At 68.0% G+C, this 110,003-nt stretch carries 110 protein-coding genes and 1 tRNA gene (1 of these 111 running past the window's edge); 54 read left to right on the forward strand and 57 right to left on the reverse strand.

What is annotated here, in order from left to right; genetic code table 11:
* Positions 1 to 230 precede the first annotated feature (230 nt).
* Positions 231 to 1,376, reverse strand: a complete 1,146-nt coding sequence (locus ACIQCS_RS18845) for a serine hydrolase domain-containing protein (protein ID WP_345848722.1) — start codon at positions 1,374 to 1,376, stop codon at positions 231 to 233.
* A 173-nt stretch (positions 1,377 to 1,549) separates the two neighbouring features.
* Between ACIQCS_RS18845 and ACIQCS_RS18850 the strand changes: the two genes are divergently transcribed.
* The gene (locus ACIQCS_RS18850; RefSeq protein WP_345848723.1) at positions 1,550 to 3,925 is read left to right on the forward strand and encodes a TonB-dependent receptor domain-containing protein; all 2,376 of its coding nucleotides are present in this window, start codon (positions 1,550 to 1,552) and stop codon (positions 3,923 to 3,925) included.
* 257 nt (positions 3,926 to 4,182) lie between these two features.
* Here ACIQCS_RS18850 and ACIQCS_RS18855 read toward each other — a convergent pair whose 3' ends face one another.
* Complete coding sequence (locus ACIQCS_RS18855) at positions 4,183 to 4,590, reverse strand: GFA family protein (protein WP_086130612.1); 408 nt, start codon at positions 4,588 to 4,590, stop codon at positions 4,183 to 4,185.
* Between the two features lie 110 nt (positions 4,591 to 4,700).
* On the opposite strand from ACIQCS_RS18855, the gene ACIQCS_RS18860 reads away from it, so the two are divergent.
* The 5 genes from ACIQCS_RS18860 to ACIQCS_RS18880 all read left to right on the forward strand — a co-directional run bounded on the left by ACIQCS_RS18860 (position 4,701) and on the right by ACIQCS_RS18880 (position 8,535).
* Entirely contained in the window at positions 4,701 to 5,387 is a 687-nt protein-coding gene (locus ACIQCS_RS18860; protein WP_345848725.1) for a YafY family protein, read from the forward strand.
* An 88-nt stretch (positions 5,388 to 5,475) separates the two neighbouring features.
* Entirely contained in the window at positions 5,476 to 6,594 is a 1,119-nt protein-coding gene (locus tag ACIQCS_RS18865; RefSeq protein ID WP_280280023.1) for a DUF47 family protein, read from the forward strand.
* A gap of 9 nt (positions 6,595 to 6,603) precedes the next feature.
* Positions 6,604 to 7,617, forward strand: coding sequence for an inorganic phosphate transporter (locus ACIQCS_RS18870; RefSeq protein WP_275915661.1), 1,014 nt, complete (start codon positions 6,604 to 6,606; stop codon positions 7,615 to 7,617).
* Positions 7,618 to 7,700: 83 nt separating this feature from the next.
* Positions 7,701 to 8,066 carry a helix-turn-helix transcriptional regulator gene (locus ACIQCS_RS18875; protein ID WP_294053228.1) on the forward strand — a complete coding sequence of 122 codons (366 nt, stop codon included), beginning with the start codon at positions 7,701 to 7,703 and terminating at the stop codon, positions 8,064 to 8,066.
* A complete protein-coding gene (locus ACIQCS_RS18880; protein WP_345848727.1) occupies positions 8,047 to 8,535 on the forward strand; it encodes an SRPBCC domain-containing protein in 489 nt (162 codons plus the stop codon). The genes ACIQCS_RS18875 and ACIQCS_RS18880 overlap by 20 nt, the downstream gene beginning before the upstream one ends.
* 20 nt (positions 8,536 to 8,555) lie before the next feature.
* Here ACIQCS_RS18880 and ACIQCS_RS18885 read toward each other — a convergent pair whose 3' ends face one another.
* Together ACIQCS_RS18885 and ACIQCS_RS18890 are read right to left on the reverse strand one after the other, a co-directional pair.
* Positions 8,556 to 8,879 carry a hypothetical protein gene (locus ACIQCS_RS18885; protein WP_345848730.1) on the reverse strand — a complete coding sequence of 108 codons (324 nt, stop codon included), beginning with the start codon at positions 8,877 to 8,879 and terminating at the stop codon, positions 8,556 to 8,558.
* Between the two features lie 46 nt (positions 8,880 to 8,925).
* Positions 8,926 to 10,302: a short-chain fatty acyl-CoA regulator family protein gene (locus tag ACIQCS_RS18890; RefSeq protein WP_345848731.1), complete on the reverse strand. Its 1,377-nt coding sequence runs from the start codon at positions 10,300 to 10,302 to the stop codon at positions 8,926 to 8,928.
* Between the two features lie 302 nt (positions 10,303 to 10,604).
* Between ACIQCS_RS18890 and aceA the strand changes: the two genes are divergently transcribed.
* The gene (aceA, locus tag ACIQCS_RS18895) at positions 10,605 to 11,891 is read left to right on the forward strand and encodes an isocitrate lyase (RefSeq protein WP_280279948.1); all 1,287 of its coding nucleotides are present in this window, start codon (positions 10,605 to 10,607) and stop codon (positions 11,889 to 11,891) included.
* Between the two features lie 24 nt (positions 11,892 to 11,915).
* The gene (locus ACIQCS_RS18900; protein WP_167299535.1) at positions 11,916 to 12,068 is read left to right on the forward strand and encodes a hypothetical protein; all 153 of its coding nucleotides are present in this window, start codon (positions 11,916 to 11,918) and stop codon (positions 12,066 to 12,068) included.
* Between the two features lie 167 nt (positions 12,069 to 12,235).
* Here the strand turns inward: ACIQCS_RS18900 and ACIQCS_RS18905 are convergent, their stop codons facing one another.
* Positions 12,236 to 13,696 (reverse strand): MFS transporter, encoded by a 1,461-nt coding sequence (locus tag ACIQCS_RS18905; RefSeq protein ID WP_345848734.1) that lies wholly within the window; start codon positions 13,694 to 13,696, stop codon positions 12,236 to 12,238.
* A gap of 150 nt (positions 13,697 to 13,846) precedes the next feature.
* Between ACIQCS_RS18905 and ACIQCS_RS18910 the strand changes: the two genes are divergently transcribed.
* Both ACIQCS_RS18910 and ACIQCS_RS18915 read left to right on the forward strand, forming a co-directional pair.
* The gene (locus ACIQCS_RS18910) at positions 13,847 to 14,992 is read left to right on the forward strand and encodes an acyl-CoA dehydrogenase family protein (RefSeq protein WP_345848736.1); all 1,146 of its coding nucleotides are present in this window, start codon (positions 13,847 to 13,849) and stop codon (positions 14,990 to 14,992) included.
* A 131-nt stretch (positions 14,993 to 15,123) separates the two neighbouring features.
* Positions 15,124 to 15,912, forward strand: a complete 789-nt coding sequence (locus ACIQCS_RS18915) for an SDR family oxidoreductase (protein ID WP_345848737.1) — start codon at positions 15,124 to 15,126, stop codon at positions 15,910 to 15,912.
* 85 nt (positions 15,913 to 15,997) lie between these two features.
* Here the strand turns inward: ACIQCS_RS18915 and ACIQCS_RS18920 are convergent, their stop codons facing one another.
* From ACIQCS_RS18920 to ACIQCS_RS18935, 4 genes are all read right to left on the reverse strand, one after another.
* Entirely contained in the window at positions 15,998 to 16,300 is a 303-nt protein-coding gene (locus tag ACIQCS_RS18920; RefSeq protein ID WP_345848738.1) for a UrcA family protein, read from the reverse strand.
* Between the two features lie 84 nt (positions 16,301 to 16,384).
* Entirely contained in the window at positions 16,385 to 17,839 is a 1,455-nt protein-coding gene (locus tag ACIQCS_RS18925) for a M56 family metallopeptidase (protein WP_345848739.1), read from the reverse strand.
* Positions 17,836 to 18,210 (reverse strand): BlaI/MecI/CopY family transcriptional regulator, encoded by a 375-nt coding sequence (locus ACIQCS_RS18930; protein WP_345848741.1) that lies wholly within the window; start codon positions 18,208 to 18,210, stop codon positions 17,836 to 17,838. Before ACIQCS_RS18930 ends, ACIQCS_RS18925 begins: the two co-directional genes overlap by 4 nt.
* A 77-nt stretch (positions 18,211 to 18,287) precedes the next feature.
* On the reverse strand, positions 18,288 to 20,543 hold the full coding sequence (locus tag ACIQCS_RS18935; RefSeq protein WP_086130602.1) for an NADP-dependent malic enzyme: 2,256 nt from the start codon (positions 20,541 to 20,543) through the stop codon (positions 18,288 to 18,290).
* Between the two features lie 227 nt (positions 20,544 to 20,770).
* Here ACIQCS_RS18935 and mutS point away from each other — a divergent pair, with 227 nt between their 5' ends.
* The 4 genes from mutS to ACIQCS_RS18955 all read left to right on the forward strand — a co-directional run bounded on the left by mutS (position 20,771) and on the right by ACIQCS_RS18955 (position 27,486).
* Positions 20,771 to 23,350, forward strand: a complete 2,580-nt coding sequence (mutS, locus tag ACIQCS_RS18940; protein ID WP_345852013.1) for a DNA mismatch repair protein MutS — start codon at positions 20,771 to 20,773, stop codon at positions 23,348 to 23,350.
* Complete coding sequence (locus tag ACIQCS_RS18945; RefSeq protein ID WP_345848743.1) at positions 23,347 to 23,571, forward strand: hypothetical protein; 225 nt, start codon at positions 23,347 to 23,349, stop codon at positions 23,569 to 23,571. The genes mutS and ACIQCS_RS18945 overlap by 4 nt, the downstream gene beginning before the upstream one ends.
* A 193-nt stretch (positions 23,572 to 23,764) precedes the next feature.
* The gene (katG, locus tag ACIQCS_RS18950; protein ID WP_345848745.1) at positions 23,765 to 25,972 is read left to right on the forward strand and encodes a catalase/peroxidase HPI; all 2,208 of its coding nucleotides are present in this window, start codon (positions 23,765 to 23,767) and stop codon (positions 25,970 to 25,972) included.
* 80 nt (positions 25,973 to 26,052) lie between these two features.
* The gene (locus tag ACIQCS_RS18955) at positions 26,053 to 27,486 is read left to right on the forward strand and encodes a sorbosone dehydrogenase family protein (protein WP_345848747.1); all 1,434 of its coding nucleotides are present in this window, start codon (positions 26,053 to 26,055) and stop codon (positions 27,484 to 27,486) included.
* 41 nt (positions 27,487 to 27,527) lie between these two features.
* Here the strand turns inward: ACIQCS_RS18955 and ACIQCS_RS18960 are convergent, their stop codons facing one another.
* On the reverse strand, positions 27,528 to 28,508 hold the full coding sequence (locus ACIQCS_RS18960) for an agmatine deiminase family protein (RefSeq protein WP_345848748.1): 981 nt from the start codon (positions 28,506 to 28,508) through the stop codon (positions 27,528 to 27,530).
* Positions 28,509 to 28,527: 19 nt separating this feature from the next.
* Positions 28,528 to 30,147 (reverse strand): M28 family metallopeptidase, encoded by a 1,620-nt coding sequence (locus ACIQCS_RS18965; protein WP_345848749.1) that lies wholly within the window; start codon positions 30,145 to 30,147, stop codon positions 28,528 to 28,530.
* Between the two features lie 100 nt (positions 30,148 to 30,247).
* Between ACIQCS_RS18965 and ACIQCS_RS18970 the strand changes: the two genes are divergently transcribed.
* Entirely contained in the window at positions 30,248 to 31,654 is a 1,407-nt protein-coding gene (locus tag ACIQCS_RS18970; protein WP_345848751.1) for a hypothetical protein, read from the forward strand.
* Positions 31,655 to 31,666: 12 nt separating this feature from the next.
* Here the strand turns inward: ACIQCS_RS18970 and ACIQCS_RS18975 are convergent, their stop codons facing one another.
* Both ACIQCS_RS18975 and ACIQCS_RS18980 read right to left on the reverse strand, forming a co-directional pair.
* Positions 31,667 to 33,115: a CehA/McbA family metallohydrolase gene (locus ACIQCS_RS18975; protein ID WP_345848752.1), complete on the reverse strand. Its 1,449-nt coding sequence runs from the start codon at positions 33,113 to 33,115 to the stop codon at positions 31,667 to 31,669.
* Positions 33,116 to 33,344: 229 nt separating this feature from the next.
* Complete coding sequence (locus ACIQCS_RS18980) at positions 33,345 to 35,849, reverse strand: TonB-dependent receptor (protein WP_345848753.1); 2,505 nt, start codon at positions 35,847 to 35,849, stop codon at positions 33,345 to 33,347.
* 253 nt (positions 35,850 to 36,102) lie between these two features.
* Between ACIQCS_RS18980 and ACIQCS_RS18985 the strand changes: the two genes are divergently transcribed.
* Complete coding sequence (locus tag ACIQCS_RS18985) at positions 36,103 to 38,088, forward strand: S9 family peptidase (protein WP_345848754.1); 1,986 nt, start codon at positions 36,103 to 36,105, stop codon at positions 38,086 to 38,088.
* Positions 38,089 to 38,101: 13 nt separating this feature from the next.
* On the opposite strand, the gene ACIQCS_RS18990 is transcribed toward ACIQCS_RS18985, so the two are convergent.
* Both ACIQCS_RS18990 and rpsD read right to left on the reverse strand, forming a co-directional pair.
* A complete protein-coding gene (locus tag ACIQCS_RS18990) occupies positions 38,102 to 38,869 on the reverse strand; it encodes a nucleotidyltransferase domain-containing protein (protein ID WP_345848756.1) in 768 nt (255 codons plus the stop codon).
* A 174-nt stretch (positions 38,870 to 39,043) separates the two neighbouring features.
* The gene (gene rpsD, locus ACIQCS_RS18995) at positions 39,044 to 39,658 is read right to left on the reverse strand and encodes a 30S ribosomal protein S4 (protein ID WP_086128258.1); all 615 of its coding nucleotides are present in this window, start codon (positions 39,656 to 39,658) and stop codon (positions 39,044 to 39,046) included.
* Positions 39,659 to 39,836: 178 nt separating this feature from the next.
* Between rpsD and ACIQCS_RS19000 the strand changes: the two genes are divergently transcribed.
* Positions 39,837 to 40,139, forward strand: a complete 303-nt coding sequence (locus tag ACIQCS_RS19000) for a chorismate mutase (protein WP_345848763.1) — start codon at positions 39,837 to 39,839, stop codon at positions 40,137 to 40,139.
* A gap of 61 nt (positions 40,140 to 40,200) precedes the next feature.
* On the opposite strand, the gene ACIQCS_RS19005 is transcribed toward ACIQCS_RS19000, so the two are convergent.
* The 5 genes from ACIQCS_RS19005 to rpiB all read right to left on the reverse strand — a co-directional run bounded on the left by ACIQCS_RS19005 (position 40,201) and on the right by rpiB (position 43,729).
* A complete protein-coding gene (locus tag ACIQCS_RS19005; protein ID WP_345848764.1) occupies positions 40,201 to 40,473 on the reverse strand; it encodes a hypothetical protein in 273 nt (90 codons plus the stop codon).
* 85 nt (positions 40,474 to 40,558) lie between these two features.
* Positions 40,559 to 41,296 (reverse strand): RNA methyltransferase, encoded by a 738-nt coding sequence (locus ACIQCS_RS19010; protein WP_401531498.1) that lies wholly within the window; start codon positions 41,294 to 41,296, stop codon positions 40,559 to 40,561.
* A gap of 208 nt (positions 41,297 to 41,504) precedes the next feature.
* Complete coding sequence (gene nrdR / locus ACIQCS_RS19015) at positions 41,505 to 41,966, reverse strand: transcriptional regulator NrdR (RefSeq protein WP_086128254.1); 462 nt, start codon at positions 41,964 to 41,966, stop codon at positions 41,505 to 41,507.
* A gap of 3 nt (positions 41,967 to 41,969) precedes the next feature.
* Positions 41,970 to 43,280, reverse strand: coding sequence for a serine hydroxymethyltransferase (gene glyA, locus ACIQCS_RS19020; RefSeq protein WP_345848767.1), 1,311 nt, complete (start codon positions 43,278 to 43,280; stop codon positions 41,970 to 41,972).
* Positions 43,277 to 43,729, reverse strand: coding sequence for a ribose 5-phosphate isomerase B (rpiB, locus tag ACIQCS_RS19025; protein ID WP_345848768.1), 453 nt, complete (start codon positions 43,727 to 43,729; stop codon positions 43,277 to 43,279). The genes glyA and rpiB overlap by 4 nt, the downstream gene beginning before the upstream one ends.
* Before the next feature lie 58 nt (positions 43,730 to 43,787).
* Here rpiB and ACIQCS_RS19030 point away from each other — a divergent pair, with 58 nt between their 5' ends.
* A complete protein-coding gene (locus tag ACIQCS_RS19030) occupies positions 43,788 to 44,039 on the forward strand; it encodes a hypothetical protein (RefSeq protein WP_345848771.1) in 252 nt (83 codons plus the stop codon).
* A complete protein-coding gene (locus ACIQCS_RS19035; RefSeq protein ID WP_345848773.1) occupies positions 44,039 to 44,512 on the forward strand; it encodes a hypothetical protein in 474 nt (157 codons plus the stop codon). Before ACIQCS_RS19030 ends, ACIQCS_RS19035 begins: the two co-directional genes overlap by 1 nt.
* A 54-nt stretch (positions 44,513 to 44,566) precedes the next feature.
* On the opposite strand, the gene ACIQCS_RS19040 is transcribed toward ACIQCS_RS19035, so the two are convergent.
* Positions 44,567 to 45,289, reverse strand: coding sequence for a LytTR family transcriptional regulator DNA-binding domain-containing protein (locus ACIQCS_RS19040; RefSeq protein ID WP_345848774.1), 723 nt, complete (start codon positions 45,287 to 45,289; stop codon positions 44,567 to 44,569).
* A gap of 215 nt (positions 45,290 to 45,504) precedes the next feature.
* On the opposite strand from ACIQCS_RS19040, the gene ACIQCS_RS19045 reads away from it, so the two are divergent.
* The 3 genes from ACIQCS_RS19045 (at position 45,505) to ACIQCS_RS19055 (ending at position 48,072) form a co-directional block, all read left to right on the forward strand.
* Positions 45,505 to 46,068, forward strand: coding sequence for a DUF1579 family protein (locus ACIQCS_RS19045; RefSeq protein WP_345848776.1), 564 nt, complete (start codon positions 45,505 to 45,507; stop codon positions 46,066 to 46,068).
* A 100-nt stretch (positions 46,069 to 46,168) separates the two neighbouring features.
* Complete coding sequence (locus tag ACIQCS_RS19050; RefSeq protein WP_345848778.1) at positions 46,169 to 47,413, forward strand: DUF3419 family protein; 1,245 nt, start codon at positions 46,169 to 46,171, stop codon at positions 47,411 to 47,413.
* Complete coding sequence (locus ACIQCS_RS19055) at positions 47,410 to 48,072, forward strand: class I SAM-dependent methyltransferase (protein WP_345848780.1); 663 nt, start codon at positions 47,410 to 47,412, stop codon at positions 48,070 to 48,072. The genes ACIQCS_RS19050 and ACIQCS_RS19055 overlap by 4 nt, the downstream gene beginning before the upstream one ends.
* A 55-nt stretch (positions 48,073 to 48,127) precedes the next feature.
* Here the strand turns inward: ACIQCS_RS19055 and ACIQCS_RS19060 are convergent, their stop codons facing one another.
* Together ACIQCS_RS19060 and hemA are read right to left on the reverse strand one after the other, a co-directional pair.
* Complete coding sequence (locus tag ACIQCS_RS19060; RefSeq protein WP_345848782.1) at positions 48,128 to 48,460, reverse strand: hypothetical protein; 333 nt, start codon at positions 48,458 to 48,460, stop codon at positions 48,128 to 48,130.
* Positions 48,460 to 49,701, reverse strand: coding sequence for a 5-aminolevulinate synthase (gene hemA / locus ACIQCS_RS19065; RefSeq protein ID WP_345848784.1), 1,242 nt, complete (start codon positions 49,699 to 49,701; stop codon positions 48,460 to 48,462). Before hemA ends, ACIQCS_RS19060 begins: the two co-directional genes overlap by 1 nt.
* Positions 49,702 to 49,936: 235 nt before the next feature.
* On the opposite strand from hemA, the gene ACIQCS_RS19070 reads away from it, so the two are divergent.
* Positions 49,937 to 50,107, forward strand: coding sequence for a hypothetical protein (locus ACIQCS_RS19070; protein WP_345848786.1), 171 nt, complete (start codon positions 49,937 to 49,939; stop codon positions 50,105 to 50,107).
* Between the two features lie 190 nt (positions 50,108 to 50,297).
* Here the strand turns inward: ACIQCS_RS19070 and murI are convergent, their stop codons facing one another.
* Positions 50,298 to 51,095 (reverse strand): glutamate racemase, encoded by a 798-nt coding sequence (murI, locus tag ACIQCS_RS19075; protein WP_345848787.1) that lies wholly within the window; start codon positions 51,093 to 51,095, stop codon positions 50,298 to 50,300.
* 137 nt (positions 51,096 to 51,232) lie between these two features.
* Between murI and plsY the strand changes: the two genes are divergently transcribed.
* From plsY to yghU, 5 genes are all read left to right on the forward strand, one after another.
* Positions 51,233 to 51,838: a glycerol-3-phosphate 1-O-acyltransferase PlsY gene (gene plsY / locus ACIQCS_RS19080; RefSeq protein ID WP_345848788.1), complete on the forward strand. Its 606-nt coding sequence runs from the start codon at positions 51,233 to 51,235 to the stop codon at positions 51,836 to 51,838.
* Positions 51,831 to 52,913: a DNA-processing protein DprA gene (gene dprA, locus ACIQCS_RS19085; protein ID WP_345848790.1), complete on the forward strand. Its 1,083-nt coding sequence runs from the start codon at positions 51,831 to 51,833 to the stop codon at positions 52,911 to 52,913. Before plsY ends, dprA begins: the two co-directional genes overlap by 8 nt.
* A 51-nt stretch (positions 52,914 to 52,964) precedes the next feature.
* A complete protein-coding gene (locus ACIQCS_RS19090) occupies positions 52,965 to 53,357 on the forward strand; it encodes a hypothetical protein (RefSeq protein ID WP_345848792.1) in 393 nt (130 codons plus the stop codon).
* A 13-nt stretch (positions 53,358 to 53,370) separates the two neighbouring features.
* A complete protein-coding gene (locus ACIQCS_RS19095; RefSeq protein ID WP_345848793.1) occupies positions 53,371 to 53,676 on the forward strand; it encodes a hypothetical protein in 306 nt (101 codons plus the stop codon).
* A 112-nt stretch (positions 53,677 to 53,788) separates the two neighbouring features.
* Positions 53,789 to 54,682 (forward strand): glutathione-dependent disulfide-bond oxidoreductase, encoded by an 894-nt coding sequence (gene yghU, locus ACIQCS_RS19100; protein ID WP_345848794.1) that lies wholly within the window; start codon positions 53,789 to 53,791, stop codon positions 54,680 to 54,682.
* A 143-nt stretch (positions 54,683 to 54,825) separates the two neighbouring features.
* On the opposite strand, the gene ACIQCS_RS19105 is transcribed toward yghU, so the two are convergent.
* On the reverse strand, positions 54,826 to 56,358 hold the full coding sequence (locus ACIQCS_RS19105) for a DUF4403 family protein (RefSeq protein WP_345848795.1): 1,533 nt from the start codon (positions 56,356 to 56,358) through the stop codon (positions 54,826 to 54,828).
* 130 nt (positions 56,359 to 56,488) lie between these two features.
* Between ACIQCS_RS19105 and topA the strand changes: the two genes are divergently transcribed.
* Positions 56,489 to 59,065 (forward strand): type I DNA topoisomerase, encoded by a 2,577-nt coding sequence (gene topA / locus ACIQCS_RS19110; RefSeq protein WP_345848797.1) that lies wholly within the window; start codon positions 56,489 to 56,491, stop codon positions 59,063 to 59,065.
* Entirely contained in the window at positions 59,062 to 59,502 is a 441-nt protein-coding gene (locus tag ACIQCS_RS19115; RefSeq protein WP_345848798.1) for a GNAT family N-acetyltransferase, read from the forward strand. Before topA ends, ACIQCS_RS19115 begins: the two co-directional genes overlap by 4 nt.
* A gap of 15 nt (positions 59,503 to 59,517) precedes the next feature.
* On the opposite strand, the gene ACIQCS_RS19120 is transcribed toward ACIQCS_RS19115, so the two are convergent.
* Positions 59,518 to 59,814 carry a hypothetical protein gene (locus tag ACIQCS_RS19120; RefSeq protein ID WP_167301298.1) on the reverse strand — a complete coding sequence of 99 codons (297 nt, stop codon included), beginning with the start codon at positions 59,812 to 59,814 and terminating at the stop codon, positions 59,518 to 59,520.
* A gap of 88 nt (positions 59,815 to 59,902) precedes the next feature.
* The gene (gene panC, locus ACIQCS_RS19125) at positions 59,903 to 60,745 is read right to left on the reverse strand and encodes a pantoate--beta-alanine ligase (RefSeq protein ID WP_345848799.1); all 843 of its coding nucleotides are present in this window, start codon (positions 60,743 to 60,745) and stop codon (positions 59,903 to 59,905) included.
* A 79-nt stretch (positions 60,746 to 60,824) separates the two neighbouring features.
* Between panC and ACIQCS_RS19130 the strand changes: the two genes are divergently transcribed.
* From ACIQCS_RS19130 to ACIQCS_RS19150, 5 genes are all read left to right on the forward strand, one after another.
* Positions 60,825 to 61,619, forward strand: coding sequence for a division plane positioning ATPase MipZ (locus ACIQCS_RS19130; protein WP_294053290.1), 795 nt, complete (start codon positions 60,825 to 60,827; stop codon positions 61,617 to 61,619).
* Complete coding sequence (locus tag ACIQCS_RS19135) at positions 61,619 to 61,876, forward strand: J domain-containing protein (RefSeq protein ID WP_345848800.1); 258 nt, start codon at positions 61,619 to 61,621, stop codon at positions 61,874 to 61,876. The genes ACIQCS_RS19130 and ACIQCS_RS19135 overlap by 1 nt, the downstream gene beginning before the upstream one ends.
* 115 nt (positions 61,877 to 61,991) lie before the next feature.
* A complete protein-coding gene (pgmG, locus tag ACIQCS_RS19140; protein WP_345848802.1) occupies positions 61,992 to 63,380 on the forward strand; it encodes a phosphoglucomutase/phosphomannomutase PgmG in 1,389 nt (462 codons plus the stop codon).
* Complete coding sequence (locus ACIQCS_RS19145; RefSeq protein ID WP_345848803.1) at positions 63,380 to 63,760, forward strand: DUF1801 domain-containing protein; 381 nt, start codon at positions 63,380 to 63,382, stop codon at positions 63,758 to 63,760. Before pgmG ends, ACIQCS_RS19145 begins: the two co-directional genes overlap by 1 nt.
* 57 nt (positions 63,761 to 63,817) lie before the next feature.
* Positions 63,818 to 64,582 (forward strand): exonuclease domain-containing protein, encoded by a 765-nt coding sequence (locus ACIQCS_RS19150; protein ID WP_345848806.1) that lies wholly within the window; start codon positions 63,818 to 63,820, stop codon positions 64,580 to 64,582.
* A gap of 43 nt (positions 64,583 to 64,625) precedes the next feature.
* On the opposite strand, the gene ACIQCS_RS19155 is transcribed toward ACIQCS_RS19150, so the two are convergent.
* The 11 genes from ACIQCS_RS19155 to ACIQCS_RS19205 form a co-directional block, all read right to left on the reverse strand.
* Positions 64,626 to 65,105, reverse strand: coding sequence for a DUF1440 domain-containing protein (locus ACIQCS_RS19155; RefSeq protein WP_345848807.1), 480 nt, complete (start codon positions 65,103 to 65,105; stop codon positions 64,626 to 64,628).
* Between the two features lie 75 nt (positions 65,106 to 65,180).
* Positions 65,181 to 66,104, reverse strand: coding sequence for a TraB/GumN family protein (locus ACIQCS_RS19160; RefSeq protein WP_345848808.1), 924 nt, complete (start codon positions 66,102 to 66,104; stop codon positions 65,181 to 65,183).
* Positions 66,105 to 66,131: 27 nt separating this feature from the next.
* Entirely contained in the window at positions 66,132 to 66,545 is a 414-nt protein-coding gene (locus ACIQCS_RS19165; protein ID WP_345848810.1) for a hypothetical protein, read from the reverse strand.
* Positions 66,538 to 66,750 carry a helix-turn-helix transcriptional regulator gene (locus ACIQCS_RS19170; RefSeq protein ID WP_167301290.1) on the reverse strand — a complete coding sequence of 71 codons (213 nt, stop codon included), beginning with the start codon at positions 66,748 to 66,750 and terminating at the stop codon, positions 66,538 to 66,540. Before ACIQCS_RS19170 ends, ACIQCS_RS19165 begins: the two co-directional genes overlap by 8 nt.
* Before the next feature lie 103 nt (positions 66,751 to 66,853).
* A complete protein-coding gene (locus tag ACIQCS_RS19175) occupies positions 66,854 to 68,071 on the reverse strand; it encodes an FAD-dependent oxidoreductase (protein ID WP_345848812.1) in 1,218 nt (405 codons plus the stop codon).
* Positions 68,068 to 68,901 carry an S-formylglutathione hydrolase gene (gene fghA, locus ACIQCS_RS19180; RefSeq protein WP_345848813.1) on the reverse strand — a complete coding sequence of 278 codons (834 nt, stop codon included), beginning with the start codon at positions 68,899 to 68,901 and terminating at the stop codon, positions 68,068 to 68,070. The genes ACIQCS_RS19175 and fghA overlap by 4 nt, the downstream gene beginning before the upstream one ends.
* Positions 68,902 to 68,911: 10 nt before the next feature.
* Positions 68,912 to 69,760 (reverse strand): formyltetrahydrofolate deformylase, encoded by an 849-nt coding sequence (gene purU / locus ACIQCS_RS19185; protein ID WP_345852014.1) that lies wholly within the window; start codon positions 69,758 to 69,760, stop codon positions 68,912 to 68,914.
* A 25-nt stretch (positions 69,761 to 69,785) separates the two neighbouring features.
* A complete protein-coding gene (locus ACIQCS_RS19190; protein ID WP_345848815.1) occupies positions 69,786 to 70,142 on the reverse strand; it encodes a cupin domain-containing protein in 357 nt (118 codons plus the stop codon).
* Positions 70,139 to 70,522, reverse strand: coding sequence for a VOC family protein (locus ACIQCS_RS19195; protein ID WP_345848817.1), 384 nt, complete (start codon positions 70,520 to 70,522; stop codon positions 70,139 to 70,141). The genes ACIQCS_RS19190 and ACIQCS_RS19195 overlap by 4 nt, the downstream gene beginning before the upstream one ends.
* Before the next feature lie 10 nt (positions 70,523 to 70,532).
* Positions 70,533 to 71,645 carry an S-(hydroxymethyl)glutathione dehydrogenase/class III alcohol dehydrogenase gene (locus ACIQCS_RS19200; RefSeq protein ID WP_345848818.1) on the reverse strand — a complete coding sequence of 371 codons (1,113 nt, stop codon included), beginning with the start codon at positions 71,643 to 71,645 and terminating at the stop codon, positions 70,533 to 70,535.
* Between the two features lie 57 nt (positions 71,646 to 71,702).
* Positions 71,703 to 72,350: a hypothetical protein gene (locus tag ACIQCS_RS19205; protein ID WP_345848820.1), complete on the reverse strand. Its 648-nt coding sequence runs from the start codon at positions 72,348 to 72,350 to the stop codon at positions 71,703 to 71,705.
* Between the two features lie 167 nt (positions 72,351 to 72,517).
* On the opposite strand from ACIQCS_RS19205, the gene ACIQCS_RS19210 reads away from it, so the two are divergent.
* The 4 genes from ACIQCS_RS19210 (at position 72,518) to ACIQCS_RS19225 (ending at position 76,092) form a co-directional block, all read left to right on the forward strand.
* Positions 72,518 to 72,940: a hypothetical protein gene (locus ACIQCS_RS19210; RefSeq protein ID WP_345848821.1), complete on the forward strand. Its 423-nt coding sequence runs from the start codon at positions 72,518 to 72,520 to the stop codon at positions 72,938 to 72,940.
* A gap of 154 nt (positions 72,941 to 73,094) precedes the next feature.
* Positions 73,095 to 74,213, forward strand: coding sequence for an 8-amino-7-oxononanoate synthase (locus tag ACIQCS_RS19215; protein WP_345848822.1), 1,119 nt, complete (start codon positions 73,095 to 73,097; stop codon positions 74,211 to 74,213).
* Positions 74,210 to 74,821: a dethiobiotin synthase gene (bioD, locus tag ACIQCS_RS19220; protein WP_345848824.1), complete on the forward strand. Its 612-nt coding sequence runs from the start codon at positions 74,210 to 74,212 to the stop codon at positions 74,819 to 74,821. The genes ACIQCS_RS19215 and bioD overlap by 4 nt, the downstream gene beginning before the upstream one ends.
* Entirely contained in the window at positions 74,818 to 76,092 is a 1,275-nt protein-coding gene (locus ACIQCS_RS19225) for an adenosylmethionine--8-amino-7-oxononanoate transaminase (RefSeq protein ID WP_345848825.1), read from the forward strand. The genes bioD and ACIQCS_RS19225 overlap by 4 nt, the downstream gene beginning before the upstream one ends.
* Positions 76,093 to 76,099: 7 nt before the next feature.
* Here ACIQCS_RS19225 and ACIQCS_RS19230 read toward each other — a convergent pair.
* From ACIQCS_RS19230 to ACIQCS_RS19240, 3 genes are all read right to left on the reverse strand, one after another.
* Positions 76,100 to 76,174 (reverse strand) — tRNA-Thr (locus ACIQCS_RS19230).
* A 244-nt stretch (positions 76,175 to 76,418) separates the two neighbouring features.
* Positions 76,419 to 76,568, reverse strand: a complete 150-nt coding sequence (locus ACIQCS_RS19235) for a hypothetical protein (RefSeq protein WP_280279888.1) — start codon at positions 76,566 to 76,568, stop codon at positions 76,419 to 76,421.
* Positions 76,535 to 78,331, reverse strand: a complete 1,797-nt coding sequence (locus tag ACIQCS_RS19240; RefSeq protein WP_345848826.1) for an aminopeptidase P family protein — start codon at positions 78,329 to 78,331, stop codon at positions 76,535 to 76,537. Before ACIQCS_RS19240 ends, ACIQCS_RS19235 begins: the two co-directional genes overlap by 34 nt.
* Before the next feature lie 157 nt (positions 78,332 to 78,488).
* On the opposite strand from ACIQCS_RS19240, the gene ACIQCS_RS19245 reads away from it, so the two are divergent.
* Together ACIQCS_RS19245 and ACIQCS_RS19250 are read left to right on the forward strand one after the other, a co-directional pair.
* Positions 78,489 to 79,319 carry a GNAT family N-acetyltransferase gene (locus ACIQCS_RS19245; RefSeq protein ID WP_401531511.1) on the forward strand — a complete coding sequence of 277 codons (831 nt, stop codon included), beginning with the start codon at positions 78,489 to 78,491 and terminating at the stop codon, positions 79,317 to 79,319.
* Positions 79,316 to 80,377: a DSD1 family PLP-dependent enzyme gene (locus tag ACIQCS_RS19250; RefSeq protein ID WP_345848828.1), complete on the forward strand. Its 1,062-nt coding sequence runs from the start codon at positions 79,316 to 79,318 to the stop codon at positions 80,375 to 80,377. Before ACIQCS_RS19245 ends, ACIQCS_RS19250 begins: the two co-directional genes overlap by 4 nt.
* 10 nt (positions 80,378 to 80,387) lie before the next feature.
* On the opposite strand, the gene ACIQCS_RS19255 is transcribed toward ACIQCS_RS19250, so the two are convergent.
* Complete coding sequence (locus ACIQCS_RS19255; protein WP_280279884.1) at positions 80,388 to 80,705, reverse strand: hypothetical protein; 318 nt, start codon at positions 80,703 to 80,705, stop codon at positions 80,388 to 80,390.
* Between the two features lie 124 nt (positions 80,706 to 80,829).
* Here ACIQCS_RS19255 and ACIQCS_RS19260 point away from each other — a divergent pair, with 124 nt between their 5' ends.
* The 3 genes from ACIQCS_RS19260 (at position 80,830) to ACIQCS_RS19270 (ending at position 84,174) form a co-directional block, all read left to right on the forward strand.
* The gene (locus ACIQCS_RS19260; RefSeq protein WP_345848829.1) at positions 80,830 to 81,582 is read left to right on the forward strand and encodes a TonB family protein; all 753 of its coding nucleotides are present in this window, start codon (positions 80,830 to 80,832) and stop codon (positions 81,580 to 81,582) included.
* An 85-nt stretch (positions 81,583 to 81,667) separates the two neighbouring features.
* Positions 81,668 to 83,419 carry a cellulase family glycosylhydrolase gene (locus ACIQCS_RS19265; protein WP_345848830.1) on the forward strand — a complete coding sequence of 584 codons (1,752 nt, stop codon included), beginning with the start codon at positions 81,668 to 81,670 and terminating at the stop codon, positions 83,417 to 83,419.
* Positions 83,420 to 83,478: 59 nt separating this feature from the next.
* Complete coding sequence (locus ACIQCS_RS19270) at positions 83,479 to 84,174, forward strand: HAD family hydrolase (protein ID WP_345848832.1); 696 nt, start codon at positions 83,479 to 83,481, stop codon at positions 84,172 to 84,174.
* A gap of 812 nt (positions 84,175 to 84,986) precedes the next feature.
* On the opposite strand, the gene ACIQCS_RS19275 is transcribed toward ACIQCS_RS19270, so the two are convergent.
* The 4 genes from ACIQCS_RS19275 to uvrB form a co-directional block, all read right to left on the reverse strand.
* Positions 84,987 to 85,136 carry a hypothetical protein gene (locus ACIQCS_RS19275; RefSeq protein WP_345848834.1) on the reverse strand — a complete coding sequence of 50 codons (150 nt, stop codon included), beginning with the start codon at positions 85,134 to 85,136 and terminating at the stop codon, positions 84,987 to 84,989.
* Between the two features lie 41 nt (positions 85,137 to 85,177).
* Positions 85,178 to 85,720 (reverse strand): hypothetical protein, encoded by a 543-nt coding sequence (locus ACIQCS_RS19280; protein ID WP_345848837.1) that lies wholly within the window; start codon positions 85,718 to 85,720, stop codon positions 85,178 to 85,180.
* Positions 85,721 to 85,808: 88 nt separating this feature from the next.
* The gene (locus ACIQCS_RS19285) at positions 85,809 to 87,215 is read right to left on the reverse strand and encodes a pentapeptide repeat-containing protein (RefSeq protein ID WP_345848839.1); all 1,407 of its coding nucleotides are present in this window, start codon (positions 87,213 to 87,215) and stop codon (positions 85,809 to 85,811) included.
* A gap of 57 nt (positions 87,216 to 87,272) precedes the next feature.
* Positions 87,273 to 89,465: an excinuclease ABC subunit UvrB gene (gene uvrB, locus ACIQCS_RS19290; RefSeq protein WP_345848841.1), complete on the reverse strand. Its 2,193-nt coding sequence runs from the start codon at positions 89,463 to 89,465 to the stop codon at positions 87,273 to 87,275.
* Positions 89,466 to 89,480: 15 nt separating this feature from the next.
* Here uvrB and ACIQCS_RS19295 point away from each other — a divergent pair, with 15 nt between their 5' ends.
* Complete coding sequence (locus ACIQCS_RS19295) at positions 89,481 to 90,068, forward strand: DUF3617 family protein (protein WP_345848843.1); 588 nt, start codon at positions 89,481 to 89,483, stop codon at positions 90,066 to 90,068.
* A gap of 105 nt (positions 90,069 to 90,173) precedes the next feature.
* A complete protein-coding gene (locus ACIQCS_RS19300; RefSeq protein WP_345848845.1) occupies positions 90,174 to 90,743 on the forward strand; it encodes a DUF3617 domain-containing protein in 570 nt (189 codons plus the stop codon).
* A gap of 43 nt (positions 90,744 to 90,786) precedes the next feature.
* On the opposite strand, the gene ACIQCS_RS19305 is transcribed toward ACIQCS_RS19300, so the two are convergent.
* From ACIQCS_RS19305 to ACIQCS_RS19315, 3 genes are all read right to left on the reverse strand, one after another.
* Positions 90,787 to 91,245 carry a hypothetical protein gene (locus ACIQCS_RS19305; protein WP_345848847.1) on the reverse strand — a complete coding sequence of 153 codons (459 nt, stop codon included), beginning with the start codon at positions 91,243 to 91,245 and terminating at the stop codon, positions 90,787 to 90,789.
* Between the two features lie 116 nt (positions 91,246 to 91,361).
* Positions 91,362 to 91,790: a hypothetical protein gene (locus ACIQCS_RS19310; RefSeq protein WP_345848849.1), complete on the reverse strand. Its 429-nt coding sequence runs from the start codon at positions 91,788 to 91,790 to the stop codon at positions 91,362 to 91,364.
* 60 nt (positions 91,791 to 91,850) lie between these two features.
* Positions 91,851 to 93,008 carry an MBL fold metallo-hydrolase gene (locus ACIQCS_RS19315; protein ID WP_345848851.1) on the reverse strand — a complete coding sequence of 386 codons (1,158 nt, stop codon included), beginning with the start codon at positions 93,006 to 93,008 and terminating at the stop codon, positions 91,851 to 91,853.
* Positions 93,009 to 93,083: 75 nt separating this feature from the next.
* On the opposite strand from ACIQCS_RS19315, the gene ligA reads away from it, so the two are divergent.
* Positions 93,084 to 95,213: an NAD-dependent DNA ligase LigA gene (gene ligA / locus ACIQCS_RS19320; RefSeq protein ID WP_345848853.1), complete on the forward strand. Its 2,130-nt coding sequence runs from the start codon at positions 93,084 to 93,086 to the stop codon at positions 95,211 to 95,213.
* Positions 95,214 to 95,382: 169 nt separating this feature from the next.
* A complete protein-coding gene (locus tag ACIQCS_RS19325) occupies positions 95,383 to 98,166 on the forward strand; it encodes a TonB-dependent receptor domain-containing protein (protein WP_345848855.1) in 2,784 nt (927 codons plus the stop codon).
* 357 nt (positions 98,167 to 98,523) lie between these two features.
* On the opposite strand, the gene ACIQCS_RS19330 is transcribed toward ACIQCS_RS19325, so the two are convergent.
* Entirely contained in the window at positions 98,524 to 99,111 is a 588-nt protein-coding gene (locus tag ACIQCS_RS19330) for an HD domain-containing protein (protein ID WP_345848858.1), read from the reverse strand.
* A 198-nt stretch (positions 99,112 to 99,309) separates the two neighbouring features.
* Here ACIQCS_RS19330 and ACIQCS_RS19335 point away from each other — a divergent pair, with 198 nt between their 5' ends.
* From ACIQCS_RS19335 to ACIQCS_RS19350, 4 genes are all read left to right on the forward strand, one after another.
* Entirely contained in the window at positions 99,310 to 100,347 is a 1,038-nt protein-coding gene (locus tag ACIQCS_RS19335; RefSeq protein WP_086128473.1) for a sensor histidine kinase, read from the forward strand.
* Positions 100,344 to 101,150 carry a LytTR family DNA-binding domain-containing protein gene (locus ACIQCS_RS19340; protein WP_137864337.1) on the forward strand — a complete coding sequence of 269 codons (807 nt, stop codon included), beginning with the start codon at positions 100,344 to 100,346 and terminating at the stop codon, positions 101,148 to 101,150. The genes ACIQCS_RS19335 and ACIQCS_RS19340 overlap by 4 nt, the downstream gene beginning before the upstream one ends.
* 285 nt (positions 101,151 to 101,435) lie before the next feature.
* Complete coding sequence (locus ACIQCS_RS19345) at positions 101,436 to 102,200, forward strand: isocitrate lyase/phosphoenolpyruvate mutase family protein (RefSeq protein ID WP_345848860.1); 765 nt, start codon at positions 101,436 to 101,438, stop codon at positions 102,198 to 102,200.
* 4 nt (positions 102,201 to 102,204) lie between these two features.
* Positions 102,205 to 102,537 carry a GIY-YIG nuclease family protein gene (locus ACIQCS_RS19350; protein ID WP_345848862.1) on the forward strand — a complete coding sequence of 111 codons (333 nt, stop codon included), beginning with the start codon at positions 102,205 to 102,207 and terminating at the stop codon, positions 102,535 to 102,537.
* Positions 102,538 to 102,706: 169 nt separating this feature from the next.
* Here ACIQCS_RS19350 and ACIQCS_RS19355 read toward each other — a convergent pair whose 3' ends face one another.
* The 3 genes from ACIQCS_RS19355 to ACIQCS_RS19365 are packed head-to-tail and all read right to left on the reverse strand — an operon-like array spanning position 102,707 to position 105,068.
* Complete coding sequence (locus ACIQCS_RS19355) at positions 102,707 to 102,970, reverse strand: DUF3297 family protein (RefSeq protein ID WP_345848863.1); 264 nt, start codon at positions 102,968 to 102,970, stop codon at positions 102,707 to 102,709.
* Positions 102,971 to 102,986: 16 nt separating this feature from the next.
* Entirely contained in the window at positions 102,987 to 104,648 is a 1,662-nt protein-coding gene (locus ACIQCS_RS19360) for an FAD-dependent oxidoreductase (protein ID WP_345848865.1), read from the reverse strand.
* A gap of 48 nt (positions 104,649 to 104,696) precedes the next feature.
* Complete coding sequence (locus ACIQCS_RS19365; protein WP_345848867.1) at positions 104,697 to 105,068, reverse strand: hypothetical protein; 372 nt, start codon at positions 105,066 to 105,068, stop codon at positions 104,697 to 104,699.
* Between the two features lie 143 nt (positions 105,069 to 105,211).
* Here ACIQCS_RS19365 and ACIQCS_RS19370 point away from each other — a divergent pair, with 143 nt between their 5' ends.
* On the forward strand, positions 105,212 to 105,610 hold the full coding sequence (locus ACIQCS_RS19370) for an EVE domain-containing protein (RefSeq protein WP_280279863.1): 399 nt from the start codon (positions 105,212 to 105,214) through the stop codon (positions 105,608 to 105,610).
* A gap of 187 nt (positions 105,611 to 105,797) precedes the next feature.
* On the opposite strand, the gene ACIQCS_RS19375 is transcribed toward ACIQCS_RS19370, so the two are convergent.
* The 4 genes from ACIQCS_RS19375 to typA form a co-directional block, all read right to left on the reverse strand.
* Positions 105,798 to 106,667, reverse strand: a complete 870-nt coding sequence (locus ACIQCS_RS19375; protein WP_345848869.1) for a rhamnogalacturonan acetylesterase — start codon at positions 106,665 to 106,667, stop codon at positions 105,798 to 105,800.
* 57 nt (positions 106,668 to 106,724) lie between these two features.
* On the reverse strand, positions 106,725 to 107,288 hold the full coding sequence (locus tag ACIQCS_RS19380; protein WP_345848872.1) for a hypothetical protein: 564 nt from the start codon (positions 107,286 to 107,288) through the stop codon (positions 106,725 to 106,727).
* 82 nt (positions 107,289 to 107,370) lie between these two features.
* Complete coding sequence (locus tag ACIQCS_RS19385; RefSeq protein ID WP_345848874.1) at positions 107,371 to 107,781, reverse strand: DUF805 domain-containing protein; 411 nt, start codon at positions 107,779 to 107,781, stop codon at positions 107,371 to 107,373.
* A gap of 95 nt (positions 107,782 to 107,876) precedes the next feature.
* A complete protein-coding gene (gene typA / locus ACIQCS_RS19390) occupies positions 107,877 to 109,718 on the reverse strand; it encodes a translational GTPase TypA (protein ID WP_345848876.1) in 1,842 nt (613 codons plus the stop codon).
* 282 nt (positions 109,719 to 110,000) lie between these two features.
* Between typA and ACIQCS_RS19395 the strand changes: the two genes are divergently transcribed.
* Positions 110,001 to 110,003, forward strand: partial view of an NADPH-dependent FMN reductase gene (locus ACIQCS_RS19395; RefSeq protein ID WP_401531518.1) — the beginning only. It continues 588 nt past the right edge of the window; 3 of the gene's 591 nt are visible here — the first part of the coding sequence; it begins with the start codon at positions 110,001 to 110,003; its stop codon lies off the right edge, out of view.

Raw genomic sequence — 110,003 nt, forward strand, 5'->3', positions numbered from 1 at the left:
CTACCAGATACGACCGGCATGCCACAAACTACCTCGCTGCCATCGCTCTCGTAGCCCTTATCACCGCGTGGCTTAAATGAGTCCTCAACCTAGGTTGAGGACTCATATTCCTCCTTCGTCACCCCGGCCTTGCGCCGGGGTCCCGCTGCCTTGCTGACGGAAGAAGCAGCGGGATCCCCGCCCGCGCCGGGATGACGGTGGAAAATCAGATACTTGCTTGGGTTTTCAACCTAATCCCCGAACCCATATTCCCAGCGATACGGCACGCCCGTCTCGCCCAGCGCGGCGCGGACCAGCTTCGGGAAGGCCCGCTCGATCCGCACGTCATTGCCCAGGATCAGCACGCAGCGCCGGCCCCGCTCGAGGCAGACCATCGTATTGGCGGTCACGTCGTTATGGCCGCCCTTGAACCAGCCCGGCCCCTGCGGCCCGGTAAAGGCGATCACGCCCAGCGCCGCCTTCGCATCGATCCCCTCGCCCGGCCCGGCCGGATTGTTCAGCGTCGGGAACTGCGTCTTGCTCGCAATCGCCTGGGTGCCGCGGGCAAATTCGACGCGCCACCGCTTCGGCAGGCCATAGCCGCGCGCCATCGCCGCGGTCATGATCGCCAGGTCGTGGATCGTCGTGTCCATCGATCCCGCCGCGCGCACCCGGCTGCGATCGTCATGCGGCTCGGGCTTGCCCTGCGCGTCCCAGCCGTCCGCCAGGTTGGTGCCGAAGCCGTCCTGCCAGATCAGGCTGGTCCGGGTCATGCCGAGCGGCCGGAAGAAGCGCCGCTGCAACTCCGCCTCCACGCCCAGCCCAAGCCCTTTCTCGAGACCGAACTGGAGCAGCGAGATGCCCTCGCCCGAATAGCCGTAGCCGCTGCCCGGATCGAAGTGGAAGCGCAGCTTCCCGTCGGGCTCGAGGAACGCGAAATTGGCAAAGCCGGTCGCGTGGTTGAGCACGTGGCGCGGCGTCACCCGCCGCCAGCGTTCGTCGCCGGCCAGGTCGCCCCAATGTCCATAGTCGTCGAGATTGCCATAGTCGGGCAGCGGTTTCGCCAGCATCGCCGCGACCGGCCTGTCGAGGCCCAGCTTCCCTTCCGCTACGAGCTGCGTGACCAGATAGCCGAACACCGCCTTGGTCAGCGACGCGCCGTACATGATGGTGTCGGCGGTGAGCGGATCGCCCTTCGCGTTGCGCGCGCCATAGGTCCGCACCGCGACGATCTTGCCGTCCACGATCTGCGCGATCGCCACGCCCCTGGCGCCGGTCTCGGCCATCGCCGCGCGCACCGCCGGCTCCAGATTCACCGGCGGCGTATCCGCCGATACCGGCGCCACGCCCGCCAGCACCAGCAAGCCGGCCAGCCCATATCCCACCGAACGACGCATCCCGCCACCTCCCTGTTCCCGGCCGCATCCTGCACGATCGTTGCCGATCGGCAACACAAACCGAGCTTCGTGGATCGTCACCGAAACGACGCACACTCGTAACGATACCGACGCGAACCCTGCCTAGCGGCTCGCATGGGAGCGGCCCTCCGGCCGCTGGGATGGGAATGATCATGACCGATTTTTCGCGCCGGCTGCGCCACGGCCACGCATATGCATTTCTGATGGCCTCGGCCGCCCTCGTCACGCTCGCGCCCATGGCGCATGCGCAGGACAGCGCCGCCCCTGCCGCCGTCGTCGATGCCAATGACGGCGATGGCGGCGACGAGATCGTCGTCATCGGCAGCGGCCAGACCCGCTCGGTCTCGACGCTGGTGCCGCAGAATCTCGACCTGCTGCCGCCGGGCACCAGCGTCCAGAAGGCGCTGAACTTCCTGCCGGGCGTGATGGCGCAGTCGATCGACGCGCTGGGCGTCAACGAGCAGTCGCTCTCGCTCCAGGTCCGCGGCTTCAACACCACCCATCTCGGCTACACGCTGGACGGCATGCCGCTCGGCGACGGCGCCTACAACAACTATAACGGCCTCACGATCAGCCGCGCGCTGATCTCCGAGAATCTCGGCCGCGCCGATCTCGCCACCGGCATCGCCGGCCTCGCCATTCCCTCGACCAGCAACCTGGGCGGCGCGCTGACCTATGTGAGCCGCGATCCGGGCAAGGACGCGGCGCTGGCCGTCAGCCAGACGGTCGGCAGCGAGAACAGCGTGCGCACCTTCGTGCGCCTCGACACCGGCGAGCATGGCGGCTTCTCGGCCTATGTCTCCGGCCAATATGTCGAGCAGGACCTGTTCGTGAACCAGCCGGCCTATAACAAGTCCACCGGCAAGCAGCTCAACGCCAAGGTCCAGTACAAGGCCGACGGCATCAAGATCACTGCCTTTGCCGATCTCTCGCGCACCAACCAGGCCGACGACGCCTATCTGTCGAAGGACATGCTGAACCGCCTGGGCTGGGACTGGGGCGGCTATGCGCCGAACTGGCAGGCCTATGTCGGCGTCGCCGCCTGCACGGTGACCACCACGCCGTACAAGTGCGCCGCCGCGCCCGCGCCGCAGAAGAATGCCGACGTCACCTTCACCAACGGCCAGATCCTGCGCAACGACAATCTCTTCTACCTGGCCGGCGAGTTCGAGCTGGCGAAGAACCTCAGCGTCCGCACCCAGGTCTATCATCACAACGACAAAGGCGCCGGCAACAACTTCATCACCGGCCTGTCCAACCAGGGCACCACGACCACGGCGGACGACGTGCCGGTCCAGATCCGCGACACGCGCTACACGATCGACCGCACCGGCGTGCTGGCGAGCGTCAACTGGAAGGTCGCCTTCAACGAGTTCCAGGCCGGCCTGTGGGTCGAGGACAATACCAGCAGCGCCGCGCGCTACATCTGGACCAACGTCACCGGGCCGTTCAGCCTGGCCCAGTATCTGGTCGGCCAGCCCAACACCTCGCAATGGGTGCAGGAGACGCACTGGAAGACGCACCAGTTCTACGTGCAGGACACGGTGCGCCTGTTCGACGACGCGCTGAGCATCGATTTCGGCTTCAAGAGCACCTATTCCAAGTCGGATGCCCGGGCGATCCGCGGCATCGCCGTCGCGGCGCCGCCCGCCTCCAGCCAGTTCGCCAGCGGCACGCTGGTGGCCAAGGACAATTTCCTGCCGGAAGTCGGCGTGCACTGGCAGGTCGCGCCCGGCCATGAGCTGTTCGCCAGCTATGCCGAGAACATGGCCATGTTCCAGGGCGGCTTCAAGCTCGGTCCCCAGTCGGTCTCGCAGGCCGTGTGGGACGCGCAGGGCAAGTATCTGAAGCCGGAGACGTCGAAGAGCGTCGAGGGCGGCTATCGCTATGTCAGCGGCCCGCTGCAGGTCGCGCTGAGCGGCTATTACGTCAAGTTCGACAACCGCCTGCTCCAGTATAATCCCTGCCCGACCAACCAGCAGCAGAACCCGGGCTGCGGCAACAGCTTCCACAATGCCGGCAGCGTCACCAGCAAGGGCGCGGAGCTCGGCGTGCTGTGGAAGCCCGTGCCGTGGCTGAGCTGGTACAATTCGGCCTCGTTCAACAAGTCGACCTATGACGAGAATCTCAACTGGTGCACCACCACCTGCGTGGTCAAGCTCACCGCGGGCAAGCAGCAGGTCGATACGCCGAAGACGATGCTCGCCAGCGTGCTGACCGTGAAGCAGGGCGGCCTCTCGGCCTCGCTGCAGGGCAAGTACACCGGCCGCCGCTATTATACCTACACCAACGACCAGAGCTTTGGCGGCTACACCACCTTCGATCTGGGCATCAGCTACGACTATGGCTCCTTCGCCTATGTGAAGGACCTCAAGCTGGCGCTGAACGTCACCAACCTGACCAACAAGCGCTACGCTTCGAACTTCGACAGCAGTGTCTTCGCGCCGGACGATGCGACGGGCACGGTGCTGGTGTTCCACTCCTCGGCCCCGCGCCAGGCGTTCGTCACGCTCAGCGCCGGCTTCTGAGCCGCCGCGCGGCGCAGGAAGAAAGGCCGGGGTTCGCGCCCCGGCCTTGCTCTTTCTCTCTCCCTCGTCATCCCCGCGAAGGCGGGGATCCAGGGCCCGAAACAGCGCATCCGCGGCCAGCCTCGGTTGGGGGCGCATATCCCTGTTTCGTCATCCCGGCCTTGCGCCGGGATCCCGCTGCTGCTTGCGCTGGCGAGATAGCGGGACCCCGGCGCAAGGCCGGGATGACGGGAATTGGGCTCGTCTCCGGCCCGGACCTAAAGGATCGCCTTCTCCGCCGGCTCCTGCCACCAGGCATTGTGCAGCCCGTCGGCATAGTTGACCGGCGCCGCCTCCAGTTCCTCGAGCGGCACGTCGTCGAGGCAGAGCACCTGCACCGAGACAAAGGCTCCGCCGATCTCCTCGACATAGCCGGAGCCGAACGGTGCGATGCCGCAGGTCTTGCAGAAGCGATGGTGCCCGCTCTTGGTGCCGAACTGATATTCGCCCAGCGCCTCCTCGCCCGAGAGCAGCCGGAACTGGTCGGGCTTGAGCAGCGCGCCCCAGTTGCGGCGCTTGCGGCAATAGGTGCAGTTGCACTTGCCCGTGCCCGCCGCGAGATCGATGTCCGCCTCGAAGGTCACCGCACCGCAGTGGCAGCTGCCATGATAGGTCTTCGTCGTCATTTCCTGGCTCCCGTTTGAACTCACGGGACTCGCCCTACTGCCATGCTGCTGCCAGCATGGTGTCAGCAGCATGGCAGTAGATATGGCGGTGCCGGCCCAGGGAAAACAAAATGCGCAAGGCAGATCGCCTCTTCCAGATCGTCCAGATCCTCCGGCGCACACCGCGCCCGGTGACCGCCGACGCAATCGCGGCGGAACTCGAGACGTCGAAGCGCTCGGTCTATCGCGACATCGCCGCGCTGATCGGCCAGCGCGTGCCGATCCGCGGCGAGGCCGGCGTCGGCTATGTCCTCGAAAGCGGGTTCGACCTGCCGCCGCTGATGCTCACCACCGACGAGATCGATGCCGTCGCGCTCGGCGCCACCTGGGTCGCGGGCCATGCCGACGAGAGCCTGGCGCGCGCCGCCGAGGACCTGCTCGCCAAGATCGCCGCCGTGCTGCCCGAGGAGATGCGCCCGTTCCTCGGCAACCCCGCCGCGCGCGCCGTGCCCGCCTGGGACCGGCCGCGGGACGGCATCGACGTTCCCCAGCTGCGCGCCTGGATCCGCACCGGGCGCAAGCTGCACCTCGACTATGCCGACGAGCAGGGCCGGGCGACCCAGCGCCGGGTCTGGCCGCTGATGATCGGCTATAGCGACGCGACTCGCGTCCTTGTCGCCTGGTGCGAGCTGCGCGCCGGCTTCCGCACCTTCCGCCTCGATCGCATCGCCGGCGCCGAATTCCTCGACGCCGCGATCCCCGGCAGCCCCGCGCAGCTGCGGGCCCGCTGGCTCAAGGAGATTCGCACGCGCGGCTGAGGGGAGCCGAGGGCGGCTGAGGCTTGCGCCTGACACCAAATTGTAACAAACGCGGCACCCGCCATCCCGGCGCCCCGGAGTCCGCGCCATCCGCCAGATCGCCGCCCTGCCCTATCGCACCGAAGGCAATGCCGTCGATGCGCCGGTGCGCGTGCTGCTGGTCACGTCGCGCGAGAGCGGGCGCTGGGTGATTCCCAAGGGCAATCCCGAAGCCGGCATGCCCGCCCACACCGCCGCGGCGATCGAGGCGGAAGAGGAAGCCGGCGTGCGCGGCCCGGTCTGCCCGCTGCCGCTGGGCTCCTATCGCTACCGCAAGAAGCGCGGCAACGGCGCCTCGCTGATGATCGACGTCGACGTCTTCCCCCTCTCGGTCAGCCAGGAGCTGGTCGCCTGGAAGGAGCAGGGCCAGCGCGAGCGCCGCTGGTTCAGCCTCGCCGAAGCCGCGGCCGCCGTGGACGAGCCCGATCTCAGCGACCTCATCCGATCGTTCGGCCCGGCCGAGTTCAGGGCGGCGGCGCAGCGCAACGGCCTGCTCACCGCCGTCGCCCGCAAATCGAAAGTGCATCACATGTTCGCCTGGTTCCAGCGCCTGCTCCCCAAGACCGGCAATTTCTTCGAGATGTTCGAGCAGCACGCGCTCACCATCGTTGCCGGTGCCGACGCGCTCGCGCGGCTGCTTGCGGACGGCAATCGCGACCATATCCGCGAAGTGATCGAGCGCGAGCATGATGCCGACGAGATCATTCGCGAGATGCTGCGCACGGTCCGCGAGACCTTCCTCACCCCCTTCGATCGCGGCGCGATCACTTCGCTGATCGGCGCGATGGACGATGCGATCGACGAGATGCAGGCGGCGGTGCAGGCGATCGACCTCTACGAGGTCACCGTCTTCGACCAGGAGATGAAGGACATGGCGGCGATCATCGTCGATGCCGCCCGCCTCACCATGGAGGCGATGCCGCTGCTGCGCGACGTCGCCCGCAACGGCCCGCGCCTGCACGAACTGACCGAGCGGCTGGTGCGCATGGAGAGCCATGCCGACGAGATCCACGCCGCCGGCCTCAAGCGCGCCTTCAAGGAGCTCGGCCCCGGCGACCCGCTGGGCTTCGCCGTCCATCGCGAGCTGTTCAAGCATCTCGAGCGGATCGTCGACGCGTTCGAGGATGTCGCGAACGAGATCGACGGCATCGTGATCGACCATTCCTGACGCCGCCCGATGTACGAGCTCGCCTTTCCCCTGCTGGTCGGCCTGATCCTCGTCGCGCTGGCGTTCGACTTCCTGAACGGCCTGCACGACGCGGCGAACTCGATCGCCACCGTCGTCGCCACCCGGCTGCTGAAGCCGGTCCATGCCGTGGCCTTTGCCGCGGCGTTCAACTTCGCCGCCTATTTCCTGACGATCGCCTTCCCCAGCCTGCACAAGGTGGCGGACACGATCGGCCAGGGGCTGATCGACAAGAACCTGATCACCCCGGCGGTGGTGTTCGGCGCGCTGATCGGCGCGATGTTCTGGAACGTGGTGACCTGGCTCAAGGGCATCCCCTCCTCGTCCAGCCATGCGCTGGTCGGCGGGATGATCGGATCGGGCGTGGCGCATGCCGGGCTCACCGGCGTCAAATGGACCGGCCTCAACAAGACGCTGATCGCCATCGTCCTCTCGCCGACGATCGGCATGATCCTGGCGATGCTGGTGATGCTGGTCACTTCCTGGCTGTTCATGCGCGCCAGCTCGCGCACCGCCGAGCGCAGCTTCCGCATGCTGCACCTCGTCTCCTCGGGTGCCTATTCGCTCAGCCACGGCCTCAACGACGCGCAGAAGACGATGGGGATCATCACCGTGCTCCTCTATTCCACCGGCTATCTGCACGGGAAGTTCGAGGTGCCGCACTGGGTGGCGATCGCCTGCTACATCGCGATCGCGCTCGGCACGCTCAGCGGCGGCTGGAAGATCATCGAGACGATGGGCTCGCGCATCACCAAGCTCTCGCAGCACCAGGGGTTCAGCGCCTCGCTGGCGGGCTCGATCGTGCTGTTCACCGCTTCGGCGCTGGGCATTCCGGTCTCGACCACCCACACCATCACCGGCGCGGTGATCGGCGCGGGCACGGCACGCCGCGCCTCGGCCGTCCGCTGGGGTGTCGCCGGCAACGTCATCGCCGCCTGGGTGATCACCATCCCCGCCTCGGCGGCAGTGGGCGCGCTGTTCTACCTGCTGACGACATTGTTCTGAGGCGGGGGCCGGAGCCCCCTCGCCAGTCCTGACCGTCACCCCGGACTTGTGCCGCACGCCATCACGCGCTAATACTGAACCATATGGTTCAGTATGCCGCTACCGCCCGCCTCGATGCTTCCTTCGCCGCATTGTCGGACGCTACCCGGCGCGGCGTGCTCGACCAGCTGGCGCGCGCCGAGGCGTCGATCACCGATCTCGCCGAGCGTTTCCACATGACCCTGACCGGCATGAAGAAGCATATCGGCGTGCTCGAGCGCGCCGGGCTGGTCGTAACCGAGAAGGTCGGCCGAGTGCGGACCTGCCGGCTCGGCGCCCAGAGCCTGGCCGAGGAGGCCGGCTGGATCGCCAATTACCACCAGCGCTGGAACGCCCGCTTCGACGCGCTGGACGACGTGATCGCGGAGCTCAAAGCCAAGGAGAGAATGGATGGGCCTGAACGCCAGTGACTTCGGCGCCACCACGGTAGCGCGCAAGTCCGACACCGAAGTCGAGGTCACCCGCATCTTCGATGCGCCGCCACACCTGGTATATCGGGCCTGGACCACGCCCGAGCTGTTCCAGCGCTGGTGGGCGCCCAAGTCGATCGGCGCGCCGATGCACGTCCGCGAACTCGATGTCCGCGTCGGCGGCGGCTACCGGATCGAGTTCGACGGGGAAGGCGGTCGGGTCTGGGCGTTCTTCGGCAGATATATCGAAGTCGTCCCGAACGAGCGCATCGTCTGGACCAATGAGGAAAGCGACAACGGCCCGATTTCCACGGTCACCTTCGAGGAACGGGACGGCAAGACCCTGCTGACCTTCCGCGAGGTCCACCCTTCGAAGGAAGCGCTCGACGAAGGCATTGGCGGCGCCGAAGGCATGCCCGAGCAGCTTGCGCAGCTGGAAGAGCTGCTGAGGGAACTGGCGGAGGGCTGATGGCGCCCTTGTTGCCGGCGCTAGCCGCGCAGGCCCAGAGCGTCGGAGACCATATCCTCGCCAGATTCGATATCCAGCCGATGGACATTCCAGCACGCGTCGAAACCGCGCGCTTCGGCCAGCGCTTTCAGTTCCGGAGGGAGCTCATCCACGAGGGTCAGGAACATCGCCCAATGCGCCGCATCCAACTCGGCTCTGGAGGGCTTGGTCATCTCCGGCGTGTGGCTGCTGGAAGTTACGGCGTAGATCGCGCCGTAATCGTCAGGATCGACGAAGCACTCCGCGACTTCGCGAAACGCGTGCGACATCACATATACCAGATAGCAGGTGCCGATCATTGCCATGGGTTGGCGCTACCATGGGACGCGCCCGCCGACCATCGATCCGCCCCTAATCCCCCACGAACCCGAACGGCGTGACGCCGCTCTCGCGCTCATTGGCCAGCGCCGCGCGTCCGGCCGGCGCCGCCGAGCGCTGCGCGCAGTCCGGCCGGGTGCAGGCGCGGCAGCCCAGCCCCACCGGCACCGCCTCGCCCGCCAGGTCCACGCCGCGCGCCGCCGACAGCGACCGCGCCTCGCCGGCCGCCAGCCCGATCCCCAGGGCGAAGCGCGCCCGCACGCCCTGCGCGCCCTGGGGCGTCCGTGCCCGCGACAGCGTGAACCAGCGCGCGCCGTCCTCGGTCTCGACCAGCTGGCCCAGCGTCTCGTCGGCCCGGCCGAACGCTTCGGTCAGGTTCCATAGCGGGCACAGGCCCGGCCCCTCCACCAGCGGCGACCCGCTCGCCCCCGCGAAGCGCTTGGAGACCTGCCCCGCCCGGTCCACCCGCACCAGGAAGAAGGCCAGCCCCCGCGCACCCACGCGCTGCAGCGTGGTCAGCCGATGCGCCACCTGCTCGAAGCTCGCGCCGAAGCGGCGGCGGAGCACGTCCAGGTCATAGCCGGTCTGCTCGCAGGCGCGCAGGAAGCGGCCATAGGGCATCATCACCGCCGCCGCGAAATAGCCGACCAGATGGCGCTGATAGAGCCGCTCCCCCGCGCGATCGAGCCCGGCGCCGCGCACCAGCGCCTCGATCTCGCCCCGTGCTTCCTGGGAAAGCCGCTCGGCCAGCGCGAAGGTGCGGCCCGGCATGTCGAGCAGCTCGGAGAGCTGCACCTGGCGCGCATGGAGGTCGAGCCGCTTGAGCAGCCCCGGCATCACGTCGGCGGGCAGGATGCGCACCGACAATTGATGCTTCACCCGCAGCCGCTCGGCCATCGCGCCATAGGGATCGCCCGCGGTCTGGCGCAGCGCGTCGGCCAGCGCCTCGGCCACTGCATCGAGATCGGCGAAATGGTTGCGCCAGCGCTCGATCTCGCGGCGCACCTGCCGGCCCGGATCGCCTGGTCCCGCATCCGCCACCGGCCCGCCGGCGCCGATCCGGTCATAGGCGCGGGCGAACGCCTCCGCGCCGCCGGGCGCGCCGGCCAGCCATTCCTCCATCTGCTGCCGGTCGATCTCGAGATCGGCGAACAGCGGATCGGCCAGCCGCCGCCGCAACGCCTCCATCCCCCCGCCCGGCTCGGCCGCGGCCAGCTTGCGCGGATCGAAATCGTACACTTCGGAAAGCCGCAACATCAGCATGGCCGAGACCGGCCGCTGGTTGCGCTCGACCAGGTTGAGATAGCTCGCCGACACGCCCAGCGCCTCGGCCATCGCCGCCTGGGTCAGCAGCAGCTGCCGGCGCAGGCGCCGCACCGCATGTCCCGCAAAGAGCTTCTGCTCGGCCACGCCTCGTCTCTCCTTCACCGTCATCCCCGCGCAGGCGGGGACCCAGAGTCACACGGGGACATCGCGCTGCCACCCCGGATCCCCGCCTGTGCGGGGATGACGAGAAGATGGGCGCTGTCCTACAAACAATGTTCTCGATATGTTCATATCGAGTACGTCAAATCACTCTGTAAATAATTTACATCTTTTCAACTCAAAGAAAAGGCACACCAACACCACGACCCTCACGAACGCGCAAGCCAACTGCCAATGGAGTCAAGAAATACCCATACAGGCTCAGCAACCCAGTCAAGGAACACACAATGCCGACGCGCTTCGAAGATCTGATCCCCGCCCCCACCGGCCGGTTCGACGGCATCGTGCGTCCGTACACGCCGGAGGATGTCGAGCGGCTGCGCGGCTCGCTGCCCATCGAGCACACGCTCGCCCGCCGCGGCGCGCTCAAGCTGTGGGAGCTGCTGCAGGAAGAAGACTATATCAACGCCCTCGGCGCGCTTTCGGGCAACCAGGCAATGCAGATGGTCCGTGCCGGGCTGAAGGCGATCTATCTGTCCGGCTGGCAGGTCGCGGCCGACGCCAACACCGCCGGCCAGATGTATCCCGACCAGTCGCTCTATCCCGCCAATGCGGGGCCCGAGCTCGCCCGCCGGATCAACGCCACGCTCCAGCGCGCCGACCAGATCGAGCATATGGAGGGCGGCGCCCAGCGCGACTGGTTCGCCCCGATCGTCGCCGACGCCGAGGCCGGCTTCGGCGGCCCGCTCAACTGCTTCGAGATCATGAAGGCCTATATCGCCGCAGGCGCCGCCGGGGTGCATTATGAAGACCAGCTCGCCTCGGAAAAGAAGTGCGGGCACCTGGGCGGCAAGGTGCTGATCCCGACCCAGGCGCACATCCGCAACCTGGACGCGGCGCGCCTGGCCGCGGACGTCGCCGGCGTGCCGACGGTGATCTGCGCCCGCACCGATGCCGAGAGCGCCCGCCTGATCACTTCGGACGTCGACGAGCGCGACCGGGAGTTCCTCACCGGCGAGCGCACGCCGGAGGGCTTTTTCCGGCTGAAGGACGGCACCGGCGTCGATCACTGCATCAAGCGCGGCCTGGCCTTTGCCGAGCATGCCGACCTGCTGTGGTGGGAGACCTCGAAGCCGAACATGGACGATGCCCGCCGCTTCGCCGAGGCGATCAGGAAGGAATTCCCGAACAAGATGCTGGCGTACAACTGCTCGCCCAGCTTCAACTGGGAGAAGAATCTCGACAAGGACGACATCGCCCGCTTCCAGCGCGAGATCGGCGCGATGGGCTACAAGTTCCAGTTCGTCACGCTCGCCGGCTTCCACCAGCTGAACTACGGCATGTTCGAGCTGGCCCGGGGCTACAAGGATCGCGGCATGGCGGCCTATTCGGAGCTGCAACAGGCCGAGTTCGCCGCCGAGGCCAATGGCTATACCGCGACCCGCCACCAGCGCGAGGTCGGCACCGGCTATTTCGATGCGATCGCGACCACGCTGGCGGGCGGCAGCAGCAGCACCACCGCGCTCGCCGAGAGCACCGAGACCGCCCAGTTCGTCACCACCGAAGCCGCCTGAAAGCATGAGAAAGGAGTGATTGCCATGACCGAACCCCAACGCAGCCGCGCCGTCTTCTCGACCGAGGATTTCCGCCTCATCCGCGAGGCGGTGGCCACCCATCTCGAGAAGGTGAAGGACGCGCCCGAGTCCACGAAATACGCCAATCTCTATCACCGCCTGGGCCGCGTGGCCTGAAGGGTGGACGCCTCCTCCTATCTCGTCATCCCCGCGCAGGCGGGGATCCGGAGCCAAGAACGGCACGGCACAGAAACCCTGGATCCCCGCCTGTGCGGGGATGACGGATAAGGGACCGCGTGCCCGATCTCGACTTTCCTGGGGAGGAAAGGATGTCCGTCGGAAGGTCAGCTTCCGGCGGACATTTCCGCATTGCGGACGGCGAGCGCAGCGACCCGCGCCTCATGCTCGGCCTTGCCGAAGGGGAAGAAGCGGTAAAGCGCCGCCGCCGCCAGGGCGAGCACGCCATAGACGACGAAGAAGAGAATGGTCAGCCGGTCCACCGTCGCCACCGGCACCTGGCCCGGCCGGGCCGCCGCGGGGAAACGCACCAGCTCGAGCAGCAGGCCCGTCGCCCAGATGCCCAGCCCGCTGCAGCATTTCTGGATGAAGAAGGATCCGGCGAAGAATACTCCTTCGTTGCGCCGACCGGTCTCGATCTCCGAATGCTCGACGACATCGGCCATCATCGAGGCGCCCAGGATCGTCGCCGAGATGCTGCAAGTGACGTTGAGCGCATAGATGGCGAACAGCGACGGCAGCAGCCAGGGCGTGCCCGGTGCCGGGAACAGGCCCAGCAGGCGCAGCGCGTAGGGCAGGGCGACCCAGAATGCCGCCGCCGCCATCAGCCCCATCGCCGCCCGGGGCTTGCCCAGCCGCCGCGACGCCCGCGGCGCGACGAGGAAGGCGAGGAAGGCGCCGACCAGCAGCGAGAAGGCGATGATCGTGAAGTCCTGATTCTCGAAGCGCCAGACATGGGCATAGAGATAGCTCGACAGCGCGAAGCTGACGCCCTGCGCCGAATAATAGCAGAGCCCGGCCGCCATCAGGATCAGGAAGGCGCGGTTCTTCACGGTCTCGCCCAGTTCGGCGAAATGGGCGCCGAGCGACTGGCGCGTGCGCTCCTCCGGCTGGGGCAGGTGCGCGATCTCGCCGTGCGTGCCCAGCGCCGAGACGAGGATCGCGAACGCCATCAGCAGCGCGCTCACCAGCGCGAAGCCCGGATAATTCTCCCGCACCAGCTGGCCGTTGGGATGGCCCGGCGAGGGTCCGAGCAGCCAGGCATAGGCGAGGATCATCATCGCCAGCCCGCCGGCCCAGCCGAACAGGAAGCGATAGGCCATGATCCGCGTCCGCTCCTCATAGTCGGCGGAGAGCTCCGGGGTCAGCGCCTGGCTCGGCACCTCATAGGCGCTCACCGCGGTGCGGACGAGCACCGACATGGCGAACACCCAGCCGAGCATGCCGGCATGCGAGAGCGCCGGCGGGTTCCACAGCAGCAGCCAGCCGATCGCGATCGGAATGGCCGAAGCGTACATCCAGGGATGGCGCCGCCCCCAGCGGCTCCGCGTCCGGTCCGAAAGGAAGCCGATCGCCGGATCCGCCACCGCATCGAGCAGCAGCGCGCACATGATCGCGAAGCCCACTTCGGCGGCCGGCAGCCCGAGGACCTGGTTGAAGAAGAACAGCAGGAAGGTCGAGAAGCAGAAATCCTTCACGCCATACGCCACGGTGCCGAAGCCGTAAGCGAGCATGATCGGCGTGCGGATTCGCCGGGCCGGGGGCAGTGCCGCCTGATTGCCGTCCATGCCCCGCGCTCCCTCTCGACCCATTTTACTGCGCACCCTATGTGCCGCAACCCGGGGGTCAACCGCAAGCCATTGGAATATCGGGTATGGCTTGCCCGGAGACATATGGTCGGTATAGCCTTTGGCTTCGAACCTGAGGAACGCGTGGCCATGGCGCTCGACCCCGAAATTTTCGACACGCTGATCGATACGGTCCGCCGCTTCGTGCGCGACCGCCTGCGCCCGCTCGAGGCCGAGGTGGAGGCTGCCGACGCCATCCCCGCCGATGTGATCGACGAGATGAAGGCGCTCGGCCTGTTCGGCCTGTCGATCGCCGAGGAATATGGCGGCTTGGGCCTGACGATGCTCGAGGAATGCAAGGTCGCCATCGAGCTGGGCCGCACCACCCCGGCCTTCCGCTCCAGCTTCGGCACCAATGTCGGCATCGGCTCGCAGGGGCTGGTGATGGCGGGGACGGCGGAGCAGAAGGCCCGGTGGCTGCCGCGCATCGCCAGCGGCGAGATCGTCACCAGCTTCGCGCTCACCGAGCCCGATGTCGGCTCCGACAGCGGCGCGGTGCAGACCCGGGCAGTCCGGGACGGCGACGTCTATCGCCTCAGCGGCACCAAGCGCTTCATCACCAACGCCGACAAGGCCGAGCTGTTCACGGTGATGGCGCGCACCGGCGACGAACCGGGTGGCCGCGGCGTCTCCGCTTTCCTGGTGCCGCGCGACCTCCCCGGGGTCAGCATCGGCGAACCCGAGAAGAAGATGGGCCAGAAGGGCGCCCGGGTGGCGGACGTGGTGTTCGACGGCACGCCCGTCCCCGCCGCCAACCGGCTGGGCGACGAGGGCGAAGGCTTCCGCATCGCGATGCAGGTGCTGGACCGGGGCAGGCTGCATATCTCGGCGGTCTGTGTCGGCGTGGCCGAGCGGCTGATCGCCGACTGCGTCGCCTATGCCGGCGAGCGCAGGCAGTTCGGCAAGCCGATCGCCGAGCACCAGCTGATCCAGGCGATGCTGGCCGATTCGAAGACCGAGGCGCTGGCGGCGAAGGCGCTGGTGCTGGAGACCGCCGCGGCCAAGGATGCCGGGCAGAACACCACGATGGAGGCGGCGGCAGCGAAATATTTCGCCAGCGAGATGGTCGGCCGCGTGGCGGACCGCGCCGTGCAGATTTTCGGCGGCGCCGGCTATATCGCCGATTACGGCATCGAGCGGCTCTACCGCGACGTCCGGCTGTTCCGCATCTACGAAGGCACCAGCCAGATCCAGCAGCTGATCATCGCCCGCGAGACGCTGAAGCGGGGCGGGTAATGCCTTCTTTCTCCCCTCCCGCTTGCGGGAGGGGTCGGGGGAGAGCCCGACCTCATCCGTGAGGCTCGAAGCACTCCCCTCCCCCAGCCCCTCCCGCAAGCGGGAGGGAAGCTAATTTTGGAGAGGATAGAATGGACACCACGACATTGTTCCGCCTGGATGGCCGCATCGCCCTCGTCACCGGCGGTTCGCGGGGCATCGGCCGGATGATCGCCGAGGGCTATGTCGCCCAGGGCGCCAGGGTCTATGTCTCGTCCCGCAAGGCCGAAGCCTGCGAGGAGACCGCCGCCGCGCTCGGCCCGAACTGCATCGCCCTGCCGATGGACGTCTCGACCGTCGCCGGCTGCAAGGCGCTCGCCGCCGCGCTGGCGGAGCGCGAGGAACGGCTCGACATCCTGGTCAACAATGCCGGCGCCGCCTGGGGCGAGCCCTTTGCGGGGTTTCCGGAAAAGGGCTGGGACAAGGTGATGGACCTGAACGTGAAATCGCCCTTCTTCCTGACCCAGGCGCTCTTCGACCTGCTCAAGGCCGGCGGATCGGCGGAGCGCCCGGCCAAGGTCATCAACATCACTTCGATCGACGGGCAGCGGCTGAACCCGTGGGAGACCTATAGCTACCACGCCTCGAAGTCGGCACTGATCTACCTGACCAAGCGCATGGCCGCCCGGCTGGTCCGCGACCATGTCAACGTCACCTCGATCGCGCCCGGCGCCTTTGCCAGCGACATGAACAAGGCGGCGCGTGACCATGGCGGCGATGTCGCCCGGGCGATCCCGGCCCGGCGGATCGGCGTGGACGAGGACATGGCCGGTGCCGCCATCTACCTCGCCAGCCGGGCGGGCGATTATGTCGTGGGCGACACGATCACGGTCGATGGCGGGCTGGTCAATGCGTCGCTGGGCGTGAGCATCGACGGCTAGGTTGAGAACCCAGGCAAGTATCTGATTTTCTAGCGAGGCCCCGGCGCAGGGCCGGGGCGACGAAGCAAGAATATGAATTCCCGACCTAGCGCCGGTAATAGCCGCGCCGCACCCCGGCCGGCATCTCGGCGACCAGCGAGAGGCGCACCATGTCGAAGCAATATCCCGCCTTGTTGCGGATCAGCTGGGGCGCGACGTCCCGGTCGTTGGTGCGGCAATAGGTGTGCGCCGCGCCGTCCACACGCTCCCGCAGGGCGGCGCGGCCCTCCCTGGTGTCCAGCTGCAGGTCGCCATAGGTGACCCGCAGCGCCGGCTCGCTCGCCGGCAGGGGCGGGTGCGAGGCACAGGCGCCGACCAGCGCAACGGACAGGAACAGGATCGAACGCATCGTCATTCTCCCTTCAAGTCGCCGGACAAGCCGGCCCCGTGGCGCGAAAGCCGCGCTCTGGTTCAGTGGTGCCGGGTTGGGGGGCTAGTAGACGCCCGCCATCTGCTTGGCCTGCCGCTCGAGCCGGTCGGCCTCGTCCGCCAGCGATGCCGCCACGTTGCGATACCCCTGGCGGATATCGAGCGGCAGGTCGCGATTATGGGCGCGGTCGCGATATTCCAGCGCGGCCTTGCGCAGGCGCTGCACGGCCGCGAGCCGCTGTTCCGTCGGCGGCGCGACCCGGCGTTGGGCGCCCGTGCCGGCGGGCGACCCGCTCTCGCCCATGGCGGGCATCAGCGCATGGGCCTTGATCCGCGCTTCCGCTTCCACCGCGCGCGACGCGTCGCGGGACGGGGGCGGCGTCGATGCGACCCGGGCCATGGCCTTGGCCTTGGCCGTGACGCGCACCGACTCGTCGCGCCGAGGAGAGGATAACCGCGGCGCTGGCGCCACCGGCGTCCGCACCGCTTCCTCCCGCACCTCGGGAGACGGCACGGCGAGCACCGGCCGGGGCACCGCACGATCCTCTCCCGGCACGGCAGAGGCCTGGGGCCGCTCGACGACCTGCATCGCGGCGAGCGGCGCAATCCCTAGCGGGATGCCGCCGATCAGCGCCGCGCACAGGAGCCTGCTCGCCGGCTTGCGCGGAGCGGCATCGAGCACGCGCCGAATCCGCCGCGCCATCGCACCCTGCGACACCGCCATGCCGCACGCCGCATGCGCCCCGCAGCCACCGGCGACCGCGAGCAGCGTCTGCGCATAGTCGGCACGCCCGACATGCCGCAACGCTTCCTCATCGGCGGCCAGCTCGGTCTGGCGGGCCAGTTCGATGACGAGCAGCCAGGCGAGCGGGTTGCACCAGAACAGCGCCAGCGCCAGCCGCGCGGCGAGCATCGCCAGCCAGTCGAGCCGGCGGACATGCGCGATCTCGTGCGCAATCACCGCGGCGGCGCGATCGGGGCGGCGCTCGATGTCCGGGCCGATCAATATCGTCGCCGGCGCGATCCCCAGGCTGAGGGGCGAGCCAATGCGGGGCGAAACGAGTAGCCGCACGGGCCGCCTCAAGGGTTCGGCGGCCCGTGCGAGCACCTCCCTCCACACGGGATGGGAGGTGGGCACCGCATGGCGGGTCCAGCGGTGCAACAGGAAAAGCCCGACGGCGAGGCGCAGCAGCACGAATGCGGCGCCTCCCAGATAGGCCAGGGCGATCCAGTCGATCCCGGGGGCGCCGGCGGCGACGGGTGTCGCAACGGGCAGCGCGGCGATCCCATCCATGGCGGGCAAGGCGGCGGACGGCCCGGTCGCGGGCAGCACCGCGATCTCGACGGCCGGCAGCACCAGCACGAGCAGCGGCAGCACCAGCAGCGCGGCCACACCGGCGCGCAGCACCGCCACCCGCTGCGCGGCGGGCCGGCCGCGCAATGCCTGGCCGGCGAGCAGCGCGACGCCACAGGCCAGCGCGGATTTCCAGCCCAGCTCGATCAGCAGGTCCGGGATCATTCCGCTTCTCCCCGCGCTTCGTCGATCGCGCGCTGGAGCTCGTCGATTTCCGCGCGGGTCAGCGCCTTCTCCATGCCGAGCAACGCAGTCGCGGCGCGCGCCGCCGAGCCCTGAAAGAAAGTGTGCACCAGGCGCTGGAGCGCAGTCTCGGCAACCGAGTCGGCCTGCACCACCGGCCGATAGACATAGGCCTGGTTGCGCGTGCCGTGGCCGATCAGCCCCTTGGCCTCGAGCCGGCCGAGCAAGGTGCGCACCGCCGAATCGCTCGGCGGGTCGGCCAGCGCGCCGCGCACGGCGATGGCCGTGCCCTCACCCAGGCTGCACAATGCCTCGAAAACCTCGCGCTCGCGGCGCGGCAGCGATTCGATCACGACTCAACCTCCTCTGACCCGTTACATTTGTAGCATGCTACAAATGTAACAGGCAAGAGAGGTCGTGCAGGCCTAGATCAGCGTGCGATCCCGCCGGCCGCGAGCACCGCCAGCGTCACCAGTTCGCTGGCGGTCGCGGTCATCGGCGCGATCTGCACCGGCTTCTCCATGCCGATCAGCATCGGGCCGATGGTGGAATCACCGCCCAGCTCGCGCAGCAGCTTGGCCGAGATATTGGCCGATTGCAGGCCCGGCATGATCAGCACATTGGCCGGGCCGGAGAGGCGCGCGAAGGGATAGTTCGCCAGCTGGCGCTTGTTGAGCGCCACGTCGGGCGACATCTCGCCTTCATATTCGAACTCCACCCCGCGCCCGTCGAGCACCTTGATGCCGCCGCGGACATTGTCGAGCCACTGGCCCTCGGGATTGCCGAAGTTCGAATAGCTGAGAAAGGCGACGCGCGGCTCATGGCCCATGCGGCGCGCGACGGCGGCCGCGCCCTCGGCGATGTCCGCCAGCTCTTCGGCGTTCGGCCGCTCGTTCACGGTCGTGTCGGCGATGAACACCGTGTGCGACTGGCCGACCAGCACGTGCATGCCGAAGGGCGTGCGGCCCGGGGCATGATCGATCACGCGCTTCACCTGGCGCATCGATTCGGCCCAGGTGCGGGTGACGCCGGTGATCATCGCGTCGGCATGGCCGAGCTGGAGCAGCAGCGCGCCGAAGATGTTGCGGTCGCGGTTGACCATGCGCTCGGCGTCGCGGCGCAGATAGCCGCGGCGCTGCAGGCGGCAGTAGAGGAACTCGACCATCTGCTCGACGAGCGGCGAGTTGACGCTGTTGTGCAGCTCGAACTCGGCCGGATCGGCACCGAGCGCCTTGAGCCGGTCGTGCACGCTCTCGCGGCCCACCAGCACCGGCGTGCCATAGCCGCCGTCCTTGAAGGCGATCGCCGCGCGCAGCACGACTTCCTCTTCCGCCTCGGCGAAGATCACGCGCTTCGGATTGGCCCGCGCGCCCTCATAGGCGAGGCTGAGCACCGAAGTGGTCGGGTTCAGGCGCGCGCGCAGCTGCTGGCGATAGGCCGCCATGTCGGTGATCGGCTTGGTCGCCACGCCCGAATCCATCGCCGCCTGGGCGACGGCGGCGGGCACCAGCTCCATCAGCCGCGGGTCGAACGGCGCGGGGATGATGTAATCGGGGCCGAAGCTGTGCTGCACGCCGTACGCCGCCGCCACTTCCTCGGGCACCTGCTGGCGGGCCAGCTCGGCGAGCGCGGTCGCCGCGGCGATCTTCATCGCATCGTTGATCGTCGTCGCCCGCACGTCCAGCGCGCCGCGGAAGATGAACGGGAAGCCCAGCACGTTGTTGACCTGGTTCGGATAGTCCGAACGCCCCGTCGCGATGATCGCGTCCGGACGCGCCGCGCGCGCCTCGGGCGGGGTGATCTCCGGATCGGGGTTGGCCATCGCGAAGATGATCGGCTTCAGCGCCATGTGGTTGAGCAGCTCGGCGGGCAGCGCCCCCGCGGCGGAGAGGCCCATGAACACGTCCGCGCCCTCCAGCGCATCGGCCAGCGTGCGGCGATCGGTGGCGACGGCATGGGCCGACTGCCACTGGTTCACGCCCTCGCGCCCCTGATAGATCACGCCGGTGCGGTCGAGCATCAGCAGGTTGCCGTGCGGCAGGCCCATCGCCTTGATCAGCTCGGCACAGGCGATCGCCGCCGCGCCGGCGCCGTTCATCACGACGCGCGTGTCCTTGATGTCCCGCCCCGTCAGGTGAAGCGCGTTGATCAGGCCGGCGGCCGCGATGATCGCGGTGCCGTGCTGGTCGTCATGGAACACCGGAATGTTCATCCGCTCCCGCAGCGTCTGCTCGATCACGAAGCATTCGGGGGACTTGATGTCTTCCAGGTTGATGCCGCCGAAGCTCGGCTCGAGCAGCTCGACACAGTTGATGAAGGCGTCGACATCCTCGGTCTTCACCTCGAGGTCGATCGAATCGACATCGGCGAAGCGCTTGAAGAGGACGGCCTTGCCCTCCATCACCGGCTTGGACGCAAGCGCGCCGAGATTGCCGAGCCCCAGGATCGCCGTGCCGTTCGAGATCACGGCGACCAGGTTGCCCTTGGCGGTATAGTCATAGGCGGCCGCCGGATTCTCGGCGATCGCCAGCACGGGCACGGCCACGCCGGGCGAATAGGCCAGCGCCAGGTCGCGCTGCGTCGCCATCGGCTTGGACGCGATGACTTCGATTTTTCCCGGCCGGCCCTCGGAGTGATAGAGCAGCGCCTCGCGCTCCGAAAACTGGACGTTCGATTCCTCAGACATTCTTCTCTCCAGATTGCCTCCCCTTTAGGGGGGCCGTTCCGACGCCGCAATGTGCCGAATGCGACGGATTCCCATGCATCCGCCACGGATCGGCACGGATCGACGCGACCGAATGTGCGAAAATCCGCACAACCGGCCTTTTCCCCAGGAAAATGCCGTGCCGGGGTGTTGATCGCATACCGGGTTCCGCTAGGCCGCAAGCCATGTCCTCCGCAGCTCCCACCCCTATGATGGCGCAATATCTCGCCTTGAAGGCAGAAGCGGAGGATTGCCTGCTCTTCTACCGGATGGGCGATTTCTTCGAGCTGTTCTTCGACGATGCGAAGATCGCCAGCGCGGTGCTCGACATCGCGCTCACCGCGCGCGGCGAGCATGACGGCGAGCGCATCCCGATGTGCGGCGTGCCCGCGCATGCGATGGAAGGCTATCTCGCCCGGCTGATCAAGGCCGGCCACCGCGTCGCCATCGCCAACCAGACCGAGACGCCGGAGGAAGCGCGCAAGCGCATGGGCTCCAAGGCGCTGGTCAACCGCGCGATCATCCGCGTCGTCACCGCCGGCACGCTGACCGAGGAGGCGCTGCTCGACAGCCGCACCGCCAATTGGTGCGCCGCGATCGGCGAGGCCGGCGGCAGCGTGGCGATCGCCTGCGCCGACATCTCCACCGGCCGTTTCGAGATCATCGAGAGCAGCGCCGACCGCGCCGCCGCCGAGATCGCCCGCCTCGCTCCCGCCGAGACGGTGGTGGGCGACGGCTCCGCATTCGACGAGCTCGCCACCGTCACGCGTCCGCGCATCGATTTCGACAGCGCGAGCGGCGAGGCGCGGCTGAAGCGCCTGTTCGGCGTGGCGACGCTCGACGGCTTCGGCCAGTTCTCGCGCGCGGCGCTCGCCGCCGCCGGAGGGCTCGCCGCCTATCTGGAGCATACGGCCAAGGGCGCGCTGCCCTTCCTGCGCCCGCCGCGCGTCACCCGCACCGAAGCCGCGATGGCGATCGACGCCGCCACCCGCGAGAGCCTGGAGCTGACCGTCAGCTCGGCGGGCACGCGCAGGGGCAGCCTGCTCGACAGCGTCGACCGCACCGTCACCGGCGCCGGCGCCCGCCTGCTCGGCAGCGACATCGCGGCGCCGCTGATGGACCGGCCGGCGATCGAGGCGCGGCTCGATCTCGTCACCCATTTCCACGACGATGCGGGCCTGCGCGACATGGTGCGCGGCGCGCTCCGGGCAATGCCCGATATCGGCCGTGCCCTCGGCCGCCTCGCCGCCGGGCGCGGCTCCCCGCGCGACCTGGGCCAGCTGCGCGACGGGCTCGACGGCGCCTGGCGCCTCGCCGAGCGGCTGGACGCCACCGGCATCCCGCCCCTGCTCGCCGATCTCCTGCCCCAGCTGCGCGGGCACGGCGCGCTGATCGACCTGCTCGGCCGCGCGCTCGTCCCCGAACCGCCCGTCGACGCGGCCAATGGCGGCTATATTGCCGAGGGCTATGACGCCGCGCTCGACGATCTGCGCGACGCGGGCGCCGGCGGGCGCCGTGCGATCGCCGCGCTCGAGGCCGAGTACCGGGCGCGCACCGGGATCGGCTCGCTCAAGATCCGCCACAATGGCGTGCTCGGCTATCACATCGAAGTCCCCGCCAGGAATGCCGATCCGCTGATGGCGCAGGACAGCGGCTTCACCCATCGCCAGACGCTGGCCGGCGTCGTCCGCTTCAACGCGCCCGAGCTGCACGACGTCGCGGTCAAGGTCACCCAGGCCGGCGCCCATGCCCTCGCCGCCGAGGCTGCGCATCTCGAGGACCTCACCACCCGCGCGCTCGATGCCCGCGAGCCCATTGCGCGCACCGCCGATGCCCTGGCCCGGATCGACGTCTCGGCCGGCCTGGCCGAGCGCGCCGCCGAAGGCGGCTGGGCGCGCCCGCACCTCGTCGAGCATGGCTGTTTCGAGATCGAGGGCGGCCGCCACCCCGTGGTCGAGGAAGCCGTGGCGAAGAGCGGCGGCCGCTTCGTCGCCAATGACTGCAATCTTTCCGAGTCCAGCCGCCTGTGGCTGGTCACCGGCCCGAACATGGGCGGCAAGTCGACCTTTCTGCGCCAGAACGCGCTGATCGCCGTCCTCGCCCAGGCCGGCAGCTATGTCCCCGCCGCCCGCGCCAACCTGGGGCTGGTCGACCGGCTGTTCAGCCGCGTCGGCGCCTCGGACAATCTCGCGCGCGGCCGCTCGACCTTCATGGTCGAGATGGTCGAGACCGCCGCGATCCTTGCCCAGGCGACTTCGCGCAGCTTCGTCATCCTCGACGAAGTGGGCCGCGGCACCTCGACCTATGACGGCCTCGCCATCGCCTGGGCCGTGGTCGAGGCGATCCACGAGGACAATCGCTGCCGCTGCCTGTTCGCCACCCATTATCACGAGCTGACCCGGCTGGCCGAGCGCTGCGACGCGCTCACCCTCCACCATGTCCGCGCCCGCGAGTGGAAGGGCGATCTCGTCCTGCTCCACGAAGTCGCGGAAGGGCCGGCCGATCGCAGCTACGGCCTTGCCGTCGCGCGCCTCGCCGGCCTGCCGCCCGTTACGATCAAGCGCGCCAAGGCGGTGCTCGACAAGCTCGAGGCCGGCCGCGCCGCCACCGGCGGCCTCGCCGCGGGCCTCGACGACCTGCCGCTCTTCGCCGCCGCCGCGATCGAGGAGGAAGAGGCCGTCGACGCGCTCCGCAGCGAGCTGGGCACGCTCGACATCGACAGCCTGAGCCCGCGCGATGCGCTCGAAATCCTGTACCGGCTCAAGGGCCTGGCGGCGGAAGGCGCATGAACGCGGCCGATCTTGTCGACCAGTTCCTCGCGATCCTGCTGCGCGAGGCCGGCGGCACGCGGCGGCGCTGGCGGAACGTGATCGGCCCGGTCAAGCGCTACAGCGCCGCCACGCATCCGCATTGCAACTGGTCGATCACCCCCGGCGGCGAGGCCGAGGAGAATGCCGCGGTCGAGCGCATCGCCGACCGGCTGCGCGAGCGGCATCCGATCATCGACTGAGCGCCCTGCCGGCATCCCGCCCCGCGCCGGAGTCGCGGATCATAGTGACAACCACATGTCGTAAAAATCACCCGGTCGATCACTGACGGCGATCTAATCCATTTCTACGATCACGGTGCCCCGGCTAGCCTCCATGGGACTCAGGGAAACAGGCGTTTCCCGAGCGACCAAGCAATCGAGAGGAGTCGATCCCATGGACGCACCGACCACCGGCAGCCCGCTGAGTGATCCGTCGAAGGAACCCCAGGCGCTGCGCACCCTGCTGGGCCGCACCAATCGCGACTGGTGGCCGGAACAGCTCAGCCTGGAGATCCTCACCCAGGGGGGCGTCTCGTCCAATCCCTATGGCGAGGATTTCGACTATCGCGCGGCCTTCAACGGCCTGGACTATTGGGCGCTCAAGAAGGATCTCACGGCGCTGATGACCGACAGCCAGCCCTGGTGGCCGGCCGATTACGGGCATTACGGCCCCTTCTTCATCCGCATGGCCTGGCACTCGGCCGGCACCTATCGCACGGGGGACGGCCGCGGCGGCTCGTCCTCGGGCTCGCAGCGCTTCGCCCCGCTCAATTCCTGGCCGGACAACGGCAATCTCGACAAGGCCCGGCGCCTGCTCTGGCCGATCAAGCAGAAATATGGCGCGAACATCAGCTGGGCGGACCTGTTCATCCTGACCGGCAATGTCGCGATCGAATCGATGGGCGGACCGACCTTCGGCTTCTCCGGCGGCCGCGAGGACATTTTCGAGCCCGAGCGCGACATCTATTGGGGCACCGAGGAACAATGGGTCGGGCATCCCGAGAACAAGACTCGCATCGATGACGAGGCGGGCATGGCGCTCGAGGAGCCGCTCGCCGCGATCCAGATGGGCCTGATCTACGTCAATCCCGAGGGTCCGGGCGGCAAGCCCGACACCAAGGGCTCGGCGCGCGATCTGCGCCGCACCTTCGCCAACATGGCGATGAACGACGAGGAAACTGCGGCGCTCACCGCCGGCGGCCATACTTTCGGCAAGGCGCATGGCGCGGGCGATGCCAAGCATGTCGGCCGCGAGCCGGAGGGCGCGGGCATGGCCTCGATGGGCCTGGGCTGGATCTCGACGCACGAGACCGGGATGGGCGACCACACCATCACCTCGGGCATCGAAGGCGCGTGGACGCCGACGCCGACGAAATGGGACATGACCTATTTCGACATGCTGCTCGACCATGAATATGAGCTGGTGAAGAGCCCGGCGGGCGCCAAGCAGTGGCAACCGGTCGGCAATCCCGAGGAGACGCTGGCGCCGGCGGCGCACACGCCGGGCAAGAAGGTCCCGACGATGATGACCACCGCGGACAAGGCGTTCAAGGACGATGCCGAGTATCGCCAGATCATGGAGAAGTTCCGCAGCGACCCGGCCTATTTCGCCGATGCCTTCGCCCGCGCCTGGTTCAAGCTGACCCATCGCGACATGGGGCCGAAGACTCGCTATCTCGGGCCGGAAGTGCCGCAGGAGGACCTGATCTGGCAGGACCCGATCCCGGCCGGCACGAAGCTCGGCGACGGGGACGTCGCCGCGCTCAAGGGCAGGATCGCCGCTTCGGGGCTCACCGTGCAGCAGCTGGTCAAGACGGCCTGGGCCTCGGCCTCGACCTATCGCGGGTCGGACCGGCGCGGCGGCGCCAATGGCGCGCGCATCCGGCTGGCTCCGCAGAAGGACTGGGCAGCCAATGAGCCGGCCGAGCTCGCCAAGGTGCTGAAGGTCTATGAAGGCATCCAGGCCGATTTCGGCGGCAGCGTGAGCATCGCCGATCTGATCGTGCTGGGCGGCAATGTCGGCGTCGAGCAGGCGGCGAAGGCCGCGGGTCACGACGTGACCGTGCCCTTCACTTCGGGCCGCGGCGATGCGACCGATGCGCAGACCGACGCCGAGAGCTTCGACGTGCTCCAGCCGCGCGCCGACGGCTTCCGCAACTATCTGTCGGTCCGCTTCAGCGTGCCGACCGAGGAGCTGCTGGTCGACAAGGCACAGCTGCTGGGCCTGTCCGTGCCGGAGATGACCGTGCTGGTCGGCGGGCTGCGCGTGCTCGGCGCCAACCATGCCAAGGCGGGCAAGCACGGCCAGCTCACCGATCGGCTCGGCCAGCTGACCAACGACTTCTTCGTCAACATCCTCGACATGGGGACGGTGTGGAAGGAGATCGACGATACCGCCGACGAGGAGTTCGCCGGCACCGACCGCGCCAGCGGTGCGCCGAGATGGACTGCCTCTCGCACCGACCTGGTGTTCGGCTCCAACTCGCAGCTGCGGGCGATCTCGGAAGTCTATGCCGAGGCCGGCGGCGGCGACCGGTTCGTCGAGGACTTCGTCGCGGCCTGGGCCAAGGTGATGAACGCCGACCGCTTCGACCTGAAGTAACGATCCAGTTCCTCCCCCGGCTTGCCGGGGGAGGAATTAAGATGATTGGCTTCGCCCTTCCCCGCCCCTATCCTCGCCGCATGCTCAAGCGGATCCTCATCGTCCTTGCCATCCTCGCGGTGGCGCTTATCGGCCTGTTCATCTGGGCCACGCGGCCCGATGTCGCCAAGCTCCCCGAACAGGCCGTGACCGGCGCGATCCCGCAGCTGAGCGAGGCCCGCTACCAGGACGTCCCGACGATCCGCATCGCCAAGCCGGTCGGCTGGGCGAACGGCATGAAGCCGACCGCCCCCGCAGGGCTCGAAGTCACGCCCTTCGCCGATAAGCTCGATCATCCGCGCTGGCTCTATCGCCTGCCCAATGGCGACGTGCTGGTCGCCGAGACCAATTCGCCCCCGCGCGAGGGCGGCGGGATCACCGGCTGGATCATGGGCATCCTGATGAACCGCGCCGGTGCCGGCGTGCCCTCGGCCAACCGCATCACCTTGTTGCGCGACACCAATGGCGACGGCGTCGCCGACCAGCGCTCCACCCTGATCGAGGGGCTCAACTCGCCGAGCGGCATGGCCCTGGTGGGCGACTGGCTCTACGTCGCCAACACCGATGCGCTGGTCCGCTTCCCCTACCGGACGGGGGACACCCGCATCACCGCCAGGCCGGAGAAGATCGTCGACCTGGCCGGCGGCGGCAATCACTGGGCACGCAATATCCTCGCCGCGCCCGACGGCAAACGTATCTATGTCGCGGTCGGTTCCTCCTCGAACATCGCCGAGAACGGCCTCGACAAGGAAGGCGAGATCTACGCGGCCGAGACCCCCTTCCAGGCCGCGAAGCAGCTCGACGCCGCCAAGCACACCCGCGCCGCGATCCTCGAGGTGGTGCCCGAAACCAGGTCGTCGCGCGTCTTCGCCTGGGGCCTGCGCAACCCGAACGGCATGGCCTTCGAGCCGCATACCGGCAATCTGTGGACCGTCGTCAACGAGCGCGACATGCTCGGCTCCGACATGCCGCCCGACTATCTGACCCAGGTCGATTTCGGCACCTTCTATGGCTGGCCGTGGAACTATTGGGGCGGCTATGTCGACAAGCGCGTGACCCCCGAGCGGCCGGACCTGCGCGAATATACCAAGCGCCCGGACTTCGCGCTCGGCGCCCATACCGCGCCGCTCGGCCTGGCCTTCGCCGCCGACGCCAAGCTGGGCGGCCAGTTCACCAACGGCGCCTTCGTCGCGTTGCACGGCTCCTGGAACCGCGAGCCGCCCTCGGGCTACAAGCTCGTCTTCGTGCCCTTCGGCGACAAGGGCTATCCGCGCGAGAACGCCAAGCCGATCGACCTGCTCACCGGCTTCCTCGGCAAGGATGGCAAGACGGTGAACGGCCGGCCGGTGGGTGTGATCACCGATGCCGGCGGCGCGCTGCTGGTGGCCGATGATGTCGGCAACATGATCTGGCGCGTGAGCAGCAAGGCCGGCGCGCCGATCGCGGGCGCCCCCGCGCCCGTCGCCAAGAAATAACCGGACCCCGGCCTTCGCCGGGGATCCGTCGCTCGATATTTCTAGGCCGCCGGGATCTGCTGGCTGATGCAGTGGAAGCTGCCGCCGCCGGTCAGGATATGGTCGGCGCGCTGGCCGATGATCGCCCGGCCGGGGAAGAGCGTGGCCAGCATGTCGACCGCCGCCTGGTCATTCTCCTGGCCGTAGAGCGGCACCACCACCGCGGCATTGCCGATGTAGAAGTTCATGTAGCTCGCCGGAATGATCTCCTCGTCCTCGTTGAGCACCCGGCCCGGCGAGGGAAAGCGCACCACTTCGACGCCGGCACGCTCGGCGCGCGCTGCGGCATCCTGGTAGATGCGCCAATTGGGATCGTTCTCGGCGCCCTCGGGAATCAGCAGCCGGTTGGGGCCGATGAAGCGGGCGAGATTGTCGACATGGCCGTCGGTATGATCGTTGAGCAGCCCGTCGCCCAGCCACAGCACCTGAGTATAGCCCAGGTCCTTGCGCAGCATCTCCTCGACATCGGCCTTGCTCAGCTGGGGGTTGCGGTTGCGGTTGAGCAGGCACTGTTCGGTGGTGACGACCAGGCCGGTGCCGTCGCCGTCGATCGCGCCGCCCTCGAGGATCCAGCCATGATCCTCGACCGGCATCCGGGCGCGCTCGGCCAGGCGACGGCCGATATCGTCATCGCCTTCGAGATCATATTTGCCGCCCCAGCCGTTGAACTGGAAGTCGTGCGCGGTGCCGTCGCCGCCGATGATCGCGGCGGTATCCCGCAGCCAGATGTCGCCGAACGGCTCGACCACGACCTTGGCGGCATTGCCGACGAGCAGCCTGGCGGCCTTGGCGGACTCCTCGTTGGCGGCGACCAGGATCACCTGCTCGCCCTTGCCCCCGGCGTGCACCGCCTTGGCGAAGGCCGCGACTTCCAGCCGGGCGGAGGCCAGGTCTTCGAGCCAGAGTTCGGGATGGCTGGGGAAGCCGATCCACACGGCGTGATGATGGGCCCATTCGGGCTTGGGGGGAGGCGGAATCGTCATTCCGCCCCCATAATCCCGTTCATTGCCCGGCGCGAGACTTGTCGCGGATCGCGCGGAATTCGGCGGTCGGATACCAGCTCGGCCAGCCACTGCCGTCGGCGAGCTGGCGGCCCAGGCCGTAATAGACGTTGAGATCGGAGACCGCGCCGCTCCAGTCCCAGCTGGGGTCATATTCGTCCTGGGGCTTGTGGTAGCGGTTCTGGGTATAGTCCTTGGCGGCCTTCTCGCCGGCTTCCTTGCCGCCGTTCACCAGGTCGTCGCCGCTCTCGCCATAGAGCATCGGCACGCCCAGTTTGGCGAAGCTGAAATGATCCGAGCGGTAATAGCCGCCCGCCTCGGGCCGCTCCTCGGGAACGATCACCCGGCCCTCGGCCGCGACGATGGGTTTCACCAGATCCTCCAGCTCGGACTTGCCGGCGCCGACCAGCACGAAATCCCGGGTCTTTCCGAGGACGTTGAGCGAATCCATGTTCACCCCGCCCACCGTCCTGGCGAGCGGATAGACCGGGTTCTCGGCGTAGAATTTGCTGCCGAGCAGGCCCGATTCCTCGGCCGTGACGGCCAGGAAGACGATGCTGCGCCGGGCCGGGCCCGCTTTCGCATGGGCTTCGGCCAGCGCGACCAGCCCGCCGATGCCGGAGGCATTGTCGACCGCGCCATTGCAGATGTCGTCACCCTTCACCGCGTCGCAGCGGCCGAGATGGTCCCAATGGGCCGAATAGAGCACGACTTCGTCGGGCTTGCCCGTGCCGGGGAGGATGCCGACCACATTCTTCGAGGCCTGGCGCTTGATCGTATTTTCCCAGCTGACGGAAGCCTTCACGCCAAGTGGTACGGCCTTGAAGCCCTGCTTCGTCGCGGCGGCGGCGAGCGCGTCGAAATCCTTGCCGGCCGCGGCAAACAGCGCCTTGGCCTTGTCGAGCTGCATCCAGCCGATCGCCTGGCTCTGGTCCATGTGATCGCCCGGGGTGTCCTGCTCCAGCCGGGGGCCGGCCCAGGAGGACTGGACGACGCCCCAGGGATAGGCGGCCGGGAAACTGTCATGAACGATGATCGCGGCGGCCGCGCCCTGGCGGGCGGCTTCCTCGAACTTGTAGGTCCAGCGGCCATAATAGGTCATCGCCCGGCCCTCGAACAAACCCTTGGTATCCGGGGCCTGATAGTCGGGATCGTTGACCAGGATGACGACCGTCTTCCCCGTCACGTCGAGCCCCGCATAGTCGTTCCAGCCGCGCTCGGGGGCGTTGATGCCATAGCCGACGAACACCACGTCGCTGTTCTTGATCGCGACCTTGGGGACCACCCGGTAGGTGGCGACCACCATGTCCTTGCGATAGTCGAGGCTGACCGGCGCCTTGCCGCCGGAGAAGACCAGCGGCTGGACATTGTTCGCGGTAAGCTCGACCAGCGGCACGTCCTGGGTCCACTTGCCCTTGTTGCCTGGCTTCAATCCAGCCTTTTCAAGGCGCTGGACGATATAGGCGATCGTCTTGTCCTCCGCCGGCGTGGTCGGCGCGCGGCCCTCATAGGCATCGGACGACAGCTCCTTCGTCACCTCCTTCATCGTCTCGACCGGGATGGTCTGGGCATTGGCCGCGGTGCCCGCGAGCAGCAGGGCGGCAGTGAGCAGGTGACGCATGGGATCCCCCTAACGGAACATTGTTGCGCGGATGTTGGCAAGGGTTGCGCGGGATCGCAATGCGCAGCACCATGGTAGCGATAACAGGAGAGGGGAATGCATGCGCTTGTGGATGCTCTGCGCGCCGATACTGGCTCTCGCTCTTCCCGCCACCGGCCGGCAGCAGGACCATGGCGCCGCCAATGCCGATCGCCAGGCGATGCTCGACCGGCTGGACATCGTGCAGCTCCGCCCCGGCGCCGACGGGTTCGACCCCAAGGCCCCCAATGCGGCGAACTATGACGAGGCCAGAGCGGGCACGCCCGAGCTTCCGCAACTGATGCGCCTGAGCGACGGCCGTCCCGTCCGCAACCGCAAGGATTGGGACCGCCGCCGCCGCGAGATCGTCGCGTTGTTCGATCGCGAGGTCTATGGCCGCGTGCCGCTGACCGCCCCGAAGATACGCTGGCATCTCGTCCGGGAGGAAAGGGCGGCCGAAGCCGGGATGCCCGTGATCAGGCGCTGGCTGGAGGGAAAGGCGGACAACCGGGCCTGGCCGCAGGCATCCGCGACCATTGCCGTGCGCTACACGCTGCCGGCGGGCAGGCGCCACGTGCCCGTGATGCTGTCCTTCGGCTTTCCCGAGGGCTTCAGATTCCCCGGCCCGCCACGCCCCGCCGATCCCGGCCCACCCTATACCGAGCAGCTCCTCCGCCATGGCTGGGGTCATGCCGTGGTGGTGGCGAGCTCGATCCAGGCCGACAATGGCGGCGCGCTGAAGACCGGGGTGATCGGCATATCCCTGCGCGGCCGGCCGCGCGAACCCGAGGATTGGGGCGTGCTGCGCGCCTGGGCCTGGGGGGCGAGCCGTGCGCGCGAGGCGCTCGCTGCGGACGCGGAAGTGGATGCGCGCCGGATCGGGATCGAGGGCCTGTCGCGCTACGGCAAGGCGGCGCTGGTGGCGATGGCCTATGACCCCGAGTTCGCGATCGGCTTTGCCGGCTCCTCGGGCGCGGGCGGCGCGGCGCTCTATCGCCGCAACTTCGGCGAGCGGATGGGCAATCTCGCGGCCGGCGGGGAATATCACTGGTTCGCCGGGAATTTCCTGAAATATGCCGGCCCGAAGACCGAGTTCGATTTGCCCGTGGACGCGCACATGCTGATCGCGCTCGCCGCGCCCCGGCCGCTGTTCCTCGGCGCGGGCACGGTCGATACCGGCGATGGCTGGGTCGATCCCAAGGGCAGCTTCCTCGCCGCGGCGGCCGCGTCGCCGGCCTGGGAGAGATATGGCGCGAGGGGGCTGGCCGCCTCGGCGTTCCCGCCCGAACTGACGCCGGTGACCGGCGGAACGCTGGCATTCCGCCAGCATCGCGGCGGGCACAGCAACCGCGACAACTGGCCGAGCTTCATCGACTTCGCGACGCGGGAGCTGGGATCTTTGGCCGTCATCCCGGCGAAAGCCGGGATCTCAGGCGAGGACAGGAAAAGAGCCGCACAAGATCCCGGCTTTCGCCGGGATGACGATTGAGGCTGTGGCTGCTCAGGGCTTGCCGCAGGTCACATAGATCGGATTGCCGACCAGCAGCAACTTGCCCATTTCCGTCGTCACATTGACCGCGACCCAGCCACAGGCCGCCTTGCGATCGAGCCGGAAGCGGACCGCCGGCCCGACCGGCAGCGACCGCGCCTCCACGCCATTGGCGACCAGCACGACCTTGCCCGCCGCAACACCGGCGATCGTCGCGCTGACGTCGATCGTCGCGCCGGCGGCAAGCGTCTCACCCATCACCGCGCGATTGCCGCCCGAAACGGCGGTCACATCAAGCATCCGGTCGCGCGTGCCCTCGACATCGATAAAGACCCGGCCAGCGCGAATGCCCGCCAGGATCGCCGGTGTGGAAAGCTCCGCGGCATGGACCACGGTGGTGGGCCGGCCGATCGGGGCGCGACCGGCCTGGGCGTCGGGATCATGATTGTCGCTGCCGCCGATGCCGGTCAGGCGATTGCCCGCGTTCAGCCGCTTGTACCAGAAGCCGATGCCCGAGAGCGGCGTGTCGACCGTGTTGGCGTTGATCGCCTCGATCGCGGCGATGCCCGCCCAGTCGGTGTCCGGCCAGATCCAGCCACAGCCCATGCACGCCTCGCCCGAGGGCAATGCCGGATGGTTGATCGACAGGATCGCGCCGGCCTCCGCCACCGCCTTCTCCACCGCGGCGATATTGGGAACGCCGGGCGTGCCGATGCGGAAATCGACCCAGCGCGCCAGGCCGATCGCATTGGCATGGCCGCCAAAGCTGGTGATCTCGGTGCCCGGGATCAGCAGGATATCGTCGAAATAGGGCTGGAGCTCGCGCAGCCCCGCGAAATGCGCGACGGTATTGTGATCGGTGACCGCGACGAAATCGAGGCCCGCCCGCGCCGCGGCCTCGACGGTGCGGAACAGCGGGCACGGCACCTTCCTGCCCGCCTTGCTGGTGCAGCTGCCGTCCGAATGGGCATCGTGCATGTGGAGGTCGCCGCGGAACCAGCCGGGGCCGGCCCTGACCGGGCCGTCGGCAATGGCGGCGCTGGCGTTGCGGGCAGCACCGCGATCGAGGAATATCTCGACCCGATAGGCGTTGCGGGCGTCCTTGCGGGCATTGGGCACGCCGAGCTGGATATGCCAGCGGCCGGCGGGCAGCGTGCCGGGGAGATAGCCGGGTGAGGCGTCGCTGGCGGCAAGGGTGAAGCGATCGCGCGTGCCGCCGCTCCAGCCGCGGAAACCCCGGGGATCGAACAGGCCGAGATCGACGACCGTCCGGTTCGCCTTGTCGTAGCTGAGGCGCACGGTGATGCGCTCGACCCCTTCCGGCACGTCGAAGGGTATCTGCTTGTAGGTCTCGTGATCCGCGCCGGTGATCTCGCCGGTGACGACCTGATCCGCCTGCTGCGCATGCGCGGGGGCGTGGACGAGAAGGAGGGCGAGCGCGATCAGGAGGCGGTGGAGCATGGGGGGCCTCAACAAATTCCCCTCCCTGAAAGGGAGGGGTTAGGAGTGGGTCGATATGCGCGATACGACTGCGGACGGATCAGGACCCAGCCGTATCGCCAGGCCCCCGCCCGCCCCCATCATCAGGTGAACAGCGCCCCGCGCTGTTCAGGCCATGCCGGGGGCATGGCCGACCTGATGATCCTCCCGTCCAGGGAGGGAAACCGAGGGCGGAGGGGAGCTTCATCCGTCAGAACGAGAAATCCACCGCGAAGCGGATGTTGCGGCCGACGATCGGGCGGCCGATGAACAGCAGGTCGTTGGCCTGGCCGCTGGTCAGCTCGCCCGCGCGCGGATTGCCTTCGGTAAGGCCGATCGTGTTGGTGAGGTTGTCGCCATAGGCCCAGAGACGGATGTTCTTCGTCAGGCCCAGGCTGACGCTGGCATTGATCACCGTATAGGCCGGCAGCTTCGAGGTGTTCGCGGCATCGGCATAGCGATCGCCATAATGCTCGACGTCCATCTGCGCGCGCAGGCGCCCGTCGAACAGCGTGACCGCCGGCGTGGCGCGCAGCGAGAGCTTGGGCACGCGCAGCAGCTGATTGCCCGAATAGTTGCGCGCGACCAGGCCGCCCGAAGTGTTCTCGTTGTAGCGCAGGTTGCGGAAGGTCGGCTCCTGGATGGTCGCCTGGACGGTGAAGTCGAACCACTTGACCGGGCGCAGCGTGGCCTCGAGCTCGACGCCATAGGCGCGCGTGTCGGTATAGACCGTCTGCTGGATGACGCCGGTGGCCGGCGGCGGCGCGAACACAAAATTGCCGATCGAATAGGAGTCGTAGTCGGTCAGGAAGCCGGTGGCATAGACGCTGATCAACGGAGTGGAGAGCTTGATCCCGCCTTCCCACATGTCGATGCCCTGGATCACCGGCGTCGCGGTGGCGCTGGTGATGAAGCTGCCGACGCTCGGCATGCGGAAGGCATGGGTGTAGCGCGCGAACACGCCGCCGATCCTGGCGAACTGCCAGTCGAGGCCGGCCGTGTAGCCGATACTGTCGAACTTGCGATCGAAGTTGGTGAACACGCCGCTGCCGGTGAGGACATTGTCGTCCGCCAGCGTGGTGGGATCGCCCAGATTGACCGTCTTCTGGCCCTCCTGCGCGCCGGTCGCCTTCATCTGCTCCCAGCGGATGCCGCCGTCGAAGCGCAGCGTCGGCGTGATCTGCCACTCGTCCGAGGCATAGAGCGCGATCGTCGTCTGGCTGCCGGTGCCGTTGGCGAATTCCGAGCCGTAGCGGGCGACGCCGTTCTTGGTCAGCGAACCGACCACGCTGCCGGCGGCGTTGACCGCAACCACATCGAGCAGGCGCGAATTGTTCGACACGTCCTGCACCGTCGAGGCCGAATAGCGGCTGAAGGTCTCGTCGATGTTGGCATAATAGAAGCCGAAGGCGAGATCATGCGTGCCCGCGGCTTCGAACTTGTGGGCGATGCGGAAGTCGTTGAGGAACTCGCGCTCCCACACCGTCACCGGCCGCGCGGCATTGATAAAGATGTCGCCATTGCCGTTCTGGCTGGCGACGTTGAACGCCTGGCCATTATCGGCATAGCGAATCTGCACGTCGGTCGCCCCCGGAAAGGCGGCGAGCAGCGCGGCGCGGTTGCTGGCGAGGAACGACGCGGCGGTGGCAACCGAGGTCGGGTAGACGCCGTTGCGCACCGTGTAGCTGTCGCGGTAGCGCATGCCGTTGGTGAGCTTCCAGCCCGGCGCGAACTCATAGTCGGTGAGCACCGAGCCCTGGTCCAGGCGGATGTCGGTGCCCTTGGTATTGTCGAAGTTCACGACGCCGGTGGCGCTGCGCAGCGCCAGCTTGGCCGAGGCCGGGCTGGCCGTGGTGCCATAATGCGGATCGAAGCCGGGCAGGCCGACGATCTTGCCCTTGCCGTCCTTGGTCAGCGGGATGCCGGTGTAGAAGATCGCGTTGTCGTCGAGATGCTTGTAGCTGAAGGTCAGCGAGCCGCCGTCGAATTCCTTGACGAGATCGGCGCGGACCTGGCCGCCCTTGTTGCCGGTGAAGCCGGGGTCGCGGACGCCCTGCTCGCTGCGGTAGAAGCCGCCGACGCCGAGCTTGAGGCCGTCGCCCAGCGGCGCGCCGATCCAGCCGTCGAAACGATAGAGCTCGGCGGTCGGGCCGTAGAGCACGCGGGCGTTGCCGGTGAGCGAATCGCCGGCGCGGCGCGTGATATAGTTGACCACGCCGCCCGGGGCGTTCGAGTAGAAGACCGAAGACGGGCCGCCGCGGACCACTTCGATCCGGTCGATCGATTCGTCGATGCGGAAAGCCTGGTCGGCGTTCAGATAGCCGAGCGCCGGATCATGCTGCACGGGCAGGCCGTCCTCGAGCAGGTTGATCGAGCCGAAGCCGTCGACCGGGATGCCGCGTGCGCGGACATTGCCCGAGCCTTCGCCGCCCGAGGCCTCGACCCAGAAGCCGGGGACCGACTTGAGCGTCTCGGTCACGCTCGACGGCGCACGCGAGCGGATCATGTCGTTCGACAGCGTGGTGACGGCATAGCTGGTGTCGAGCTTGGTGCGTTCGCCGGCGCCGGCGCGGCCGGTGACGATGATCTCCTCGTCGGGCGTGGTGGCGTCGGCGGCCGGGCTGGCGGCCTCCTGTGCCTGGGCAAGCGCCGGAACGCTCGCCGTCAACAGGAGGGCGGTGAAGCTGGTGCGCGTCAGCATATGGCTGATCTGCATTGGTAATCCCCTTTTCGCATGGACAGCGCAGGCTGCTGCCGGGGCGGGCTAGGCGCCTGCTGTTGCGATTGGACGGCTTGGAGAAGACACCGAAATGAAGCTAATTTTTCCGAATGATGACAACGATGTCCGATGGGCATGGAGCCTGTCACAAGGGGCATGGCCGGCGGCGATGTCCCAGCGGCCATGGATCGGATGGATTGCCAAAGCGCGCGGGTTGGCTAGGTTCCCGGCCGAAATTTGGGGGGGATCCATGAAGTACTTCGTTCGCGCGGCGCTGTTCGCCGCTTCGGCCATGCCGGCGCTTGCTTGCGCGCAGAGCCAGGATGCGCGCAATTTCGGCGCGCGCGAGTTCGTGCAGCAGATCAGCCTGTCGCCCGACGGCACCCAGGTGGCGATGATCGAGCCGATGCCCGGGCGCGGCGCGGCACTGGTGGTCGCCAATGTGGGGACCGGCACGACCAAGGTGGTGCTCACCGCAAGCGGCGATCCCGACCAGCTCACCAACTGCCGCTGGGCCAGTTCGACGCGGATCGTGTGCAACATCTACATGATCGAGCAGCTCGACCAGAAAATCGCCTTCACCCGGATGGTCTCGCTCAACGCCGACGGATCGGACCTCAAGCTGCTGAGCAAGCGCACCAGCGCGGGCGCGCTCGGCTTCGCCCAGTCGGGCGGGGAAATCATCGACTGGGGCCCGGACGGGTCGAACGGATCGGTGCTGATGACCAGCATAGCTATTCCCGAATATTCCACCGGCACCCATCTCGCCAACGCGCGCGAGGGGATGGGAGTGGAGCTGGTCGACGCGACGACGCTCAAGCGCCGGAGCGTCGAGCTGCCACGGGGCAGCGCCAGCGAGTATATCAGCGACGGGCACGGCAATGTCCGCATCCTGGGCGTGGCGGAGACTCGCGGCACGGGAATGAGCACCGGCCGCTACACCTATAGCTATCGCACGCCCGACAACCGCGAATGGAAGAAGCTGGGCGAAGTCGTCGCGGACGGTATCGGCGGCTATGCCGGCTTCAACCCCTATGCCGTCGATCGCGACGCCAACATCGTCTATGGCTTCGACGGCAAGGACGGGCGGACCGCGCTCTACAGCATCGCGCTCGACGGCAGCCTCACCCGCACGCTGGTGTTCGAGCATCCCCAGGTCGATGTCGACGGGCTGGTCCGCATCGGCCGGCAGCGGCGCGTGGTCGGCGTGAGCTACGCCACCGACAAGCGCAACACCGAATTCTTCGATCCCGAGCTGCGGAAGCTTCGCGCCGCGCTCGGCAAGGCGCTGCCCGGCAAGCCGCTGGTGACTTTCGTCGACGCGACCGCCGACGAGAAGAAGCTGCTGCTGTTCGCCGGCGGCGACACCGATCCGGGTACCTATTATCTCTACGACAAGACCAGCCGGCAGCTCGCCGAAGTGATGCCTTCCCGGCCGGAACTGGCCAAGACCAGCCTGTCGCCGATGCGGGCAGTGAACTTCCCGGCGGCCGACGGCACCGCGATTCCCGGCTATCTCACCCTGCCGCCCGGCAGCGACGGCAAGAACCTGCCCGCGATCGTAATGCCGCATGGCGGCCCGGGCGCGCGCGACGAATGGGGCTTCGACTGGCTTGCGCAATTCTATGCGGCGCGCGGCTTCGCGGTGCTCCAGCCCAATTTCCGCGGATCGACCGGCTATGGCGACGCCTGGTTCCAGAAGAACGGCTTCCAGTCGTGGCGCACCGCGATCGGCGACGTCAACGACGGCGGGCGCTGGCTGGTCGCGCAGGGCATCGCCGCGCCGGACAAGCTCGCGATCGTCGGCTGGTCCTATGGCGGCTATGCGGCGCTGCAGAGCCCGGCCCTCGCCCCCGACCTGTTCAAGGCGATCGTGGCGATCGCGCCGGTGACCGACCTGGAAACGCTGCGAAAGGAAGCCCTGGGCTTCACCAACTACGACTTGGTCAGCAAGTTCATCGGCTCCGGGCCGCATGTACGGGAAGGCTCGCCGGCCCAGAACGCCGAGAAGATCAAGGCGCCGGTGCTGATGTTCCATGGCGACCGCGACCTGAACGTGGGGATCGGCGAATCGCGGCTGATGGCGTCGAAGCTGCGCGGCGCGGGCAAGCCGGTCGAGCTGGTCGAGTTCAAGGGCCTCGACCACCAGCTCGACGACGATCGCGCGCGCACCCAGATGCTCGACAAGAGCGACGGGTTCCTGCGCGCGGCGCTGAAGCTTCCCGCCAAGCCCTGAGCACCGGGAAGCGCTAGGCGCCAACCCGGCCGGGCGGCGCGCGCCAGGCCGGGTTGGCGATCTGGACGTCGCCGTCGAAGCGCATGCCCCCGTGCGGCGCAAGCTCCCGCTCGGCGAGCGCGACGACGGCCTCGGTCGCGCCCGATCCGAACAGGGTGCGAAAGGCGTGGTCGAACCGATCGGCCAGCTCGCCATCGATCCTGGCGAGCGCGCGCGGCACCCATTTGCCCGTCGCATGCCACTGGCCGCGTCCGCGCAGCGCCAGCTCGGCCAGCAGCGGATATAGCAGGACGCCGATCGCCAGGCGCTCGGCCGCGCCGCGATCCCCCCGCAGGTCCTGCACCGCATCGGTGATCGCGTAGCGCAGCGCATCGAGCTGGGCGGGCGCCATGGGCGGCGGCCCCTTGGCGAGGGCCGCGACCATCGCCCCCTTCAGCCGCGCCGCCCGCTGCGGGATGCGGCCGATCGCCGTCGCTTCGGCGATCATCGCGACAAGGCTGGGCCGGCCGCGCGTCACGGCGACGTTGATCGCCCAGGCCAGCGTCTCGTCGTCATGGACGAACACCTCCACCGGCACGCCCTCGGCAAGGAAGGACTCACGCCGCGAGGATTCGACCCGGTCGTACATCACGATCAGATCGAGATCGGAGTGCACCGTGCCCTCGCCGCGCATCAGCGATCCCGCGACGAGCGCGAAGGCGGCATCCGGATAGCGCGCCGCCACGATGGCGCGCGCGGCCGCCAGCACCTCGGCTGGCGTGGACAGGGTCGGATCGATCATGCGGCATCTGTGCCGGAACCACGGGAGCCGGACCAGACCGGACATCCGCCATAGCGGTTCGATCCCCGCAACGAAAAAGGGCGGCCCCGAAGGACCGCCCCGTTTCTTTCTGGATCGGCGCCGCCGGCCGAGCCGCTGATCATGGCCGGATCTGGCCTGCGCCAGATCCCGGCATCAGCGGCTGTAGAACTCGACGACCAGGTTCGGTTCCATCTTCACCGGGTACGGCACCTCGTCGAGGGTCGGCACGCGCGTGAAGGTGATCTTCGAGGCGCCGTCCGGCGACACGTAATCGGGGATGTCGCGCTCGGCGAGGCTCTGCGCCTCCATCACCAGCGCCATCTCCTGCGCCTTGGCGCGCAGCGACACGGTCTGGCCCGGCTTGATGCGGCGCGAGCCGATGTTGCACTTCTCGCCATCGACCAGGACGTGGCCGTGGTTGACCAGCTGGCGAGCCGCGAAGATCGTCGGCGCGAACTTGGCGCGATAGACGATCATGTCGAGGCGCTGCTCGAGCAGGCCGATCAGGTTCTGCGAGGTGTCACCCTTCATCTTCGAAGCGTCCTCATAGGCGCGCTTGAACTGCTTCTCGGTGACGTCGCCGTAATAGCCCTTGAGCTTCTGCTTGGCGCGCAGCTGGATGCCGAAGTCGGACATCTTGCCCTTGCGGCGCTGGCCGTGCTGGCCCGGGCCATATTCGCGCTTGTTCACCGGGGACTTGGGACGGCCCCAGATGTTCTCGCCCATGCGGCGATCGAGCTTGTACTTTGCGCTGGAACGCTTCGACATTCGTAAATCCTTGCAATCGCTAACGACGTTGTTCCCGGTATCCGCCTGCTGATCTCACCAGGGAGGGCAGGGCCACCGCTTCACCGGGGTGCGGGGCCATTGCGAAGGCGCGCGGTTAGCGGTGCGGCGCGGCCGAGTCAAGCTGGACAGCGGCGCGCCGCCCCGCCAAGGAGCCGCCATGCAAGACACGATCGATCCCGAAGCCTGCACGACCATGATCGAGGTGCGTGCCGGCGTCGACGCGGTGGACGCGGCGCTGGTCCAGCTCCTCAAGCGCCGCTTCGGCTATATGGACGCCGCCGCGCGCATCAAGCCCGAGCGTTCCCATGTCCGCGACGAGGCGCGCAAGGCACAGGTGATCGCCAATGCCCGCACGCATGCCCGCGCCGCCGGCATTCCCGACGCGCCGATCGGCGAGATCTGGGACAGGCTGGTCGAAGCCTCGATCGCCTATGAGCTCGCGGCGTTCGACCAGCGCTGAAGAGATTCGCGGGTGCAGGCATCCGCGCGGCGGCCGACGCCGCCGGCGCGCGGAAAGCCGCTCAGTCGTTGCTGCGGGTGGCGCCGATGCCGCCGGTGCGGCCGCCCATGTCGCGGTCCAGCTTGTCGCGCGCATTGGTCGAACGATCGCTCATCGCGTCCCATTCGGCCTTGGTGTGGCATTCCCGCTTGCCCATGATCGAGCCGGTCGAGACAAGCGCGCGGCAGATCTTCTTCTCGGCCTTGGCCTTCTTGTCGGCCCCGCCATCGGCATCCTGATGGGCAAGCGCCGGGGTGGCGAGAACGAGCAACGCAAGCACGGGTACGAAACGCATCAAAAATCCCTCCCCACTCGAAAGATTCGCATAGTCTAGCGGGGTTTCACATCCACGGAAAGCAGAAGTGTATTGCAGCACTGCATCAGCTGCTGCGGTGCCGCTTCTTCCCTTCGAGCGCCGAGAGCACGCCGCGCAGCGTGCGCAGTTCCTGGCTCGACCAGGCCGGCTTGGTGAGCAGGGTGCGCAAGGTCCGCTTCGTCGACGGCACCCGGTCGGGCGGGAAATAATAGCCCGATTCCTCGAGCATCGCATCGAGTTGGCCGATCATGCCGTCGAGCTCGTCCTGCGGCGCGGGAGGGGCGAGTTCTTCCTGGGTCGGCTGGGCAAGGCGCACGCCCTTCGACCATTCATAGGCGACCAGGATCACCGCCTGGGCAAGGTTGAGCGAGCCGAATTCCGGGTTGATCGGCACGGTGACGATGGTGCGGGCGACGGCCACGTCGTCCGTCTCCAGGCCCGAGCGCTCGGGGCCGAACAGGATCGCCGAGCGGCCCTCGTCGCGGTGGATCTCGCGGGCGGCCTCCTCGGGCGTGACGACCGGCTTGGAGACGCCGCGCTTGCGCACCGTGGTGGCATAGACGTGCGTGCAATCCGCCACCGCGTCGGCAACGGTCTCGAAGACCTCGGCCCGTTCCAGCACCAGGTCCGCGCCGCTCGCGGCGGGGCCGGCGCCGGGATTGGGCCAGCCGTCGCGCGGCGCGACGAGGCGCAGGTCGACCAGCCCGAAATTGAGCATCGCGCGCGCGGCCTTGCCGATATTCTCGCCAAGCTGCGGGCGGACGAGGACGATGACGGGGGATGGGGCCACGGCTTTGCTCACTTCTTCAATCGCTTCCTCGATCTCTTCTCACCGTTCGTCCTGAGCGCACAACCCGCCAAGGACAACTCCCCACAGCCGTCCTCCCCGTGAAAGCAGGGACCCGTCTCCTACGCGTGCCGCAAACACGGCAGTTATATGCGCGGATGGCCCGGGAGGCGGGTCCCCGCTTTCGCGGGGAGGACGGGAGGGTCTGGAGGAAGGGCGGAAACTACCCCTTCCCCACCTCGCTCACATTGCCGGCGAATTCCTCGAAGTCCTTCGCTTCCCGGAAATCCTTATAGACGCTGGCGAAACGGATATAGGCGACCGAATCCAGGCCCTTGAGCCCTTCCATCACCAGCTCGCCGATCTTCTGAGAGGGGATTTCGGTGTCGCCGGCGGTCTCGAGCTGGCGCTGGATGCCCGAGACCAGCTTCTCGATCTGCATCGCGTTGACCGGCCGCTTGCGGGTGGCGACCGAGATCGAGCGGACCAGCTTGTCGCGGTCGAACGGCTCGCGCTTGTCCTCGCTCTTGAGCACGGTGAGCTCGCGCAGCTGGATGCGCTCGAACGTGGTGAAGCGCGCGGCACAGGCCTCGCACTGGCGCCGACGGCGGATCGCCGCCCCGTCTTCGGTGGGGCGGCTGTCCTTTACCTGACTGTCTTCATGTCCGCAGAAGGGGCAGCGCAATCCTTACAGCTCCGGATAGATGGGGAAGCGCTCGCACAGCGCGCGGACGCGCTCGCGGACATTGGCCTCGACCTGGGCATCGCCCTGCTCGCCATTCTTCTTCAGGCCGTCGAGCACGTCGGCGACCATGTTGCCGATCTCGCGGAACTCTGCGGGTCCGAAGCCGCGGGTGGTGCCGGCCGGCGAGCCGACGCGGATGCCGCTGGTCTTGACCGGGGGAAGCGGATCGTTGGGGATGCCGTTCTTGTTGCAGGTGATCGCCGCGCGCTCGAGCGCCTCGTCGGCGTCCTTGCCGGTCACGCCCAGCGGAGTGAGGTCGATCAGCGCCAGATGCGTGTCGGTGCCGCCCGAGACCACCGCCGCGCCGCGCTCCTTGAGCGTGGCCGCGAGGATCTTGGCGTTCTCGACGATCGCCGCCGCATAGGATTTGAACTCGGGCTGGAGCGCCTCGCCGAACGCCACCGCCTTGGCGGCGATGACGTGCATCAGCGGGCCGCCCTGCAGGCCCGGGAACACTGCCGAGTTGATCTTCTTGGCGATCGCCTCGTCATCGGTGAACACGGCACCACCGCGCGGGCCGCGCAGCGTCTTGTGGGTGGTGGTGGTGACGACATGGGCATGGCCGAACGGAGTCGGGTGGACGCCACCGGCGACCAGGCCGGCGAAATGGGCCATGTCGACCATGAAGATCGCGCCGACCTCGTCCGCGATCGCGCGGAACCGGGCGAAATCGATGTGGCGCGGATAGGCCGAGCCGCCGGCGATGATGATGCGCGGCTGGCTCTCCCGGGCCAGGCGCTCGACCTGGTCGAAGTCGATCAGGTGCGTCTCGGGATCGACGCCATATTGCACCGCATTGAACCACTTGCCCGACATCGCCGCCTTGGCGCCGTGCGTCAGATGGCCGCCCGAATCGAGGCTGAGGCCCATGATCGTGTCGCCCGGCTTGGCGAGCGCGAGCATCACCGCGCCGTTCGCCTGCGCGCCCGAATGCGGCTGGACGTTGGCGAACCCGCAGCCGAACAGCTGCTTGGCGCGATCGATCGCCAGCTGCTCGACTTCGTCCGAGGGATGGCAGCCCTGATAATAGCGCTTGCCCGGATAGCCCTCGGCATATTTGTTGGTGAAGACCGAGCCCTGGGCTTCCAGCACCGCCTTGGAGACGATGTTCTCGGATGCGATCAGCTCGATCTGATATTGCTCGCGCGTCAGCTCATGCTGCACGCCGGCGAAGACCGCCGGATCCGCCTCGGCGAGGCTGCGCGTGAAATAGCCATCGGGCTGGGCGCCAAGGTTCACGGGGTTGGTGCTCATTCTGGGGCCCTTTCTGGATGGCTGAGCTTCTCGACCCGGCGCTGGTGGCGATCGCCGAGGAACTCGGTTGCGAGGAAGGTGGTGATGCAGGCCTTGGCCATCTCGATGCCGACGAGACGGGCGCCGAGCGCGACGACGTTCGCGTCGTTGTGCTGGCGCGCAAGGCCGGCCGAGAGCGGCTCGGAGACGAGCGCGCAGCGGGCATGCGGGTTGCGGTTCACTGCGATCGAGATGCCGATGCCGGAGCCGCACAACGCGACGCCGCGCTCCGCCCTGCCCTCTTCGATCGCCCTGGCCAGGCGATAGCCATAGTCGGGATAGTCGACGCTTTCGGGTCCGTTGGTCCCGAGATCGAGCACTTCATGCCCTTCGTTACGCAACCATTCGGCGAGTTCTGCCTTCATGGCATAGGCGGCATGGTCCGAGGCGATGGCGATGGTGTACGACATGCGCGCTCCCCTACGCCGCAAGGGACCGGCTGGCTAGACCGACTATTCGGAGAGAAAGATGCGCAAGACGATTTTCGCCCTGATCCCGGCGCTCGCGCTGGGGCTCGCCGCCTGTTCGCAGGGCGCGCAGGACAATCTGAGCAACTCGCTGGACGCGACCGGCGACTCGCTGGAGAACAGCGTGAACGACATGGGCAACACGCTGGGCAATGCCGCCGACGATGCCGGCGCGGCGATCGACAATACCGCCAGCGACATCGGCAACCGCGCCGAGCATGTCGGCAACGCGATCGACGAGGCGACCCGCTAATGCGCCCGCTGCTGATCCTGGCGCCCGCGCTGGCGCTCGCCGCCTGCCACGCCGCCGACAAGGCCGCCGATGCCACCGCCAATGCCACCGAGACCGCGGGCAATGCCGCGGTGGCGGTGGGCGGCTCGATCGCCAACGCCGTTGCCGAGGGCGCCGCCGACCTGAAGAAGGAAGTCTCCGGCAAGCCGGTGGCGCATGACGACTGGGCCGGCCGCTGGAAGGGCGTGGAAGGCACCTATCTGGTCGTCGCCAAGGGCAAGGACGCCGGCACCTACAAGCTGGAGATGCAATATACGCTCGACGACAAGGGGACCTTCGACGGCAAGGGCACGCGCGCGGGCATTGCCTTCGAGCGGCCGGACGGCAGGCAGGAACTCAAAGCCAGCGACGGCGATGCGACCGGCCTGAAGTATCTGGCGGGGAAGAAGGACTGCCTGACGGTGAAGTCCGGCGAAGGCTATTGCCGGGACTAGGCCCGTTCCCGAACCCCAATCGTCACCCCGGCACAAGGCCGGGGGATGGGAGAGCTATGGCTTGCCCCTGCCCCGCAGCCATCCCCGCGCCCGCGCCGCCGGCGCATGGGTGGCGCTGACCGGCACGCTGCCGCCGCCCGCCAGCCGCAGCCGCCATTTGCGGCCGGCGCGCTCCGCGCCCTCGACCGCCGCCGCCGCGACCCAGGCGCCGCGATGGACCTTGAGGCCGTCGAGCCCCGCGACTTCCTCCAGCGCGTCGCCGAAACGATAATGGACGAGCGCGCTGCGGCCGTCGCGGCGGTGGATGCGGCAATAATGATCCTCCGCCTCGATCGCCGCGAGATCGCCGGCGGCAATCCGGGCGCGGGCGAGCAGGCCGGTATCGGCACGCACCGGGCGCATCCGGCGCAGCACCATCCTGGCGACGACCGCGCAGACCCCGAAGATCCCCGCGCTGATCGCGGCCGCGCTGATCCAGACGTCGAACGGCATCGCGCGCATGCTCTGGCCGATCAGCACGCCGCAGAGCTGGATCTCGAGCGGCAGCGGCAGGTTGAGCGGGATGGTGCCGAGCAGCGCGACGCGCGGCCAGTCGCCCGGCTTGCGCACGCCCCAGGCGAACAGCGCCTGCCATTTGAGCGCGTTCCAGCCCATGAGCAGCAACCAGAAGGCGGCGCGGGGGCCGAGCGGCAGCGCGCCGGTGCCGAACCCGCCGGTGACGATCATCAGCGCCGCCGCGGCGAGGCAGGCGACCCAGAGGAGCGGAAAGCCCGGCACCGCCCCCTCCGGCAAGGCCCGCCTCGCGGATCCGAGGGCGTGTTTCGCGAAGCCAAGGGCACGCTTCGCGAAACCGCGCTTGCCGGCCGGGCGGGCGACGGGGCGAATGCGGAGCGACCGGGCGGCGGGCATGGCGGAGAGGCTGCCATGCGCTGCCCGCGATCGCAACGGGAGACCCCATGCTTCGCTCCATGTCTGGCCCAATGTTTGGCCCAATGTTTGGCGCAGTCCTCGCGCTTGCCGTCGCCCTGCCCGTCGCAGCGCACGCCCAGGCCGCTGACACCGCCGCAATGGCCGCCCAGGCCGAGGCGATGCACAAGCTCGACTGGATGCACGGGAAATGGCGCGGCGAGGCCCGGATGCAGATGCCGGGCGGCAAGGAACTGGTGGTCACGCATACCGAGCGAGTCGGCACGCTGCTCGGCGGCACGATCACGCTGATCGAGGGCAAGTCGTTCGGCGCGGACGGCAAGGTGCCGTTCAACGCCTTCGCCGTCATATCCTACGATCCCGCCGCGAAGGCCTTTGCCATGGCGAGCCATACCGGCGGCCGATCGGGCAGCTTCGCGATGACCGTGATCGACAAGGGCTATGCCTGGGAAGTGCCGGCCGGCCCCGATGCCAGGGTGCGCTACCAGGCCAGCTTCGACGGCACGACCTGGACGGAGACCGGCGATTTCGTCGCCGGCGGCCAGCCGCCCCGCCCCTTCTTCAGAATGACCCTGAAGCGCGTCGGCGACAGCGACTGGCCGATGGCCGGAAGCATGACACGGGATTGATTTTACAGCACTCCTGACCCAAGGGTGACGCCGGTTCGTCACAAAGGGGTAATAGGGCGTGGCGGAACGCCGCCGCCCGCCGGGCGCCCAGGAGTCACTGATGGGTTCGATTACCAAGACGCCGAAGAATGTCGCCGTGCGCGGTGCCGTGCACCGCCACGAGCACCTCACCAAGGAAGGGCTGCTCGAGCGCGCCTTCACCTTCGCGTTCCGGGGCCTGGTCTATCCGCAGATCTGGGAAGACCCGGTGATCGACATGGAGGCGCTGCAGCTCCAGCCGGACCATCACATGGTCACGATCGCCTCGGGCGGGTGCAACGTCTTCTCGTACCTGACGGCGAATCCGGCCCGGATCACCGCGGTCGACCTGAACCCGGCGCACATCGCGCTCAACAACCTCAAGAAGCAGGCGGCGCTGAACCTGCCCGACTATGCTGCGTTCCACCGCTTCTTCGGCCAGGCGAACAAGGCGGAGAATGTCGAGGCCTATCGCCAGCATATCGCGCCGCACCTCGGCGCGCCCTATCGCGACTATTGGGAGCGCCGCGGCCTGAACGGCACCCGGCGCATCGACGCGTTCAAGCACGGCTTCTACAAATATGGCCTGCTCGGCCGCCTGATCGGCTTCGTCCACTGGCTCGCCAACCGCTACGGCATCGATCCGCGCGAGATCCTGAAGGCGAAGAGCATCGAGGAGCAGCGCCAGATCTTCGAGACCCGCTTCGCGCCCTTCTTCGAGAAGAAGTTCCTGCGCTGGCTGGTCGACCAGCCCGCCGCGCTGTTCGGCTTCGGCATCCCGCCGGCACAGTATGACCTGCTCAAGATCGACGATCAGGCGGGCATCACGGGCGCGCTCAGGAGCCGCCTCAGGAAGCTCGCCTGCGACTTCGACCTGAAGGACAATTTCTACGCCTGGCAGGCCTTTGGCCGCGGCTATGGCGAGGGTCCGGATGCGCCGCTGCCGCCCTATCTCGAGGCGAAGAACTGGGAATTGGTGCGCGCGCGTGCCGACCGGGTCGAGATCCGCCACACCAACTATGCCGACTATCTCGAGTCGATGCCGGCCCAGTCGCTCGACCGCTACATCCTGCTCGACGCGCAGGACTGGATGACCGACGAGCAGCTCACCCGCATCTGGAGCGAGATCACCCGCACCGCCAAGCCGGGCGCGCGCGTGCTCTATCGCACCGCGGCGATCCCCGATGTGGTGAAGGGCCATATCCCCGAGGAACTCCTGTCCCAGTGGGAATATGAGGACCAGGCCAAGCTCGACGACTGGACGCGCCGCGACCGTTCGTCGGTCTATGGCGCGACGCACGTCTGGACGCTGAAGCCGCACGCATGAGCGCCGCGACCGGGGGCGCCGACCAGAAGGGGCTGATGGACGCGACCTATGCGCTCCATCGCCACTTCTATGACTTCACGCGGAAATTCTATCTGCTCGGGCGCGACGCGCTGATCCGCGGGCTGAACCCGCCCAGGGGCGGGACGGTGCTCGAGGTCGGCTGCGGCACGGCACGCAACCTGATCATGGCGGCCAAGCGCTTCCCCGAGGCGCGCTGCTATGGCTTCGATATCAGCGAGGCGATGCTGGAGACGGCGCGCGCCTCGGTCGAGAAGAAGGGGCTCGCGGACAGGATCACCCTGGCCCAGGCCGATGCCGGCGCGTTCGATGTGCAGACGCTGTTCGGCGTCGACAAGCTCGACCGGGTGTTCATGAGCTATACGCTCTCGATGATCCCGCCCTGGGTGGAGGCGATCGAACTGGGAGCGAAGGCGCTGGCGCCGGGCGGCAGCCTGCACATCGTCGACTTCGGGCAATATGAGCGGCTGCCGGGCTTCGCCAAGCGGCTGCACTTCAAGTCGCTCAACGATTTCCACGTGTTCCCGCGCGATACGCTGCCCGCGGTGCTGAAGCGCATCGCCGAGGAACAGGGGCTGCGCCTCGACTTCCGCTCGACCCTGCGCGGCTATGTGTGGAGCGCGACGCTGACGCGGGACTGAGTCTGGCCAGGCGCATCGCCCCGTACTGCGCGCTGCCGCCCGCCGGGGCAAAAGGCTAGTCCCCGCTGGGGAGCGGTCGCTCGGTCCGCGCCCAATACCAGACCCAGAACAGCGCCATGGCCGTGCATATGAGCCAGAAGATCAGCGCGGCGGGGCTCGAAGAAACGCCCAACAGGAACAGGCCCGCAAGGGCCGAGGCTGTGGCGACAATCGCATAGTCGCGCCATGGCCGCCGCACCCGCTCGGCGAAGGCCTCGCTCCCGACCAGCACGATCAACACCGTGCAGAAGCCGAGCATGGCGCGAGCGCCGAAGCCGTACAGCCAGATCTGAAGCGCAAGCCAGCACGCAAGCAGGAGGGGGATCGCCAGCCTGCGCAGCACCCGCATCACGCCGCGCGCCGCAGTTCCAGCCGGCCCCAGATCTCGACCAGCGCATCGACCAGCCCGCGCATCATGCTCTCGTCATGCGCGGGGCCGGGGGTGAAGCGCAGGCGTTCGGTGCCGCGCGGCACGGTCGGGTAGTTGATCGGCTGGACGTAGACGCCGTACTCGGCGAGCAGGATGTCGCTGATCTTCTTGGCCTTGACCGGATCGCCGACCATCAGCGGCACGATGTGCGTGGTCGACGGCATCACCGGAAGCCCGGATTCGGCCATCATCGCCTTCAGCTTCGCCGCCGCGGCCTGCTGGCCCTCGCGCTCGCCGGAGGAGCCCTTCAGATGCTTCACGCTCGCCAGCGCGCCGGCGACGAGCACGGGCGAGAGCGAGGTGGTGAAGATGAAGCCCGGGGCATAGCTGCGGATCACGTCGATGATCATCTGGTCGGCCGCGATATAGCCGCCCATCACGCCGAACGCCTTGCCGAGCGTGCCCTCGATGATCGTCAGCCGGTCGGCAACGCCGTCGCGCTCCGAGATGCCGCCGCCGCGCGGGCCGTACATGCCGACGGCATGGACCTCATCGAGATAGGTCAGCGCGTTGTACTTGTCGGCCAGGTCGCAGATCGCCGCGATCGGCGCGATGTCGGCGTCCATCGAATAGACGCTCTCGAAGGCGATCAGCTTGGGCACGGCGGGATCGTCGGCCGCGAGCAGCGCCTCGAGATGCGCCAGGTCGTTATGGCGGAAGACACGCTTCTCGCAGCCCGAATTGCGGATGCCCGCGATCATCGAGGCGTGGTTGAGCTCATCCGAATAGACGATGCAGCCGGGCAGGATCTTGGCGAGCGTGGAAAGCGTCGCCTCGTTCGAGACATAGCCCGACGTGAAGAGCAGCGCACCCTGCTTGCCGTGGAGATCGGCGAGCTCATGCTCCAGCTCGATGTGATAATGGGTGTTGCCGCCGATGTTGCGCGTGCCGCCCGAGCCGGCGCCGACGTCGTGAAGGGCCTCCTCCATCGCCGCGATCACCTTGGGATGCTGGCCCATCGCCAGATAGTCGTTCGAGCACCAGACGGTGATCGGCTTCGGACCGTTGTGCCCGGCGAAGCAGCGCGCATTGGGGAACATGCCCTTGTTGCGCAGGATGTCGATGAAGACGCGGTAGCGGCCCTCGGCATGCAGCCGGTCGATCGCGGACGAGAAAACCCGGGAATAGTCGACGGGCGCTGGGCTGTCTGCGCTGTGCATCCTGCGTTCCTATCGCCAAAGCCCGGCGATTTCCAGTTGGACATAATGCCTAATCCGAGCCCCGAATCCCGCCTTTGATCGAGAACAAAATCCCTTTTGTCCGAAATCGATAGGGATTGCTGCGGGAATGGCGCGACTTGTGGTAAGCAGGAATCATCGCGAGCGACTCGGCTATCGGGCCAGCCTGCGGTTGAGTAACCTAGCGCGCTCCCCGCAGGAACAGGAGCATAGGGCCATGACTGTCAGAGACATGGAATATTTCGCCAGACGCGAGCGCGAGGAGCGCGAGCATGCAGAACGCAGCGACGACATGACTGCACGTCGCGTGCATCTGGAGATGGCCGACCGCTATTCGGCGCGGCTCCGCGACATCGCCGTCGCCGTCGCGCCCTGCGTCCAGGCCTGAAGGCTGGAGCCGGAACGCATATTCCCACTTCCGTCGTCCCCGTGCCGGCGGGGGTCCGGAACGGAATGGGATGGCGGCACCATCACGCGAACGCTTTCCGGAGGGGACGGGCTTGCCGCTCCTGCTCCGCGCCTGGCCCTGGATCCCGCCTGCGCGGGGATGACGGCATCCGCCGATTGAGGCGGGAACGCTAGAGCGACTCAATCCCGACCAGGCCGTAGCGCGCCAGAGCCGGCGCCAGCATGTCGGTCCGCGCGCTGCGCGCAGTGAACACTGCCCTTCCCGGCACCGGCGCCGAAGGCCAGCCCTGGCCCTGGGTGAGTTGCGCGACACGCCGGGCGATGCCGGGACCGCCATCGACGAAGCGCACCGGATGGGGGGCGGCGGCGGCGAGCTCGGCCTCGACCAGCGGGAAATGCGTGCAGGCATTGACGATCACGTCGATCCGTTCGCCGCCCGGCTGGCCGAACAGCCCGGCGAGCACGGCGCGCATCCGCGCCGGGATCGGCGGCACCCCTTCCAGCGCGGCCTCCGCGATCTCGACCAGCTCGGCGGAGCCGTGGCGCAGCACCGTGCAATCGCCGGCGAAGCGCGCCGCGAGATCGTCGACATAGGGCTGGCGCACGGTCGCCTCGGTGCCGAGCACCCCGATCACCCGCGTCTCGCTGATCGCCGCGGCGGGCTTGATCGCGGGCACGGTGCCGACGATCGGCACGTCCAGCGCGGCGCGGACATGCTGGAGCGCGATCGTCGACGCAGTGTTGCAGGCAATCACGATCAGTCGCGGATCATAGCGCTCGGCAAGGCGGCCCAGCAGGGCCGGCACGCGCGCGGCGATCTCGCCTTCGCTGCGGGTGCCATAGGGGAAACCCGCCGAATCGGCGACATAGACGAGCGGCGCGTGCGGCAGCAGCGCCGCGCAGGGCGCGAGCACCGAAAGCCCGCCCACGCCGGAATCGAAGAACAGGACGGGACGGTCGTCGGACATCGCCGCGCGGCATGGGCCGGGCGCGGTGCAGCGTCAACCTCGCCCCGATGCATCGGGCCAATACATCCGATTGGGCACCATCCGCGTCATTGCACCGTCCCCGCCAGCCACTATGTTGGCAGGCGCAGGGGGATGAATTGACAACCTACATTCCATGGCTCGTTCCCGCAGGGGTCTTGCTGCTCGGCTATCTGCTGGGCTCGATCCCGTTCGGGCTGCTGCTCACCCGCTTCTTCGGCGCCGGGGACCTGCGCCAGATCGGATCCGGCAATATCGGCGCCACCAACGTGCTGCGCACCGGGCGCAAGGGGCTGGCGGCGGCGACGCTGCTGCTCGATCTCGCCAAGGGCGCCGCCGCGGTGTGGATCGCCGGCACGCTCCTGCCGGGCGGCGGGATATTGGGCGGGCTCGCCGCGTTCATCGGCCATTGCTACCCGGTGTGGCTGCGCTTCAACGGCGGCAAGGGCGTGGCGACGATGATGGGCGTGGTGCTCGCGCTGCACTGGCCCTCGGCGATCGTGTTCGCGGTGGTCTGGCTCGGGCTGCTGGCGGTGCTACGCATCTCCTCGCTCGCGGGGATGAGCGCGGCGATCAGCGCACCGGTGAGCGCCGCCTTTTTCGGGCGGATCGACCTAGTGCTGATGCTGCTCGCGCTGGCGATGATCGTGCTGTGGAAGCACCGCGCCAACATCGATCGCCTGCTGAACGGCACCGAGCCCCGCATCGGCAAGAAAAGTGGCTGACACGCGCGAGGCGCGGCTGAGGCTGCTGCGCTCCACCAATATCGGCCCCGTCACCTATGCTCAGCTGATCGCCCGCTTCGGCAGCGCCGAGGCGGCGCTCGACGCGCTGCCGATGCTCGCGGCGCGCGGCGGCGGGCGGGCGCCGGTGATCGCCGATCCGGGCGCGGTGCGGCGCGAGATCGCCGCCGTCGAGCGGCTGGGCGCGCGCTATCTGTTCCTGGGGGATGCGGACTATCCGCCGCTCCTCGCCGAGCTCGAGAATGCGCCGCCCGCGCTGATCCTGCGGGGCCGGCCGGAGCTTCTCGCCCGTCCCGCCGTCGCCATCGTCGGCGCGCGCAACGCCTCGGCCGCCGCCTGCCGCTTCGCCCGCCAGATCGCGCTCGGGCTGGGCGAGGCCGGGGTAACGCTGGTCTCCGGGCTGGCGCGGGGGATCGACACCGCGGCGCATGTCGGCTCGCTCGGCAGCGGCACGGTGGGAGTGATCGCGAGCGGGATCGACATCGCCTTCCCGCCCGAGAATCGCGAGCTGCAGGAGCGAGTGGCACGCGAAGGGCTGCTGCTGGCCGAGCAGCCGCCGGGCACCGAGCCGCTCGCCCGTTTCTTCCCCGCGCGCAACCGGATCATCGCCGGGCTGGCGCTGGGCACGGTGGTGGTGGAAGCGGCGCCGCGCTCCGGCTCGCTGATCACCGCGCGAATCGCCGCCGAGGCGGGGCGCGAGGTGATGGCGGTGCCCGGCTCGCCGCTCGATCCGCGGGCGCAGGGTTGCAACCTGCTGATCCGCGAGGGCGCCACCCTGGTGCAAAGCGTGGACGACATTCTGGAGATGATCCGCCCGATCGATCCGCGGGCCGTGCGGGCGCCGACGAGCGGCTTTCAAGGCCCACCGATCGAGGATGCGAGCGATGCGGATCGTCGCGCGGTGACCGGGCTGCTCGGGCCGGCGCCGGTGGCGGCGGACGAGCTGATCCGGCAATCGGGGCTGGCGCCGGCGGTGGTGCAGACGGTGCTGATCGAACTGGAGCTGGCCGGGCGGCTGGAGCGGCATGCGGGGGGACGGGTGAGTTTTACTGGTTAATTCATAATAAAAATGATACCCCCTCCACTGGGGAAATGGGGGATTCGGTCAATGTCGCAGGATTTCTCGGTCTATATCGCACTGATCACGTACAAGATCTTTGTACTGATCGCCGGCATTGCACTCAGTTATATGGGATTTCGTTTGTTCGCACTCGCGCGAACCTCGCCCGCAGGCGATATGGAAGCCTCATGGGGTGAGTACAAGCTCAAGCTTGGCCGCGCGGCACCGGGGATATTCTTTACATTATTCGGCGCCGTTATCATCTGCTTCTCCATCTTCAAGGGCGTGCACTACAGCCGCGAGCCGATCCTAGCGGGCAGCGGCGAGATCGTTACCGTGGGCGACACGCCTGCGGGCAATATGGCTGCCCAGGTACCGTCAGCGACAGCCAGTCCTCAGAAGGCCGTGGAAGTCGTCCTGCCCGAAAAGCCGCCTTACTGAGGGAACAAAAGCCATGCGCCTCTTCGTGATCGCGCCCTTTGCCTTTTGTATTTGCGCATTGCCCGCAAGCGCTCAAGAGAGCGCGGACGCGCTCTATGCCAGCGCCCGCGCAGCCGTGGCGCGCAGCGATTGCCGGACAGCGGTGCCCCTGCTCGAGCGTTACAAGAAGATGGAAGCGGCCAATCTGGCGGCACATCCGGAATTTGCCGCAAGCATCAATCTGCAAATCGGCAAATGCTCCCCGCTTCAGACTCGATTGCTGCGCGACAAGGTGATTATCGACGGTCGACCGATCGGCATGAACGCCTCGATCGAATAGGCTCTTTCGTCGAGTTCATGCCCGTGGATTCTGCAATGCGCCCTACGGGGCTAGCAAGTCCCCGGACCGTTCCTACATCGCCGGGGCAATCCTCCCCACAAGGAACCCCGACATGGCCGACGCACTCGATCCCGCGAACAACCTGCCCGCCGGCTATGTCCCGCCCCGGGTGTGGGCCTGGGAGCAGCCGAGCGGCGGCCAGTTCGCGAACATCAACCGGCCGGTCTCGGGCGCGACGCACGACAAGGCGCTGCCGGTCGGCGAGCACCCGATCCAGCTCTATTCGCTCGGCACGCCCAATGGGCAGAAGGTGACGATCATGCTCGAGGAGCTGCTCGCCGCCGGCCATGCGGGCGCGGAATATGATGCCTGGAAGATCAATATCGGCGAGGGCGACCAGTTCGGCAGCGGCTTCGTCGGAATCAATCCAAACTCGAAGATCCCGGCGATGGTCGATCATTCGGTCGATCCCGCCATCCGCGTGTTCGAGAGCGGCGCGATCCTGGTCTATCTCGCCGAGAAGTTCGGCGCCTTCCTGCCGGGCGATCCGGCGAAGCGCGCGGCGACGATGAGCTGGCTGATGTGGCAGATGGGATCGGCGCCGTTCCTGGGCGGCGGCTTCGGCCATTTCTTCGTCTATGCGCCCTACAAGATCGAATATGCGATCAACCGCTATGCGATGGAAGTGAAGCGCCAGCTCCACGTACTCGACACGCATCTGGCCGACAACCGCTACATGGCGGGCGACGACTACACCATCGCCGACATGGCGATCTGGCCCTGGTATGGCGGCGTCGCGCGCGGGGACGCCTATCCGGGCGCGGCCGAGTTCCTCAACACCGCCGAATATGCGCATTTCAACCGCTGGGTCGCGGAAGTCGGCGCGCGCGAAGCCGTGCAGCGCGGCCGGCTGGTCAATCGCGGTACGGGACCGGAGGACCAGCGCGTGCCGGAGCGGCATTCGGCAGCGGATATCGACGCGGTGCGGGCGAAGATGCCGGCATAGGACGCCCCCCTCAAGGAAGGGGTTGGGGCGCCTGGTGGAGGCATGCGATACGGTATCCTCGGGCCCGGCCGCCGCAGTATGCCCGGACACGACCCATCCCCGCCCCCTCCCTTCCAGGGAGGGGAGTCGGCGGCGGAAGCCCGCTAGCGACCGGTATATTCCACTCGCGCCGTGCCGGTGGCCCAGACGGGCAGGTACAGCCCCTGCCCCGCCGCCTTGAGTTCGCCGGTGCGCACATCGGCGATGTCGGCGCGGATCACGAAATCCCCGGCGCGCTTCTGGACGATGGCGCGCCGGACCTTGCCGAGCAGCTTGTCGAAATCATGGGTGAAATTCTGGGTGAGCGATTCGGCCAGCGTCTCGGCGACGCCGGGGCTCTGGACGAGGCGGACGAGCAGGTCCCCCTCGATCCGGTCGGTCTCGCCCGAAACGGCCAGCTGCTCGAAATGGACGCGCTGCGAGCCCGGCGCGTTGACCGGCCTGGCGGTGAGCCAGACCAGGCCATGCGTCTCGGTCGTGCCGTTCCGCGGGCGGGCGGCGATCGTCAGGCCCACGGCAATGCGGCCGCCCGTGGTGCCATAGCCGGTCACCTTGTCGAACCGCGCCACCACCGGGCCGATGCCCGGCAGCTCGAAGGGCCGCTGCGCGCGCTTGGCCAGCGCCTTTTGCAGCACCGGCTCCAGCTGGGCATAATCGGCGATCACCGGGATGAAGAAAGCGAGCTTCGCGCCGTGCGCGTCGCGGCCGAGCGGCGGCAGGGGCGTCGGCGCCGGATCCTCGGGGCGCGGGCCGACGAACGTCTCGGTGAGCGCGGCCAGGCCGAGGCGCAGGCGCAGCCGGTTTCCGGCCAGGCCATAGCCGCCATAGTTGAGCTTCTGCGGCGTGATGCGCATCCACACCGGCGGATTCTCGGCATTGAGCTGCAGCGAGGTGAAGCTCTGCCGCCAGGCCTCGGCAACGCGGGCGCGCACGTTGAGCCTGGCGATCTCGCGCGGCAGCGTGCGCTCCAGATCGCGCACCACGGGGCGGAGCTTTTCGTCGGCCTTGTCGGTGAAGGTGATGCGGCGGCCGAGGAAATCGATGCCCGGCGGCGCGGTCCAGTCATAGGCCAGGCGGACGGTCGCCTGGGGCTGCCAGTTCGCGGTCATCGACAGGCGGACCCGGGCATGGACCATCGCCGATCCGGTGGCGGTCTTGCCCTTGAGGAAACCGCCGACATGGCGCGCGGCAATGGCCGCGCGGATCGGCACGTCGGCGATGATCTCGTCGCCCACGCCGCGCAGGCGGATCGCCGAGCGGGTGACCGTGCCGACCACGGTGCAGCCGAGATCGGGCGTGACCTTGAGCTTCCTGCTGAACAGCTTCACCCGCTGCGCCGGCACGCAATTGTCGATCCGCTGGTCGATCGACCAGAGCGTGCGCGGCACTGCCCGTTCGAGCGCACGGCTGAGGACGGAGACGTTCACGTCAAGCGGCACGTCGATCGCCGAGACCTGCCTGGGCACTTCGATGGCGTCGCTGGCCCGGAGCGGCGGCTCGGCCTTCACGTCGAGCGCGGCGCGGAGCCAGAGGAAGCCGGCGCCGGCGGCCGCCGCGAGCAGGGCGAGGACGCTTCCGAAGATCCACAGGCGCCGATGCGGGCGGCGGCGCGGCGGCGGCACTGTCTCTTCGGGCAATATCCTGCTCCCCCTCGGCCTCGACGAGTGATACCCGCAAAACCGCGCGAGGTTCCAGATCAACCGGGTTGACGGCTACCGTCTCCCCTCCCCACCTTACACGCGTACACGTGAGGAACGCCTACCCCCCATGCAGCTCGTCATCGTAGAATCGCCGGCCAAGGCGAAGACCATCGAGAAATATCTCGGCAAGGACTATCGCGTTCTCGCCTCCTACGGCCATGTCCGCGACCTGCCGGCGCGTGACGGCTCCGTCGACCCGGACGAAGGGTTCGCGATGGAATGGGAGACCTATGCCGACAAGTCCAAGCAGCTGAAGGCGATCGCCGACGAGGCGAAGAAGGCCGACCGGCTGATCCTCGCGACCGACCCCGATCGCGAGGGCGAGGCGATCAGCTGGCACGTGCAGGAAGTGCTGCGGAACAAGAAGGCGCTGCCCAGGGAAGTGGAGCGCGTCACCTTCAACGCGATCACCAAGCCGGCGATCCTGACCGCGATGACGCAGCCGCGCGCGCTGGATACCGACCTGATCGACGCCTATCGCGCCCGCCGCGCGCTCGATTATCTCGTCGGCTTCACGCTTTCGCCGGTGCTGTGGCGCAAGCTGCCCGGCGCCAAGTCGGCCGGCCGCGTCCAGTCGGTGGCGCTGCGCCTGATCGTCGAGCGCGAGCGCGAGATCGAAGGGTTCAAGGCCCAGGAATATTGGTCGGTCACCGCCGACATGGAGCAGGACGGCACGCCGTTCACCAGCCGCCTGGTCAAGTGGAAGGGCGACAAGCTCGACCGGCTGTCGATCGGCGACGGCAAGACCGCGGAGGCGGCGAAGAAGTCGGTCGAGGAAGGCCGCTTCACCGTGGTCTCGGTCGAAACCAAGCCGGCGATGCGCAACCCGCCGCCGCCCTTCACCACCTCGACGCTGCAGCAGGAAGCCGCGCGCAAGCTGGGCTTCTCGGCCAGCCACACCATGCGGATCGCGCAAGGTTTGTACGAAGACGGCGCCATCACCTATATGCGTACCGACGGCGTCCAGATGGACCCCGGCGCCATCCAGGAGGCCCGCAAGGCGGTGGCGACGCGCTATGACGGCAGCTATGTGCCCGACAAGCCGCGCGTCTACACCACCAAGGCGAAGAACGCCCAGGAAGCGCACGAAGCGATCCGTCCGACCGACTTCTCCAAGGACCGCGCGGGCTCGGGCGACCATGGCAAGCTCTACGAGCTGATCTGGAAGCGCGCGCTGGCCAGCCAGATGGCCTCGGCCCGGATGGAGCGCACCACGATCGACCTGGAGGACGCGACCGGCCAGCACGGCCTGCGCGCCACCGGCCAGGTGGTGCTCTTCCCCGGCTATCTCGCGCTCTACGAGGAAGGCCGTGACGACGCCCCGGTTGGCCGCTCAGGCCAACAGGCCGACGCGGCTGACGATGAGGATTCGCGCCGCCTGCCGCGGATGAGCGAAGGCGCGACCCCGGCCAAGAAGGCAGTCAATGCCGAGCAGCATTTCACCCAGCCGCCGCCCCGCTTCAGCGAAGCCTCGCTGGTCAAGCGGCTGGAGGAGCTGGGGATCGGCCGCCCGTCGACCTATGCCTCGATCATCCAGGTGCTGAAGGACCGCGCCTATGTCCGCGTCGAGAAGAACCGCTTCTTCGCCGAGGAGAGCGGCCGGCTGCTGACTGCGTTCCTGGAGCGCTTCTTCCAGAAATACGTCAACTACGACTTCACCGCCGAACTGGAGGAGGAGCTGGACGACGTGTCGGGCGGCCGCGCCCAGTGGCAGGCGGTGCTCGAGGCGTTCTGGAAGGACTTCAAGCCCCGCACGGCCGATGTGATGGAGCAGAAGCCGTCGGACATCACCGCGGCGCTCGACGAATTCCTCGCGCCCTATCTCTTCCCGGAAAAGGCGGACGGCAGCGATCCGCGGCTGTGCCCCAATTGCGGCAATGGCCGGCTGGCGCTGCGCGGCGGCAAGTTCGGCGCGTTCATCGCCTGCTCCAACTATCCCGAGTGCAAGTTCACGCGCCGCTTTGCCCAGCCTGGCGGCGAGGACGGTGCGGACAGCGGGCCGGAAGTGCTCGGCCAGGATCCGGACACCGGGCTCAATGTCGAGCGCAAGTCGGGCCGGTTCGGACCCTATATCCAGCTCGGCGAAGGCAAGGAAGCGGCGCGCGCCTCGATCCCCAAGGACGTCGAGCTCGATCTCGAAATGGCGCTCAAGCTGCTGAAGCTGCCGCGCGTGATCGGCGACCATCCGGAAACCGGCAACCCGATCACTGCCTCGATCGGCCGCTATGGCCCGTATCTGGCGCATGACGGGAAATACGCCCGGCTCGGCTCGACCATGGAAGTGTTCGAGACCGGCATGAACGCCGCGGTGGTCAAGCTGGCCGAGGCGGCGGCGAATTCGGGCCGGCCGGCCCGGGGCGCCGCGCGCGAGCCGCTCAAGCTGCTCGGCAAGCATCCGCGCACCGAGGCCGAGATCAAGCTGATGGACGGCCGCTACGGCGCCTATGTCACCGATGGCGAGACCAATGCCACGCTGCCCAAGTCGATCGACAAGGACCAGCTGACGCTCGAGGAAGCCGCCCAGCTGATCGACGCGCGCGCGGCAGCGGGCCCGGCCAAGGGCAAGGGTAAGAAGAAAGCCGCGCCGAAAAAGGCGCCCGCCAAGAAGGCAGCGCCCAAAAAGGCCGCGGCGAAGGCAGGATGAGTCCCGGCATCCGCGCGTTCGGGGAGGCGGACCTGTCCGCCTGCCTGGCGTTGTTCGATGCCAATTGCCCGCGCTTCTTCGCGCCGAACGAGCGCGCGGAATTCGTCGCCTATCTGCGCGCCCATGCCGGCGCGTACCGGCTGTACGAGCGCGACGGCCGGGTGATTGCCGGGTTCGGAGTCGCGCTGCGCGGCGACCGGGCGCGGCTGAACTGGATCATGGTGGATCCCGAGGCGCAGGGATCGGGAGCCGGCGGCGCGATGATCGCCGCGACGATCGCATCGGCCAGGGCAGGCGGCACCCGGGTGATCGATATCGCCGCCAGCCATCTCTCGGCGCCCTTCTTCGCGCGCCACGGCGCACGCGCGCGCCGCCGGATCGCCGATGGCTGGGGCCCCGGGATGCACCGGGTCGACATGGAGCTCAGCCTCGACTGAGGCCGGGCCGGCGGCTCAGGCCGCCCGCACCTCGAAACCGCGAAGCCAGGCCCGCGCGGCCTTCTGTGCCTCGATGATCTCGCGCGCGGTCATGTCCTCGGCAATCTCGGCGCGGCATTCCTGCGCACGCGTGTCGCCGGTAACGGCGGCGATGTTGAACCATTTATGCGCCTCGATCAGATCGACGCCGATGCCGTCCGCGCCGCTCGAATAGACCATTCCCAGATCGTAGCACGCATTGGCATCGCCGCGGGCCGCATCGCGCAGCCGGCTCTCGATAAGGAAACGCGCACTCTTCAGGCTGCTGCCCATGTCGCTTACCCCTTTCCACCCTTTCGTGGTGAATGGGGTTTGGCACTCGAATCCAAAACAAATGGTTAACGGCGTTAACCGTAATTGTTCAGGGTATCGCGATGTTGTCGATCAGCCGGGTGGCGCCGATCCGGGCAGCGGCGAGCAGGCGCAGCGGCCGGTCGGCGGAATAGGCGGCGACGGGCGCCAGCGTGCCGGCATCGGCGAGCGCGACATAGTCGATCTCGAAGCCGGCCGCGGCCAGCGTCTCGCGCGCCTGGACCAGCGCCGCCTCGACATCGCCGCCCTCCGCGATCGCCTTGCCTGCCGCGCCGAGCGCGCGGGGCAGCGCCACGGCCTTGGCGCGCTCCTCGGGCATCAGATAGGCGTTGCGCGACGACAGGGCCAGGCCGTCATCGTCGCGCTGGGTCAGCACCGACTGGATCTCGACCGGCAGGTTCAGGTCCAGGGTCATGCGGCGGATCACGGCGAGCTGCTGCCAGTCCTTCTCGCCGAAAAAGGCGAGATCGGGCTGGACCTGGTTGAACAGCTTGGCGACCACCGTCGCCACGCCGTCGAAATGGCCGGGCCGGTGCGCACCCTCGAGCACCTCGCTCACGCCCGAGACCGAGACGTTGGTCGCGAAGCCTTCGGGATAGACCAGCTCCACCGCGGGCATCCACAGCAGGTCCACCCCCGCGCCCGAGAGCATGCGCGAATCTGCGGCTTCCTTGCGGGGATATTTGGCGAGGTCCTCGTTCGCGCCGAACTGCTTCGGGTTCACGAAGATCGAGACGACCACGCGGTTCGCGGCGCGCCTGGCCGCGTCGACCAGCGCCATGTGCCCGTCATGCAGCGCGCCCATGGTGGGGACGAGGGCGATGCGCTCGCCCGCCTGGCGCCAGGCGGCGATCGCCTCGCGAAGGGCTTCGAGCTGACGGACTGTTTGCACGCGTTAACACTTTCGATAAGACGGAAGCGCGGCCTTCTATGGGGGGCGGGCCGATCGATCAATAAAGGATGTTGGGACGTTGAGCGAAGGATCGAAGCGGCTGCACGTTCTCGTATTCGCGAACGAGAAGGGCGGCACCGGAAAATCCACCACGGCGGTCCACACCGCCATCGCGCTCGCGTCGAAGGGCGCGCGCGTCGCCTGCTTCGATCTCGATCACCGGCAGCGCACCATGGGCCGCTATCTGGACAATCGCGCCGCGACGACGAAGCGCATGGGCCGCGAGCTGCCGATGCCGGTCTATGACACGCATGACGGCGAGAGCATGGCCTATTTCTCCGAGGCGCTCGACCGGCTGGGCACGGGGGCGGACTTCCTGGTGATCGACACGCCCGGCCGCGACGACAAGTTCGCGCGCATCGCCGTCACCAATGCCGACACGCTGGTCACCCCGATGAACGACAGCTTCGTCGATTTCGACCTGATCGGCCAGGTCGACCCCGATACCTTCAAGGTCGTCCGCCCGAGCTTCTATTCGGAGCTGATCTGGGAATCGCGCAAGCGCCGCGCCAAGGCGGACGGCGAGACGATCGACTGGGTGGTGCTGCGCAACCGCATGCAGCACATCGAGGCGCGCAACATGAAGCGCGTGTCGGAGGCGATCGACCAGCTCTCCAAGCGCGTCGGCTTCCGCGTCATCTCCGGGCTTTCCGAGCGCGTGATCTATCGCGAGCTGTTCCCGCAGGGGCTGACCATGCTCGACAGCCGCGAGTTCGGCGAGATGGGCCTGGCGCACGTCGCCGCGCGGCAGGAGCTGCGCGAGATGATGGCCGGGCTGGCGCTCCCCGAAGTCACCATGCCGCTGTTCGCCTGATGGCGAAGCTGATCCTCGCGGCGCTGGTCCTCTACGCGCTGTATCTGCTCGTGCTGCGGCCGCGCTCCAAGGGCCCGCGCATGCCCGAGGAAGAGGCGCGCGCGATCCTGGGCGTGGCGGCCGATGCCGATGACGAGGCGATTCGCTCGGCGCATCGCCGGCTCGTCTCGGCGGTGCATCCGGACAAGGGAGGGTCGGCCGAGCTGACCCAGCGGATCAATTCGGCCCGCGACACGCTGCTGCGGCATGGCCGCTGAGCCCTTGCCCCGGTAGGGCAGACTTCCGCGCCGCGTATCGCCGCGCTCCGAAGCCGGATTGAACTTTCCCCGATATTCGCGAATTAGGCCGGCAGAGATTCCCCCGGGAGGCATCATGACGCATCGTTTCGACCCCACCTCGCTGCGCGAGTACGACATTCGCGGGATCGTGGGGCAGACCCTCGGCCCCGATGATGCGCGCGCGATCGGCCGCGGCTTCGCTACCCTGCTGCGCCGCGCCGGCGGCACGCGCGTGGCGGTGGGGCGCGACGGCCGCCTCTCCTCGCCCGCGCTCGAGGAAGCGCTGATCGACGGGCTCACCAAGTCGGGCTGCTCGGTGGTGCGCACCGGCATGGGCCCGACGCCGATGCTATATTATGCCGAGGCCACGCTGGAAGTGGATGGCGGCATCCAGATAACCGGCAGTCACAATCCCGGCCATTACAACGGCTTCAAGATGGTGTTTCAGCACACCAGCTTCTTCGGCGAGCGAATCCAGCTGCTCGGCCGGATGGCGGCGCAAGGCGATTGGGACGAAGGCGACGGCAGCGAGACGGTGACCGATGCCGATGTCGAGGACCTGTACGTCAGCCGGCTGATCGCGGGCTATGCCGGCGGCGCCTATCGCGTCGGATGGGATACGGGCAACGGCGCCGCCGGCCCGGTGATCGAGAAGCTGGTCAAGCTGCTGCCCGGTGAGCATCACACGCTGTTCACCGATGTGGACGGCAATTTCCCCAATCATCATCCCGATCCTACCGACGAGAAGAACCTCGCCGATCTGAAGCGGCTCGTCGCGGAGAAGCAGCTCGATTTCGGACTTGCCTTTGACGGCGACGGCGACCGGCTGGGCGCGATCGACGGGCAAGGCCGCGTGATCTGGGGCGATCAGCTTCTGTCCATATTGGCGGAACCCGTCCTGCGCGTGGAACCCGGCGCCACGATCATCGCCGATGTGAAGGCATCGCGGATGCTGTTCGATCGAATCGCGGAGCTGGGCGGCAAGCCGCTGATGTGGAAGACCGGGCACAGCCTGGTGAAGACCAAGATGAAGGAAACCCATGCCCCGCTCGCCGGCGAGATGAGCGGCCACATCTTCTTCGCCCAGGACTATTACGGCTTCGACGATGCGCAATATGCCGCGATCCGGCTGATCCAGGCGATCCATGTGATCGGCAAGTCGCTGACCGAGCTGAAGGACGCGATGCCCCGGCTGGTCAACACGCCCGAGATGCGCTTCCAGGTGGACGAGAGCCGCAAGTTCGCAGTGGTCGACGAAGTGCTGGACCGGCTCGAAGCCGATGGCGCCGATGTCGACCGCACCGATGGCGCCCGAGTGAACACCCCCGATGGCTGGTGGCTGCTGCGCGCCTCGAACACGCAGGACGTGCTCGTCGCCCGCGCCGAGGCCCGCGACCAGGCCGGGCTCGACCGGCTGCTCGCCCAGATCGACGACCAGCTGGCAAAGAGCGGGCTCGTGCGCGGGGAGACGGTGGGGCATTGATGGCGGCCGGATCGGTTCCCGAATTCCTCGACGCGCTCGATCCCGCGCATCGCGCCGCCGTCGAGGCGCTGCGTGCGCTGGTCGCCGAGGCGGCGCCCGGGCTGGTCGAGGAATTGAAGTGGAACGCGCCGAGCTTCCGCGACGCCCAGGATCACAAGGTGACGCTCGGCATCGATCGCAAGGGCGGCATCCGGATCGTCCTGCATCGCGGAGCGACGGCGAAGGCGATGCCGGGCTTCCGGTTCGAGGATCCCGCCGGCCTCGCGCAATGGCCCGCACCCGATCGCGGGGTGATCCAGCTCCGCGACGCGGATGACGTCATCGCGCATGGCGATGCGCTGCGCGACATCGTCCGCCGCTGGGTCGCCGCCACCGCCTGATCGGCCATCGGGGCGATTCGACTCGCAATTCCGCCGCTTAGCCCCCATTTGGGGGTCATGGCGTCATCCCATCCGCCCATCATCCGTGTCATCGATCTCGAAACCACCGGCGACAAGCCGCCGGCCCATGCCGTGTGCGAGATCGGCTGGCAGGACGTCGCGATGGGCAAGGACGGGCGCTGGGAGCTTCATGGCGAGGGCGGCAACCGGCTGGTTAACCCGGGCCGGCCGATCCCGCCGCTCACCATGGCGATCCACCATATCCGCGACGAGGACGTCGCCGACGCGCCCTGGTGGCACGACGTCGCGCGGCCGATCCTCGATCCCTGGCCGCGCCGCGTGGCGCTGGCGGCACACCGGGCCAGCTTCGAGGAGCAATATTGCACCCCGGCCCTCACCCGCGGCGCCGACTGGATCTGCACCTGGAAATGCGCGCTGCGGCTATGGCCCGACAGTGGCGGCTTCTCGAACCAGTTCCTGCGCTACTGGCGCAATCCCGAGGGGCTGGTGCACGAGCGCGGCCTGCCCGCGCACCGCGCCTTTCCGGACGCCTATGTCACTGCGCACCATCTGCGCGACATGCTGAACGAGGTGGACGTCGCCCAGCTGGTCGAATGGTCCAAATCGCCGGGCCTTTTGCCGCGCGTCCGCTTCGGGCCCGATCGCGGCAAGGAGTGGAGCGAGATCGACGACGATTCGCTCGCCACCTTCCTGAGCGATCGCGACGAGGACGTGCGCTTCACGGCGCAGACCGAGTTCGCGCGCCGTCGCGGCGGAGCGCCGGCGGGGCGCGACGCGCCGGCCCAGCGGCTGCTGTTCTGATCGCGCTCGCAATGTAGGATTTCGTCGCGGAAACGCGCGGAGTTCAGCGCTTGCCGGCGATCAGCCAGCGCACCCCTTCGAGGACGATGCCATAGACCAGGTGCGAAGCCGCGCCATAGGCGTGCCGGGCAAGCGGCGTGTCGTCGGGTCCGGGCGCCAGGCCGGCGGCAGGCGCTGCGGCTTCGTCGAGCAGCGCGCTGGTGGCGATGCCATAGGCGCCGCCGAACCCGGCGCTCGCCTCGGGCTTATATTCGGTGATCACGCCATAGATGCCGCCGAGCACCGCGCCGGTGACATAGTGGATCGCCAGCCCCGCCGGCTCGCGCCAGGGCTCGGGCACCGGTGCGCCGACCAGCGCCGCGCTCGCCTGGTCGGCAGCCTTCACCGTCGCCGGATCCTCGTTCCCGCCCTCCTCGGGCAGCAGCTTCTCCGCCTGGTGCTGAAAGGCGGCCATCGCCGCGGATGCGACGAGCCCGGCGGCGACACCGGCGAGAAGGCCGAGAAGGGGACGGGGCTTTGCCATCGGGAACTCCGGAACAGGGATCGGCTCGACAGCCCATCCCTGCCCGGCTCCCGGCGTCACATCAATATCGGGGCATCAATATTGAACGCGCTCGGCCTTGAGATTGTGCTTGGCGAGATAGGCCTGGACGCTGTCGGCACCGGCCAGGTGCCCCGCGCCGACCGCGACGAACACGGTGCCCGGCTTGGCCATGCGGGCGTCGATCCAGTTCGCCCAGCGGGCGTTGCGATCGGCGAGCAGCACCTTGGCCAGTTCGGGCGTCTTGCGTACTTCCTCGTTCAGCGTCGCGCCCAGCGCATCGGGATCGCCCGCGCTCCACTGCGCGACCATCTTGTCGATCTTCGGGCCGATCTTGTCGAACTCCTTCACCGTATGGGCCAGGAACTGGACCTGCAGGTCTGCCGGCAGCGTGTCGAAGAAGCCGATCTGCTGCTCGAAGGTCTCGAGCCCTTCGAGCCGCTTGTTGGCGGCCTTGGCGGCGGCGGTGACGGTCACCTCCACGCCGCTGGCCGGGTCATAGCCCAGCTTGCCCAGCGGCAGCATGTTGAGCATCATCGCCGCATACCATGGTTCGAAACGATCCAGCGCCGTGGCCGGCATGCCGAGGCTGGTCAGCGCGCCTGCGAGCGCCGGCCGGGCATCCTCGGGCAGCTTGGCGGTGAGCGCGGGGTCGCTCTCCGGCGCAACCGCGGCCTTCATGATCACCCCCTTGATCACCTCGGGCTCGGGCTCGATCATCTCGAGCACCACCGTGTCGCTCTTGTCGAACGCGGCCTTCACTGCCTTGTCGAACCAGCTGAGCCCGGGCTTCAGCACATGGACGGTGCCGAACAGATAGATGGTGGTATCGGCATCCTTGACTACCCAGAGCGCCGGATCGGCTTCCTTGGCGGCCGGTGCCGCGGCCGCCTTCGGCGCGGCCTGGGCATGGGCGACCGCCGGCAGCGTGGCGAGAGCGGTGAAGCCCGCCAGAACGGTGAGCAACTTCTTCTTCAGCATCGTGAGATCACTCCAGTTGCGCGGCCTTCAGGGCCGAAGTTTCTTCCAGAAATAGACGGCGCTCATGACAATCACGGTCGCCACGAAGAGGATTTCGTGATCGGGCTCGCGAACCAGGCCGCCCTTCCACAGGAAGAACCAGGCCGGATAAACGAGCGCGTAGAAATGGATCGCGATCGTGCCCGCGATCAGATTGTCCTGCCGCTCCACCTCGTCGATATCGCGGTAGAAATACCAGGTGCCGCCGCCTAGGACGGCGACGAAGATCACGGTGATCGCGACCGCCCAGATCGCGGGCAGGCTGCCCGACGGGCTCTTCTCGATCGCGACGAGGGTGCCGCCGATCACGGCGCCCAGCAGCATGAAGCCCGACATCATCAGCCAGAAACGATTGCGGCGCGCCACCTCCGCACGTTCGCCGGGGCCCGTCCGCTCAGTCATCCCCGCCTCCCGACTCGCCATCGAAAAATATCTCCTCGATGGGCATGGCGAACAGACGCGCGATCTTGAACGCGAGCGGCAGCGACGGATCGTGCTTGCCCGTCTCGATCGCGTTCACCGCCTGGCGCGACACGCCGAGCCGACCGCCAAGCTCCGCCTGGCTCCAGTCGCGTTCGGCGCGCAGCACTTTCAGCCGGTTTCGCATCCCTTGTTCGTCATGTCCCCATGACCTGACATCTTGTCAGGTACACCTTACATAGCGAGTCGCGGGGAATTGTCAACAAGACCTGACATTATGTCAGGATCGGCTAGCTCGCGATTTCCTTGATCGGGACGGACGCGTCGGCGATCGCCGCCGGATCCACGGCGAGCCCTTCCACCACCAGCCTGCGGCCCTGGACATAGTCCTTGACCGCGTTGACGCAGTCGAGCGCGATCACCCGGCCCTGGCGATAATAGACCAGCGAGAAGCTGCGCGCGGCGGGATCGCCGCGGACCACCGCGGCATCATGCCCCGCCGAGATGCCGACGGTCTGGAGCTTGAGGTCGTACTGGTTGGACCAGAACCAGGGCACCGCGTCGTAGCTCGCCTCGATGCCGCAGATCGTCTTCGCGGCGACGCTGGCCTGGTCGTTGGCGTTCTGGACCGATTCGAGGCGGACCGCCGTGTCGGCGGCATAGCGGTTCACGTGCAGCGCGCAGTCGCCGACCGCAAAGACGTCCGCCAGGCTGGTGCGGGACTGTGCATCGACGAGCACGCCGTTGCCGCCCGTGGCCCCGGCCGCGAGCAACGGCTCGACGGCGGGCAGGATGCCGATGCCGACAATGGCCATGTCGGCCGGGATCACTTCGCCGCCCGCCAGGCGCACGCCGGTGACGCGGGCCTCGCCCTCGATCGCCGCGACCTGCGCGCCGAGCCGAACCTCGACGCCATGGGCGCGATGCTCGGCCTCGAAGAAGCGCGACAGCGGTTCGCCGGCGACGCGGGCGAGGACGCGGTCCAGCGCCTCGATCACGGTCACCTGCTTGCCGAGCTTGGCGAGGACCGCCGCCGCCTCCAGCCCGATATAGCCGCCGCCGACCACCGCGACCCGGGAAACGCCGTCCAGCTCGGCCATCATCCGATCGACATCGGCGCGGGTGCGCACGGTATGGATGCCGGCAAGGTCATGGCCGTCACAGGCCAGGCGGCGCGGCTTGCCGCCGGCCGCCCAGATCAGCTGACCATATCCGATCGCCTCGCCGTCCGCGATGACGGCATGCGCGACGGGATCGACCGCGGTGACGGTGCGCCCCGGGAGTAGCGTCACCTGGCGCTCCTCCCAGAAGGCCGCGTTGCGGATCAGCAGCCGCTCGAAGGGCTTCTCGCCCGAGAGATATTCCTTGGAGAGCGGCGGGCGCTCATAGGGCAGCTCCGGCTCGTCGCCGAGCAGCGCGATGCTGCCGTCGAACTTGTTCTGGCGGAGCGCGATCGCGGCCTGGGCACCGCCATGGCCGGCACCGATGATGAGGACGTCGTATCTCATGCGTTCAGCCGCTCCGCATGCCAGGCGACATGTGCGCCGAGAAAGGTGGAGACGAAATAATAGCTATGGTCATAGCCGGGCTGGAGCCGCTGGGTGAGCGCGATGCCCGCCCTGGCGCAGGCAGCCTCCAGCAGCTCGGGCTTGAGCTGGGCATCGAGGAAGGGATCGTCGGCGCCGGTATCGACCAGCAGCTCGGGCAGGCGGGCGCCGTCCTTGATCAGCGCGACGGCGTCATGGGCGCGCCACCCCGCCCGGTCGGCGCCGAGATATCCGCCCAGCGCCTTCTCGCCCCAGGGCACCCGGCTGGGCGCGGCGATCGGCGAAAAGGCGGAGACGGAGCGGAAGCGGCCCGGATTGCGCAGGCCGATGGTGAGCGCGCCATGCCCGCCCATCGAATGGCCGGTAATGCCCTGGCGGCCCATGTCCGCCGGGAATTCCGCGCCGATCAGCGCCGGCAGCTCCTGCTCGACATAGCTGCGCATCCGGAACTGCGCCGCCCAGGGCGCTTCGGTCGCGTCGAGATAGAAGCCGGCGCCCTGGCCGAAATCATAGGCCTCGTCATCGGGCACGCCCGGCCCGCGCGGCGAGGTGTCCGGCGCGACCAGGATCACGCCGTGCCGGGCGCATGCCGCCCGATACTCGCCCTTCTCGGTGACATTGGCATGGGTGCAGGTCAGCCCGGACAGGAACCACAGCACCGGCAGCTTCGCGCCAGGCCCATGTTCGGGCACGAAGACGGAGAAGGTCATGTCGGTGCCCGTGGCGGCGGAGGCGTGGCGATAGACGCCCTGCATGCCGCCCTGGGACTTGTTCGAGGAAAGCTGTTCCATGGACGGCCCTTCAGCGGAAGACGATGGTGCGATTGCCGTTGCGGAAGACGCGGCGCGCGCCGATCCACTGCACCGCGCGGGCGAGCACCTGCGCCTCGATGTCGCGGCCGATGCGGATCATGTCGTCGACCGATGCGCGATGGTCGACCCGCTCGACCGCCTGCTCGATGATCGGCCCCTCGTCGAGTTCGCTGGTGACGAAATGCGCGGTGGCGCCGATCAGCTTCACGCCGCGCGCATGCGCCCGGTGATAGGGCCTGGCGCCCTTGAACCCCGGCAGGAAGCTGTGATGGATGTTGACGCATTGTCCCGCCAGTCGCTCGGCGAGCGCCGGCGACAGGACCTGCATGTAGCGCGCGAGGATCAGATAGTCCGCCCTGGCGCGATCGAACTCGGCGAGGAGCGCTGCCTCCTGCCGGGCCTTGTCCTCGGGCAGCAGGAGGAAGGGCAGGCCGTGCCATTCGGTAAGGTCGCGCAGCGTGTCATGGTTCGAGACCACGCCCGCGATCTCGACGCCCAGGCCGCCGGTCTTCCAGCGGTGGAGCAGGTCGTTGAGGCAGTGCGAGCCCCGCGATACCGCGATCAGGATACGCGGGAACCTGTCGCTCTCCGCCATCGCCCAGTCGAAGCCGAAGCGCTCGGCCACCGGCGCGAAGGCCTCGCGCAGCGCCGCGGTCTCGAACGGCTCCCCCACCGCCTTGAACTCGACGCGCATGAAGAAGCGGCCCGAATCGAGATCGGCATATTGCTGGCTGTCGAGGATGAAGCCGTCGCGCGCGGCGAGGAACCCGCTCACCGCCGCGACGATGCCCGGCCGGTCCTCGCAGTCGAGGGTCAGGATCCAGGCCGGCGCGGTCATGCGCGGCGGGCCGGCTGCCACGGCATCACAGCGCCTCCACCTGCGTGGCCGTGGCCGCGTCGCCGGTATTGGGCGTGCCCATGGGCTCGATCACGATGAGCTTCACTTCGCCCCGGCGCGCGACCGGCCGATGCTCGACGCCGCGCGGCACGACGAAGATCTCGCCCGGATGGAGCGTGACCGTGCGGTCGCGCAGCTCGATGTCGAGCACGCCCTCGAGCACCAGGAAGAAGTCGTCGGTCTCGGGATGGCTGTGCCAGACGAACTCGCCCGCCACCTTCACGATGCGGATGTCGTTGTCATTATAGCGCGCGACGATGCGCGGCGCCCAATGCTCGGAGAAGCCGGCGAACTTCTCCGCCAGGTTGACGACTTCGCTCATGCCGGCACCCGCCACAGCCCGCACAGCTTGTTGCCGTCGGGATCGCGGAGATAGGCGAGGTGCATCTTGCCGAAGGGCAGCTCGCGCAGACCGGGCGGATCCTCGATCGACTTGCCACCCGCCGCGACGCCGGCATCGTGCCAGGCCACGACCTGCTCGGGGCTGTCCATCGTGAAGCCGATCGTGCCGCCATTGGCGTGACAGGCGGGATCGCCGTCGAGCGGCGCCGAGACCATGAAGATCCCGCCTTTGTGCAGATAGATCAGCCGGCCCTTCTCGTCGGTCATCGCCGGCCGGCCGCCGAGCGCGCCGAACAATGCGTCGTAAAAGGCCCGAGAACGGGCGAGATCGTTGCTGCCGAGCATGACGTGGCTGAACATGGCGCTCTCCTCAATAGACGACGACGCTGCGGATGCTCTCGCCCGCATGCATCAGATCGAAGCCCTTGTTGATCTCCTCCAGCGTGAGGACATGAGTGATCATCGGATCGATCGCGATCTTGCCGTTCATGTACCAGTCGACGATCTTCGGCACGTCGGTCCGGCCCTTGGCGCCGCCGAACGCCGTGCCCTTCCAGACGCGGCCGGTGACCAGCTGGAAGGGGCGCGTCGCGATCTCCCTGCCCGCCTCGGCCACGCCGATGATGATCGATTCACCCCAGCCGCGATGGCAGCATTCGAGCGCGGTGCGCATCACTTCGGTATTGCCGGTGGCGTCGAAGCTGTAGTCGGCGCCGCCATCGGTGAGCGCGAGCACTTCGGCGATCACTGCTTCGCGCGACTTGCCCTTGCCATCGATGAAATGAGTCATGCCGAACTTGCGGCCCCATGCCTCGCGGTCCGGATTGATGTCGACGCCGACGATCACGTCCGCGCCGACCATCCTGGCACCCTGGATCACGTTGAGGCCGATCCCGCCCAGGCCGAACACCACCACCTTCTCGCCGACCTGGACCTTGGCGGTGTTGACCACGGCGCCGACGCCGGTGGTGACGCCGCAGCCGATATAGCAGCTGGTCTGGAACGGCGCGTCCTCGCGGATCTTCGCCACCGCGATCTCGGGCAGCACGGTGAAGTTCGAGAAGGTCGAGCAGCCCATATAATGGTAGATCGGCTGGCCCCTGTACGAGAAGCGCGTGGTGCCGTCGGGCATCAGGCCCTTGCCCTGGGTGGCGCGGATCGCGGTGCACAAATTGGTCTTGCCCGACAGGCACGACTTACACTGGCGGCATTCGGGCGTGTAGAGCGGGATCACATGGTCGCCCGGCTTCACGCTGGCGACGCCCGCGCCCACCTCGCGGACGATGCCCGCGCCTTCATGGCCGAGCACGCTCGGGAAGATGCCCTCGGAATCGAATCCGTCGAGCGTATAGGCGTCGGTGTGGCAGATGCCGGTCGCCATGATCTCGACCAGCACTTCGCCGGCCCTGGGCCCTTCGAGGTCGAGCTCGACGATCTCGAGCGGTTTCTTCGCTTCGAAGGCGACGGCGGCGCGGGTCTTCATCGGTCTTGCTCCTTGCTCGGCGGCGTGATCGGGGAAACGCCGCCTTGTTGCAAGGCATCAGCGCATGGCGCGGTCCTGCGGGCGATAGAGGGTGAGGAAGATGCCGCCCCACCAGAGGATACCGGCAAAGGCGGCGAATTCCAGAAAGGGCCGCACGAAGCCCGAAAGGAACACGAGGCAGGCGAAGAGCAGGCCGGCAAGCTGCACCCAGCCCGGCAGGCTCCCGGCCATGCGCGCCTCGCGCACCGTCAGCGTCGCCCAGAGGGCCACCCCGGCATGGCCGAGCATGGTCAGCGCGGCGACGAGATCGGCGCGTGGTGAGATGCGCCCCTGGCCGATCAGCGCAGTCGCCTCGATCTTGAAATGCGCGGCGATGGCGAGGCAGAGGATGCCGGCGCCGCCGGCAAGCAGCGCCACGTCCCGCCCCGGCGTGCGCGGGCCGACCGGCGCGGCGAGCGTGAGCATCGCGAGCAGCAGCGCGCTCGCAAGCACACAGCGGACGATCTCGTTGGCGAGCAGCAATCCCCAATAGGGCTGTGCCATATCCAGCTTGTTCCGCGCGATCGCCACGAACGGGTCCGCGGCCCCTGCCAGATCGTGCGACACGTCGCCCAGCACGATCGCCGCGACCGCGAGCAGCAGGCAGAACAGTGCCGCGACCGTGCCGAAGGGCCTTCCACTATTACCGGCAAAGGGACGCTGCACGGCATTCCTCCCATGTGTGTTGTTATTGTAATACACTTACATGCCTGCCGGCGCAAGCCCTGCCCGCGCCCCGAGGCTGTCGCCGAAACGGCCCCAATCCGCGGCGACGCCATCGCAAGGGCCATGATATGCCCGGCGAACGCACGGCAACCTGAGGGAGAGCGATCATGGAAGCGACTGCGAACACCGCCGCGGGCAATGTCTATGTGTTCAACATGACCAGCCAGGACCTGAACCTGAGCGCCAATGGCCTGAGCACGGCCGGCGGGACGATAGCGGGCTGGAGCCAGTCGGGCGCGGGCATGTACCAGCCGCGCAGCCAGGCGGTGCCGCGCCGGCTCAACGCGAGCGAAAGCCCGGGCTGCTTCTTCAACGGCACCAACAGCCTCGCGCTCATGTGGATCGACGGCCTGTACTTCGCGACCGTCCGGATCGACGGCAGAATGTTTCCGCTCAACCAGGACCTGATCCTGCTGATCACCCAGAACAAATGGCATCTCGTCAATCAATATGCGGTCGAGGTGGCGGAAGGGGACGTGCTGCCCATGACCGGGCTGCGTGAGGCTCTGGCGGCAGCGGAGGCGCCGTAGCGCCGGGACGGATCGACGTTCGACCAATCCTATCCCGGAGGGGGAGGAATGTCGGCCACACCTTGCGTGCTGAAAGCAGATACAACCCTTCGCGCGCCCCGCACGGCGCCTCTCCGCTTGGCCGATCGCGTCCGCTGCGCCTATGGGCGCGGGGATGGTCTATTTCGATGTGCAGCGCCGCGATCTTGCCGATCTTGCCGAGCGTTCGCGCGCCCGGCGGCTGACGGTGCCGGCGGGGCGGGACTTCGCCTCCAACGATTATCTGGCGCTGGCCGGCGATCCCGCGCTGGCGGCTGCGGTGCGCGGCGCGATCGATGCGGGCGTGCCGATCGGATCGGGCGGCTCGCGGCTGCTGCGCGGCAACCATGCCGAGCATGCGCGGCTGGAAGCGGAGGCGGCCCGCTTCTTCGGGGCGGAACGCGCGCTCTATTTCTCCACCGGCTATGCGGCGAATGCAGCCCTGCTCGCCACCCTGCCCCAGCGCGGCGACCTGATCGTCCATGACGCGCTGATCCATGCCAGCGCGCATGAAGGCATGCGGCTGAGCCGGGCCGAGGCGCGCGGCGCGGCGCATAACGACGTGGACGGCTTTGCCGATGCGATCGCCGCCTGGCGAGCCGGGGGCGGCACCGGGCGTGTGTGGATCGTGGTGGAGAGCCTCTATTCGATGGATGGCGACCAGGCGCCGCTCGCCGCGCTCGCCGAAGTCGCGGACCGGCATGAGGCGATCCTGATCGTCGACGAGGCACACGCCACCGGCGTATTCGGGCCCGACGGGCGCGGCCTGGCGGCAGGGCTGGCCGGCCGGCCGAACCTGATCACGCTGCATACCTGCGGCAAGGCGCTGGGCTGCGAAGGCGCGCTGCTGTGCGGGCCGCAGGTCGTGCGCGACTTCCTGGTCAATCGCGGCCGCGCTTTCATCTTCTCGACCGCGCCCTCGCCGCTGATGGCGGCAGCGGTGCGGGCTGCGCTCGGGCTGATTGCCGAGCCCGGGCGGCGCGCGCGGCTGCGGGCGCTGATCGGCCGCGCCGAGCAGCTGCTGGCGCCTGCCGGAGTGCGGCCGACGGGCTCGCAGATCCTGCCGCTGGTGATCGGCGACGATGCGCGGACCATGGAAATGGCGGCGGCGCTGCAGGCCCAGGGTTTCGACGTGCGCGGCATCCGCCCGCCGACCGTGCCGGCGGGCACTTCGCGGCTGCGCGTCTCGCTGACGCTCAATGCCGGCGAGGACGACGTCGCCGCTCTCGCCGATGCGCTGCGGGGCCTGGCATGAGGATCGTCGTCACCGGCACCGATACCGATATCGGCAAGACCGTGTTCGCCGCCGGCCTGGCCGGAGCCCTGGGCGCAACCTATTGGAAGCCGGTGCAGAGCGGGCTCGAGGGCGCCAGCGATGCCGAACGGGTCGCGGCCCTGTCCGGCGCGGCGGTGCTGCCCGAGGCCTATCGGCTGAACACCCCCTGCTCGCCGCACCTGGCCGCCGAGATCGACGGCGTGACGATCGATCCGGCGCGGCTCGATCCGCCCGCGATCGACCCGCTGGTGATCGAGGGCGCCGGCGGCGTGCTGGTGCCGGTGACGCGCGAACTGCTCTATGCCGATCTGTTCGCGCGCTGGCGATTGCCGGTGATCCTCGTCGCCCGCACTGCGCTGGGCACGATCAACCACAGCCTGCTCTCGATCGAGGCACTCCGCGCCCGCGGCGTGCCGATCCTCGGCGTGGCGTTCATGGGCGCGGCGAACGAGGACAGCGAGGCGACCATCGCCGCGATCGGCGGGGTCCGCCGGCTCGGGCGGCTGCCGATGCTCGACACGCTCGACCGCCCCACCCTCGCCGCCGCCTTCGCGCGAGCCTTCACCCGCACGGACTTCACCATATGACTTCCCCCGTCTGGCATCCCTTCACCCAGCACGGGCTCGGCGAGCCGATCCCCGAAGTGGTGTGCACCGAAGGTGCGACGCTGCACACGCGAGACGGACGGCGCTTCGTCGATGCCATCTCCTCCTGGTGGGTGACGACGCATGGGCACTGCCATCCGCGGATCATGGCCGCGATCGCCGAGCAGGCGAGCCGCATGGACCAGATCATCTTCGCCGGCTGGACCCATGAACCAGCCGAGGCACTCGCCCGCGAACTGGTGCGGATCCTGCCCGATCCGCTTGCCCATGTCTTCTATTCGGACAGCGGCTCGACCAGCGTCGAAGTGGCGTTGAAGATGGCCTTGGGCTTCTGGGACAATCGCGGCGAACCCCGCCACCGCATCGTCGTGATGGAGCATGGCTATCATGGCGACACGATCGGCGGCATGTCGGTCGGCGCGCGCGGCGTGTTCAACCGGCCCTATCAGCCCTTGCTGTTCGACGTGGCGACCATCCCCTTTCCCGAGCCCGGACAGAGCCAGGCGACGCTCGACGCGCTCGAGGCCGAGTGCCGCGGCAAGCCTGCCGCGCTGCTGGTCGAGCCGCTGGTGCTCGGCGCGGGCGGCATGAAATTCTATCCCGCCAGCCTGCTCGCCGAAATGCGCCGGATCTGCACGGCGCATGGCGTGCTGTTCATCGCCGACGAAGTGATGACCGGCTGGGGCCGCACCGGCACGCTGCTGGCCTGCGAGCAGGCGGGCGTGGTGCCTGACATACTCTGCCTGTCCAAGGGACTGACCGGCGGGGCGATCCCGCTGGCGGTGACGCTGGCGACCACCCCGATCTTCGAAGCGCATCTGTCGACCGACCGGGCGCGGATGTTCTTCCACTCATCGAGCTACACCGCCAATCCGATCGCCTGCGCGGCGGCCAACGCCAATCTGGCGATCTGGCGCGACGAGCCGGTGCGCGCGCGCATCGCCGATCTGGGCGACCGCCAGCAGGACCATCTCGACGCGCTCGCCCGGCATCCGCTGGTCCGCAATCCGCGCCGGCTGGGCACGATCGTGGCGGCGGAAATGGGGGGGAACGAATCGACCTATCTCGATTCGATGGGCCCACGCCTGCGCGATTTCGCGCTGGCATGCGGCGTGCTGATCCGGCCGCTGGGCAACACCGTCTATGTGATGCCGCCCTATTGCATCGACGATGCCGATCTCGCCGCAGTCTATGGCGCGGTCACGGATTTCCTGGAGCGGGAACCCCGCATGGGGGATTTGTTCGCCTTCTAGGGGCGAGTGGTGCTGCCGGTGAGGATTGAACTCACGACCTCAGCCTTACCAAGGATGCGCTCTACCACTGAGCTACGGCAGCACTCGCTCGAACGGTCCGGCAGTGCCGGGTCCCAAGCGGGAGGCGCCTATGTGCTTGGGCGGGACCGATTGTCAACCCGCCCATGGTCGGTTTATCGCAGGAAGATGAGCGAAGCGGAGAAGAAGGCCCGTCTGGCCGAGGCGCTGCGGGCCAATCTGAGGAAACGCAAGACGCAGGCACGCGCCCAGGCCGCGGCCGGCGACGCGCCCGATTCTCAAGACCCCGATTCCCAGGGCCCCGATTCTCAGAGCGACGCCACCCAGAGCGACACGCGATCGGCAGCGTCATAGGCATTGCGCGCGATCGCGTGCGGCCCGAGCAGATACATCGCCATCGTGACCGCGCCCGCCAGGAACCACATCACCCGATAGGTGCGCACTTCGCTTCTAACCATGCCAACTCGTCCCCGCCCAGCTGCGGACCCAGAATCCGCAGCACCTCGGCATGATAGGCATTGAGCCAGGCAAGTTCCTGCACGGTTAGCAAAGATGGTTTAACCAGCGTTCGCTCGATCGGCGCGAAGGTCAGCGTCTCGAAGCCGAGCATCTGTTGTTCCGCACCCGAAATCAACTGCTTGACCACCAGCACCAAGTTCTCGATCCGGATGCCGAATTCCTGCGCCTTATAGTAACCGGGCTCGTTCGACAGGAACATGCCCTCGCGCAGCGGCTCCAGGCTCTGGCCGCCCGGATAAAAGGGCTGGGCGATGCGCTGCGGCCCCTCGTGCACCGAGAGATAGGAGCCCACGCCATGCCCGGTGCCATGGCCGTAATCCAGGCCGACTTCCCACAAGGGGCGCCGCGCGAAGCTGTCGAGCTGGGCGCCGGTGGTGCCGTCGGGGAAGATCGCGGTGGCGATGGCGATATGGCCCTTGAGGACGCGGGTGAAGCGATCCTTCATCTCGTCGCTCGCCTCGCCCACCGGCATCACCCGCGTCACGTCGGTGGTGCCGTCGGCGTACTGGCCGCCCGAATCGACGAGATAGAGCTGGCCGGGCTCGATCGGCAGGCTCGATTCGTCCGTCACCTTGTAGTGCGGGATCGCGCCATTGGGGCCGGTGGCGGAAATGGTGTCGAAGCTCAGATCCTTGAGCACGCCGGTCGCCTCGCGGAATTCGCGCAGCTTGTCGGCGGCGGACATCTCGGTGAGCCCGCCCCGGGGCGCGGTTTCCTCGAACCATTTCAGGAAGCGCGAGAGCGCGGCGCCGTCGCGGGCCTGCGCGGCCTTCTGCCCGGCGATCTCGGCGGGGTTCTTGATCGCCTTGGCCAGGATAACCGGATCGCGCAGTGCCAGTATCTTCGCCCCGCCGGCGTCGAGCGCATCGAACACGGCGGCGACGGCGCTGCCCGGATCGGCGGCGACACGCTTGCCGGTAAAGCCCTTGAGCGCGGGAGCGAAGGCGGCGCGATCATGGATGCGGATCGCATTGCCGAGATGCTGGCGAACCGCGTCGCTCATCTTCTCGGGCGCGACGAACAGGTCGGCGGTGCCGTCGGCGTTGACGATCGCATAAGCGAGCGCGACCGGCGTGTGGCTGACATCGGTGCCGCGGATGTTGAACGCCCAGGCGATCGAATCGAGCGCGGAAAGCACCACGGCATCGGCCTTGCGCTCGGCCAGCCAGTCGGCGATCTCGGCGCGCTTGGCGGGCGAGGACTTGCCGGCGGCCGCGTCGGACTGGATCGCCAGCGTCGCGTCGCTCGGCGCCGGCTTGTCCGGCCACACCGCGTCGATCGGGTTGGTGTCGACCGCGACCAGCTCCGCGCCCTTCTCGGCAAGCGCCTTGCGCGCTTCCTCCACCCAGCCGCGGGTGTGCAGCCAGGGATCATAGCCGATGCGGCCGCCGTCCGGCGCATGCACGCCGAGCCAGGCCGAGACGCTGGTGGCGGGCACGCCGACATATTCCCAGTCCTGCGCCGAGACCTGCTGACGGACCTGGAGCGTGTAGCGCCCGTCGGTGAAGATCGCCGCTTCCTGGGGCAGCACCACCGCGGTGCCGGCCGAGCCCTGGAAGCCGGTGAGCCAGGCGAGGCGCTGGGCATAGGCGCCGACATATTCGGACATATGCTCGTCGGTGAGCGGCACCACGAAACCGTCGAGACGGTCGCGCTTCAGCTGCTCGCGCAGGGCCTGGAGGCGGTCGGCATAGCTGGACATCGGATCATCCTTCGAACTTGACATTCGCCGCCAGGCTGCACGTCCTTCGCTCCTTCGGGAAGGAAAGGACGCGCAAAGCCCGCGACTCCACATGGCGCGGTGTTGGCCGATGGAATCCCATTTTGGAAGCCGCACCGCGCTTTGCTAGGCAGAAGCGGTGAATAGACGGCTGAAACGGGGGCTCGGGCGGTTGGCGCTGATGGTCGGGGGACCGTTGCTGGCGCTATGGGGTATCTCGCTCTGGCTGCATCACGAAGCGGTGCAGCATCTGCACAAGGCCATCGGCGCGAGCATATCCGCCCGCCATATCGATCACCTGGCCGACCAGATCGTCGCCAGGCAGATGAACGGCTGGGTGGGTGGAAGCGGCGTGCCGGTCATGGTCTGCCTGCTGGGGCTGTTATGGATCGCCGTCCATTTCGGCTTCGCGGTGCCGCTGGCGCCCGTGAAGGCATTGCGCACGCGCCGGCTGGTGCTGCGCCGCGCCCGTCCCGACGACGTGACTGCATTCCACGCGATCCTCACCGATCCGCCGACCCTGCGATACTGGGGCCAGGCACCGCACCGGTCGATCGAGGAGACGGCACGCTGGCTCGCGGATGCGGAAGCCGATCCGGAGAAACGCGACGAGTTCGTCATCGAGCGCGACGGCGAAGTGATCGGGATGATCGGCGCGCGGCGATGGCCCTGGGTCACCTATATCCTCCTCGATGCCGAAGGCGGCAAAGGCTATGGCGGCGAGGCGCTGGCGGCATTCGTCGCCCATGCCTTTGCGAGCGGCGTGCCCGCCCTGTTCGTCGCCACCGACACGCGCAACGCAGCGAGCCTGGCGATGGTGCGCAGATGCGGCTTCGGCGAGATTGGGCGCGGTTCGCTCACGCATGAGACGGGCGAGACGATCGAGGCGGTGTGGCTGCGGCTCGACAAGCCGCGATATCGCTGGCCGAGCTTGCGCCGGACCGCAGCGCCAGACAGGGTTGCGGCATGAACTTCCCCCTGCCCCGCGCCGACCTGGCCACGCCCGCGCTGCTGCTCGACGTCGCGGCGATGGACCGCAACATCACGGCGATGGCCGTGTTCGCCCGCGCAAGGGGCCTGGCGCTGCGGCCCCACGCCAAGACGCACAAGAGCGGCGAGATCGCCCGGCGGCAGATCGCGGCAGGCGCGGTGGGCCTCTGCTGCGCCAAGCTGGGCGAGGCGGAGGCGCTCGCGACGGACGGCGTGGGCGACATCCACCTGACCTCGCCGGTGGTGACTCGGGGCGGTATCGCCCGGCTGACGACGCTGGCGGCGAAGATCCGGCTCTCGGTGGTGGCAGACCATCCGGAAGCGGCGCGCGCGCTGGCCGGCTGCGGCGCGACGCTCTTCATCGACGTCGACCCCGGCAAGCACCGCACCGGCGTGACTTCGCCCGAAGCCGCGGTGGCGCTCGCCCAGGCCATCGCCGCGGCGGGGCTGACGCTCGGCGGGGTGCAATATTATTGCGGCTCGGAACAGCATATCGCCAGCTATGCCGACCGGCATGCGGCGATCGTGGCGAAGACCGACTATCTGCGCACCGTGCTGGCGGCGCTGGCGGCGGCGGGATTTACGATCCCGGTAGTGACGGGAGCCGGCACCGGCACCTTTGCGATCGACGCGGAGCTGGGCGTGCTCACCGAGCTGCAGGTGGGGAGCTATCTCTTCCTCGATCGCGAGTATCGCGACTGCGAGCTGGCCGGCCCGCGCTTCGAGCAGGCCCTATGGGTGGATGCCACCGTGGTCAGCGCGAACACGCCCGGCATGGTGACGATCGATGCGGGATTGAAGTCTTTCGCCACCGATGCCGGGGTGCCCGTGCCCGCGTCAGGCACCGCGCGCTACGCCTTCATGGGCGACGAGCAGGGTGCGCTGATCGGCGAGGATCTGCCGGGCCTGGCGGAACGCGTCACGCTGGTGCCCCCGCACTGCGACCCGACGGTGAATCTGTACGATCTCTATCATCTGGTGGAGGGCGGCACGGTGACCGGCGCCTGGCCGGTGACCGCGCGCGGCCGCTCCACCTAGCAGCCGGCCTCTATCGGCGGACATAATAGCAGCGTTTCTTGGCGGTGATGCTGCGATCTACCGCCCGGCCGCCGAGCGCGCCGCCGACACCACCCACCGCGGCACCGAGCAGGCCGTGGCCGATGATCGCCGGCCCGGCGAGCACGCCCACCGCGGCGCCGCCGACCAGACCGGCCGTGCCGGACGAGCGGCGGCACTTCTTGTAATAGGTGCGCGACTTGGACGATTTGCCCTTGTAGTGCGACTGGGCCTGGGCAGGCGCGGTCGGAATGACCGCAACCGGCATGGCCAGTGCGAGAGCGGCGGTGGCCGCGATGAGCTTGCGCATGATTTCCATTCCTTCCTCGAAACCAATGTGCAGACAACTTGCCGGACAGCCGGCGGTTGCATGAACCGAAAACAACATTGCGTTCATCGGGATCGTTCGCGGCACCCGGCGCATTGTCCGCGGCATGACAGGCGCCGGCATCCCGACCCCGCGCGAGCGGCTGGGTAGCGCGCTGGGCGCGCTGGCGCTGGTGGCGCTGCTCGTCTGGCTGCTGATGCGCGGGCTGGGAGTCAGCCTGCATCTCGTCCCCACGCCCGCGATGCGGCTGGTGGGCTTCGTGCTGCCGCCGCCGCCGCCGCCGGAGCCGCGAGCCACGCCGAAGCCGAAACCCCGCGCCCCCCGGGAATCGGGCAAGGCGGCGCCGCCCAATCTGGTTTCCCGCGCCACCGAAGTGGCGGCGCCGGTGAAGACGCCCCAGCCCCAGCCACTTCCCGCGGCGACGCTTCCGATGCAGGGCAATGACGCGCATTCGGGCAGCGCGCCCGTGGCCGGGCCGGGCACGGGTGCCGGCGGATCCGGCACCGGCACGGGCTCGGGCGGCAGCGGCGACGGGTCGGGCGGCGGGGGCGGCACGGTGCTGCGGCTGCTCGAAGGCCATATCAGCGGGCGCGACTATCCGAAGGCGGCGGCGGAGGCCGGCGCGAGCGGCACGGTGGGGCTGCGCTTCACGGTGGGCGTGAACGGGCGCGTGACCGACTGCCAGGTGACGCGATCGAGCGGCAATGCCGATCTCGACGAGACGACCTGCCGGCTGATCCGGAAACGCTTCCGCTATGCGCCGAGCCGCGATGCGAACGGCAGGCCCTATGCGGACGTGGTGACGGGAGAACAGCTATGGGAGCTGTACGACCGGCCGGATCGCGCGCCGGGCCCCTGAACGCGCCCGCTCAGGACGAATCCGGCTCGATCCCGGCCCGACCCCGCGCTACCCTCCGCCAAAATCGAACAGAGAGGCCGCCCGGATGAAGAAGCACGCGCTCGCCCTGCTGGCCCCGCTCGCGATGATGACAACGCTGCCAGCTTCCGCGCAGGGCTTTCTGCGCGCCGATGGGCCCCGCATCGTCGACGAGAGCGGCCGGGAAGTGCTGCTGCGGGGCATGGGGCTGGGCGGCTGGATGCTGCAGGAAGGCTATATGCTGCAGCTCGGCCAGCTGGGATCGGGCCAGCAACACCGCATCCGCGCGGCGATCGCCGACCTGATCGGCGAGGAGAAGACCGCGGAATTCTACCGGGCCTGGCTCGACAACCACACCCGCAAGGCGGACATCGACATGATGGCGCGCTGGGGCATGAACTCCGTCCGCCTGCCGATGCACTACAATCTGCTCACCCTGCCGGCGGAGAAGGAGCCGGTGCCGGGCCAGGACAGCTGGCTGGAGGACGGCTTCCGCCGCATCGACACGCTGCTCGCCTGGACCAAGGCGAACGGCATGTACCTGATCCTCGACCTGCACGCTGCGCCGGGCGGCCAGGGCAACGACCTGCCCATCGCCGATCGCGATCCCGCCAGGCCCGCGCTGTGGCAGAGCGCGGAGAATCGCCGCAAGACGATCGCGCTGTGGCGCAAGCTGGCCGCGCGCTACGCCAATGAGCCCGGGATCGGCGCATACGACCTGCTCAACGAGCCGAACTGGGACTTCTCCGCCCCGGGCGGCGACCATGGCTGCAAGGAGACCGGCAACGCCCCGCTCAAGCAGCTCTACACCGATATCGCCGCCGCGATCCGCGAAGTCGACAAGCGCCACATGCTCATCATCGAGGGCAATTGCTGGGGCAACAACTATGCCGGCCTGCTGCCCTTCGCCGACACGAACACCGCGCTCAGCTTCCACAAATATTGGAACCTCAACGACGAAGCGTCGATCGCGCCGTTCCTCGATCTGCGCAAGACCTACGCCATGCCGCTCTGGCTGGGGGAATCGGGAGAGAATTCCAATGTCTGGTTCCGCGACGCGATCTCCCTGGTCGAGCGGCACGGCATCGGCTGGGCCTTCTGGCCGCTGAAGAAGATCGGCTTCAACAATCCGTACGAGATCGTCCCCAATCCCGGCTGGGCCAGGCTGGTCGCCTATTGGAGCGGCAAGGGTCCGCGTCCGAGCGGCGAGGAAGCCTATGCCACGCTGATGCAGCTCGCCCGCCACGACATCCGGCACGAGAACAACCTGTTCCACCAGGACGTGGTCGACGCGATGCTGCGCCAGCCGCACGATCCAAGCCCGCGCCCTTCCGCGCCGCTGCTGGTCACGGCGGCAGGCGGTGCGATCGACGCCGTAGATTATGACATCGGCCCGGCGGGCGTCGCATACAGCGACACGGACGACGCCAATTACCATGTCTCCACCGGCAAGGCGCGGACCGCGTGGAACAAGGGCCGCACCTGGCGCAACGACGGCGTCGACATCGCCCGCGCGGACGGTGAGTACCTCTATGTCAGCGATTTCGTGCCCGGGGAATGGCTGCGCTATTCGCTCTCCGCCGAGGGCGGCGGCGGCTATGCGGTCGACGTCGAAGTGCAGTCCGGCAAGGGCGGCACGCTGGCGCTGACGCTGAACGGCGGCACGCCGCTGGCGCTCGACGTGCCCGCCGCGCCCGGCTGGCGGACGCTGCGCCTGCCCGGCCGGGTCACGCTGCTCGACGGCAACAACATGCTGGTGCTGGGCGCGAAGAGCTTCGACGGCGCGGTGCGCAGGATGACGTTCACGCCGGCGCGATGAGGGTGGCTGCGCATATCTTATGCGTGGCCCGCCGGGCCTGACGGCGCTAGGGCCAGGCCATGCCGCTTGATCTACTCTGCCTCGATGCCGACGACACGCTCTGGCACAATATGCGCCATTTCGACGAAGCGGAGCGCGCCTTCGTCGCGATGATGGCGCCCTTCGCGGCCGAAGGCGTGGCGCGCGAGCGGCTCGAGGCGGTGGAGAGCGCCAATCTGCGGCTCTACGGCTATGGCGCCAAGAGCTTCACGCTCTCGATGATCGAGACCGCGACCGAGCTGTGCGGCGATGCGCTGACTCGCGAGGGCGTGGCCGCGATGCTGGCAGCTGGGCGCACGCTGCTGTCCCATCCGGTCGAGCTGCTCGACGGCGTCGGCGAGACGCTCGCCGCGCTGGCCGGGCGTGTGCGGCTGGTGCTGGTGACCAAGGGCGACCTGCTGCATCAGGAAGCCAAGCTCGCCGCCTCCGGGCTTGGCGACCTGTTCCACGGCGTCGAGATCGTCAGCGACAAGACGCCGGACACCTTTGTCCGCCTGTTCGCCCGCTACGGCGTCGCGCCCGAGCGAGCCGGGATGGCCGGGGACTCGATCCGATCCGACATCGCGCCGGTGCTCGCCGCCGGCGGCTGGGCCGCGTTCCTGCCGCCCGAATTGTCCTGGGCGCACGAGCGCGCCGCGGTGCCGAGCGACCATCCGCGCTTCGCCCAGCTGGATCGCTTCGCCGACCTGCCCGGCTGGCTCGACCGCATCGGCTAGGTTGGGGAACTCATATTCTTGCTTCGTCACCCCGGCGGGAAATCAGATACTTGCTTGGGTTCTCAACCTGGGGGACAGGCCCCAAACGGCCCTTGAAACCAGGTCCGTCATCCCTGCGGAGGCGGGGGTCCAGGGCCAGGGACAAGAGTCGCGAGGCCCGCTTTGCCGTTTCCAGCAAGCATGCGCGTGATTGCTGGAAACGGCCCGGACCACCCTGGATCTCCGCCTTCGCGGGGATGACGGAGGAGGGAATGGGAGCTCCGGGCCTTGGCGGACGATGGCCTCGCGCTGCACCCAAATGAAGGCCCCCCGCTCTCGCAAGGGCGCGCGTCGCGGATATCCCCAAAATGAAAGAGGCCGCCGGGGCGTCTCCCGACGACCCGGCGACCTCCGACATGGTCAGCGGCCGGAAGCTCCAGCCCGGGAGACCATGCGGACCGCTTTGCTTCGGACTGGCGCCGTTGATTGGAGGAGGATACCTCCCGTGCGCCTTACGATCGGAGGGCTTCCGACCGCGTCCATCCGCTCAGCGGTGCGTCTCCCGAACGAACTGAACCGACCCCATTGCTGAACCATGAGACATCGGATCACCTCCTTTCGCTAGTTGAAGAAGCACGCACCCTCAAAGGGCACGCCAACTATTTGAATCACCGCGAGTCGCAGAACAAGTCTTGTATAAAATCTTTTTCTGAGCGATTCTGGAATTCTGGGCCGGGAAGCCGGCCACATGCCGTTGCGACGGACCTCCTCCCAGCTTTCCGAGACATGCCGTGTGGGCGCGGCGCGATGCGGGCGGTTACGACCGGTCCGGGCTAGCGCCGCTTGAAATACTGGACTTCGCGCTCATGCTTCTCGGCCGCGGCGCGGGTGCCGAACGTGCCGAGGTTGCGGCGCTTGCGCGTGTCGGGATCGGGCTTGCGCGAATAGAGCCGGTATTGGCCGGACTTGAGCTTGCGGATCATCGCGTTTCTCCTCGCGGCGTGAACGCGCGCGACCGCGCGACCTATCCGCGGCAATCCTCGGTGACGCGCAGCACCTCGGCATAGGCGGGCACCACCAGCGTGGGCAGGCCATTGCCCTGGACGAGGAACCGCCCGCGGCTGAAGCCCATCGCGTCGAGCAGCGGATCCGACGGGGCGAGATCGGCGGCGAGCCGCGGCGCGGCGCCGGGGAGCGGCTGGACCGGGAGCTGGCGGAGCGTGCTGGTGGTGCGCACGGTGACGCTCGCCACGCCCTCGCCCCTGCGCGAAAGCACCACGCGGCCGCCACCGACGTCGCAGCGCAGGATCAGTTCGGCCTCGCCGCCGGCCATGCCGAAGAACGCGACCGAGCCGCGACCGTCCTGGCGATAGACCCAGTCGCCAGGCGTGAGCGGCCAGTCGCGCCAGTCCGGCCCCTGCGGCACGGGCGAAGGCGCCGGGGCCGGCGCGGGAGCAGGCGCGGGAACCGGCCTGGGCGCGGGCGCGGGCGGCGGCACCACGCGCGGCGTTTCCGAGCAGCCCGCAATGGCGAGCGCGGAGGCGAAGACGAGCAGCTGGCGTCGCATGCGCGGCCTTATGCGGGAAGTGCCCGGGCGGCTCAACCGCTACGGCGACGAAACGGCCCGCCGCTTCGTTCTATCGCGGCATTGCGCTTCAGACCCGCCGCATTCCCCGTGCGATCCAGGGCAGGCGTGCCGCCTCACGCTCGCCTTCGGGAAGGATCGACCAGTCGGCCGCGAACTCGGTGGCGGCGTCGAACGTGGCGCTGGCGCAATTGCCCACCAGGCTCGCATCCTGATCGGCGAGCTTCGCGCCTTCCAGCCGCGCCCCTCTCAGGCTCGCGCCCGCGAGTTCGGCAGCCTGGAAATCCGCGCCGCGCAGGTCCGCGTTCGAGAAGGAGGCGCCGCGCAGATCGGCATCGGCCAGCGTCGCGAAGCGCAGCGAGGCGCTGGTGAACCGCGCGCCGGCCGCGCTGGCGCCCTGCAGCAACGCCCGATCGAGACTGGCGCCAACAAAGGAGGCATATTCGAGATAGGCGTAGAAAAAGACGGCCTGTTCGAGATGCGCCCCCCGCAGATAGGCACCCTCCAGATAGGCGCCGGACAGCTCGGCACGCTCGAGATGCACATAGCGCAGCCGCGCCAGTCGGAAGCGGCAATCGATGAAGCTCGCCCCGGAAAGCACGGTCTTGCGCCCCAGCTGGATGCGATCGAAGGCGGATCCGGCGAGCGGCAGGCTGCCGCGAAGCACCGCCTCCCATTCCTCGCTCAGGATGGTCTGCTCCGCCGCGGCGATGGCGCAGGGGCGAAGCTTGCGCCGGGCGCCGGCGATCTCGCGCTTCATCTCGACGACGGCGCGGGTCGCGGCGCGCCCCTCGAGCCGGCGGAAGCGCTCGCGCCAATCCTGCAGCCAGTTCCCCACGATGCTGCTGCCGGTCGCTTCGGCGCTCGCGACCAGCCGCGCGCGCAGCAGCTCGAAGGCCGGGCGCTGGAAGCTCTTGCCATATTCGCCGCGCAGGAACGCACGCATCTGATGCAGGGCGGCGATCTGCAGCGTCTCGCGCGCGGCGGCGGGGAATTTCTCGTCGATGGCGCCGGCGGCGCGCATCTGGATTTCCTGGAATTCCTTGAGGTTCACGTCCTTGCGCTGGTTGTCGAGCGTCGCGTTGACGTTGAGGTCGCGGAACAGCCAGAGCAGGAAGGCGGAAGGCACACCGATCAGCAGCAGCAGGATCTGCGCCGCCTCGCGCCATTCGAGCCGCGGCGCCTCCGCATCGGTGAAGAGGCGGTGGAAGGCGGCGGCGACGCCGCGCGCTTCCTGCGGAAACAGCAGCGAAAGCACGGCGGCGATGCCGAGCGGCACCAGGATGCCGACCAGCGCAAGCGCGACCGGCTTGGGCCAATGGCGCCGCAGCCCCATCCCCCGGGGCCGCCGCAGCCACAGGCGGAGCCGCAGCCAGGCGAGGCGGGTGCTGATCCGAAGCGCGAAGCGGACCTCGTGCCGCGGGCCGAACAGGTCGTCCAGCCACCAGCGCGCGATGCGCTTCCTCCATCCGGCCATCCGCTCCCCCTTCCGCGCGCTATCGCACGGCAGGATTATCGCGGCGTGCTCAGGAGTCTAGCGCCGGCCGCCGCCGCCCCATTTCTTCTGCACCTTGCCGTAGCGCGTCTTGCGCGTCCCCGGCTTGCCCTCGTTGCTGCGCCCCATCACCGGCGCCTTGCGCTGGTCCTCGGGCAGGCCCAGCTCCTCGGCCTCCAGCGCGCGAATCTCGTCGCGCAGACGCCCGGCCTCCTCGAATTCCAGGTTCGCCGCCGCGTCGCGCATCTTCTTCTCGAGCTCCTCGATATAGGCGCGCAGATTGTGGCCGACCATGTGCGGGCGATCGGCATCGATCTCCACCGTCACCTGATCCTTCGAGGCGACATGGGCGATGATGTCGCCGATATTCTTCTTCACCGTCTCCGGCGTGATGCCATGCTCGGCATTATACTCCTGCTGCTTCTCGCGGCGGCGCCCGGTCTCGGCAAGCGCGCGCTCCATGCTGCCGGTCATGCGATCGGCATAGAGGATCACGCGCCCTTCCACGTTGCGCGCCGCGCGGCCGATCGTCTGGATCAGCGAGGTCTCGCTGCGCAGAAAACCTTCCTTGTCGGCATCGAGGATCGCGACCAGCCCGCACTCCGGGATATCGAGGCCCTCACGCAGCAGGTTGATACCGACCAGCACGTCATAGACCCCCATCCGCAGGTCGCGGATCAGCTCGATGCGCTCCAGCGTCTCGGTATCCGAGTGCATGTAGCGGACCTTCACGCCCGCCTCGTGCATATATTCGGTCAGGTCCTCGGCCATGCGCTTGGTGAGCGTGGTCACCAGCGTGCGATACCCCTTCGCCGTCGTCGCCTTGCACTCCTGGATCAGGTCCTGCACCTGCTCCTCGACCGGCTTGATCTCCACCGGGGGGTCGATCAGCCCGGTCGGTCGGATCACCTGCTCGACGAACACGCCGCCCGCCTGCTCCATTTCCCAGCCGCCCGGAGTGGCCGAGACATAGACGGTCTGGGGGCGCATCGCCTCCCATTCGTTGAAGCGCAGCGGCCGGTTGTCGATCGCGCTCGGCAGGCGGAAGCCATATTCGGCCAGCGTCACCTTGCGGCGATGGTCGCCGCGCGACATGCCGTTGATCTGGCCGATCGTCTGGTGGCTCTCGTCGACGAAGAGCAGCGCGTTCTCGGGGAGATATTCGAACAATGTGGGCGGCGGCTCGCCGGGCAGGCGCCCGGTGAGGAAGCGGCTGTAATTCTCGATGCCGGCACAGCTGCCCGTCGCCGCGATCATCTCCAGGTCGAAATTCGTGCGCTGCTCCAGCCGCTGATGCTCGAGCAGCTTGCCCTCCCCCTCCAGCTCCTTCAGCCGCTCGGTCAGCTCGTGGCGGATGCCCTCCATCGCCTGCTTCATCGTCGGCCCGGGCGTGACATAGTGCGAGTTGGCGAAGACACGGACATAGTCGAGGCTCGCCACCTTCGCGCCGGTCAACGGGTCGAACTCGGTGATCTCCTCGATATCGTCGCCGAAGAAGGAGATGCGCCAGGCGCTGTCCTCATAGTGCGAGGGGAAGACCTCCAGGCTGTCGCCGCGCACCCGGAAGGCACCGCGCGCGAATGCCGCGTCGTTGCGCTTGTACTGGAGTGCGACGAGCTTGCGGATGATCTCGCGCTGGTCGACCGTCTGGCCCTTCTTCAGGTCGAAGATCATCGCCGAATAGGTCTCGACCGAGCCGATGCCGTAGAGGCAGCTTACCGAGGCGACGATGATCACGTCGTCGCGCTCAAGCAGCGAACGCGTCGCCGAATGCCGCATCCGGTCGATCGCCTCGTTCACCGAGCTTTCCTTCTCGATGTACGTGTCCGACCGGGGCACATAGGCCTCGGGCTGGTAATAGTCGTAGTAGCTGACGAAATATTCGACGGCGTTCTCGGGGAAGAAGCCCTTCATCTCGCCATAGAGCTGGGCGGCCAGGATCTTGTTGGGCGCCAGGATCAGCGCCGGGCGCTGCAGCGTCTCGATCACCTTGGCCATGGTATAGGTCTTGCCGGAACCGGTGACGCCGAGCAGCACCTGGTCGCGCTCGCCGGCCCGAGCCTGCTCGACCAGCTCGGGGATCGCGAAACGCTGGTCGCCCGAGGGCTCATACTCGCTGACGAGCTTGAACGACCTGCCGCCCTCGGACTTCTCCGGGCGCTGCGGACGGTGGGGCACGAAGCTCTGCCCGGTCTCGGGCTCGGCCAGGCTGGTGCGAATCTGGATTGCCATCGGACGGAATATGGGGTGTGGCTCGCCCATACGCCAACCCCGGGGGATGAGATGCGCTCTTTGTGCCTGTCGGTGGGCTTACTGCTTCCGTTCAGCGGAATTCAGGACACGCCCTCGACCATCGAGAGCGCAAGGCAGACTGGCGAAATACGGTTGAAGAATGCCACGGTCGAGGAAGTCATCCAGCAGACGGAAGCGGTGAGGTTGCGTTCGGTGCTGCATGCGGGTGACTGGGAAACCAGCTTCGTCGGAGTCAAATATATCGATGGAGCTACCTCTCATGCGGCGGCAGGCAGAATTCGGCCCGAATCGTCTGCACAACCCAGAATAAAGCGCCTGTGCCTTAAGGATGCCCCCGCACCGCTCGATCCACTAACGCTGGCAGCAGGCCCTTCAAGTTGCTCCTTCCAAAAATTCTTGGCAGTTGCCGGTCAAATCAATGCCGAGATGACTTGCAAAGGAGCGCACCTCACTGCGACCGGCGTCTCTCTTCCTGAGGCGTACGACATAAGCATCACCCTGACACAGACCTCGAATGCCAAGATCGAGGCCGTGACTTTGATCCATGTCACCGGAAAGCGGATCGGAGACTGCATACCGTGACTGTGTCATCTGGATCTGGGTTTGGCAGATCGGATACCGATCCAGGCTTGTAATCTCCCCCGACATCCGCTGTGGCTGGCGCATACGCTAACCCCGGGGGACATCATGCGCCTGACGATTTTCGCCGCCGGAGCCCTGCTCCCGCTCGCCGCCTGCAATCAGGGGCCCTCGACCGAGGAGAGCGCTCGCCGCACCGGCGATATCCGCCTGGAAAATGCCAGCGTCGAGGAAGTCGCCAAGCAGGCCGCCGCGGCGGAGACCAAGGCGCCCGGCAAGCCGGGCCAGTGGGAAACCAGCATGCAGCTCGTCGCGCTGGAGCCGGGCGCGATGCCCGAGGCGATTGCCGCCAAGATGCAGGAAGATGTGGGCAAGCCGCCCCGCACCGAGCGCGGCTGCCGCAAGACCGATGAGCTCAAGCCGCTCGACATCTCCAGGCTCGGCGCGATGGCGCCCGGCTGCCGCTTCTCCAAATATCGCTTCGTCGGCGGCAAGCTGGATGCGGCGATGGAATGCGACACGCCCATGGGCAAGGCGCAGGCGAGCTTCAGCGGCACCCAGACGCCGACCGCCTTCGACCTGACGATGACCCAGCGCCAGACCCCGACGGGGCAGGCCAAGGCGACTTCCATGACCCTGCGGCTCACCGGCAAGCGCCTCGGCGAATGCAAGGCCTGATCCGCGGCCGCGCCCCGGGGGAATGCGCGCGATAGCCCCCGGGCTATTCGCTGCGATAGGCGATGCGCCACATCAGGGCGCCGATCCCCGCGGCGAACAGCGCGAGGATCCCACTCGACGCGACGGCGCTGATCCAGCGGAACAACAGGGCGCGGCTGTCCATCGGCGGCATCTCGAACAAGCCGAAGCCATAGGTCTGCGCGCCGACGAAGATGGCGAGCGCCGTGACCGCGCCGACCAGGGCGGCATGGCGGGCGCGGCGCAGCCCGGCAACGTGCATCACCAGCCAGAGCGGGCCGCCCACCGCGGTGATCGCGATGCCGGCGATCAGGCTGCCGATCAGCCAGCCGCCGGCCAGGCTGAGCGGATCCCGCTTGCCGCCGAGGAGCAGCAGCCCGAGCACGATCAGGCCCGCGAACACGCTCCCCACGCCGAGCGCGAGCCCGGCGCGGTCGATCGTCGTATCATAGCGTCGCACGGCGCCCGTCGCGCGGTTGTTCACTGGGGGACCCCTCCCGGATTCGCCGGAAGATAGACCCGTGCCCCCAGTCCCTTCAAGCACCTGAAATGCGTTCGCCGCACGGCTCGGCGCGCGGAGCGGGGCGGTGGCGGCGCGGCTCAGTCGACGATGGTGAAGCCCGGGACTGCCCGCTTCTCGCCGCCATCATGATACATGTCGATATGCACATCGACTGCGTCCCCGCCCGGGCACCGCACCTTGTAGAGGTCGACAATGAAGCCGAAGGGGCCCGCGCCGACACTGCCGGCCCGGTCGAATGCGGGCGCGGCGCCATCGGCGCAGCGCAGCCGGGCGAGATAGGCGCGCTCGCCCTCGGGGCTGTTCTCGCGCACCGGGTTCTTCGCGCTGCCGAGCGGGGACTGCTCGGCCTTGGCGATCGCCTTTTCGAGCTTCTTGCCCTTCATTCCGCTGCCCAGCGACAGCATCATGTCCCGCGCGCCATTGGGCGTCTTGCCCTCCTGCCCCTGCAGCGGCGCGGCGGCGGTGGCGAACCCGGCGATCACCGCCAGGGCAACGAACTTGCGCATCTTCCCTCTCCCCCCTTCAGAGACGCTGCGAGCCTAACCCGTGCGGCCGATGCGGGAAAGTCAGCGCAGCGCGTCGAACCGGCCGGCCTGGATGCAATGGCCGAGCGCGGCATAATCGGGCGGCGGCGGCGGCGTGCCCAGCGGCGGCACCGCGAAGCTCTCGCCGATCCGGCGCGCGGCGAAACGGGCCGGATCCACGCCCGCGCAGCGCAGCATGCCGCGCAGCATGAACGGCGGCGTGGCATAGCCCTCGCGCGAGAGGCGGAAGGTGCCCCAATGCACCGCGAGCGCGCTCGGCCGGCCCAGCCCGTCCCACACGCGGATCGCGTCCTGCGGGCCGATATGCGTGCCGCTGGCCATCTGCCCCTCGTCGAAGCGGAACGCGCCGATCGGAATCACGGCGAAGCGGACCGGGCCGAGCGCCGCCGCTTCGGCCGGCCATTTGCCGTCGCCGAGACCGGTGTCGCCCGCGAAGAAGAAATTGCCGTGCGGCAAATGCACCACGAAGCTCGACCACAGCGCCCGGCTGCGATCGACGAACCAGCGGCTGCCCCAATGGTGGCTGCGCGTCACCGTCACCACCGGGCCGGATCGCCGCGCGGTCCCCTGGCCCCAGTCGAGCGCCGTCGCTTCCACGCCGGCCGCGGCCATGATCGCGTCGTTCCCCAGCGAGGTCACGATCAGCGGCCGGTCGCGATCCCACAGCCGCTTGAGCGTCGCCAGGTCCATATGGTCATAGTGATTGTGGCTGACGAGGACGATATCGATCTTCGGCAGGTCCTCGAAGCGCACGCCCGGCGCGGCAACCCGGCGCGGCCCGATGCCGAACGGGCCGACGGCATCGCTCCACACCGGATCGGTGAGGATGTTGATGCCGTCCGCCTGCACCAGCACCGTGGCATGGCCGATCCAGGTGACGCGCATCTCGCCCCCCTCCACGCGCGCCGGGGGCTTGGCCGGCGTCACCGCCACGCGCGCGGGCCAGGCGGGCCGGGTCGGGTCGCCAAAGATCTGCTGCCGAAGCAGCCGGTTGCGGCGGGCGGCGGAGATGTCGAGCGCGTCGCCGTCGGGATTGAAGAAGCGCTGCCCGTCGAAATGGCCGGTCACGGGCCCCTGATAATAGATGCGGTCGAGGAAGAAGGGCGCGATCGTGGCGACAAGGCACAGCGCCACCGCGATCCAGAGCAAGACGGCGAGGACGATCCGGACCAGGCGCATTGCCGACCATGTCGTTACGCATCCGCACGTCTTCAAGCTTGATCGCGATGCGGCGCCCAGCCTAACCCCGGCGACATGGATCCACTGCCCCAGACCCCCCAGCAAGCCGCGCTCGCGCTGGAGAAGCTCGCCGCCGAGATCGCGCACCACAACCGGCTCTATCATGCCGAGGACGCGCCCGAGATCAGCGATGCCGACTATGACGCGCTGATGCGGCGCAACGCCGCGATCGAGGCTGCCTTCCCCGATCTGGTCCGCGCCGATTCGCCCTCGCGCCTGGTTGGCGCCGCGCCGTCCGGCCGCCTCGCCAAGATCGCGCATGCGCGGCCGATGTTCAGCCTCGACAATGGCTTCGACGATGCGGACGTCGCCGATTTCCTCGGCCGGGTCCGCCGCTTCCTGGCGCTGGGCGATGCCGAGCCGGTCGCGCTCACCGCCGAGCCCAAGATCGACGGCCTCTCCTGCTCGCTGCGCTACGAGAAGGGCCGGCTCGTCCAGGCGCTCACCCGCGGCGACGGCCAGATCGGCGAGGACGTGACCGCCAATGCCCGGACGATCGGCGACGTGCCCCACGAGATCGCCGGCGCGCCGGCGATCCTCGAGGTGCGCGGCGAGGTATATATGGCGAAGGCGGATTTCGCCGCGCTCAACGCCCGGCTGCTCGCCGAGGCCGCCGAAACCGGCAAGGAGGCGCGCCAGTTCGCCAATCCGCGCAACGCCGCCGCCGGATCGCTGCGCCAGAAGGATGCCGCGGTCACCGCGGCGCGCCCGCTGCGGTTCCTCGCCTGGGGCTGGGGCGAGACCGCGTCGTTGCCGGGCGACACCCAGGCGGAGGTGATCCGCGCGATCGCGGCGATGGGCTTTCCCGTCTCCGACCTGTTCGTCGGCCCGGTCGATCTCGAGGGTGCGCTGGCGCAATATCGGAAGATCGAGGCGGTCCGCGCCGACCTGCCCTTCGACATCGACGGCGTCGTCTACAAGATCGACCGGCTGGACTGGCAGGCCCGGCTCGGCTTTGTGGGCCGCGCGCCGCGCTGGGGGCTCGCGCACAAATTCCCTGCCGAACGGGCCCAGACCACGCTGCGCGACATCGATATCCAGGTCGGCCGCACCGGCAAGCTCACGCCGGTCGCGCGGCTGGAGCCGGTCACCGTGGGCGGCGTCGTCGTCACCAACGCGACGCTGCACAATGCCGACGAGATCGCGCGCCTGGGCGTGCGCCCCGGCGACCGGGTCGTGCTGCAGCGCGCCGGCGACGTGATCCCGCAGATCGTCGAGAACCTGACCCGCGACGCGGATCGCACGCCCTGGTCCTTCCCCACCCATTGCCCGATCTGCGATTCCGAAGCCGTGGCCGAGGAAGGCGAGGTCGACATCCGCTGCACCGGCGGGCTGATCTGCCCGGCCCAGCGGCTAGAGCGGCTCAAGCATTTCGTCAGCCGCGGCGCGCTCGACATCGAGGGGCTGGGCGAGAAGACGCTGATCGAGCTGCTCGACCTGGGCTGGATCGCCGAGCCGGCGGACATCTTCCGCCTCGCCCCTCATCGCGAGGAACTGCTCGGCCGCGAGGGTTGGCAGGAGAAGTCAGTCGACGCGCTGCTCGCCGCGATCGAGGCCAAGCGCGCGCCCGATGCGGCGCGGCTGCTCTTCGGCCTGGGCATCCGCCACATCGGGGCGATCACGGCGCGAGACCTATTGAAACGCTATGCAACATTGCCTGCGCTCCAGGCGCTCGCCGACCAGGTCATCGCGCTGCGCGATGCAACGCCGCCACAGATCGGTGAGACCGAGACGAAACACCGCGCGCGGCTCGACAAGGCAGTCGCCGAGCATATCGGCGTGGAGAATGTCGGCGGCGCCGTCGGCCAGGCACTGGCCGATTTCTTCCACGAGCCGCACAACCGCGCGGTGTGGGAAGATCTTTTGCGCGAAGTCTCGCCGCCGCCGTTCATCGTCGCGACCCGCGAATCGGAAGTATCTGGAAAGACGCTGGTTTTCACCGGCACGCTGGAGGCGCTGAGTCGCGACGAGGCCAAGGCCCAGGCCGAGTCGCTGGGGGCCCGAGTCGCAGGATCGGTGTCCGCCAAGACCGATCTGGTGATCGCGGGGCCCGGCGCCGGCTCGAAGCTGAAAAAGGCCGCGGAACTCGGAATCCGCGTGATTTCGGAGAGCGAATGGCTGCAGATCGTCACCACGGTGGAGTGACTTTTTTGCAACGCAACAATCCTGAATCGCAGATTAACCGGCCCGTCCCACAGGACTCGGATTGACTGTCACAGGACCGACATAAATTAATCGCATGGGCGGCGACGACGGTGAACCGCACCGCGTTCAGTGCAGACGATAAGCACACACCGAAAGGGAAACACCTCTAATGCGCACCAAGCTTTTTGCGGGCGTGGCTTTTGCCGCGCTGATGGTCCCGGGGGCGGCGTTCGCGCAGTCCACCGGTACGCAGGACTTCGAGGGCGAGACCGAGATCGTCGTGACCGGCGGCCGTGCCGACAATGGCGTGAACGGCATCATCATTCCGGACACCTCGCGGGCCAAGGGCGTCCTCACGCAGGAATTCATCGAGCGCCAGGCGCCGGGCGCCAGCGTCAACGACCTGATCAACCAGCTCCCGGGCGTCAGCTTCCAGAACAACGATCCGTACGGCTCGTCGGGCGGCTCGATGAGCATCCGCGGCTTCGACTCGACGCGCATCAGCCAGACCTTCGACGGCGTGCCGCTGAACGATTCGGGCAACTACGCCATCTATTCGAACCAGCAGATCGATCCGGAGCTGATCGAGCAGGTCAACGTCAACCTCGGCTCGACCGACGTCGACTCGCCGACCGCCGGCGCGACCGGTTCGACCGTCAACTACCGCACCCGCGTTCCCAGCCGTGATTTCGGCGTGAAGCTGGTCGGCTCGGTGGGCCAGTACGGCTTCTTCCGTACCTTCGGCCTCGTCGACACCGGCGAGTTCACCTCGGCCGGCACGCGTGCGTGGTTCTCGGCGAGCCAGGCACGCAACTATCAGCGCTGGAACCCGAACTCGAAGATCGACAAGCAGCAGTTCAACGCCAAGATCTATCAGCCGCTGGGCGATAGCGGCGACTTCGTTGCGATCGCCGGCCACTACAACCAGAACCGCAACAACTTCCAGGGCTCGGTGCCGCTGCGTTGGGACACCGTGCAGCGCGGGGTCGGCTGCGCCGTCACCACCACCCCGTGCCCCACGGGCCAGCAGGTCGTCACCACCACCGGCGTGCGCAATACCGGCGTGAACGGGACCGACCGCTACCCGATGAACAACGGCGAAGCGTTCTACAACATCCCCGCCTGCACCATCAACACGGTGGCTCGCGCGGGCCAGGCCGACCTGGCCAACAGCTGCGGCTCGACCTTCGACGAGCGCTTCAACCCGTCGAACACCGGCAATATCCGCGGCCAGTCGCGCTTCACCCTGTCTGACGGCCTCGTCCTCACGGTCGATCCGAGCTACCAGGTCGTGAAGGCGAACGGCGGCGGCACCGTGGTGGCGAACGAGTCGATGTTCGACCTCAACCCGGCGGGCTCGCCGGCGCGCGCGAACTGCAACACCACCGCGAACAGCGGCACGGTGAACTGCCAGCCGGGCTATTGGGGCGGCAACCCCTATGCCGGCCGCGACCTGAACGGCGACGGCGACACGCTCGACACCGTCCGCGTCCTGGCCCCCAGCCAGACCCAGACGCACCGCATCGGCGTCATCGCGTCGCTGCGTTACGACCTGTCGTCCGACCAGAGCGTCCGTATCGCCTACACCTATGACCGTGCGCGCCACCGTCAGACCGGCGAGCTCGGCTATCTCCAGCTCAACGGCAAGCCCTTCGACGTCTTCCCGGTCAACAACCCGATCCTGGATTCGAACGGCAAGGCCCTGCAGAAGCGTGACCGTCTGTCGTATGCGATCCTCCAGCAGGTCGCGTTCGAGTATCGCGGCGAGTTCTTCGACAATGCCCTGAAGATCAACGCGGGCATCCGCGCGCCGTTCATGCGCCGCAACCTGACCAACTACTGCGCCACCTCGAGCGCTTCGGGCTTCATCGAGTGCGGCTCGCAGGTCGCCGGCTTCCTCGCCGGTACCCCGACCCAGACGGTGACCGCCAGCGCGGCGGCCGCTTCGGGCGCCACCTGCACCACCACGGCGCCGATCACCTGCACCTTCCCGACCCAGGGGCCGCAGCAGCGCATCCTGAACTACAAGCGCGTGCTGCCGAACATCGGCTATACCTGGGCGCTGACCCCGCAGGTCGACGTGTTCGGCAACTACTCGAAGGGTCTGCAGGTTCCGGGCACGGACAACCTCTACAACTCCTTCTACTTCCCGAAGGGTTCGGAGCGCGCGACCCCCAAGCCCGAGACCACGGACAATTTCGACCTCGGCGTGCGCTATCGCTCGGCGACGCTGCAGGCGCAGCTCGGCGCGTGGTATACCAACTACAAGAACCGTCTCGCCTCGTCCTACGATCCCGAGCTGGAAAAGTCGGTCTACCGCAACCTCGGCACCGTGCGTAAGTACGGCTTCGACGGCTCGGTGACCTACCAGCCCATCAAGGAGCTGAGCGTCTATGCCTTCGGTTCGTACCTCCACTCGGAGATCCTGAACAACGTCGAGGTGGCTCGCACCACCGCCGGCGCGATCATCTATGCTCCGACTGCCGGCAAGCGCGAATCGAACGCTCCCGTCTACACCTTCGGTGGCGGCGCGACGGTCGACATCGAGCCGGTGTCGCTCGGCATCGACGTGAAGCGCACCGGTCCGCGCTACATCTACGACACCAACGAGCCGATCCGTCAGGCCATCACGCTGAACTCGGGTGCTCCGAATCAGTCGGTCCAGACCTTCGACATCTTCCCGGCCAAGACCCCGGCCTACACGCTGGTTGACCTCAACGCGCGTGTCGACCTCACCTGGGCCGGCCTGAACAAGAAGACCTATTTCCAGGTCAACGTTCGCAACCTGTTCAACGAGTTCTGGGTTGGTTCGGTCAACAGCGGCAACGGCGCGCTGAACCAGGGCCCGACCTACAACGCGACGACGGGCGCGATCACCAACTACGGCAACCCGCCGTTCACCCAGATCGGTTACCCGCGCACCGTGATGGGCACGCTGGTCGTCGGCTTCTAAGCCGAAACCCGCTTCCCGATCGGGAACACGAAGCCGCCGCTCCGGAAACGGGGCGGCGGTTTTCGTTTGGGCGGCTTGCTTGCGCGGCTTGCGGGCGGGGCGCGCCTATTCTCCATCTTCACCCCACCATTCCTACCGTCATCCCAGCGTTCCCCGCCGTCATCCCCGCGCAGGCGGGGATCCAGGGCCGGAAGCAGGCGCGCGAGGACCGGCATGCCGGCTCCGCCGTCCCCGCGCGCGAGTGCTTCGCCTGCCCCATGCTGCCGCGGATCCCTGCCTGCCCGAGGATGCGTTCAATGGCTTGTTTGGATTCTCGCCTGGGCGAACAGGCCTCGGGCTCAGCGCGGCATCAGCAAGTCACGCCTCGGCCGCCCTGGCATAGAGGCTGTTCAGTGGCCGGGCGAAGACGCGGCGCACCATCGGCTCGAAAAAGGCGAGCGGCGCACTGTCATAGGCGGGATCGAACGCCGCCTGATCGTAGCGCTCGCAGAATTCCGCGCATGCCTCGAAATGCGCATGGCCGCGAAACCCCTCGCGCACATCGCGGTCCAGCCCGAGATGGTGGAAGAAATAATAGCCCTGGAAGGCGCCGTGCTTGTCGGCGATCCAGTGGAGCTCCTCGCTGACGAAGGGGCGCAGGATCGCGGCGGCGATCTCGGGATGGTTGTAGCTCCCCAGCGTGTCCCCGATATCGTGGAGCAGCGCCATCACCACATAGTCCTCGCCGCGGTCGTCGCGATGCGCGCGCGTCGCGGTCTGAAGCGAATGCTGCAGCCGGTCGATCGCGAATCCGCCGAAATCCCCATCGAGCAGCTTCAGGTGCGTCAGGATCCGATCGGGCAATCCGCCCGCAAAGCCGCGGAACGCCCCGCCGATGATCGCCCAGTCCTCGGCGGTGCCTTCGGTCATCGCATGGAATTTCGCGCGTTCGCCGCCCTGGTCCATCCTCGCTCTCCGCAATGGCCCGGTCTTGCGCCGGCGCGGACAGCCTACGCCTCTTTGCCCCCGCTTGTCAGCGGTGTTAGAGGCTGGGGCGTGGCTACCCTGGATCCTAGCTCCCCATTCCTCGCCCAGCCGTTGAAGCAGCCGGCGCCCGCCGCGCTGTCGCGCCCGTTCTTCGAGGACAAGAACCGCGCCTTCTGGATGCTCCAGGCCGGCGGCTGGACCGGCTATCTGCTGCTGCGCACCGTGGTGTCGCTGTCCAACGGCTTCAGCGTCGAGGGCGTGATCGCAGTGATCATCGAATCGATCATCGGCTATTGCCTGACGCTGCTGCTCTCGACGCTATATGGCTATTATCGGCGGCTGCCGCGCATTCCGGGCATCCTGCTGACGCTGGCGACATTGGGCACCGCGACGGCGATCTACGCAGTGCTCGACGCCTTCATCTATTCCTTCATCAAGATGCCGACGCCGAACATCTCGTTCAATCTGGTCGTCGGCACCGTGTTCATCAACTTCACCGTGCTGGCGGGCTGGTCCGCGCTCTATTTCGCGATCAACTTCTATCTGATCGTAGAGCAGCAGATCGACCAGATGCAGGCGCTGGAAGTGCAGGCCAGCCATGCCCAGCTGGCGATGCTGCGCTACCAGCTCAACCCGCATTTCCTGTTCAACACGCTCAACTCGATCTCCACGCTGGTGCTGCTGAAGCAGACCGAGCGGGCGAACATCATGCTTTCCCGCCTCTCTTCCTTCCTGCGCTACACGCTGGCGAACGAGCCGACCGCGCACGTCACCCTCGCCCAGGAGGCCGAGACGCTGAAGCTCTATCTCGAGATCGAGAAGATGCGCTTCGACGAGCGCCTGCGCCCGCATTTCGACATCGACGAGCGCGTCGCCAAGGCGCGGCTGCCTTCGCTGCTGCTCCAGCCGCTCGTCGAGAATGCCATCAAATATGCCGTCACGCCCCAGGAAGAGGGCGCCGATATCACCGTCTCCGCTCGGCTCGCCGGAGAACGAGTGCAGATCGCCGTATCCGATACGGGTCCGGGATTGATCGAGGCCAAGCAGCGGCCGACCCTTTCAACCGGCGTGGGGCTCGCCAATATCAAGGAGCGGTTGGCCCAGGCTTTTGGGCCTGACCATCGATTTGAGACGCGTTCGGACCCAGGGAAGGGGTTCAGCGTTGAGATCGAGATACCGTTCCAGATCGAGGAACCTAATCGAGAGGCCGCATGACCATCCGTACTATTCTGGTCGACGACGAATCCCTGGCCATCCAGGGGCTCGAACTGAGGCTTCAGGAACATGACGATGTCGAGATCATCGACAAATGCTCGAACGGCCGCGAGGCGATCCGTTCGATCAAGACCCACAAGCCCGACCTTGTCTTCCTCGACATCCAGATGCCCGGTTTCGATGGCTTCTCGGTCGTCCAGGGGCTGATGGAAGTCGAGCCGCCGCTGTTCGTCTTCGTGACCGCCTATAGCGATCACGCGATCCGCGCCTTCGAGGCGCAGGCGGTGGATTATCTCATGAAGCCGGTCGAACCCGCCCGGCTGGCCGACACGCTCGACCGGGTGCGCCAGCGCCTCAGCGAGAAGCGCGGGGTCGAGGAGATCGAGAAGCTGAAGGAAGTGCTCGCCGAAGTGGCGCCCGAAGCGGTCGACGAGATCGCCGCCTCGGCCGTGGACGGCGAGATGGCGTCGAATCGCTTCGAGAAGCTGATCAACATCAAGGATCGCGGCCAGATCTTCCGCGTCGACGTCGATACGATCGAGCGGATCGACGCGGCCGGCGACTATATGTGCATCTATACCGGCGACAACACGCTGATCCTGCGCGAGACGATGAAGGATCTCGAGAAGCGCCTCGATCCGCGCCGCTTCCAGCGCGTCCACCGTTCGACCATCGTCAATCTCGACCTGGTCCGCCAGGTCAAGCCGCACACCAATGGCGAATGTTTCCTCGTGCTCGATTCGGGCGCGCAGGTGAAGGTGAGCCGCTCCTATCGCGACGTGGTGGCGCGGTTCGTCCACTAGGGTCACGCTCAATCAGCAAACCGCGTCATCCCCGCGCAGGCGGGGATCCAGGGTAGCGCAGGACAATGATGCTGCCAGGTGAGCCTCCTTCCGGCGCGCGCGGGACTCGACTGCCCGCTACCCGCCCTTGGCCCTGGATCCCCGCCTGCGCGGGGATGACGGCGGGGAGTAGCGGGGGATCGGGAATGGACACATCTGTCAGCATCATCGCGGGGTTGCGCCACCGCCCCCTTGCGGCAGCGCCAATCCCCCTCTAGAACAATACATGAACAAGAGGGGTTCTCCATGTCCAAGTATCAGAGCTTTGCCGCGCTCCATGTGCCCGGCGATCCGGTGATCCTGTTCAACGTGTGGGACGCGGGCAGCGCGCGCGCGGCGGAGCGCGCCGGCGCGCGGGCGATCGCCACGGGCAGCGCCTCGGTCTCCACTGCGCATGGCTATGACGACGCGGAGGCGCTGCCGCTCGACCTGGCGCTGGCCAATGCGCGGCGCACGGCGGCGGCGGTGGCGCTGCCGGTGAGCGTGGATTTCGAGGGCGGCTATGCGGTCGATCCCGACGCGGTTGCCGCCAATGTCGAGAAGCTCGCCGCCACCGGCGCGATCGGCTGCAATTTCGAGGACCAGATCGTCGCCAGTCACGGGACGGCGGCGCGCACCCTGCACGGAGTCGAGGAGCAGGCGGCGCGCATCGCCGCCATCCGCTGGACGGTGGGTCCGGATTTCTTCCTCAACGCCCGTACCGACATCTTCCTGATCGCGCCGGGCGACACGCACGACGTCGCGATGGCCGATGCCGCGATCGCGCGCGGCAAGGCCTATGCGGATGCCGGCGCGAGCGGCTTCTTCGTCCCCGGCCTCGCCGATCTCGCGCTGCTCGAGCGGGTGGCGAAGGCAGTGCCGCTGCCGGTGAACTTCATGGCGTTTCCCGGCGCCCCGGATGCCAGGGCGGTGGCGGAAACCGGCATCGCGCGGATCAGCCACGGGCCGTTCCCGCACATGGCCGCGCTCAAGGCGTTCGAGGATGCGGCGCGGGCGGCGTTCGGGGGGTGAACAGGTGGCGCGGGACCGCTTGCCCTGCGTCTATATCCTCGCCAGCGGTCCGCGGGGCACAATCTATATCGGCGTGACTTCGGACCTGCCAGGCAGACTCTTCCAGCACCGCAACGGCGTGACCGGTGGCTTCGCCAGCAGGTACAAGGCGTATCGCCTCGTCTGGTGCGAAGTCGTCGAGTGCATGGACGCGGCTATTGCCCGCGAGAAGCAATTGAAGCGCTGGCACCGCGACTGGAAATGCAACCTGATCGAACGCCAGAATCCCGAATGGAACGACCTGGCGCCGCTTCTCGGCATCGCGGAACCACTGCCGAGCTCCCCATCGTCATGCTGAACTTGTTTCAGCATCCAACGCGCGGCGGGCGACACCATCAGATCATCCAGGCCCTCGCCCAGCCCAACCTTGGACCCTGAAACAAGTTCAGGGTGACGAAGAGGAGAAGCCGAGTCCTCCCCTCCGCGCATGCATCAGGGGGATGGAGAGCTTCAACGAAGCCTGCGCCTCAGCCCTCGTCGGCACTCTCTCCGGCGGGGCGTTCGAACCAGGCCTCGACCGGGCCGACCAGCTTGATCGTCAGCGGGTTGCCCTTGCGATCGACCTTGTTGCCGAGCGCGACGCGGACCCAGCCCTCGGAGATGCAATATTCCTCGACGTCGCGGCGCTCATTGCCCTTGAAACGGATGCCGATGCCGCGCTCCAGCAGCTCGCGCTGGAAATAGGGGCTGCTCTGGTTGACCGACAGACGGTCCGGGGGCGTGTCACTCATGGGCAGCCCTTTGCCGCTATTGGCGCAGGCTTTCAAGATAACGGTGGATCGAGGAGACCACCACCGACCCCTCGCCCACGCCCGAGGCGACTCGCTTGACCGAGCCGGAGCGCACGTCGCCGACCGCGAAGATTCCCGGCCTGGACGAGCAGAAGAAGGTCTCGCCGCTTCCCGTCCGCACGAAGCCGGCGGGATCGAGGTCGAGGCAGCCGTCGAGCCAGTCGGTCGAGGGCACCGCGCCGATCATCACGAACAGCGCCCCCACGCCGCGCCGGCTCGTCTCGCCGGTCCGGCGGTCGGTCCAGCTCAGGCCGGTCAGGTGCCGCTCGCCCTCCAGCTCGGTCACTTCGGTGAAGGGGTGCAGGGTGATCCGGTCCGAAGCCTCGATCCGGTCGATCAGATAGCGCGACATGGTGTCGGCCAGCCCCTTGCCGCGGACGAGGATATGGACATGGCCGGCGCTGCGGGCGAGGTAGATCGCCGCCTGCCCGGCCGAATTGCCGCCGCCCACCACCACCACTTCCTGCCCGGCGCACAGCCCGGCCTCCATGTTGGTGGCAGCATAATAGATGCCGTTGCCCTCCAGCGCGGCATAGCCCGGCAAGTCGAGCTTGCGGTAGCGGGCGCCGGTGGCGACCACCACGGCACGCGAGCGGATCTCGGTCCCGTCGTCGAGCCGCACGGTGAACGGCGTGGCGGAACAGTCGAGCCCCACCGCGTCGCGCGAGATCAGCAGCCGCGCGCCGAATTTCTGCGCCTGCACCTGCGCCCGCCCGGCCAGCGCCTGGCCCGAGATGCCGGTCGGGAAGCCGAGATAATTCTCGATCTTCGAGCTAGTCCCGGCCTGGCCGCCCGGCGCGATCGATTCGACGACGATCGTGTCGAGCCCTTCCGAGGCGGCATAGACGGCGGAGGCGAGCCCGGCCGGACCGCCGCCGACCACGGCGACGTCATGGACATGGGCGGAATCGAGCTCGACGGTGAGGCCCAGCGCGTCGGCGACCTGGCCGTTGCTCGGCCGGCGCAGCGTCTGGCCGCGGACGACCACCACGGGCAGGTCCTCCGGGGCAAGCTGGAAACAGGCGAGGAAGCCGCCGGCATCGGCGTCGGTCTCGGTATCGATCTGGCGATGCGGCAGGCCGTTGCGGCGCAGGAAGCTCTCGATCCGGGCGGTCGCGGCGCCGTGCGCGGGGCCGATCAGCGCGATGCCCGCCTCGCCGTGCAGCATCATGCCCACTCGGCGCAGGATGAAGGCGCGCATCACCACTTCGCCGATATCCGGCTCGGCGGCGATCAGGCGGCGAAAGGCAAGCCGCTCGACCCGGGCGACGCGGGTGCCGGGCAGCGCCCGGGCGGAGACGAGGATCTTGCGGTCGTTGAACAGATCGAGCTCGCCGGTGAACTGGCGGGGGCCATGGACGTGCACGACATGCTCGCGGCCCTTGGCATCGACATCGAGCACTTCGACCGCGCCGGCCAGCACCAGGAAGAAATCGACGCTGCGCTGCCCCCGTTCGAACAGGAAGCCGCCCTCCGGCCATTCCTCGACGCTGCCAAAGGCGGCGGTGCGCCCGGCCATGTCGCTGTCGAGCTCGGGGAAAGTCTGGGCTTCCCGGCGATAGGGATCGGAAGGATCAGCGGCGTGCTGCCGCGGCTGCGGGTGCGAATCGGTGCCCATGCCCGCAGCGTAACGGAGGGGCGGCGCCAGGCCACCCCCCCGGAAGCGTCAGCGGCAGTAGCGGACCCGCACCGGGCGATCGAGATAGGGATCCCACACCCGGCGGACCTCGCAATAGCCGCGATAGGAGCGGTAGTAATCGCGATAATAATAGCCGTCGGTCGGGTAATAGCCATGGTCGCGATAATAGCCGCGATCATAGTCGTAGCGGCGGTCGTACCGGTCGTAGCGGCGGCCGTCGCTGGCGATCGCGGCACCGATGGCGAGGCCGGCGATACCCGCGACGATCGCGGTGCCGGTGCCGTCATGGCCGCGATAATGGCCACGATAGCGCTGCGCCTCGGCCGCCGGCGCGGCAGCGACCAGCACGGTCGCACCCAGGACAGTGCCGAGCACGGCCTTCTTCAAGAAATCGGTCATCACTTTCCTCCTCATTAGCGGGCGCCTGCCGGCCGTCCGAGGAGGGACGAGTCGCGGCGCTGAGGGTATGGAGATAACGCCCGGAGGCTGAACTGGTTCGGAATCGGTTGTTAAGCAGCCGTTTAGGCGGTTAAGGCGGCGCCATGCGCTACTGGCTCCTCCGCTCCGAACCCGACGCCTATTCCTGGGACGACCTGGTCCGCGACGGAGCGACCGAATGGAACGGCGTGCGCAACTATACCGCGCGCAACTTCCTGAAGGACATGGCGCCGGGCGACCAGGCGCTGTTCTACCATTCGAACACCGAGAAGGCAGCGGTGGGGATCATGGAGATCACCCGCGCCTGGCAGCCGGACGGCGACGACGGCAAATGGGCGAGCGTCGCGGTGAAGCCGGTGCGCAAGCTCGCCAGGCCGGTCACGCTGGCGATGCTCAAGGCCGAGCCGCGGCTTGCCGCGCTCGAGGTGCTCCGCCAATCGCGCCTGTCGGTAACGCCGGTGCGCGACGACGAATGGGCGGTGATTCTCGAACTGGGCAGCTAGGGTCACGACTCAACCGGCAAACCCCGCCATCCCCGCCTGTGCGGGGGTGGCGGTTGCGGGCACAGGGGTCCCCAACCGAGTCCCTCCGCAGCGCATTTCAAAGAGCGGCCGGGCAACGAACCGACCGCATGGGCCAAGCAGGCCCAATCCTACATTGCAAGACGGATCGCCCCGCGCGACGAACCGGTCACGGCACCAGCAAGGGCCGCATCCTCGGCACCGCCACGGCCAGCTCGTCCGCCACCATCTTCGAGAAGAAATCGGCGCCCACCGGCCCGAGATGCGTATAGTCGAAGGCCAGCCTGGCATCGCCGAGCGGCTCGACCGCGGCATTGTCCTGCGGCGGGGGCGAAGGTGCCGCCACGGCCGGGTTGGCAATCGTGGTGCCGGCAAGCGCCGCGGCGGCGACTTCGCGGACCGGCGGCACCTGGGCGAAGCGGTTGGCCAGCGACGGGCCCAGCGCCTCGACGGCATCGGCGCTGCGCCTGTTGAGATCGACCAGCGGCACCTGCAGCTCCGCCGCCACCCCGCGGATCGATTCGGCCCAGGGATCGAGGTCGCGATCGAGCCGGCCCTGCCTGAACTGGCGGCGCGTGAGCGGCGTGAGGAGGACCGGCTCGGCACCCGCCGCCCGCGCTTCCCGCACATAGCGCCGGAGATTGGCGGGGAATTCGGTGGCAAGATCGGTCGAGCGGCCCGGCTTGCCCGGCTGGTCGTTATGGCCGAACTGGATGAGCACCCAGGTCTTCACGAAGCCGGGCGTCTTCATCTCGGCCAGGGCAAGGTCCCAGCTCCCCTCGGCCCGGTAGCTATGGGTGCTGCGCCCGCCCCGGGCCAGGTTCACGCACGCCGCGAAGCTGGTGACGTGATAGGCGCAGAAGCTGCCGCCCCAGCCCGAAAGCACCTGGGTGGTCGAATCGCCGACCAGGATGATCTTCGAGGCCTTGATCGGCACCGCCGGCGGGCGGTCCATGGCGGCGGCCGGCGGCGGGGTCTGTGCCCGGGCCATACCGGCCGAAAGCGCCAGGCCCAGCCCGGCGAGCAGCATCACGCGCATCCCCATCCCTCCCGAATCCGTTTGCGCAACGCTAGATGACACCGGTGCCAATGACAATCAGGGCAGCGGCAGGCGGACCTCCAGGTCGCGCAGCCGGCGCGGTTCGGGCGGCGGGAGGTCGTCGAGCGGGATGGCGACGCGGCCGGCCTTGTCGGGCTTCTTCTTGAAGCTGCGCCCCACCGCGCCGACGGCGTCGCCGACCAGCTTGATCGGGTTGGTCGCCTCGCCCGGCTCCTCGCAGCAGCTATTGGGGTCCACCAGCTTGCCCACGCCGCGGATCAGGGCGGTGCCCATGCCGAGGATGTTGATGCCCGTCGTGCAGCCCTCGGACCGGGTGGCGCAGGGCGCGATCGAGGCGTTGAGCGCGCCGATGCCGGAGATGTCCGGGTTGCTCGGCATCGGCCGGTCGGGCGGACCGCGCTCGCCGGGAAGCGGCAGGCGCGGCACCGAGTCGGCGCCCTGGCCGCAGACCACGATCTCGTCGGCCTTGCGCGGCGGGCCGCTCGTGCAGGGATCGTTGAGGATCGACCAGCTCTGCTTGCCGTCCGCGGCCTGTTTCGGCTGGTTGACGGTGCCGGGCGGATCCTGCGCGGCGATCAGGGCGAGCATCGTCAGCAGCATGAAAAACTCCGCCCATCCACTGGGGACTGGACGGAGCTAAGCATGGATAGCCGCCGGTAGGAAAGCCCCGGGCGCCACGAAATCACTCGAAGACTTCGGCCATTGCGTCCGCGTCCGGCGCGCGCGGGTCCTCGCCCTTTTCATTCTCGCCCTTCGTGCCCGGAATCAGGCCGATGACGATCACCGCGAGGAAACCGAGATAGGGGATGAAGGTGGTCAGCGTCCATTTGCCGCTGGCATCGAAATCATGCAGCCGGCGCGCAAGCAACGTGATCGACGGCATGAACGTCGCCAGCAGCCAGACGAGCAGAATGACCCCGACCGTGCCGGTATAATCGGACTCGCTCGCACCATCCGGAGTTGTGGCCGACAGGACGAGCCCAAGCAGCAGCAGCGGGCCGTATTTCACGAGATAGAACAGCCAGAATTCTGCGCGGCGCGAACGGCCAGCAGAATCCGTATAGAGTCTCCACGGCCGAAGCAGCAAATCCATCATAGCCCCCCAACTGATGATGCCGGCATGAAAACTCCGCCCGATCACCAGGACCGGGCGGAGCTAAACACAGTTCGCTATCTGTAGGAAAGGCCTTAGGCGGCGTGCTTCGCCCGGCTGGCGCGCTTGCGCTCGTGCGGATCGAGGTGGCGCTTGCGCAGGCGGATCTTGGTCGGCGTGACCTCGACCATCTCGTCGTCGTCGATATAGGCGATCGCCTGCTCCAGCGTCATCTTCTTCGGCGGGGTGAGGCGGACGGCATCGTCCTTGCCGCCCGAGGCGCGGAAGTTGGTGAGCTGCTTCGCCTTCATCGGATTGACCTCGAGGTCTTCCGTCTTGGCGTTCTCGCCGACGATCATGCCCTCGTACAGGGCTTCACCATGGCCGACGAACAGGATGCCGCGCTCCTCGAGCGGACCCAGGGCGTAGCTCTGCGCCTCGCCATTGCCGTTCGAGATCAGCACGCCGTTCTTGCGGCCTTCGATATTGCCCTTGTGGGGGCCGTATTTCTCGAACAGCCGGTTCATGATGCCGGTGCCGCGCGTGTCCGACAGGAACTCGCCATGATAGCCGATGAGACCCCGGCTGGGGGCGCTGAAGGTGATGCGGGTCTTGCCGCCGCCCGAGGGGCGCATGTCGGTCATCTCGGCCTTGCGCTGGTTCATCTTGTCGACGACCGTGCCCGAGAATTCATCGTCCACGTCGATCACGACAGTCTCGTACGGCTCGGTCTTCTTGCCGCTCTCGTCCTCGCCGAACAGCACGCGCGGACGGCTGATGCCGAGCTCGAAGCCCTCGCGGCGCATCGTCTCGATCAGCACGCCGAGCTGAAGCTCGCCGCGGCCGGCGACTTCGAACGAGTCCTTGTCCTCGCTCTCGGTGACCTTGATCGCGACGTTCGACTCGGCTTCGCGCTCGAGCCGATCGCGGATCATGCGGCTGGTGACCTTCGAGCCTTCACGGCCCGCCATCGGCGAATCGTTCACGGCGAAGCGCATCGACAGCGTCGGCGGATCGATCGGCTGCGCCTGGATCGGCGTCGACACGGTGGTGTCGGCGATGGTGTTCGACACGGTGGCGACCGTCAGGCCGGCCAGCGAGATGATGTCGCCGGCGCGCGCTTCGTCGGTCGGCACGCGCTCCAGGCCCTGGAAGGTCATGATCTTCGAGGCGCGGCCGGTCTCGATCACCTTGCCGTCCATGTCGAGCGCATGGATCGGCTGGTTGAGCTTGACCGTGCCCGACTGGACGCGGCCGGTGAGGATGCGGCCGAGGAAATTGTCGCGGTCGAGCAGCGTCACCAGGAAGCTGAACGGCGCGTCCTGGTCGAGCGCGGGCGGCGGCACATGCTCGACGATCTTCTCGAACAGCGGCTGCAGCGTGCCTTCGCGCGCATCGGCGTCGTCCGAGGCATAGCCGTTGCGGCCCGAGGCGTAGAGCACCGGGAAATCGAGCTGCTCGTCATTGGCCTCGAGCGTGACGAACAGGTCGAACACTTCGTCGAGCACTTCCTGCACCCGCGCGTCCGAACGGTCGATCTTGTTGACGACCACGATCGGGCGCAGGCCGAGCTTCAGCGCCTTGCCGGTGACGAACTTGGTCTGCGGCATCGCGCCTTCCGACGAATCGACCAGCAGGATCACGCCGTCGACCATCGAGAGGATGCGCTCCACCTCGCCGCCGAAATCGGCGTGGCCGGGCGTATCGACGATGTTGATGCGGACGGGGTCGCCGCCGCCCGGGGGCGCCCACTCGACCGAGGTCGGCTTCGCCAGGATGGTGATGCCGCGCTCCTTTTCGAGGTCGTTCGAATCCATCGCGCGCTCTTCGACGCGCTGGTTGTCGCGGAAAGTGCCGGACTGGCGGAAGAGCTGGTCGACGAGCGTGGTCTTGCCGTGGTCGACGTGGGCGATGATCGCCACGTTGCGGAGGTTCATGTTGCTTTCCTGGAAAGAAGTTGGCGCGCCCGTACAGCAATTTGTGCGTTGCGGGAAGCCCGGTGATTCGGGAGCCGGCCGGACGAAAACATTGACTCCGTTGACACTCCCGCGCGGACAGGCGGCGGAAGGTCGCAAAGGTCCCTACCCCATCGCGCGCGGCGCCGCTGCCCGGGCGCGCGCGGGTGGCAATCGCCGCAAGGGGCCGCCAAATGGGTGGTTGGAGCAGGCATGCGCATCGGCCATCCTCAACCACAAAGGCGCCGTGTAGGACAGCGCGACATG

This window comes from Sphingomonas sp. NPDC092440 (genome assembly GCF_044754985.1).
In the GTDB taxonomy this organism is placed as follows: Bacteria; Pseudomonadota; Alphaproteobacteria; order Sphingomonadales; family Sphingomonadaceae; genus Sphingomonas.

Excerpts from the sequence above, each read along its gene's own strand:
- ACIQCS_RS18845 (WP_345848722.1), bottom strand. The coding sequence starts at position 1,376 with ATGCGTCGTTCGGTGGGATATGGGCTGGCCGGCTTGCTGGTGCTGGCG.
- ACIQCS_RS18850 (WP_345848723.1), top strand. The coding sequence starts at position 1,550 with ATGACCGATTTTTCGCGCCGGCTGCGCCACGGCCACGCATATGCATTT.
- ACIQCS_RS18855 (WP_086130612.1), bottom strand. The coding sequence starts at position 4,590 with ATGACGACGAAGACCTATCATGGCAGCTGCCACTGCGGTGCGGTGACC.
- ACIQCS_RS18860 (WP_345848725.1), top strand. The coding sequence starts at position 4,701 with ATGCGCAAGGCAGATCGCCTCTTCCAGATCGTCCAGATCCTCCGGCGC.
- ACIQCS_RS18870 (WP_275915661.1), top strand. The coding sequence starts at position 6,604 with ATGTACGAGCTCGCCTTTCCCCTGCTGGTCGGCCTGATCCTCGTCGCG.
- ACIQCS_RS18875 (WP_294053228.1), top strand. The coding sequence starts at position 7,701 with ATGGTTCAGTATGCCGCTACCGCCCGCCTCGATGCTTCCTTCGCCGCA.
- ACIQCS_RS18880 (WP_345848727.1), top strand. The coding sequence starts at position 8,047 with ATGGGCCTGAACGCCAGTGACTTCGGCGCCACCACGGTAGCGCGCAAG.
- ACIQCS_RS18885 (WP_345848730.1), bottom strand. The coding sequence starts at position 8,879 with ATGGCAATGATCGGCACCTGCTATCTGGTATATGTGATGTCGCACGCG.
- aceA (WP_280279948.1), top strand. The coding sequence starts at position 10,605 with ATGCCGACGCGCTTCGAAGATCTGATCCCCGCCCCCACCGGCCGGTTC.
- ACIQCS_RS18900 (WP_167299535.1), top strand. The coding sequence starts at position 11,916 with ATGACCGAACCCCAACGCAGCCGCGCCGTCTTCTCGACCGAGGATTTC.
- ACIQCS_RS18905 (WP_345848734.1), bottom strand. The coding sequence starts at position 13,696 with ATGGACGGCAATCAGGCGGCACTGCCCCCGGCCCGGCGAATCCGCACG.
- ACIQCS_RS18910 (WP_345848736.1), top strand. The coding sequence starts at position 13,847 with ATGGCGCTCGACCCCGAAATTTTCGACACGCTGATCGATACGGTCCGC.
- ACIQCS_RS18915 (WP_345848737.1), top strand. The coding sequence starts at position 15,124 with ATGGACACCACGACATTGTTCCGCCTGGATGGCCGCATCGCCCTCGTC.
- ACIQCS_RS18920 (WP_345848738.1), bottom strand. The coding sequence starts at position 16,300 with ATGCGTTCGATCCTGTTCCTGTCCGTTGCGCTGGTCGGCGCCTGTGCC.
- ACIQCS_RS18925 (WP_345848739.1), bottom strand. The coding sequence starts at position 17,839 with ATGATCCCGGACCTGCTGATCGAGCTGGGCTGGAAATCCGCGCTGGCC.
- ACIQCS_RS18935 (WP_086130602.1), bottom strand. The coding sequence starts at position 20,543 with ATGTCTGAGGAATCGAACGTCCAGTTTTCGGAGCGCGAGGCGCTGCTC.
- mutS (WP_345852013.1), top strand. The coding sequence starts at position 20,771 with ATGATGGCGCAATATCTCGCCTTGAAGGCAGAAGCGGAGGATTGCCTG.
- ACIQCS_RS18945 (WP_345848743.1), top strand. The coding sequence starts at position 23,347 with ATGAACGCGGCCGATCTTGTCGACCAGTTCCTCGCGATCCTGCTGCGC.
- katG (WP_345848745.1), top strand. The coding sequence starts at position 23,765 with ATGGACGCACCGACCACCGGCAGCCCGCTGAGTGATCCGTCGAAGGAA.
- ACIQCS_RS18955 (WP_345848747.1), top strand. The coding sequence starts at position 26,053 with ATGCTCAAGCGGATCCTCATCGTCCTTGCCATCCTCGCGGTGGCGCTT.
- ACIQCS_RS18960 (WP_345848748.1), bottom strand. The coding sequence starts at position 28,508 with ATGACGATTCCGCCTCCCCCCAAGCCCGAATGGGCCCATCATCACGCC.
- ACIQCS_RS18965 (WP_345848749.1), bottom strand. The coding sequence starts at position 30,147 with ATGCGTCACCTGCTCACTGCCGCCCTGCTGCTCGCGGGCACCGCGGCC.
- ACIQCS_RS18970 (WP_345848751.1), top strand. The coding sequence starts at position 30,248 with ATGCGCTTGTGGATGCTCTGCGCGCCGATACTGGCTCTCGCTCTTCCC.
- ACIQCS_RS18975 (WP_345848752.1), bottom strand. The coding sequence starts at position 33,115 with ATGCTCCACCGCCTCCTGATCGCGCTCGCCCTCCTTCTCGTCCACGCC.
- ACIQCS_RS18980 (WP_345848753.1), bottom strand. The coding sequence starts at position 35,849 with ATGCAGATCAGCCATATGCTGACGCGCACCAGCTTCACCGCCCTCCTG.
- ACIQCS_RS18985 (WP_345848754.1), top strand. The coding sequence starts at position 36,103 with ATGAAGTACTTCGTTCGCGCGGCGCTGTTCGCCGCTTCGGCCATGCCG.
- ACIQCS_RS18990 (WP_345848756.1), bottom strand. The coding sequence starts at position 38,869 with ATGATCGATCCGACCCTGTCCACGCCAGCCGAGGTGCTGGCGGCCGCG.
- rpsD (WP_086128258.1), bottom strand. The coding sequence starts at position 39,658 with ATGTCGAAGCGTTCCAGCGCAAAGTACAAGCTCGATCGCCGCATGGGC.
- ACIQCS_RS19000 (WP_345848763.1), top strand. The coding sequence starts at position 39,837 with ATGCAAGACACGATCGATCCCGAAGCCTGCACGACCATGATCGAGGTG.
- ACIQCS_RS19005 (WP_345848764.1), bottom strand. The coding sequence starts at position 40,473 with ATGCGTTTCGTACCCGTGCTTGCGTTGCTCGTTCTCGCCACCCCGGCG.
- glyA (WP_345848767.1), bottom strand. The coding sequence starts at position 43,280 with ATGAGCACCAACCCCGTGAACCTTGGCGCCCAGCCCGATGGCTATTTC.
- rpiB (WP_345848768.1), bottom strand. The coding sequence starts at position 43,729 with ATGTCGTACACCATCGCCATCGCCTCGGACCATGCCGCCTATGCCATG.
- ACIQCS_RS19030 (WP_345848771.1), top strand. The coding sequence starts at position 43,788 with ATGCGCAAGACGATTTTCGCCCTGATCCCGGCGCTCGCGCTGGGGCTC.
- ACIQCS_RS19035 (WP_345848773.1), top strand. The coding sequence starts at position 44,039 with ATGCGCCCGCTGCTGATCCTGGCGCCCGCGCTGGCGCTCGCCGCCTGC.
- ACIQCS_RS19045 (WP_345848776.1), top strand. The coding sequence starts at position 45,505 with ATGTTTGGCGCAGTCCTCGCGCTTGCCGTCGCCCTGCCCGTCGCAGCG.
- ACIQCS_RS19050 (WP_345848778.1), top strand. The coding sequence starts at position 46,169 with ATGGGTTCGATTACCAAGACGCCGAAGAATGTCGCCGTGCGCGGTGCC.
- ACIQCS_RS19055 (WP_345848780.1), top strand. The coding sequence starts at position 47,410 with ATGAGCGCCGCGACCGGGGGCGCCGACCAGAAGGGGCTGATGGACGCG.
- ACIQCS_RS19060 (WP_345848782.1), bottom strand. The coding sequence starts at position 48,460 with ATGCGGGTGCTGCGCAGGCTGGCGATCCCCCTCCTGCTTGCGTGCTGG.
- hemA (WP_345848784.1), bottom strand. The coding sequence starts at position 49,701 with ATGCACAGCGCAGACAGCCCAGCGCCCGTCGACTATTCCCGGGTTTTC.
- ACIQCS_RS19070 (WP_345848786.1), top strand. The coding sequence starts at position 49,937 with ATGACTGTCAGAGACATGGAATATTTCGCCAGACGCGAGCGCGAGGAG.
- murI (WP_345848787.1), bottom strand. The coding sequence starts at position 51,095 with ATGTCCGACGACCGTCCCGTCCTGTTCTTCGATTCCGGCGTGGGCGGG.
- ACIQCS_RS19090 (WP_345848792.1), top strand. The coding sequence starts at position 52,965 with ATGTCGCAGGATTTCTCGGTCTATATCGCACTGATCACGTACAAGATC.
- ACIQCS_RS19095 (WP_345848793.1), top strand. The coding sequence starts at position 53,371 with ATGCGCCTCTTCGTGATCGCGCCCTTTGCCTTTTGTATTTGCGCATTG.
- yghU (WP_345848794.1), top strand. The coding sequence starts at position 53,789 with ATGGCCGACGCACTCGATCCCGCGAACAACCTGCCCGCCGGCTATGTC.
- topA (WP_345848797.1), top strand. The coding sequence starts at position 56,489 with ATGCAGCTCGTCATCGTAGAATCGCCGGCCAAGGCGAAGACCATCGAG.
- ACIQCS_RS19115 (WP_345848798.1), top strand. The coding sequence starts at position 59,062 with ATGAGTCCCGGCATCCGCGCGTTCGGGGAGGCGGACCTGTCCGCCTGC.
- ACIQCS_RS19120 (WP_167301298.1), bottom strand. The coding sequence starts at position 59,814 with ATGGGCAGCAGCCTGAAGAGTGCGCGTTTCCTTATCGAGAGCCGGCTG.
- ACIQCS_RS19135 (WP_345848800.1), top strand. The coding sequence starts at position 61,619 with ATGGCGAAGCTGATCCTCGCGGCGCTGGTCCTCTACGCGCTGTATCTG.
- pgmG (WP_345848802.1), top strand. The coding sequence starts at position 61,992 with ATGACGCATCGTTTCGACCCCACCTCGCTGCGCGAGTACGACATTCGC.
- ACIQCS_RS19145 (WP_345848803.1), top strand. The coding sequence starts at position 63,380 with ATGGCGGCCGGATCGGTTCCCGAATTCCTCGACGCGCTCGATCCCGCG.
- ACIQCS_RS19150 (WP_345848806.1), top strand. The coding sequence starts at position 63,818 with ATGGCGTCATCCCATCCGCCCATCATCCGTGTCATCGATCTCGAAACC.
- ACIQCS_RS19155 (WP_345848807.1), bottom strand. The coding sequence starts at position 65,105 with ATGGCAAAGCCCCGTCCCCTTCTCGGCCTTCTCGCCGGTGTCGCCGCC.
- ACIQCS_RS19160 (WP_345848808.1), bottom strand. The coding sequence starts at position 66,104 with ATGCTGAAGAAGAAGTTGCTCACCGTTCTGGCGGGCTTCACCGCTCTC.
- ACIQCS_RS19165 (WP_345848810.1), bottom strand. The coding sequence starts at position 66,545 with ATGACTGAGCGGACGGGCCCCGGCGAACGTGCGGAGGTGGCGCGCCGC.
- ACIQCS_RS19170 (WP_167301290.1), bottom strand. The coding sequence starts at position 66,750 with ATGCGAAACCGGCTGAAAGTGCTGCGCGCCGAACGCGACTGGAGCCAG.
- ACIQCS_RS19175 (WP_345848812.1), bottom strand. The coding sequence starts at position 68,071 with ATGAGATACGACGTCCTCATCATCGGTGCCGGCCATGGCGGTGCCCAG.
- fghA (WP_345848813.1), bottom strand. The coding sequence starts at position 68,901 with ATGGAACAGCTTTCCTCGAACAAGTCCCAGGGCGGCATGCAGGGCGTC.
- purU (WP_345852014.1), bottom strand. The coding sequence starts at position 69,760 with ATGACCGCGCCGGCCTGGATCCTGACCCTCGACTGCGAGGACCGGCCG.
- ACIQCS_RS19190 (WP_345848815.1), bottom strand. The coding sequence starts at position 70,142 with ATGAGCGAAGTCGTCAACCTGGCGGAGAAGTTCGCCGGCTTCTCCGAG.
- ACIQCS_RS19195 (WP_345848817.1), bottom strand. The coding sequence starts at position 70,522 with ATGTTCAGCCACGTCATGCTCGGCAGCAACGATCTCGCCCGTTCTCGG.
- ACIQCS_RS19200 (WP_345848818.1), bottom strand. The coding sequence starts at position 71,645 with ATGAAGACCCGCGCCGCCGTCGCCTTCGAAGCGAAGAAACCGCTCGAG.
- ACIQCS_RS19210 (WP_345848821.1), top strand. The coding sequence starts at position 72,518 with ATGGAAGCGACTGCGAACACCGCCGCGGGCAATGTCTATGTGTTCAAC.
- ACIQCS_RS19215 (WP_345848822.1), top strand. The coding sequence starts at position 73,095 with ATGGTCTATTTCGATGTGCAGCGCCGCGATCTTGCCGATCTTGCCGAG.
- bioD (WP_345848824.1), top strand. The coding sequence starts at position 74,210 with ATGAGGATCGTCGTCACCGGCACCGATACCGATATCGGCAAGACCGTG.
- ACIQCS_RS19225 (WP_345848825.1), top strand. The coding sequence starts at position 74,818 with ATGACTTCCCCCGTCTGGCATCCCTTCACCCAGCACGGGCTCGGCGAG.
- ACIQCS_RS19235 (WP_280279888.1), bottom strand. The coding sequence starts at position 76,568 with ATGGTTAGAAGCGAAGTGCGCACCTATCGGGTGATGTGGTTCCTGGCG.
- ACIQCS_RS19240 (WP_345848826.1), bottom strand. The coding sequence starts at position 78,331 with ATGTCCAGCTATGCCGACCGCCTCCAGGCCCTGCGCGAGCAGCTGAAG.
- ACIQCS_RS19250 (WP_345848828.1), top strand. The coding sequence starts at position 79,316 with ATGAACTTCCCCCTGCCCCGCGCCGACCTGGCCACGCCCGCGCTGCTG.
- ACIQCS_RS19255 (WP_280279884.1), bottom strand. The coding sequence starts at position 80,705 with ATGCGCAAGCTCATCGCGGCCACCGCCGCTCTCGCACTGGCCATGCCG.
- ACIQCS_RS19260 (WP_345848829.1), top strand. The coding sequence starts at position 80,830 with ATGACAGGCGCCGGCATCCCGACCCCGCGCGAGCGGCTGGGTAGCGCG.
- ACIQCS_RS19265 (WP_345848830.1), top strand. The coding sequence starts at position 81,668 with ATGAAGAAGCACGCGCTCGCCCTGCTGGCCCCGCTCGCGATGATGACA.
- ACIQCS_RS19270 (WP_345848832.1), top strand. The coding sequence starts at position 83,479 with ATGCCGCTTGATCTACTCTGCCTCGATGCCGACGACACGCTCTGGCAC.
- ACIQCS_RS19275 (WP_345848834.1), bottom strand. The coding sequence starts at position 85,136 with ATGATCCGCAAGCTCAAGTCCGGCCAATACCGGCTCTATTCGCGCAAG.
- ACIQCS_RS19280 (WP_345848837.1), bottom strand. The coding sequence starts at position 85,720 with ATGCGACGCCAGCTGCTCGTCTTCGCCTCCGCGCTCGCCATTGCGGGC.
- ACIQCS_RS19285 (WP_345848839.1), bottom strand. The coding sequence starts at position 87,215 with ATGGCCGGATGGAGGAAGCGCATCGCGCGCTGGTGGCTGGACGACCTG.
- uvrB (WP_345848841.1), bottom strand. The coding sequence starts at position 89,465 with ATGGCAATCCAGATTCGCACCAGCCTGGCCGAGCCCGAGACCGGGCAG.
- ACIQCS_RS19300 (WP_345848845.1), top strand. The coding sequence starts at position 90,174 with ATGCGCCTGACGATTTTCGCCGCCGGAGCCCTGCTCCCGCTCGCCGCC.
- ACIQCS_RS19310 (WP_345848849.1), bottom strand. The coding sequence starts at position 91,790 with ATGCGCAAGTTCGTTGCCCTGGCGGTGATCGCCGGGTTCGCCACCGCC.
- ACIQCS_RS19315 (WP_345848851.1), bottom strand. The coding sequence starts at position 93,008 with ATGCGCCTGGTCCGGATCGTCCTCGCCGTCTTGCTCTGGATCGCGGTG.
- ligA (WP_345848853.1), top strand. The coding sequence starts at position 93,084 with ATGGATCCACTGCCCCAGACCCCCCAGCAAGCCGCGCTCGCGCTGGAG.
- ACIQCS_RS19325 (WP_345848855.1), top strand. The coding sequence starts at position 95,383 with ATGCGCACCAAGCTTTTTGCGGGCGTGGCTTTTGCCGCGCTGATGGTC.
- ACIQCS_RS19330 (WP_345848858.1), bottom strand. The coding sequence starts at position 99,111 with ATGGACCAGGGCGGCGAACGCGCGAAATTCCATGCGATGACCGAAGGC.
- ACIQCS_RS19335 (WP_086128473.1), top strand. The coding sequence starts at position 99,310 with ATGCTCCAGGCCGGCGGCTGGACCGGCTATCTGCTGCTGCGCACCGTG.
- ACIQCS_RS19340 (WP_137864337.1), top strand. The coding sequence starts at position 100,344 with ATGACCATCCGTACTATTCTGGTCGACGACGAATCCCTGGCCATCCAG.
- ACIQCS_RS19345 (WP_345848860.1), top strand. The coding sequence starts at position 101,436 with ATGTCCAAGTATCAGAGCTTTGCCGCGCTCCATGTGCCCGGCGATCCG.
- ACIQCS_RS19355 (WP_345848863.1), bottom strand. The coding sequence starts at position 102,970 with ATGAGTGACACGCCCCCGGACCGTCTGTCGGTCAACCAGAGCAGCCCC.
- ACIQCS_RS19360 (WP_345848865.1), bottom strand. The coding sequence starts at position 104,648 with ATGGGCACCGATTCGCACCCGCAGCCGCGGCAGCACGCCGCTGATCCT.
- ACIQCS_RS19365 (WP_345848867.1), bottom strand. The coding sequence starts at position 105,068 with ATGACCGATTTCTTGAAGAAGGCCGTGCTCGGCACTGTCCTGGGTGCG.
- ACIQCS_RS19370 (WP_280279863.1), top strand. The coding sequence starts at position 105,212 with ATGCGCTACTGGCTCCTCCGCTCCGAACCCGACGCCTATTCCTGGGAC.
- ACIQCS_RS19375 (WP_345848869.1), bottom strand. The coding sequence starts at position 106,667 with ATGCGCGTGATGCTGCTCGCCGGGCTGGGCCTGGCGCTTTCGGCCGGT.
- ACIQCS_RS19380 (WP_345848872.1), bottom strand. The coding sequence starts at position 107,288 with ATGCTGCTGACGATGCTCGCCCTGATCGCCGCGCAGGATCCGCCCGGC.
- ACIQCS_RS19385 (WP_345848874.1), bottom strand. The coding sequence starts at position 107,781 with ATGGATTTGCTGCTTCGGCCGTGGAGACTCTATACGGATTCTGCTGGC.
- typA (WP_345848876.1), bottom strand. The coding sequence starts at position 109,718 with ATGAACCTCCGCAACGTGGCGATCATCGCCCACGTCGACCACGGCAAG.